This is a genomic window from Planctobacterium sp. AWM4_229, assembly GCF_056160305.1.
On the sequence record NZ_JBSWWX010000007.1, the window covers coordinates 1 to 115,343 of the forward strand.

A 115,343-nucleotide genomic window follows, 5' to 3' on the forward strand; every position below is an offset into this window, starting at 1 on the left:
TTTAGCCCTTAAGCTCCGTTATCAGCAAACCAAAAACAAAATCACGTTAACTGGTGCACACCATTTTTAAGGTGGATGTCCTTTTTAGTTCTTTTAGCAAACCAAAAACAAAATTACGATAACTGGTGCACACCATTTTTAATGGTGGATGTCCTTTTTAGTACACAAAAATGTGGAATGGATCTAAAGAATTGAATCCGATGAGAGGTGGGAGCAATTGCGTCTTAAAGCCAAAGATATTCTTATGACTTTGGGTAAAGGCGACCTTAAAATCGATATATCGACAACTACTTCGGATACAGCGCCTAAAGTCATCAATGTTGAAATTAAACTAGTTGATTAACTTTAAAAATCATTCAGTGACAACAATTGACTCGTTATTCGCCCTGAGTATCCCGCAAAATAAAGACATTCATTTCTGGTACAAAGTGAAGTGATGAAATCATCTTCCTTATGCAGTGTCATCGAATTGCCATCTAGTTGAGTTGCTTTAATTTCTCCATCTTCACTGCTAGTAAGAATTTTGTCTCCGGCTAATTCAATATCTGTAATAGCGCCTTCATGAACATCGATATTCTCTAAAACAAACAAATTTTTCATATCGAATACAGATAGCACACCTGATTCTAACCCTAGATACACTATATTTTTAGCAACTTTGAATGTCCGTATAGGGCCAAGGCCTAACGATACTTTCGACAAAACCTTTTGTTTTAACAAATCGACAATAACAAATTCGCCAAGATTGGTGGAACAACCCACAACTGGCTCCTGAACGTCTAGGTTTTTAGTATCGGTAATCCATTCATCTGATAATTTCATTTGAAATTGTAAATCTAAATTCTGGTTCCAAACCCTTAATATTCCGTCGGGGCCATAGGTAAGTAGCGTTTTATTCTGCAGTTCAACTAACCCTAAAACACTGGGGTGACCAGTATCAATACAGCTCTCTACTTGAAAACCATTAGTGCCAGTTTCCCAGCGCGTTAGATACCCATCTCGGGAAACAGCCACTAATCTTGAGCAATCATCTTCCAGCACGTCAAAAACAGAATTGTGATGCAAACGTAGAGTCTGAAGCGGTTGCATTTCTTTGTTCCATATTTTTATACACTTATCTCTTCCGATCGAAACCAACCGTTCCCCAGAAATAGCAGCTATTTTCCATATATATCCTTCATGATGAGCAAGTTGCATTTGAGAATGTGCTTTGTATCTATACAGTACATCTGTTCTGAGTATGTACTTCTCTCCGCTTAGTACCTCGTCTCCGCAATGCCATAAATCGTGATCAAAAATCAGTAAACCTCCTCTTTGGGGTTTTACTCTTACCAGTTCATTGTGTCCTTTTCGGTCTGCGTAGAATACTGTTTCACCACCACTGAATTCAGCGCCATCATTCAAATACAAGAGAAAAGTGAGGTGAGACTTAGTGCCTTCTCTTTCGTAATAAACACCATCTTTATGAACGGTAAATTTCTGCTGATTTCTATATCGACAATACCTAAGGCGTGGATTAAGTCTGTCTAGCGTCAAAGTCTCCTGCCCTTTTTCGATAGAGTCTGGAATATAAGACTTGCACACCTCGAATAGTTCTTTTGCAAGCCCAACATTGTCTACTTGTAGTCGATCATTATTCCGATATGTTGATGGATATTTATCTAACGCTTTACTAAACCCGTGCGTCTTTGCCTGACGCAGTAACTTTTCGCAATATTCAATGTCAAAAGCTTCTTTAATCAAACGACACTGCCGGCCTTTCAGATTTATCACCTGCTGCATTTTTTGGTTTGCTGAAGCATTTGCACTCATAACCTTCCCCCTAATTGCACCATTTCTCTGTGCATGTTTTGCCGAGCACTTGATTCATACTTTTTGACAAACGCAGGAGTAATGAAAATACGTTTTTGATTGAGCTTGTTTTGCAGAAACTTCTTTCTTCCACGTCTGTACATCCAATCAGGTAGCGAGTATTCCAATCGAGTTTCCCGCGAGTAGTTCTCGTACGATGACCAATTAGCACCCAATATCGCAAGGTCCAAATCGAGGAAAAAGTCCACTTCAGAATGATCCGTTCTTTGGTGTGTTTTCGTCGCCAATATCATCTGTTTGGACTTTGAAATGATCTTATCAGGAGTATTTATCGCTATGAGGTATTGCTCGCATAGAGCTGCAGATTGGGCCTCGCCATCAATTGCAATCCCTTGAACTGCATCGTGAAACCAAATTGCAAAATACAAACTTGGGCAATCATGCATGTCAGGTTTATGAACCCGTGCTAATTCCAACATTGCATGTATATGATTAAGCGAGTGGTAGTATCGATTCTGCGCGCTATAACGCTCGTTTAGCTCTTCATAGTAACGAGCTATGGCTTTATCGTTTCCGCCCCATGCAGCGCTCATGGTTCTCCACTCTTTCTGAGCTTTTTTATTTGAGAGCATGGCATTCTCCTCAACGCTTTTACATTAATCATCATTATCTTACAAAGTATCTTGGTTGGTTAACCAACTTATAATTAAAATAGCCCCGCCATGACCAAAGATCAAGTAATTTGGTTGATTAACCAATAAAAAGAAAATAGGATGAGTTTGCGAATTAAAGGAAAGTGATATGGGAAGACCCTCAAATAAAGAGCAAAGGCGAGAACAAATAGTCGATGCACTGTTAGCTGTTATGTCAAAGTCAGGCTATGAAAAAGCGTCTATTCAAAACATTGCTAAGGAAGCAGGGCTCACTGCAGGGCTTGTCCACTATCATTTTAAAAACAAGCAAGAAGTGCTTATTGAACTCGTCAAATCAATTCATCAGGTGGCGAATCAACGATACACATCATTGTCTGCACTAGCACAGTCACCTTCAGAGCACCTAGATAGTTTTATTGACGCAGCGTTAGCACTGGGACCCGGTTCAAATGAAGACGCTGTAGCAGCATGGGTTGTCATCGGCTCAGAAGCCATTCGTCAGGAAGATGTTAAATCGGCATATCAGGACGTCGTAAAAAGTAATGTCAATGAATTGCAGCGACTACTGACTAACGTAGCACAACACAATCAATTAACCGTCACCAAAGCAGCACTGCATGCACTTGCTTCAAGCTTATATGGTGCAATCGAGGGAGCTTATTTGTTGGCTTCATCAGCAAATGACGTTACGCCTACAGGTTATGCAGCCGAGACCGTTAAGAGAATGGCGGTTGCCACGCTTGAACACTATGCGAAAAACGCAGAATAGAGAAGGTTGTAATCAATAAGCATGAATTTAAAAGGACTTATCGAATACTATAAAGAATGCTACAGAGAAGACTCTGCTGACTTCAACTTAAGAAACCTTCAAAAGCTAACAAAAGAAGATTTACGTATTTTAAATGGTGTTGATGAAGTCGCTAACGGTACCCTTCATCGGCTTCCCATCCTCCCGAAATATGGCGAATCATTTTCAAAGCGCGTGGCAATGTATCAAAGAGAGCGTGTGCTTTTACACTGTAGCTTATTTATCGCGGGTAAATTAACGCGTGATGAAGATACAACCACCATATTTAGCCCGTTAGTATTTAAAGAAGCCACAATCGAAAAAGACGAATACGGTTATTACTTTTCTGTAGATGAGAGCGCACCTTCAATTAATGAAGAGCTACTTTCCTTGCTCCTCCCTGAGCACGACAAACTGCCAGATATCAACCCTGAGCGAATTTATGATCCATCTTACTGGATTGGAGTACTTGAACAGAGTCCGTATAAATTAAACACGCTAGATGCGCTTCGCTTTCCTCAGTTAGAAGAAAAGGAAAGTGTGACTAAAGCGATGAGAAGAAAGATCCCAAGTCTTTTAGCTGTCTCTGCTTTAGCATTCGTGGAGCGTTCCACCAGCAGTAGAGGCATACTTCACGAGTTGAGCAATATTGCAGAAGCTGAAGAATCTTCCGCCCCCCTGTCAGCATTATTGGGTGAATCAAAGTCAGCAGTTCAAGATAATGAAGTCAACTGCAATTTAGTCCCTGCCCTTTTGAGTTCCTCTCAAAGACGAATTTTGAATATGGCGGCGAATCAAACTTTAAGTGCAGTTTCAGGCCCTCCAGGCACAGGTAAGAGCTATACAATCGCTGCGATAGTAGCAGAGTATTGCACAAGAGGAAAATCAGTATTGATAGCCGCTGGCTCTGAAACGGCACTCGATGTTATTGCAGAAAAATTGGGGATTGATTTTGGTCTCGACAATTTGTTCGTACGTGCGGGACAAAAGAGCTTTCTAAAAGAGTTCAAACAGTATTTGAGCGATTTATTGGCCGGCTATTACGATTTTGCAGAAGGCGATGAACTGAACCAGTTCAAGAGCCAGCTTAATGAGACAGTAAGAAATATCGAAAAAGACGAAGCTGCAATCTCTAAGTTGTGTGAGCTTGCTATTAAACATGGTAATCGAACCCATGCTGTCGACACTAGAGCAGCAGGTATATGGCAAAAGCTGGTACACAAGCTTTCTGGCAAGTCGATTAGCAATTTACAAAAATTGTGGCTCATCCAACGACATTTCAATCAGCAGCTCAAAACTAAAGAAAAGCAATCATCTGACTATTTACGTGCGCTCAAAGCGCATACTATTTCAAGTTTATTGCAGCAAGACAGAAAAGCTGTACAGCTTCTCAACAAAGCCTCGCGTGCTAGAACCTCCTCCAAGCAAGAACATTATTACTCGCAAGCAAACATGGCGTCACTGTTAAAGGGGTTTCCAGTTTGGTTAGTGAGCTTAAATACTCTGCACAGAGTGCTTCCATTGCAAAAAGAGATGTTTGATTTGGTCATCGTTGATGAAGCCACGCAGTGCAACATTTCAAGTGTCCTCCCTGCATTTTTCAGGGCGAAAAAAGCGGTTGTCGTAGGCGATCAAAAACAGCTTCGACATTTCTCCTTCTTATCTAAAACGAAAGAACAGCAGATAGCGCAAGCTACCAACGTAGCCGGTAATGGCAAAGCACAGAGCTATCGTGACAACAGTATTTTGGATTTAGTACTTCAATCAATTGGTAAACAGACTCAAGTTGCCTTCCTGGATGAACACTTCCGGAGTCAACCAGAGCTTATTCATTTCAGTAACAAGCACTTTTACAATGACCGCCTGAAGGTGATGCAACACAGACCTTGCTCGACGTCTGGGCATATTCAAACAATAAAGATAAAGGGCTTGCGCAATGATACCGGTGTCAATCACATGGAGGCTGAGGAAGTACTAAAAAGAGTAAAAAGCGTTATCAATGAAGATAAACTCACCGAGATAGACAGAAGTATCGGCATACTCTCCCCTTTCAGTAAACAATCTAATTACCTTGCCGGTCTCATTGAAAAAGAAATTCCACTAGAAGAAATTGAAAAGCATAACATTCGTGTCGCCACCCCATATGGGTTTCAAGGTGAAGAACGAGACATAATGCTGTTATCGTTTGCCATAGATGCAACAAGCAAAAGAGCTGCGGTTTATCTCAATAAGGAAGATGTATTCAATGTTTCTGTTACCAGAGCAAGACAAAAGCAGTATTTGTTTTTGTCGGTAGAAGAGAATGAACTTCCAGAAAAAAATCTACTGAAATCCTACCTGGCATCAATTCAGAAATTTTCGACTTCGCATAACGCAATAACTGAATCAGACAAATTTCAAACTGAAGTCGCTTCGGAACTGGAGAAGCACGGTATTAGCTGTTGGAAAGGCTATGAAATGCTTGGAACTTATATTGACGTACTGGCGAAAAAGGGCTCAACTTACCTCGCAATTGACTTAATTGGCTACCCTGGACCATGGGAAGACTTTTTTGAACTGGATACCTATAAAGTCGTCAAACGTGCAGGTGTTGACGTATTTCCGTTGAGTTATGCTCTATGGAGACAGGACAAACAAACATGCTTAAAAGCGCTTCTGAGCACAATCAACTCCAACAACTAAATTGGGCATCGGTGTAATGAAGGAAGTCAGCAACAACATCTTCACTATAGACACATTCCTGAAGAAACAAGAGTGTGAGAGTTACATTAATCAATCCGAAGAATCAGGTTATGCTTCAGCAGATGTAGATACTGGTGCAGGGCGCTCATTACTCACAGATATCCAAAACAACGAACGTGTCGATTGGCATGCTCCTGAGTTGGCAAAAAGTTGGTGGCAGCGCTTACCTCAAGATGCTCTCCCAACAATAGAAACAAAGCGCCCTATCGGGCTATCACCCCACTTTCGACTTTACAAATACACACCTGGCCAAAAGTTCAATATGCATAAAGATGGACGCCAGACTGTCGATGGAAACACCACTTTTCTGACGCTCCTGGTATATCTAAACGGAGGTTATGTAGGTGGTGAAACTAAGTTTAGACAGGACGATATAGTCATTTCTCCGAATACAGGGAAGGCGCTGATCTTTGAACACCACCTCTGGCATCAGGGAGTAAAGCTTGTATCTGGAACAAAGTATGTGATGCGGACGGATGTTGTTTTTGAATGATCTCATTGTGGCTGGGTGAAGAGGGTGTTTACAGGACCAAAGGTCAGGCCCTCTGAACGACTGGTCAACGGACGGCCAGGCAGGAAGCCCCTACCATGGATGGTTTAAACTACAATGGTAGATATCAGTTGTCATTAATGAAATCATGGAAATTAATAATAAACAGAACGAGATGAATGCTGATCCCCCGTTTATGGGGTAGAGCCCCCGTTTATGGGGTAGAGCCTATACGCTGGAGGGCAGAGAAGTTGGTCGGTGTGAGAGGATTTGAACCTCCGACCCCTGACACCCCATGACAGTAACAGTGTCATATTCAACCACTTTGAATTACCTACAAATACCCACAAAACCCTTATTATATTAATATATATCAGCCACTTAACCGAAGTGAGGCATTAAAAGTAACATTAGGTATTTTTAGTGGTAACATCTAACAATGTGATGCACCGGTGATGTACAGCTTGAGATGACTTATAAAATAAAACTAACTGAAAGTATCGTTGCAAACTTCCCTGAGAATGAAAAAACGTTAAACGATTCTGAGATTGCAGGCTTCTTTGCAAAGAGACTATCTGAGAGTTCAGACGGCAAAAGAAAAATCGCCTTCTATCTCCGATACCGCGTCGGAGGTCGAGATGGAATTCAACGCACCTACAAGATTTGTAATTTTGGTGATATGCCATTCAAACAATTAAGAAAGCTCGCCGAATCGCTACGAGGAAGAATCTCTGCAGGCGAAGACATAACGGATGAACGTAAAAAATCACAGCGAAGAGCAAGTGAAAAGGAAAAAGAAACACGTTTCAAAGAACCTTTGGATTTATTCAAAGTTTACATTAGCTCTGAGCGCAAGAGACCCGAGATCGCAATCGCTTCAATTGAAAATGACATTGAAAAACAAGTGGGTAATGTTCGAATATCGGAACTGTCAAGAAAAGTACTAACCAGCAAAGTTTTAGATCCAATCCGAAAACGAAAAGCGTACGTTCAGGCCAATAAGACTTTGTCGCTACTAAAACAAATTCTGGATTTCTGCATAGATAAAGGATACCTCGAGGTCAACCCGCTCGCAGGAGTCAGACGCAAAAACGTCGGTGGTGAAGAAATACCTCGCACCAGAGTGTTAACGATAAACGAGCTCAAGGGTATTTTCTCCTCCTTACCGTCAAGCGGGCTCAGTAAACAAATTCAGTTTACGCTGAGGCTACTGTTATTAACTGGGTGCAGAGTGAACGAGGTTTGCCTCGCAAAATGGAGCCACATAGACTTCGACAACGATGTCTGGACTATTCCTCCAGAAAATGTGAAGAGCAAAAAAGGAAAAGAAAAATGTCATACTATTCCGATCAACAATTTATTGAAAGAAACCCTTTTGGAGCTGAAGAGCGAATTTGCCCTTATAAATTCGCCATACATTTTGCCTTCTACTCTCACTAAAAGTGAAATAGGCAGTATTCCAATCGACAAACGAAGTGTTGCCCGAGCAGTTAACAGGAAGATTCAATTTTTTGGTTTAGAGCCCTTTACACCGCATGATCTGCGTCGAACCTTCCAGACTCAAATGGCCTCAATTGGCGTTGATACGGTTGTCATCGAAAAATTATTGAATCATGAACTAACGGGAATGCTAAAAGTATATAACCAATATGATTACTTCAAAGAGAGAAAAAATGCACTGAAGAAGTGGGAAAAGACCCTGAACAAAAAAGTTTTCAATTAATTTAACTTTTTTGATGCGCTGTTTTTGCTCGTAAAGCCACCAGTTTATGTATATAAACTGGAGTAACATCACCTCATTCTTTGATAACCTTATAAAAGCGATACAAAAACCGCCAACTTTTGTATATCTCACTGATTTTATTGAATTTCACCACCTAGCGAACTGACTTTACAACGCGATATTTTGAGTTTAAAACTAAGATACCAGACTAAACATCGAAGCCGAAACAATGGGTGAAAATCTCTTAACAGTTAAACAAGTTTCTCAAAAGCTAAACCTCGCCGTATCGACAATAAACAATCGGTTGAGCACAGGAGCCGATTTACCGCCATCGATAAAAATAGGAGGTGCTAGGAGGTTTCCAGAGTCCCTGTTCAACGCATGGTTAAACAAAAAAATTGCAGCGGTCAACGGTGACAAAACATAAAAACAGAAAATTAATTTCTCCAGTTGTTTTCTCGGTGAGGTCCGTCGTTTTAGCTACGGATTTCCGAGCTTTATGGAAATTGGTAGAAATGCTTTTGGCGACTATTCTAGTTTGGATTCTCTGCTAAAAACATTTGCAATTGTGTTTACCTCGCTTTACGTCGTTATTTTTTCCAGACACATTTACAAAAAGATGCGCAATCCAAATTACCAATTTTATTAAAAACGAATATTTCTTCGAAAAATATTATCGAGAGAGAAGTAATAGTTCAGGGAAATATCACAATGCCATATGGTGTTTTGTGGTGTAGATACTAAGAGGATTTGATGTAGAAACTAAGAGGAAATGTAGATACTGAGCGGATTAAAGAGGTTTCCTCTTAGTTTCGACTCCAATTTGCAGTTTAAGGCATCAAAATTTGGTGTATATTATTTGTACAGAACAATTGGTAATTGGCTGACTTCAGTACTTTTTCGAGGAATAAGTTACCCTTCATTGTTGAGAAAATCCAAAGTACCCCATTCCCCCTGCGGCGCTTCAAAGTGTTTCAGAAGGTCATCTAGTACCAGGGAGCTGCTATAAATAATAGCATTAGATCTTGATGTTGATTTCAAGTTTGCTGTGTATTGGAGGTTTTCAACATTAAATACTCATTTTTCACTGTCATAGTTGTGGCTTTCACAACAGCTATTTTTGGTTTTAAAAACGATGAAAACCGTCTGAATAGACGTACAGTAAGGGATATCCACTAATTATAGAAAAGTGAATAATTGGCCCAAAACATTCTACAGTAAGGGAGTGGTCTGAAATTTGTGGCATTATCACGTAAAAAATGGTCATTTTGAAACCTCACCTTTCTCCAGAAAAAGTGATGGTGATAAATGGAACTGGTTATGAGTAGTTTATTTCCACCTCAGAACAATAAATACGCTAATTCTAGATAAAAAGGATGGTTTTTGGGCAATGCTTGGAGGCGAAGGACGAACCATGTCGGGAGCATGATTGAAAGTGAGAAAAGTGTGGCCACAGGAACACCATGAAAACGAACAAAAAACACACAACCAATAAAAATTACATGCGAAACAAAGAGTTAAGGAAGCACTACAAAACCACAACTGTGACAAAGCGGTATAATAAATACACCTATTAAATGCTTTCTTGGGCAGTCAGCCGCGACCGAGTACGAAGTTCGTTTCTTGTGGCATAACTATGTAAATTTTTAGGCCGTTTTAACTAGCAACACGCAAATACGAATAGTGATTCCCCCTGTTAAAGTGGCTACAACTGCGCCACAAAAATAACGGTAAAACAAGGCCTGCAGAGCAGTTTGACAATTTTTGTGGCGTAAGTGTGGCTACTTGAAATACTCAGGAAGAACGTTGGTTTTTGTGGCATAACTATGTAAATTTGGGGGGATTTTTGAACACTCTCACCAAACTGCCCATCTTTGTGTAATCCTTCCTTAAAATTGTGGCATAACTGTGGAAATTTCTGAGTCCCCGATACCATATCTTGGTGAACATACTTCCTTCAGTTTGCCATAACTGTGCCACAAAAATAACGGTAAAATGGGCCCTGCAGAGCAGTTTGACAATTTTTGTGGTGTAAGTGTGGCCACCTGAAATATTAAGAAGAGGCGTTGGTCTGTGTGGCATAATTAGGTAAATTTGGCTGCTGTGGCTAAAGGTTTTTCAAAGATTTTCCTTCGCTAATTCGATTGCATTGTTTCGTCTTATTCTGTGAGTACTAATCGTTCCAGCATTTGCTTGTCAAACTCAGTATCACGAACTTACTTTAAAGTATCAGCAAATCTTGCCTCATCAATTTATTCAATCTTTACTCACTTTTCTCAGTCAGCTCGTCTATCCATCGACTAAACTGCGATAGCGTTGTTTCATGACGTCTCTTCAAACTCAACTCTTCGCACATTACATCAATCGGAGCATCTGGATTTTGCGCAACTGCGTACTTTGCCAAGCCAAGCGCTTCTTCGTATGCCAGCTCACTCCATTTCCTATCAAAGCCAAAAACATCCGCGCCTCGCCACTCAATAAGATCAACCCGATCTGCAGGTGACAACCAAAGAGTTGGAGAGTAGCCATCGTTCTCATTAATTCCTGCAAATTTCTCTACAATCTCTCGTAAATATACGACCTGCTTTTTACTCGTCCTTGTTAAACCATGTAGGTTGGCAATTTCCAAAGCTAGTGAGTGAAGAGTTATTCCAGGACGCTCCGATAATACTTCTTTGGCTATTGAGACAAGTCGCTCTTTGTATTGAGGTTTGAAATAATCCGCAGCATCAAAAGTTTTGTCCTGTAGAGGTTCAGTTTCACCAGAATCAAAAAGGCTCCCCTCATCAGACTCGCCATTCACATGTTGAGCCTGCAAAATTGTAATTTCTGCTTCTGCTTCTACTTCTACTTCTGCTTCTGCTTCTGCTTCTGCTTCTGCTTCTGCTTCTGCTTCTGCTTCTTGCAGCATGTCTAACTCCCTTTCCTTTTCGAGAATTTCTCGCAGATTAGCGTCAACTTTTTCTATCGCCGACTCTGAATCGACAAAGTAATCGGTAGACCAGAGCCTTACGATATTCCAACCGAGGCTTTCCAGTATAATTTGCCTTACTCTGTCTCGGTCTCTAGCTGCTGGAGAACCATGATAGGTTGCTCCGTCACACTCTACGCCAGCGATATATTTTCCGGGCTTATCAGGATGAAGAACCCCTAAATCAACCCTAAACTTGCTGACCCCAACTTGAGTCTGTATCTTCCAGCCTTTAACACGAAGTGCCTGAGCAACTGCCTCTTCAAAATCACTATCAAATTGATCAACGCCATGATCAGCAGAGGCTATTTCCGCGAGGGCGATTGGGCCTTTTTCAGCAAACTCTAAAAAGTGCTTCAAATGCTCAACGGCTACAGAATTGGTACGACTTAGATCTATCATCGAAGAATCAAAACTAGAGAATACGACTACCTCGGTTGTAGCTCTCGTAATAGCGACATTTAATCGCCGTTCACCACCACTCTTATTCAACGGCCCAAAGTTCATGCTCATCGTCTTTGCCTGAGGCTCAGTCGGCCCATACGCGAGACTAAGCATAATGACATCTCTTTCGTCCCCCTGCACTGACTCAAGATTTTTTACAAATACAGGCTCTTTGTTTTGGCCGTCCTGGAAATACTTTTCTATTGAGGGATGCTGTCTCCTGGCATCGTCCAGTAAATCCTCTATGGTACGTTGTTGATCCGTATTCAGAGTGACAACTCCTATGGACTTGGTGCACTCATGCTTATCAAGCAGTCTGCGTACAACTTCTCCAACGACGGCTTTAGCTTCAACAGTGTTATTTCTTCCTCTACCCTTCGCATATATGCCGTTAATACGGTGCAGAGAAACTGCTGATTCCTTAGTTTCTGACGATGGATACGTAACAAGCGAATTTTCATAATATTTGCTATTTGAAAAGGCGATCAATGTTTCATGTTTGCTCCGGTAATGCCCCATTAAACGTTTAAGCGGTAACCTTGCTGCCAAGGCCTGATCAAGAATTGATTCCAAATCTTCTTCGTCAGGATCGTCCGAATTCCCCCCCGCAGAGAAAAAGTTGGTCGGAGGCATTTGTTTGGGGTCACCAACAATAATTACATTCTTGCCCCGGGCAATAGCCCCAACAGAATCCCAGGTAGTCATTTGTGAAGCTTCATCAAAGACAACCAGGTCAAACCCTTTAAAATCAGAAGGCAGGAACTGTGCAACAGAAAGCGGCGACATCATTAAACAAGGACATAGGTCTAATAAAGAGTGACCAAGTTGCTTAATTAATGCTCTGATAGGAATGTGGCGCGTTTTCTTCTGAAGTTCTTTCGCAAGAACACCAAACTCTTTTGGGTTATTTTTTGAGTCTTTGACGGGCTTACTCTCGGATGCTAGGGCGACAACATAATCACTGGTTATTTGAGCAACACGCTCGTCGAGCTCTTTAAATGTCTCAATTGTTTTTTCGTGTGTAGATGCTTTAAATTGACGAAGCTCGTGATCGGCATCAATTAGCAACGGAGCAAGCCAATAGCGGAATGCAATACTGAATTGTTGGCCCAGCTCGTCATGATTAACTGAGGCATTTTCAAGCGCTGAACATAAAACCTCAAGGCTAACCGATATTGCTCGTTCTTTAGCTGCTTGCCATTCACACCAACTTTTCAGCTTATTCGCATTTGCATTTATACTTCCCAGGCCATGTGAGACAGCTCGTAACGATTCATTTTCGCCTACTAATAACCCCATCTCACAGAGGGAGGCATTCACTTCTAAAAATGCATCAATGGCCTTTGAGTAGATATTGGCAGTGGCATAGACCTTTGACGCCTCCAAAAACTCTCTGCCATCCACAAACCATTTTTTCACAGGGAGCAATATGTCGGTTGGATCGTCTGTAAGAGCAACGAGTTCAGAAATACACCGTCTGATTTCACTGCCCGCTTTCGCCTTTTCCAGAAGAGTTTCAGATGTAGTTGTCCATCCTTCCCAGATGGAATAATTTTCAACGTGCGGAAGCATCCTTTCGATATCTGACTTCTGCTTCTGGCATAGTCCAATATTATCGATGATAGAAAAGTCAGTTATCTTGGCGATACCCAGAGAAGCTGCTTCTTTGTTGATCTTCCGCTTATTGAAAAAGGCCTTCAACCAACCAGATTCAGCTTCCAGTGCTAGTTGGCTCCACTGTTGCACAGGTACTTTGGACACATTTTCAATGGTAACACCTTGGGATACCTCACCAAGCGAACTATCGAATTGCGCTTTCAAATTTGCCAGCTCATAAATTAGTTCGACACGCTCTTTAGCTCCCTTATCAACGGCAAATGCGATGTCTCGGTCAATAGCCTGCTCTGCCAGGCAGTTAACATTTTTCAGCGCAATGAGGTTTGCAACAGTTTGCTCAATGCTCTCCAGCGAAAATAAAGGAAGCAACTCGACCAGGCTCATTTCTAAAGCCTGAAACCTCTCCTGCCATTCATCAATTGACATGAGAAGTTTCGATTGCCAAACGTTAGACCATTCTGTTGCAGTGACAAACCTAAATGAATCTACATTAAGGTCGCGCACATCAGAAAAAGCAAGGGCTAACTGTTCAACCAACTCTTGTGTCGACTGTAGTTCGCTTTCCGATTTTATCGGTGCCCCTGCAACATCTTGCGGCCAATCGAGTTTTACCTTTAACTTGTCACTGTTCAGTGCAATCGTCGCAATTGCATCTCGTGCTGATATTCCAAAATCGGATTTGCGGTGAAGTGCCCTGACATAACCATTTAATTGCTCTTTCTTTTGCTTCAACTCAGATACTGTTTCACTCCAGGTTCTTGAGTTAAGCCCTTCCCTTTTCTGCCAGGCACTATTAAGTTGGTCCAACACTCCTCTTTTGTTTGCTTTGTTACTGTGAAGTTCGAGACACAAATGATCTAAACCAACTTTTTTAAGACGACGATAAACCACATTCAGTGCTGCCATTTTCTCAGCAACGAAAAGTACCTTTCGTCCCTTGCCGATGTTATGGGCGATGATATTTGCAATAGTTTCAGACTTGCCCGTACCTGGAGGACCTTCGAGTACGAAATCTTGCGCTTTAGCAGAAGCATCGACTGCCACAAGCTGCGAGCTATCGCAGTTAAGCGGCGTATATATTTCAACTGGATCAAGCTTCTCGTCTATGTCTTCCCTGTTAACGAAGTTGCTTTCCTGCGGATATGGCTCTCGTGGATTATCAACTAAATGTTGTACAAATGGATTCTCTTTTAGAGCATCAAGCCGATCACGCAGGTCTCGCCACATAAGGTATTTAGCGAATGAGAATGACCCTAGTACCAATTCCTCAACCAATTCAAAACCAGCCTGCTCTTTTACAGCATCCCTTACCCTTTGCCAGACAAAAGGTACGTCAACACCACTATCATCTTCAGGCAATTCATCCTTAAATTCACTTAGATTTATATCGTGCTCAGATTGCAGAAACTCAATTAGCGTTAGATTGAAGATAGGATCTTCTTCCTGCAATTGTTCCACGTAAACAGGAGCTCTAGCACTCCTCCGGGTGAGTTTCACAGGAATAAGCAACAACGGTGCTTTGTAGCTTCTCGAATCTTCTGGATTCTCTTTCCACTTTAGAAAACCGAGGGCCAAAAATAGTGTATTTGAGCCACCCTCTTCAAGGTCATTCTTAGCCCTCCTGAATAACTCCACAGAGTTTTTATCAAGCTTTTTAGCTGGCTGATTAGCAATCAGAATTTTACTCTGAATTTGGTTGAGTGCGTAATCACGATGCACATCCGAACCCGTCTGGAGCCTAAACATCTCACTGTCACGACTTGGGTCAAAGTGAGGGCTTTCTTGGGCAGAAAGAAATTTGAACTTGGTACCATCGGCGAGCATATCTTCCATAGCAGCAATATCTGGACAGTAAAGTTTGATAGCTACAGCTCTGTCGCTGAAGTTCAATAGGCTATTTTTCTTTGTCAGGTCTAGCAGTTTTCTTGACCATGTGTCTATCCTGGTCTCAGGCGTATCCGTAACAACTTGCTCATCCTTTCTTACCGGAGGAAGTGGCGGAATTACAGGTAATGCAAGCTCCTCGAAACCACCTACCGATGTTCTCTCTTCTCTGGCTTCCTCCACTGTTGATAAAGGCTTTATGGATTGCGCCCTTGCCTGCGCGATATCAATTACCATGACAAACTCTGATTCATTTTCTTCAGCAAGTAGAGTTCGCGCGTGCTCTTTCGCTTGTTCGAATGTAACGGGTGAGTCATTTGTAATCAGCGTTGTTTCGAACAATATCAAATCCCGATTATCAACGCGTTTTCTGATATCCTGCGGATCATCATTTGTCAAAATTGGGAGCTTTTCATTAATTAGCCAAGCGCCCGCAAACGAATGTTCTTTGGTTATAGCTATAACGGGATTCAACCCCATCGACTCAATGCAGCTAGCAAATAACAATGAGCTATCAAGGCAAGCAACCATGCGCGAAGTACTTATGTCGGAAGCCAATCTAATTCTTTGACCTTTGCTGGCAAAACCTTGCGGTGGACTAACATAGGCTAATTTCTCTTTAAAAGTCACATTCCAAAGAGCTGCGAGCATTAAGTAAGGTTTTTCTCGTGTATTTGATTGATAACCATCTACCGTTCGTCCATAGCCGCCTTTTTCTAATGCTAAAGCACATTGCCTGACAAGGGACTCAACATAGATACCATTTGGCTTTACAAATGCGGCTAACAGCGCAGGTTGTCTTTCCTCTCCCCCCCAGAAGTTTGCCGGCAATATATCTAGTTTAGTGTGCTGCTCTGCTAGTAGATTTTGTTCGTTATCAAAAAGGGAAAATGAAAGATCATGTGTAATCTGTTCAGTTATACCGAAAAGCTTTTCGAAGGGAAAACGAAGTTCTTTTGGCTTGATGCCTATCGATTGACCTGGCTCCAACCGATCAATCTGCCAAGTTTCCTCATTAACCCACCCATCGATTCCAGATAACCTGAGGACTAATGAGTGATAGGTCGGTAGCTCTTGATGGTCATTATCTGGATAGCTAATTCTAATCGACTTTAAGACAGGATAGGCGTTTTGCTGTGCTGCAAGTGAAAAAGTAGACGTTATATCAACCGCTAACTCAATAGCTCCGGCAAAAGTACCATTAGCATTTGCATCTTTCATGTTCCGGCTCCCTCCGAATATTGCCCCATCAGGATGAGTAATTTTTATTCAGTTTTACCTTATCAGCGTATATAAGTCCAATTTGAATAAATCGTTATGCTGAATAAAAATCAAGGCGAAGATTAATTTATTCACATTGGACAATACGGTTGTTAACAAAACCAGAACCACTATTAATTTGTACTCATTAATTAGTTTCATAACCTTGATTGAACGACTCCAAATATCTCAAAAAGACCATCGTGCTTTCTTGGCTAATTGACCGCGGTTTGAGCAATCACTTAACGATTTACTCAAGATGTCAGTGCGGACTAACTTCATTGACTAAATATACACTTACATTAATCCTAAAGGCTTGTATACGATCAAACCCTATCTCATTTTGCCCTCGGAATCAGGATTGCTGATGTCGCTTTACCCTTGAAGATAGAACTCAAAATTTATCTAAACTGATTCGGTTATTTCGCAAAAGAACAAAGTTGTTAAACGACTTACTCCTCTAACATCTAACAACCTGGCGCTATATGTTATTTAAATTTGTAGATACAAAAAACAGAGCGATTAATAAGCATTCCCTTTTTTATAAAACCTCTCAGGGTTTTGAAGTGGGGGACCTACCATAGTAATTATCCAGTATAAATAATGTAAAGTGGTGATTAACACGCTGCTATATCTTACGTATCATGAACTCGTACACGGGTTTACAACTATCCGCTTGCTCTAAAACATAATTACTGGGAACTAACTCATATTGTTGATTCGCACTCCCATAACACAGTACTTTTTCTCCATCTTTAATACTGCCTTTTAACACAGTTGTACAAACCTCTTTTGCACGATTTTCAAAGTTTGTCCTGTGTATTTCATTGTCCAGATATCGTGTGTGTTCATATTTTCTGCCATCACAGAAAACTCCTGTGCCGTACACCAAATCAGCATAAACTAGCTTTGCCCCTTCTCCTTTGAGGTGACCACTCTCGTGTGAAAAATTGGTATTAAGTTCACCAGTCAAATGCGAGCCACTATCGGACTCAGCCTTTAAATGCAAAAACGTAATATTGATTTTCCCGTCTTCTGGGTGCTTAAAGATACCTATAATGCCGTTCGGATCAGAATCATCTTCTACACGTTCAGACGAATATACTTCGCTTGCCGATTTCAGTTGTAACTCATCAGCGACGACTTCGATATCGAGGTCATGACAAATTTTGGTGGGATTCTCACAAGCATAGATTTCACGGATATTCTTACCAATGTAAAATCCAAAATACTTATTCAGCTCAGTAATCAGTTCAGGCTCCATCCCACGGTGTATGATGGCCACTCGATAATGGATATTCTGTCGATTGCGGCGATTAAACCAATCATACGAGGTATTGCTGGTAAGAATACCTTGAACCCGATTACCTATATGGCCCGCTAATTGTGACCACTGGTTTTCTGGTTCAAATACAAGGGGCTTTTCTGAACTGGTATTGGCGCACCCCGAAATAACACTAAAAATAAGAATAACGATTATACAACTTGTACCCGATTTAACCATCTTAAGGCTCCTCTACACCATCAATAATATGCGCCGTAAAGGCGTGTTCTTTTAACGCATTTACGCGTTGAATGTATTGTTTTAGTTTCATGATCCGATGCTCGGACGCAGCTTCCCTCAATATATCATTTAGAGAAAGTGCCGCACTTACATCGTTGTCTAACATGATCTCAGATTTGAATAACCTTTTAATTCCCTGCTCTATGATGCTCTTTTTCGCCTCAACAGGCTCGCTTGTAGTAATCAGTTTTGAGTAAGGCGTTGCATGTAAACGGAGTATTTCACCTTCTCCTGCAATGTCAGTAAATACATTAAGCTCAGCGCATTCAAAGTTCGCACGCATCTCGTACTTGCCCACACTATGAACACGTGTCACACATCTGGCAGAAACCGCTAAGTCAGAAATATTACCATCTAAAACGCGACATACTTCTCTGACAACCATATCATTATCGTCCTGGTTGTTATCATCGAAGAATAACGCATCCCTACACATGACCCCCGCTCGCTTAACCTGCAATGCATCTCTCTCAAACTCAGGTAAAACATCCATGAAGTGTTCTGTTTCTGGAATTTCGGTTAGTGCACTGCTCTTGGCTTTTTCCGGTTTTTTCTCTGTATCAGAGTGAGTGGCAGGTTCAGCCTCTGTCTGTAGCTCTGGCTGGCGTTGCTCACGCGCATTAGCGAGCTCGTTCATTTTTAACGAATAGAATTCCCATTCGTGGGAAATCAAAATCAGCGAAAACACGCCAATAAACACAAACAAGGCTGTATTTTTGGTTAATTGGTTCTTTTGTGGTGGCACTTCCGGCACCTCGGAATCCTCATTCACTACCTCTACATGCAAATTTTCGAGTCGTACACTACCGTTAATTTTATCTTCAAAGATTTCTATTGCTTCACTGATTATCTTATCCAGTGAAGGATTTGTATTTTCCAGACGGACATAAGACTCCTGCAGATACTCGTGCACCCCTTCGATTCTCGTTTGCTCTAACTCAGTTTGGCTCTGCTCCGGAATGCAGTCCCACGCTTTATCAATATGCCGTTGAAGTTCGCCATGAGCTCCAGCGATGACAAAAACGATGGATTTGTCACTATTTCCCTTGGCCAACTCCATTACATAAAACAGTTTTACCAATAACATATCTAAAGGAGCGAAAGACTTATCATCTGAGTCAATAGCCCCAGACCACACCCACAGCATATCCTTGCTGGTGAACTCCAGTGGTTTACCTGTAATGCTTTTGTAAAGCTTCTCTGGACCAACCTGACAGGCCATGGCGGCGAGATCTGCAGACGCATCTTCATGAATTGAATCATAACCGTGCTGAACAGACAGGCCTCGTATTTCTTTACTGCCTAGCCATTTCTTTACCTTACTGCGCGGGATGAAATTGACATCGTTTTCTTGCTTATCCTTTTCATCGGAAAGCCTCAACGTATAGCCTTTACCGTTTTTTGCGGCTACAGGAAAGAAACAAACAGTCATCGCGCATCTCCTGGTTAATGTGAACTTGTAAAACCGCTCTTTATGCCTGCCAGATACCCAGTCAAGGGAGGGCAATGTGCTGCGTCAAAGGTCACCATTCTCTTTTGACGAGCAAAAACATTGTTAAACCTCTGCCAACCAGTTGCATTGCATATGACTTCGGCGTCTGCATTTTTTCTCATGCCCGTCAAAGGCAAATATTCAATTTCATCATTGTCCAATAAACAAGCAACGATAAATAAGTTATTGTTTGAATAGGTATCCAGATATCGGGTAACTCGTTCACCATCAACTCTTTTCGATGCCACCTTAAATGATTCATTTCCATACAGTGGGGGGATCCCATCTAATGCCGACTTATTACGAATGGTGAGTCTACCTGACTTGGTATCATCATTTGGTTGTCCGACGATGGATATCGGGCCAGGCAAACCTTTAACACATAAAACCAAATTCCCCATGCCCTGTTGCGGGGATGCCGCCGCTGCTAAAGCGTCATCTCGATAATATTTCTGCGTGACATGATCATTCAGTAGTTGCAACATGTTTGTTCGAGCTTCTAATGCTGCTGGATTGTTGGCCAGTAAACCTGAATAGTTAAGCTGGTCCAGCTCAGAAAGAGTGAATCGATTCATAAAAAACGCAAACGTCAGAGCGCGAATTTCTTTTTCGCTTGAAATTTCCAGCAATGGGTTGCTCTCCAGGAATTCCTCGAGCTTCTTTATTGCTTCATAGTCCGTCATTTGTTTGCTAGCGGCCTCTATATCACTGGCTGAAATGTTATTTAGTGAAAACATAATTAATTCCTCATGGTTAAAAAAGCGACTCAAACTACAGCTGTCTGGGAAGGTAAAAGGCCTCTTCAGCAGTAATTGTTGTGCCATTTAATACTCGTGTAATGATATTTTTGTGGTGGAGTACAACAAACTGCTCAAATGGCGCATTAGCCACATTGACACGATCTTTCTTTTTTATTTTCATTTGCCTTTGCAACTCCATTTCCTTTTCACAGAATCTGTCGTGGATATCTGCCATCTGGCCTTGCAGCGCTCCAACATCCTGATTAAACGCAATATGCCCTATAGCCACCAGGTTCTCGACAATCGATTTGATTACCTTCTGTTTCTCTGTCTCATTTATTGAAAGTCGTTTACCGATTTTTTCGCTATTCACTATGAAATTAAGGGCTTCCTGACAGCGCCGAATAGCCCTGACGTAGCGGGTATAAGCCTGGTGATACATACCAAAAATATCTGCCGCCACCAGATTCACTGTCACTGCTTCACTTTCGACACTCAAGTCGTTCATGTTCTTTCTCTTGCGAGTAGATTCATGCAGTGCAGTCTCATTAAGGTAGTTGTATGCAAAGTACAGACGATTGTATTTTTCTGCCCATTGAACCTCCTCCGGCGCTCCTCTCGATTGCAGACAAGGTAGACTAATCGACAGTTTTTTTATCGCCTGATGCATGAGCAATGAATTGGATCTGCTTTTATTTGCACATTCAACGATATCTTCGAAGGGGATCGCGGGTTTTGTATCGGTATCCATATTTATCCTTTTTTATCTGCGTACACATTTTTTGCTAAGCATGTAGAAGTGTATACCCACTAAAAAGGACTTATCAGCAGTCTTAAAAAAACTTTTTTATGTTTTTTTGTTTATCCACAATGTGTCATAAACATTATTCTGCAAACCGGGCAAATAATGGAATTGCACCACCGGCCCATTTAAAGGTGATTCTGCTTCGCCATTAACATACTTGAGGGGCTCACTGATATTGCTATTTGTCCAATTTTGAGCAAGTGCATCTAGAAAACGCTGGATATTCTTCAGTCTGTCGACATTGTCCCATTGACTATTAGTAAGTTTCTCATGACAGTCAAATCCACTTTCGGTCACCTCCCAGCGATTGATTTGAACAAAGTCGATGGATTCAACCGTAACGTTATTGCCGGGCTCAGGGGTCAGCCCATATTGACGTGTAAGACGATACATGATCTCAGAAGCGTCGTTCTCTTTTGGCCTGGCAAATCGTTCAATATCCCACGCCGAATTGTTGGTGTAGGTTTCGGTGGGTTCACAAGACATTGCCAGGAAGGTTTCAACTTTCTCACAAACCACACCTTGCGACATTAAACGCCCGCTTGTTCTGGCTTTTCCGTCCATACACACCGGTGCAGGCTCTGCAACATCACCACCGACATAAATCCATTTCAAATCCATTTGTTCTCCATGCGCCAGTGAGGGTGTCTTATACAACTCAGAGGAGGAAATAAAGTGGCTCAGCCCATAATACAGTGGCACCCGGCCAGCGAACCCATCAATCTGTTGCGACGTGCCCTTAAACACCAGCTTTACTAACTCACTGACTAACTCATTCCTTTTTGTATCTTCTTTCTCGTCAACCAGATCTGAGATCTTAATATCTAAAACACCGTTAGGCTCATCTGTACGGAAAAAACGTATTTCGCTATCCGGGTGCACTGTTTTGAGACTCTCGGGTCTGACCAACTGTCCTATAGTCGCGGCTATTGCCATAAGTTGTTGCTTTTTTTTGTAGCAATAAAATGGTGATCCCACTTCCATTATTTTCTCAGCATCTTTCGATTGACTAAAAGGCAGGTCAAAGACCTCTATGGTAGGTTTTATCTTTTTCCACTCAGTATCATCTACACTCTGCTTATTAATGATAGCGACAACATGGTCGCTCAGCCCAGTACCACTTGATATTGTCTGGTATTGACAGAGTTCGCGCTCCGACCCAACGTCCCTTTTATTTGTGACATTCCAAAAAGGTGAAAAAGCCACGACAAATTGTTTCATCGGCAATGGGCCATGAGCTGACCTCATTTTCATGCCATGGACAAACTTGAACTTCTGCTCTGTGAACATACCCGCAAGTACGCCTACAAGCATGCCTGCAAGCATGCATGCGATGCTCAAAGCAACTAAAAATCCTGTATCCCTTTTTGTCATTGTTTAATCACCAAGGATTAATGTACGGTTTAATAGCCATTGGCATTTTGCTGCCATATATTGATTAAAACTCCTAAACAAACCAAAGCAATAATGACTGGAATCGACAGCGCAATCAACTTAGTTCCAACAGTGTATTTGTCTTCATTGGCTTCTTTTATAGGTTTTTTGGTAGAGCCATGACTCCAACGTCTCACCAATTTACTCCACTCGAAGTTTATTGTTCGTCGTTTTAATGATTTGTTGTTTTCCCTTTTATCTTCTTTGACTTGCACATGCTGGTTGGCTTGTTCATCATCGTCGCTCACCACTGAAGGTGTATTTCCCGCAAAATACAGCAAAGGACGTTGAGATATGTAGTTGTCGGGAATCGGGTACCATGGACCACTAAAAAATCGTTTCTCCAAGCGTCTCAAATAAAAATCCAGACGTAACAGTGGATATATAGCTATCTTCCAATACATGAAAAGCAAACATGCCACCAAGGGTAACAACATTGTACTCATCAACGCTTGTTGCATGTTGCCTTCTTTAATACGAATTGCACCGGGTGTCACCAGACAATAAGATTCGATAATTTTGGCGCCTGCCGCAGCGGACTCCCTGTTCGATGAGTTTGCGTTGCTATCGTCTAGCGCACCGGGCTGGGAGCTGGGTTCTACCGAAACGCCCCCCTCTTTGGATGACTCTACACCACTGTCGTCAACGTCACTGGGTTTTAAAGCAAGTAACGCAATATATGGAGTTTCTCCACTATCTTTGTTGTAATTTGAGTTATTGAGTTCTGCAAGGTAGCCTGAAACCTTGTCACAGGTTAACACGTACTTTCCTTGTTCCATGTATTCTGCAAGCTCTTCGTCTGTCGGTTTATTAATTCCCAGAGGTTGGCTATGAATAAAATCACGAAACATGCTGTGAGCCCGATGGTGAGGATCCGGCTCGACCATCCCTCTGCCCAATTTCGCCTTCATCTCTTCCTGGTCTTTTACCGGTACGGCACTATCAACTTTAAGTTCAGCAATCTGATACAGCCCAAACAAGACAGCAATTGAGAGGCCAACTCCCTTAAATAACGTACGATTTAAACTTTGCCCTTGCGCTAACAAGTAAAAACCGTTCACCAACAACCTGACGGCCCGCCCCATTAAATAGGCTACCAGCAAGAATATCACTATCAATATCTCATGAAACAACGTGATTTTTTGCTCTTTAGAATACTCTTCAAATGTTATCGCCGGGCTACTGGTATCACTAGAAAATGCGTTTTGTTGAGGCGGCGGAAAACTGTCCAGATAAAAGAAGTTGAGAGTAGAATTGATCTCGAACCCAATGGCTCTTATATAGATGAATAAAGACAACAACAATAAGGCTATTCCGACTAGCCAATATATCCATGGGTAACACCGGTTAAATAAAAAGAAAAATCGCCATGTCAACGCCTGACCATCTTTGGGAATCGGTTTGAATTCCTTAAGCTTAAACATATTCTCATCTTTGTTATCGGTGACAGTTTTTTTGCCAGACTCATCCTCCTGTTTATCATTACTTCCGCTCTGAGGCTTATTAAAAAGTGATAAAAACCATTCAAACGCGATTTGCATAAAATGAAGAGATCCTGAGTCAGCTTTCTTGCCACTCTCGCCCGGCTGTTTAAAACGAAGTAAACTCCCTTCAAACGCGATTTGCATATAATGATGAAGTAATGCTTGTTGTCTGGCTGCATTTACTTCCATTCTCTCTGTAAGTACCGGTGACTCCGTCATCAATAGGAATTCTGGATTACTACGGAATATCGCTTCTCGCCATAGAGGCTCAAAAAAAGCATCACACGCGGCTAGTAACTCGCTCTTTCGTTTGAATTCACTAAACGCATTATCTGTTGCTGATTGGGTTGTACTTTCCTCCTTTTCACTCTCATTTAGCCCGGCTCGACTAACGTTTAACATACACCTTGAATATTCTTCAGGTGGTGTCATTTCTGCCTTAGCATTATTAAAATCCTCAAGTGCTTTGAACAGGGAATTATCTGCATGGCTGACATGAGGTGCTTCCCGCCTCATCCTTTGTGAGTGTTTGCTATTTCTGTCGTATCTGATCAGCAGGGTTAATCTCTCGTAGGCCCAGATAACAACCTGTTGATGCTCCATTTCCAGTAACAAACTCATCCAACGTGTTTTTGCATTCTGCTCTGCGATGAATGATCCCGATATATCAAGAGCGATCGGCTCAAGGACCCCCTCTGTTTTTCGCAAAATATTTTGATGCTCTAAATATTGTTCATATTGGTTTGTGCTGGCGTCAGGGTGAGAGCCATCAACGTATTCAAAATGTGGTAACTGCTCAACGCTTGAATTGAACCTTTCCAAGGCCATCATTGTCTCAGAAGGTTGTGCTAATTGCTCTTCAATTGCATCGCTGTCATCAAGGGAGCACTGAAAATCATCGGCTGGCGAACTAAGTAGGCTTCGCAGCCGGGAAAGCCGCTCTTTTGTTTTCGCTAGTTGATTTTTTTCTCTTGATAAATGATTCTCTTGCCGTTGAAGTTGCCCCTCAGCGATAGTTAAGTCAGGCAAAGAACTCAGCTGGTTATGATATCTGGAGACATGCTCCAGCCTTTGTATCTGGTCTGGCTTTGATAAACAGGAACTGACATATTCAGAGCGATCGTCGACATCCACCTTATTGGCGTTGTCTGATTGACGCGTCCTCGAATAATCATCTCTGCTCACGTATTTTTCCCCTTATCCGGGTTAAGGTCCGGCAATTCCTCTGATTGATTGTTAAAACGTTCTACCGCCAGCCACGAATAACTTGCACGAGGTTTTGGATCTCTTACGACCTCATGAATGCGTATCAGTGCGCTCAAATGTGCCTGTCTTGATTGAATGTCTTCTTTTAACGCCGAAGACTCAACCTTCAAACTCGCCTTCATACTTTTAATATTTTCAATCTCTTCTAACGTTGCCTCAATTTTTCGTTGATGTACCGCAATATCATTGCAAAATTTTAATGCCGAGGCATGGTTGTTCCGTTGCGTACAATAAGCATCCCATGCAACTGAGGCATTGGTGGCGATTACGCCCGAGAAAGGATACTCAGGCGGTTTCGGCAGGGGACCTGCTTGCGATAAATAGTAAAGCATGTCATTTAGCGACAACATCATCTGTTCGTCTGTTTTTGACAGCACAACATCAAGGCTCAAACCATCATCAGAGGAATAGTCAAAATCATCAGTTACAATAGCCAGCAACGGATTAACAAGCGTTTTCAAATCAGCCTGATATATCTTCAGATTACGTTGCGTCGACTCTAAATCTTTACTCAGCTTTCTAATGCTTTCGTCTGTGCTAAGTAGACTATTCACATTATTTATCCATTTCATCGCGGCCATGTTCAACGCACAATAACGCTCCCATTGAATTGTATCGGCTGTGCCACCTTCTTCAGCCAATGGATAGCTAGTTGATGGAAGCACAGTAGTGTCATTGAATCGAGTCACCTGTTCCCAAATAGTCGATGTTAACCGTTGAGGATTCTGCGTTAACGTTGTAGCTTGATATACGAAGGAAGCCTCTAAAGCACAGCGTATGTTACTTAAGATTTTTGCATCAGCCGCTGCTTCACGTTGTAACTCTTCAAGCTGCAATATTTGCAGTGACAAACTTTCCTCAAGCCCCTCCTCACATAACAAGTCAGATCTGCTAGTCAGCTCCTCTAACATTGCGTTTCTACTGCGCCTGTCATTAACTGTGTCTAACCAATCTGAGTAGACCGATGTACTTGCTACACCGGTTCTCTTTTCTGTGAAATAAATTACCGTGGGTAACATTTGAAAATCATTAAATAGTTGAAGTGCATCAAATGTAAACGATGCAGTTTTGGATTCCGTTTGGTCAATCTCCTCATCTTCGAACATCAAAACGCTTTGTATTCGGGCAACTTTACTCTTAAGTTTTAGCACTTCGGCATTTGTGCGGCGAACGTCTTGCTGACTCTGGGTAATTTCTACTGAAAGATCGTGTAAGGTCTGTTCAGTTTCCATTAATCGCGTAAGGGCGTCACACCAGGTAGCCGTGACATTTTCACTCTTAAATCTTTTATCGTTGTCTTGTTTGGTTTGCGTCTGCTGCTGCGAATGTGCTTGTGATGAAGCGTAATATTGCTGTGATGATTCTGCGAACACGCTGTCCGCTTCGTTGAATCTCGCCAGTGCCTGTAATGTACCATTGGCACCCTCTCCCATAGTCGAGTGTTGAGAGTTAACCTCATCGTGTTCTAATTTGTCTCGCCACTGTAGGCTGGCCTGGAGTTTTTCTAACCTGTCAGTTATTGCACGATATTTATCTTCCAATCGCTGTTGTCGTGAAAGTGCTTTTTGATAAAGAGTCTCACTTTGTTGTAAATCAACAAAAGAGTGCGTTTTTGCACACTGTTCAAGATCTAAAGCCGCAGCATAGTCGATAAATCTGATACACTGTTCTGCTTTTTCTTGACTTGCACCGATGACCTTGATGACAAACTTCACTCCCTTTATTGAAAGCGCTTTCGGTTTACTATCAAATCCAAAGAATTTTAGGGGTGCATCGAAAAAGTCCACGCGCTTACTTCAACTCCTCTCGTAATGATTGTGTACAGCCATCCAGGTCTTTGTTGAGCTCCTTTAGTTTCGTGGCCAACTCCTCACTTTTTATGCGGTATTTTTCTTTTATCTCTCTGATAGCTTTGACCTCATCATCTGTTTTCGGATCATCCACATTCAGTATGTCTCTGGTGGCGTCTTTGACCAGTGTGTCCATTTCCTGCACTGTTTCGGCTTGTTTTTCAGTGATCTCAACGAGGTCCCTGAACAACTTATTTTTTCGTTCAGCATCTTTGGGCTCGTAGTTTTCATCATTAATGATTTTTGCTTGCAATGCTTCGCGAAATTTCACTCCCTCCTTAAACGCAATATTTCTGGTTTCCATTGCAGCATCCCTGATTTCCTTAAGACTGTATACAAAATCATCTACATTTCCTTTGATCTCTGTAAATGTACTACTTCGGCGTTTGGCATCATTTCTGAGAAGGCCATTTCTGACTTCTGCAATCGCATCAACGATAATGCCCATTTGCTCATCATTAAACTTGGCATCTTCATTTTTTTTTATTTCACTGTAAGCGTCTTTTACCGTTTTCAAATGGGATTGCATCGTCTGGTCATCTTCAAACTCCTCCTCATTGAGTGAATCAAAATAATCCAGCTTAGCCAGCAACTGTTTTCTAAAGTTTACCTGGGCCTCATATTTGCCTCGCATTTCTAGCGTTTGCTGCTCAGCGTCATTTACACTTTCTTCAGTGGTTTGCTGCTCTTCAATCTTTTGAAGGAATTCTCTATGCATTGCGAGTGCGTGTTGAATGGCGCCGTTAAATTGGTATTCCCATAAAGAAAATGTATTTTTCAGACCAGCAGCATCTTTTTCCACCAAAGCGGTAACGACCAAGTGCAGAATGTCTTTATCAGTCTTGCTTTTGCCCTTCGGAAATCTTTCGTCAAAACTTTGCTCTAGATCTTCAGGGGTGTTCGTTTTATTGGCATCAGCATTGCTCTTGATAGACGCTAGTACATCAGACAGTTTCTTATCTTCTTTGGTGACAGTCGCTGGCAGTGACGCGTCTTTTGACGGTCGCAAAAAAGCGCTCTGATGTAACTCATGATACTTATTGAAACACCGCATCATTCGCTTTCCTGCGGTCATCAAATTGCCATATTCCTTTGCCATCGGTTCCAGATTTTCGGTGCCGTATCCCTTCGCAAGTTCTTTCTTGCTACGAATGTAGTGGCGATGAGGGGCATTACTCAAAATCGCTATATCTTCGAAATACTTATGGCCGCTGAACGGCTCTACTACCTTTTCCCAGTACTCTTGCCTGATATTCTCTTGCGACGGTGCTTCAACCTGTGTTTTTTTGCTCATTTTCGGTTCCAAACGTTATCAATGTGTTGCCTGTTAATTGACATATTCTATCCACCCATATTCCACCTTCTGAAATGAACTGGAACGGGTGGCAATGTCAACCACGCCCAAGCCCCGATATATGAAGGTAATATTGTAGTCTTTGAAACTGTCTCCAAGAAATTCATCTTCTTTCAATTTTGCTCTCAATTCTTTTGCAAGGAATTCGGCTCGCATATAACTGAGAGGACAATTAAAGCGGTAGGGTTCCCCTTTACTCAAAGTAAACGTCTCCACTTTTTTTGTACTCGGAACCAGCCTTGGCAAAATATTTCTGACTACATTTTTAATTGCCAATCTTTCATCACCTTCAGGGGTATACGCCTTCACGACCGTTGATGCAGCGTCATTTTTCAGCCCCGCACCTTCTTTCTCAAGCGCCAGCCATGGATCGCTCACATCACAGCTTGGAATGTCATCATCTCTGCGCATTCGTGATTTAAAAGACTTGGGCAATGTATATGAATCTGTACTTATACTTTCTTCATCGCCCCATGAAACCGTACTGGCAAATCCGGTCACGATGATTTGTCGTTCAACGCCAGAACGACCACGCTTAAATTCAGTGGTAATTTTCTGTGCAGCGTTCGCCACTGCATTTTCAAAACGTGCTTCGTACGACTCTTCTGGTACCGCTGTACTGATTTTGAACTGAAGCGTTGTGTTGGTTGTATTGGAACATTCTATTTTTGCGTCTGAATCACTGTCGGTAGTGCCCTGCTGTTTTTCTCTATAACTACAGGACTGGATTTTCTTGACAAATTCCGGCTCGGCATTCATTTCAGGCATAACTCCCGACATATCAGGTACTCCTTCACAACCAATCGTTTGAGAGGATTGCCTTGTCCCGTCAATCACACGATCTTTACCCTTCTCACGCGCCTGAGATTCGCAGAGTTTGATTAAATTATCATAGCTTTGCTCTAGCTGTTGCTCTTCTAACTGCTGCTTAAATGCACTGCGATCGATGTCACCGTCTATCAACTGTTGATTCAAATACTGAAACGTCTGCTCTTGTTTGACCACCACCACTGCCAATACATCTTTTCCCTGTACTTCCTGGTTAGTGCCAGATAGCAAACAAACCTTGCCAGCCTTATCAAGACCATCACCATCTTCCGACAAATGTGCAGCCATATCTAAAACCTCAGTAACTTTCCGATCGGGATCACGAGAGACGCGATTGCGCAAATGCCGTTGCTCTGACGCCCACGCTTGACGTATTTTTTTCTTAACCTGGTCACGGGTTAAGCTGTCAAATATCGACCTTTGATTGTTTTTTTCCTCCTTTTTCTCCGCAACAGGAATATCAGAGCTTTTTCCTCGGTACAAATATAAATCCAGGTCCGATCTTTCGTCTTGTATAGCAATTGCATGACAGTCAGAGTGTTCGAACATTCCATAAAGCTGATGTTGCTCACCTGTTATGTAGTGCCTACGCGGTTTATCTTCTCGAAAATGACGAGTCGGGACGCGTCCAAACACTTCCAGATATTTTTCATCATTTAGCAAAGTAAATGGACTCTTTAACTCTCTTTTATTTTCCGCATCTTTAATCAGGGAAATCTTGCCGGCTATGTATCGATGGGTATTTGCGGAAAAATGTATAGAGACCTTTCCCATATCATACAGACGAGGTGACATCATCCCGGTCGAAGCATATTCAACATTGGCGTCTAAGTGCAGCACATAAGGATTTTTTTCGCCGTTCTCTTCCCATTTGGTTACATTAGTTTCAAGACTAAAGTCGGCAATTGGTCCTTTGTTATTGCCATACAATGTATTTTTGATCACCTGCAGTAACATAAGGGCAGGTATTGCGGACGCTGGATCAAGTGCCCACATAGAATCATCAAAAATCGGCAAAAGGTCCTGATACCGTCGGCCTAAAGCACTCCCCCTAAACTCATCAGCAAATCCCAGATGAGCTTTGGGCACTCCAATCTTGAACTGATTAATAAATGCAACGACCTTTAACTCTTTACCATTCAGCCCCTTTTGACGATCACGAGGTTTCCATTCAAAACTGACGAGGTTTTCATCTGAGCTGTGCTTCCAATTACTCCTTATCATGAAGATAACAACATTCATTGGCTGATTTTTAGGGGTGTAACCGATAATATGATCTAACAAATCCTGTAAAGAGAGTCGTCCTTTCTCAGTGTGGATTTCAACGTCATCAGTCGTTTCGTCATAACTAAATTCGCCGACTATCAAAAACTGGATCTCATCGATCTCATTTAGCATCTGAGGAGAAATCGAACTCCAGCTACCGTTCAGATCTGTAATTTTACGATAAGTGTTATCAAACCTAGCATTAGCACAACCATGACCGAGAAATGTCAGAGGAAAGTGATTCTGGATAATCTGGGCATCCTGCCGTACCATGCGGTCAATATCCGGATCACCTTGTGCAGTATCAATATACACTCTCTGGATTTTGTTCACGCAGCGAGTGAGATCTAATGTGATGTCATTCGCCCCCGAAGCAATGATCCATGCAGGGTTGATAAAAAAGAATAAAACAAGTAATGTTTTTACCGTCACCCTATTAGTTGCTTTCATCCTCACCCTGCCAATATTCCTGCTATTGAAACTTTTGGTAACACACCTTAACCATTTGGTCAACATATAACCACTAAGACATTTTTATCTGCGCTAAATCGCTCGCCAGATAAAACACCTTTAACCAATATCGAAACGGATCTATGGTGTAAATCTTACCGTTGTTTCGAACAACTTTATGCAGTGAATAGCCCACTCGTTTTTTGCCTGCGTAATAGGCCATTACTGGATCACGCCATGAGGCTATTTCAAATCTTCTTGCCTGGTCTGAATTGGTTTCACGAAATAAATAGGACAAATAATGCCCTGCTGACTCACATCCTAACTCTGCCGATACCAGTAAATGTGAAAAAGGAGGTATGACTGACTTTCCCGCCAGTTGTTTTTGAATAAAAATGTAGGTTGGTTTTGTTATCTGGAACATTCCACTGGCCGTTGTTGTCACCGCCTTCGCATTCAACCTGATTGAACTCTCCGTTGCAGCAATCGCCACCACCAGATAATACGGAATATTGTGCTCTTGGGACATAGTCTCCAAACACGAATAACTTGCTGCCCGCTTCAGGTATGTCTCTTTATCCTGGTGACTCAAATCAAATTGGTAACGGTATTTTAATGGATTGAGCAAGCGCTCAGATTGCGTTTTTCCGATAATATCAGTAAGCAATTCATCCAGCGCATCATTCGCCCTTACCGAATAATCCTGAAACAAGCTCATTAAAAAAAGAAAAAATAAACTGTGCATTTTTTTCATGAGCCTTTCTCTCCATTGACGGCAACCACAGTAGTGATGGTCAACCCCATGTTCTGTAAAATAAATAACACTTCCAGATAATTGGCAGTAGATACGCCTTGCTGCATGCCAAGGTAGAGATGGTCCTCGTTCATTTCGTTCCTAAGCGCCCTTAGATTATTCTTCTCAAATTCCTTTTGATCATAGGTTATCAACCATGAGCCATCATCAGCTTCGCTGTAAATTGCCACCTGTTTTTCGGGTACTCCTTTTGTTGAAAGTTGATTCACCACGATATCCAACGTCAGTATTTCAGGAAGTGACTTGGCATTCATCATGATCACTAGCAAAATGAAGAAAAAGGCAAAGAGATTAAGGAATAGATCGCCAATCAGATTATCGTGATGCTCACCATTATTCATAGGACACCCCGCCATCTCCTTGCATTGATAAGGCGTACCCACAAACCTTTTGTTTAATGCGATGTTTGATACGGCTGACAGATCCCATTGTGCCAATAATGTATAACGATGCGATCAACAACAGGAACGCGGAAAGCGCGGTACTGGTTAACGCTATTTTCAGGCCAACGGTCAGAGTACCTGTTTCCAGATCTTGGTGACCCGCCAGGCTCATTATTCCAAGGGTAGTGAAAAGTAAACCAATCGTGGTCAGTAGCTGACCCAAACTAATGATTTTTCGACGATACAGGAACACCTTTTCAAGGTGCATGTCCGCCAGCAACTGCAACACTAAACAGGTCATTGCTTCGCCCTCCCGAGTACTTTGCACCAGGTCGTCATATCCTTGACCTGCGGAACGGTTTTCTTGTGCTCTCAAGCTCAAGTCTTTGAAAATAATGTTCATCAAAGCAAAATATAGTGGTAGATACACTACGATGATATGCCATGACACATTACCAAATATTTGCTCAAACATGATGCCCCTCCCCTTTAGTCAAATTTCGAATTTCACTCGGATAGCACTCTGCAGAAATCGGCAATGTACTTTCTCCCTTCTTGAGCAAAACGGGTATCAAATGAAATTTCGGCTCACGCCCCTCTTTGGCTTTGAAGAGCTTCACCACATATGACTCATCCGGTTTAACGCTATCTCGGAAGCAATTCTGATGAACTTTAAAAATTGTCTCTTGCGCCATGTTCAGGCGTTTCTCTCTGAAAGCAAAAAAGCCAACTACCTGATTGCGAACCAACTTAGCGGGTACTTTTGCTTTGCCTCTTTCTAAGAAGTGCTCTGCAAAAAGTCCCGAAGGCAGTATTCTTCCCTGCTCATCATAGATGAGGCTGCTTTTATCTATCCATACAGGATGAGCTCCTAACGCAATCATGGCGTTGTAAAGCAGGTCCTCATCAGTTTCCATTAATCGCCACTTCACCCCCTCGTTGGCCAGATCTTGTGCATTTAATGCGGCTTCTTTTACTTCTGGTACTGCTTGTTGTTCAGGTTCAACTTGATTTTGATCCGGATTTTGGGATTGTTCTGGTTTCCCTGGCAACGGATCTCTATCAGTGATATTTACACCCTTTTCAGACTCATCTTCTTGTAATTGATTAAGTGGCTCCTGACCGGAGTTTCCGCTTTTGTCCTGAGGGACGTCTTGATCATCAATTTTCTGGTCAGCAGCAACAGATACCACAACCGGGGGTTCGGTTAGCCCACCATCACCCTCCCCCTGTTGGGGGAGGGTTCCAAAAGGTGGGATCCAGAACAAACCCAGAGTGATAACACCCAAAAATATCACTGAAGCGAGTCCACGTACGATTGTCATATACACGATAGTTCTCCTACTTAAGGTGTCGTAACAATGGTGAAGATTGCTTTTGTGTATGAAACTGGGCATTACAGGCTTCAAGATCAGCACCACTGCCAGGACTGTATTGCGCAATGACTTCCTTAATACGGTACTGTTGAGATGCATATCGCATATACTCTTCACTGTCTCGTAGTCTGTCTAATGCGACTACACGCGCTGAAGATTGCCCTGCAAAGAGTTCCTTACTGGATTTTCGACAGTAATCTAACGAACGAGTCAGTATCTTCTTTACCATTCGCAGAATGCTTTCATCATTAACTGAGACGTTTTGTTTGATTTTCTCAATGGCCAAATGAAATGACTCCTCGGGAAGTGGCAACAGCGCACTTTCCGTCTGATTGCGGTAAAACAAGACCTGGCTGCGAGTTTGAGTCGTGTTCTCGGCATGCCGAAGACTGGCATCAACCAGTTCGTTGATGGTGGCGTAAAATCGTTTTGCATAAAACTCAATTAAGAACGTTGAGTGTTTGTTCTTAAGGCGCTTCACGTCATCAGCGTTTAGCGCTTCTTCCTGCAATTGGGCTGCCATATCAGTCATTTCTTGATCAGAAAATACAGCACTATTCTCAATCATTCGCTGGGCTTTCTGGAGGTCCAGTGGTTGGGCACTGATATTGATACCGACACTCAATAAAGCCAACAGCAATCCGAACTTAATCAATGGTTTCAGTCTCAAAAACAAAATATTCATCTTATTAATCCTCCAACTTCTTCAACATTGCACTTAACTCAGAGGCTTCCTTCAACACATCTTCAGTAGTAACCTCGGGCACATTTTTCATTGCGTCATTAACACGAGAGACTTTTCCTGAGAGTAATCCGGGTAAGTCTGCCAGGCCATCGACCAATAACATGGACCGGTCCACACTTCTGTCCAACGCATTGATATAAGTCACGTAACTGGACACGGTATTTAACGTCGATTGCTTTCCAAATCCATTGAACGAAACTTCTATATGCGCGGCCATATCGGCCATTGCGTCGGATAAAAGCGACACGATATTTGCCGTACTTACGCTCGCTCTCAAATCATTGGTGGCGGCAGCAACTTGTTCTGCTCCTGTTCGATGCGAGATATGCCGACTAATTTCACGATTGATTAGGGTCAACTGACGCTTGGCATTGCTATATTTACGTTTGCATTCAGTGTCGTGCGATTCCTGCTTTTCGCCGCATTGCGCGACAATGGCTTGCAATGCCTTGATCCGCTCCTCACTTACCTTGGCTAACTCTTTACCCCGAATCGAAGTAGCTATTGACGCGGTCGGATTTGGTAATTGCTGCTCCAATTCCATGTCCAGCTCGAATAGCTTATCTTCAAGATCAGCGGCGTAAGTCAAGATTTCACCACTATACTTGCTATACCCTTTGTTCAATTGTCCCAGATAATAGGCCAGCGAATTTTCGAACACCTTTTGTTCGCTAGGTGTCATTTCCTTGCCCGTACGTTCGTACTCCTTAGCAATCAACGACAAGGAACGAATGTTTATCATCGAGCTTGCGATCTCCTTTTCATAGGCGCTCAAAACATCTTCCAGGGCTTCACTTTGCGCATCGATTTTCGGCAACTCCACTAAACCGAGATCTTCTGAACCACCGGCTCCTGAAGCCACGGCTATTTGAGTCATCAACCAAACAAACAACCCAAATCCTGCTTTTGCAAAATGTATAACTGATAATCTACTATTCGACATAACCTATCTCCTGGCACAACTGGGTTTTAAATCTATGGCACAACACATTGACAGCGCTCTGGTCCAAGTGACCGCTACCAAATGCCAGTAAATCCAACAATAATTCATTGACAACGGGGGGGGCTGATTTAGAAGCTTCTGTGCTGACTAAATAGTTCGCAATGATGAATCGGGCCCCTGAAGGCTGGTTTTCATTGGCAAATTGAGCAGCCGTTTCAAGCTCGCCAATAGGAACCATTTCCCCATTGGTAAGACTTGCTTTTACCTGTTGATAGACAACAGAGGGTTGGTTACTCCAAACCATCACTTCATCTGACTCTGTTGACTTACAGCCAATAAGCCCTGATAAAAAAAAGAGTAAAATAAGTATTTCTTTCATATTGACCTCGGTTGGTTGTTAAACTTTTTACGTAGAGAATTTGCGAATTCATCTCTGACATTTCCGAGGGTTACATGAAACGAGGTTGGCTCGCAGCAGTCTTAAAAATTTTTTTTAAATAATTTCAAAACAATCACTGAGTGAAACAAACACCCAGTAGATTGCCGAGCTTGAACCCAACAGTTGATGCGTGTACTCACATCAATTAAGCTAAAATCGGATAAACTTTTCACCGAAAGACGAGGATCTGAAAAGATAATTTAACCATCATGGCCTTAAACGAAATTCTGGATGACTGTTTTAATAAAATGTGTCAGCTAAATCTGTACTACCGGGACATAAAAGAAACAAGCCAAACAACATTAACTAACCTTAACTCTTATGAAGAACTGCACCGCGAAAAACTGCAATCGGGACAAACTATTGCGTCACATGCGATGTACTTTAAGACCCCAACCGGTGGTGCTTCTTTGCCTTATGGTCGAAAGTCATTAACAATTGACCAACAGCGTACCTCACTGATTTTGCACAAAAACAAACAGTTCCAGTGGCTTTTAGCCGAGGCATATGAGGTGTTCGAAGATACCTTGTTCAGGTTTTATGCTTATGCCGGTTTTATTGACAATGGTTTTTGGCCGCTAAATGACTATGGCAATGTTACGCTCAGTGAGCTGCAAACTTTAGATCTGCAGTGGTTTTTGAAGCAAGCAAAGAAAAAAGCAAAGGCGCCTCGCAGCATCATGAATCACTTCAGAAAAGTGTACCCCCGTGTCCCTGAAATTGAAAAACACAATCATTACCAGGTAAATTTACGTCTGGTCATCACCTTGATCGAGCTGTTACGCCATGTCATTGTGCATAGAGGTGGAACTGTTGCTGACAAAAAAGAATTCATTGATCGTGCATTAAGTGATGCCGGCCTGTTAAACAATGGTAAGCCGTGCCCTGATGATATTGATTTGATTGAACGTTACTTCTTCGACTGATCTGCTTTAATCAAACAGGACACTTTAATAATGGAATATAATCCAATTATTGAGGTGTTAAATGACAAAAAGAATCAACAGAAGCTATACGGCTGAGTTTAAGCAAGAAGCCGTGGCATTGGTAACCGAGCAAGGTTATAGCGTACCTAAAGCCGCTGCGTCTTTGGGGATCACAGATAAGCTACTTTATAACTGGAAAGCCAAGTTTGAAGCCGAGCAATCCGGTGCCAGTTTAAATACTGACGAAAGAGCTGAGCTGTTAAGGCTTCGCAAGGAAAATAAAGAGCTAAGGATGGAAAAAGAGATACTAAAAAAGGCCAGCGCCCTCCTGCTAAAGGAAACCAAATAGCGTTTGAGACCGTTAAGCAGCTCTCTTCGGAGTTTCCTGTGGTAAAGCTTTGCAAACTGATGAAAGTCAGTCGCAGTGCGTATTAAGCATGGCTCGCAAGGCCAGCAAAAATCATCACCACGGAGCAACTCAACCTGTATCGACGAGCCAAAGCTACCTTCAGACTAAGTAGAAGTAGCTTGGGTTATCGAGAGCTGAGAAAACGCTTATGCAAGGAGGGCTTTAATGTCAGTGATTACGGTGTACAAAAGCTCATGGCCAAACTCGGATTGGTTGTTACTCAGCGGGTTGCCTATAAGGTGATAACCAAACGTAAGCACAGTGACGCCGTGGCGGATAATTTGCTGAACCAGAATTTCAATCCTGTTGCACCTAATCAAGTCTGGGCTGGTGACGTGACCTATCTCAGGACTGGCGAGGGCTGGATGTACCTCGCTATTGTAATGGACTTATGTTCTCGTCGTATAGTTGGGTGGCATGTTGATAAACGCATGACAACGGATCTGGTCAGCAAAGCATTGATGAAAGCCTATAACCTTCGGCAGCCGCCTGAGGGATTAGTATTTCACTCTGACAGAGGTTCACAATATACCAGTAAACGCTATCGCAATTTATTGGCGAGCTACGGAATGCGAGCCAGCATGGGTGATGTTGGTGCGTGTTGGGATAATGCCGTTGTTGAACGGTTTTTCGGCAGCTTAAAGCATGACTGGCTGTTGAAAGTCCCTCAGCCAACACGTGAGCATATGAAAAATGACGTGACCGCGTATATGCGCTATTACAACTTAGAGAGGCTTCATACTGCTAATGGTGATCTATCACCAATAGAGTACGAGCAAAATTCCTTAAGAAAAGTGTCCTGATTTAGTTGCGCAGAACACTTCAATGTGATGCACCGGTGATGTACAGATTTGAAAGATTGTAAATAACCGAATTATTGAGAGTGAAAATTTTATTTATTACTTTGTTTTTAAAGGGGAAATTTGGTCGGTGTGAGAGGATTTGAACCTCCGACCCCTGACACCCCATGACAGTGCGCTACCAAGCTGCGCCACACACCGACCGAAGGCCGCACATATTACTCAAAATTTTTTGAATTGCAATCACTAAACACGCTGAATGATACTGACTGCTGAAACATTCATCAGTGATGCGCTGCATTGATCCTTTGTGGTGCTGGCGTCGTAATTTGATGTAAAGCCAAGAGTGACGAGTATGTTCGGTTTATTTAAATCAGATCCAATCAAGAAATTACGCAAGCAATACGATGCCAAGCTGGAGAAAGCCATGCTGGCCCAGCGCCGTGGCGACATTAAAACCTATTCCATGCTAACCGCCGAAGCAGAAGAGCTATGGGCAGAGATAGAGAAACTTAAAGCGTCTCATTAAGGGCGTGTAGTTTACGCGCATACCGACGTGCGAAACCTTCACTATTGGCAACCTCTTTGGCTTTACTGAGATACTCACGCACCAGCTGCTCATCACCTTTTTGGGCAGCGAGTTTGGCCAGCCCAAACCAAGCTAAGTGGTTGTTCTTTTGCAGACGCAAGCTTTTGCGGTATGCCTGTTCGGCCTCCTGCCAGTCTTCATTGAGAAAATGTCGATTGCCCAAGCGTACGTGATGATTGGGATTGTCCAGACGCATACGGGTAAGACGAGTGGTGATAGTTTCTGCGGCTTCAATATCACCGGACTTTCTCAACATTCCTGCCAGGTTCTCCCACGCGGAATAGTTTTTATTGTCTAACCTGGTTGCCGTTTGCAATGCCACAATGGCTTCATCTAATGCGCCTTGACGGCTTAGCAATAAGGCTAAATTGTTCCAGGCGGAGGAGTCTTGTGGGAATAAGCTAAGCGCAATGCGAAAATTTGCCCATGCGCGCTTGTACTGCCCGTCAATCATGGCGCGTGCGCCAATATTAGAATAAAAATAGGACTCTATCTGGCTTTTACTCAGCTCTTTAGTTTTGACCCTGCCCTCACGGGATTCGGGGAAAAAATCAACGGTATAGGTACGCTTTTGGGTCACCATGCCTGGCAAAAAACTAAAGCGAGGCTTTCTGGCCACCAATAAATTGACATGGCCGTTGGCTAAATCAAACTCTCCAGCTTGATTCCATGACTCTTCTTCAAACACTTCCTGAAAGCGCACCTCCAGCTCTGCTTCTTGTGCCATGGCATAGGCAAGTATGGTGAGACTCAAACAATTGGCAGTTCCGTTATCAAATGTTTCCTGAGCGACGGTATTAGCACCATAAACATAATCCAGCGCTAACTGAGATGGCGACATCAAATCGTTGATCAGAGATAACGCTTTGTCTTCGGTTGTTTCAGCCAGCTCGGCGCGCTCTCGCACATAGGCTTTACTTTTATCGTTAAGATAAAAAATAGTGTCTTGAGGAATGGTTTCGACGTTTTCAAAACCGGGAAAGAAAGGGTCGTATTGCTCTGGCTGAAAGTCTACCGATACGGGAGCCACGGTGGCGCAGGCTTGTATCAGTGCCACCGTCATCAAAACAAGGGATATACGGTTAAGAATCGCCCTTTTCATCATCACTGATTCGACTGGCAATAGCACCGTCCTGGCCCTTGTATTTAGCGTCAAGCCGAGCGTTGTAGGGGCGCTCTGCAGAATCAGATAACACCTCGAAGCTCAATGCGCCAATTTTCATTTTAGGGCGCAATGCCAGGGGCAATTTACCGCTATTAAAAAATTCCAGCACGATGTTGCCAGACCAGCCCGGATCGATTCGGTGTGCGGTAACATGTACCATCAAGCCTAAACGCGCCAAAGACGAGCGCCCGTCCAACCAACCTACAATATTGGCCGGTAGCGTTACTGACTCATAGGTGACGGCAAGCGCGAGTTCACCGGGATGCAAGAAAAAGGCTTTGCCATCATCAAGTTCAATCTCGTCACTCATCACCGCTTCAAGCTGCGCGGCAACTTCGGCTTTAGGACCACTCAAGTCGATATAAGGCGCCTGGTGATCTTCGAACACGCGAAACTTATTGCCTAAACGAATATCGACGGTAACCCCGCTGATCATGTTTTCTTCAGGTGTTGGAGAAATGCTGATAGCACCGTCGTTCAGGTATTTGATTATGTCCTTATCGCAAAGCCTCATGCGTGGAGCGTCTCTTGTATTGGCAAATAATTGCGCTAATGATCAAATGCTCAACGCAGCACGTCAACCGATTTTTCCCGCTGTTCCACAATTATCACCAATAAGTGCATTAATTATGCGAAATAAGCACCTCATGCGAGATGAAATCAGGCGTTTTTTTCTGTAAACTCTCGCCCTCTTTATTCAATAACCCATTCAGGTAATCATGACCACAGAAACGCGTAAAATTCTGGTAACCAGTGCTTTACCTTACGCCAATGGCTCTATTCACCTTGGCCATTTGCTTGAGCACATCCAGACTGATATCTGGACACGATTCCAAAAACTGCGTGGACACGAATGTTACAGTGTTTGCGCCGACGATGCCCACGGCACGCCCGTGATGTTAAAAGCGGCCGAGTTAGGTATTACGCCCGAAGAAATGGTGCGCCGTACCCAAGCCGAGCACCAGCAAGATTTGGCGGATTTTTTAGTCTCTTACGACAACTACCACAACACCCACTCTGAAGAAAACAAAGAGCTGTGTGAGATGGTGTATCTACGCGCTAAAGAGCGCGGCTTTATCAAGCAACGTACTATCAGCCAGTTGTTTGACCCAGAAAAACAGATGTTTTTACCGGATCGCTTTGTAAAAGGTACTTGCCCACAATGTGGCGCAGAAGACCAAAACGGCGATAGCTGTGATAACTGCGGTGCCACTTACAGCCCCACGGAACTGAAAAACCCCAAATCAGTGGTATCGGGCGCAGAGCCGGTACTGAAGGATTCTGAGCATTACTTCTTTGATTTGCCACAATTCGAAGACATGTTGCAAGACTGGTTAAAGGGCTCTTCGGTACAAGCAGAAATCGCCAATAAACTACAAGAATGGTTTGAGCAAGGCTTGCAGCAATGGGACATCAGCCGTGATGCCCCTTATTTTGGTTTTGAGATCCCAGGTGCTCCCAACAAGTTCTTTTATGTTTGGGTAGATGCGCCAGTAGGCTACATGGCCAGCTTTAAGAACTTCTGTGCCAGCAACAATCTCGACTTTGATAGCTTCTGGAACAAAGACAGTGACGCTGAGCTTTACCACTTTATCGGTAAAGACATCACCTACTTCCACTGTCTGTTCTGGCCTGCCATGCTGGAAGCTGCTGAATTGCGCAAACCCACCGGAGTTAACGTGCACGGTTTTGTCACCGTGAACGGCGCAAAAATGTCAAAATCCAAAGGTACCTTTATCAAAGCCCGTACCTATCTGGATCATCTTGAGCCAGAATACCTGCGCTATTACTTTGCCTCAAAACTCAATGATGGCGTCACCGATATCGACCTGAACTTCGAAGACTTCGTGCAGAAGAACAACGCCGATCTGGTGGGTAAAGTAGTCAATATCGCCAGTCGCTGTGCGGGTTTTATCAGTAAAAGGTTCGATGGCAAATTAGCCGCCAACCTACCTGAAACTGGACTGTTGGAAGAATTCCAGGCGGCATCCGAAGGCATTGCGCAGTCGTTTGAGTCGCGTCAATACAACAGAGCGATTCGCGACATCATGGCACTGGCTGATAAAGCCAACCAGTACATTGATGCGCAAGCTCCTTGGGTAACGATAAAAGACGAGAACCTGCAAGAACAAACTCATCAGGTATGTTCTTTGGGTATCAACCTGTTCCGTATTTTGATGACCTGGCTGAAACCTGTACTGCCGGTGTTAGCTGAAAAGACCGAGCAGTTCCTCAACAGCGAACTCACCTGGTCAGGAATTCAAAGCCCGTTATTGGGCCACGATATCAATAAATTTAAAGCTTTGATGCAACGCATTGACGCTGACAAAGTGGAGAAGATGGTGGAAGCCTCCAAAGAAGATTTACAAGCGAAAGTGACCGTAGATCCCGATAGCCCCCTTGCTAAAGATCCCATTGGTGAAACTATCGAATTTGCCGATTTTGCTAAAGTGGATTTGCGGGTAGCACGCATCGCTAAAGCAGAGCACGTCGAAGGTGCCGATAAGCTTTTGCGTTTTGAACTGGATCTTGGTGGCGAAACACGTCAGGTATTCGCAGGTATCAAGAGTGCTTATCAACCCGAAGATCTGGTGGGCAAAATGACCGTGATGGTGGCCAACCTGGCACCTCGTAAAATGCGTTTTGGCATGTCCGAAGGCATGGTACTTGCTGCCGGACCTGGCGGTAAAGATTTGTGGATACTAGAACCTCACGAAGGTGCACAGCCGGGCATGAAGGTTAAATAACGCCAGAGGTTAAAAAGCCTCAGAAATAACAAAGGCCAGCAAATGCTGGCCTTTTTTAATGCTGATCTATTTACACTGATATCAATTTAATCTTCAGCGTGAGATTTTCGTCCGGTATTGCTCAGTGGCGAGCCTGTATTCTGCGCCGCATTAGCATGGGCAGCTCGCCCCTGATTGGGATGCATTGAACTGCCCTGCCTCGCCTGAAATCTCGGATTAGACTTATTCAATACGTACACTCGCCCACGACGACGCACTATCTGGCAATTGGCATTGCGCTTTTTTTGCGAACTCAAAGAAGAGGTGATTTTCATAGCAATACTCCCATATTTTTTTCAGTATTGTTTCAGGGCCTCAAATTTGCAACACAAAACCGAGTATGACGCTTCGTTTTCTCACGAATCTCTAAAAACTCTGCTATTTTCAAAGTAAGTATCTCCACATTTACCCCAAAATACCCAATTCGGGTAACACTAAAAAGTCCCATAAAAAAGGATACAACCTGACATGGACCACAATGACGTGATATCAGCAAGCCATTTTCAAAATGCAATCCCATTTCAGGAAATGCTGGATGCCATCGCACTTCAAATATACGTTGCCAATGCTGCCGGGCAACTGGTTTGGGTTAACGAAGCGGCCTGTAAGACGCTGGGCTACACACGTGAAGCTTTGTTAAAAAAGCACGTCTTTGAAGTAGATAACCTTACTGATGAAGACGACTGGAAGAGCATCACAACTGAGCTAAATAGTTGCAAAACCAAACGCATATACTCGCAACATATCAATCACGAAGGTGAACTGATCCATGTAGAAATTCACATTAGCACTATCCAGTTTGAGGGGCAGTTACTTTATTGCGGCTTTTCCCGTGACATTTCAGAAGAAATTGAATTGTCAAACCGGGTGAACCTGCTTAACCAGAGGTATATAGCTTCTCTCAATGCGACCTCCATGGGGTTTTGGGTGGTCACCGCCAGGGGACAAATTTTACAGGTTAACAACGCTTACTTACGCATGAGTGGTTTTGAGGAAAAGGAGGTTTGCGGCAAATATATCTGGAACTTTGATGCTGTTGAACAAAAGACCGACACTCGCAAGCGCATGGCATCCATCGCCGAGAAGGGTGCTGTGGTGTTTCGCTCTAAACAACGTAAAAAAGATGGTTCTTTGTATCCTGTTGAAGTAGAAACCTCATACATCGACATCGATGGCGGCATATTTTTCGCTTTTATCAAGGATATTTCCGAAGAATTAGAGCAAAAGCGCAGAGAGCGACGAGCCCAAGCCGAAGTGTCGCAAACCCTCAAGCAAACTGTTTATGCCCTGGCAGCGACATTAGAAAAGCGCGATCCCTATACCGCAGGCCATGAAGAAAATGTAGCTCGTATCAGTGTTGCAATTGGGAAAGAGCTAGGACTTAAAGCTCACACCATTGAAGGACTAGAACTAGGGGCTATCATTCATGACATCGGCAAGATTCAGGTGCCGACAGATATTCTCACCAAACCCACGGCGTTGAGTGAACACGAATACGCCATCATTAAAGAGCACCCTGAAGCAGGCGCCGACTTACTCAAAAATATTAAATTTAACTGGCCAATTGAAGCGATGGTGCGGCAACACCATGAACGACTAGATGGCTCTGGCTATCCGGATGGTTTAAAAGATGAAGACATTATTATTGAAGCAAAAATCATTGCTGTTGCCGATACCCTCGACTCCATGGCAAGCCATCGCCCCTATCGTCCAGCCGTTGGATTAAAAGCGGCAATGAAAGAACTGCAAGCTCATGCAGGTACATTGTATGACAAAGAGGTGGTTGCAGCTTGCGTAGCTCTTATCCAGCGCAATGAGTTAAAAATATAAGTACCGAGGGCGGATCAAACCCAATTAGTGTTTCATCGCCAATGCCGGCAACTTACCCGAGATCCCCATGGCTTGTTTAATGATGTCGGATTTTAACGGCGTGATCTCATTAACCAGCGACATACCGGCACCGCGAATAAGCTTCTTCAAAGGCTGCTCGCCGGAAAACAAACGTTTAAAGGTTTCCATACTGGCTACCATCTTCGCCGCTTCCGCCTTGCGCCAGCGCTCTACAGGGCGTAAATAGCGTACTTGGGTAATGTCTTTGTCCTGTTCCACCAGCTGGCAAATTTGTTCTGCAACGCTGGCAGCATCCAAAAGCCCTAAGTTAGCGCCCTGCCCGGCAAGCGGATGAATGGTATGGGCGGCATCACCAATGACCATAGCCCCTTCGCCCAACCACTGTCTGGCATAACGCATTTTTAGTGGAAAACACTGACGTTCTGAACACAGTTTTATCTGGCCAGCCTGCATATCAAAGGTAGTTGCCAGGGCTTTGTTAAAGTCTGACTCGTCCAGGCTCAGCAATTCATTAGCTTTGTCAGTGCTTTGAGACCAAACGATAGAGCATTGTTCGGGTTGCCAAAGTGGCAGTAATGCCAACGGACCTTGGGCCGTAAACACCTGCCTGGCAGCATGCCCATGAGGCAATTGTGTTCGCACCGTTGCGACAATGGCTTTTTGATCGTAATCCCACCAGGTTTGGGCAAAATTGGCTACTTTACCCACCATGGAGTTGGCACCATCGGCACCGATAACAAAGCGACAGGTCAACAAATCGCCATCGGCCAACTGCAATACCTGTGTACCTTGCCCCAGCGATAACTTGTCAATTTTAACGCCGCTGATAAGTTCGATATTATCAGTGCACTCCACCACATGAGTCAGTGCCGCAGTAATATTGCGATTTTCAATGATATGGCCTAAATCATCGGTAAAAACGTCCGCCGCGTTAAAACCAATACGGGCAAAACTATCTTGCTCCCACACCTGCATGGCAGTGTAAGGCGTGATACGTTGGGCATTGAGGTGCTGCCACACGCCTAAGTTTTCAAATATTGATTGGCTGGCTTTACTGATAGCGCTCACCCGCAGCTCTGGTTCACCAGCGGGTGCGGCACTTTTTTCAGCGGCATCAATGACGGCAATGTTTAACCCGGAAGGCGCCAACGCTAAAGCACAGGTTAAGCCCACCATACCGGCACCGACAATTACGATATCTTTTTGTTTCATCATAGCTGTGCTCCGCTGCGCTGCCCCATGGCAATTCTGGCGAAACCGTCCTTTAACTTTTGTTTGTTGTTCATCAGCAATAAGCCGATGTTTCTGCCAGCCGTCAACAATGCATTATTGTTGGAGAACAGGTGCACCAGTGAGTCGGTTAAGAACACCGTTTGCTGCTGGTCCTGCTTACGCTCGAGCTTAAACTGGCAAAGGCTTCGATAGGCCCCAATGTCTTGATTATGTTGTACTGTATTGGCAATGCATTTCGCCAACTGCCAGGCATCCCTTAGTGCCAGGTTAAACCCTTGTCCCGCAATAGGGTGCAATGTTTGCGCGGCATTGCCAATGCACACCACTCGGTGACTGAAACTGTCGTCGCTTTTCTGCAAATTAAGGGGATAAGACTGGCGTTTACCCACCTTTATTAATTTGCCTAAGCGCTGTCCAAACTGAGTTTGTAATTGCTGGATAAAGTTCTTGTCATCTAATGCCAGCAGTTGCTCAGCATCGGCAGAGGCCACAGACCAAACAACGCCGCTGCGCTGCTCTGTCATAGGTAAAAAAGCTAAGGGACCAGATGCCGTGAAACGTTCAAACGCGGTGTTATTGGGTGGCAACTCTGTCACCACATTGGCGATAATCGCGTGTTGTTGATATGGCTTTTGCGTTACGTCGATATTAAAAAGCGCTTTAGAGCTGGATTGAGTGCCTTCTGCTAATACCAGCAAGGTTGTCGTTAACTGCTGGCCATTTTCAGTGGTTATCTGAATGCTGTCTCGCTTGGTTTCTGCGGACTGTATTTTGTCTGGTTGCAAACGCACAAGCTCGATATGACTCAAGGCTTGTTTTTGCAAATTTCGTTCAGCGCATTCCAGCAAAACTGCTCCCAAATCCTGAGCTTCCATCACCATACCCAGCTCTGATTCATGATAATCGCTGTGATGCAGTCGGACTTGCCCGGCAGCGCCTTTATCACTGACTTGTATGGTTTTAATGGCTGTGCCGCGCTTGGCAATATCTTCGGCAATACCCATTCTTTGAAAAAACTGCAAAGTTTGTTTTGACAATGCTAAGGCGCGAGCGTCAAAGCCCGGATGGTTTTGCACTTTGTTGGGGTCAAAACTATCAATAAGAGCCACTTTGAAGGGTTTATCAGCAGGTAGCATGGTTTGCAGAGACAACAGCAACGACCAGCCAGTCGCTCCGCCTCCGGAAATCACCAAATCATAAGTTTGCTGCGATGTCACTTCAGACATTATTCCCTCTTAAGAGCGCGCCATAAACTGTTCAATTTCATCGACGGTTCTGGGCAAGCCCTGGGTCAGGTTCTCAATGCCTGCTTCGGTAACCAGAACATTATCTTCTATGCGAATACCAATACCGCGCCAACGGGCGTCGACGTCCGCGTCTGGTGCCACGTAGATACCGGGTTCAACGGTTAAGACCATACCGGGTTCGAAAGCCCGATCTTCTCCGTTGCGTTTATAGTCGCCCACATCGTGCACATCCAGGCCTAACCAATGGCCAAGACCGTGCATATAAAACTGCCGATGTTTTTGCCCTGCTATGTTTTCCGACACCTCACCCGTTAGCAAGCCAAGCTCCACCAATCCAGCAGTGATCACTTCAATTGCGGCATCGGCGGCAGCCTTGAGGCTGTTGCCGGGTTTAATGTGCTTAAACGCGGTTTCTTGTGCTGCCAATACAATGTTATAGAGCAACTCTTGCTCTTCGCTAAAGCGGCCACTACCGGGAAATGTACGAGTAATATCAGCAGCATATCCATGCAGTTCGGCACCGGCATCAATGAGCACCAATTCGCCATCTTCAATCACATCACTGTTTTCGGTGTAATGTAAAATGCAGGCATTATCCCCTGCCCCAACAATCGTGTTATAGGCGGGTTGACGCGCCCCTTGCATGGCAAACTCGTGGTGAATTTCCGCTTCCAGTTGATACTCCATTACTCCAGGAGTGCAAAATGCCATCGCTCTTTTATGGGCACTCACCGAAATGGCAGCCGCTTTGCGCATGATTTCAAGCTCGGCTTCGGACTTAAACAAGCGCATTTCATCCATTAACGGTTTGGGCTCAATAATAGCCACTGGCGCTTTTTTAGATTGTTTCGGCGCTTTACGCAGCGCTTCTACCGTGCCCAATACCATTTGTTCCATTTCGGCGTCATCACCTAGGGAGAAATACAGTTGTTCACTGCCATCTAATAAGGACAACAAAGCTTCGGGTAAATCACTAATGTCATAGCTTTCTGCAATACCCAGCGTCTCTGCGGCTTGCTCTACTCCCAGCCTGCGCCCTTGCCAGATTTCCGCCTGGCGGTCGCTTGCGCGACAAAATATAAAATCTTGAAATTCGCCTTCCAGATTGCTCAACACCAAACAGGCATCAGGCTCAGCAAAGCCAGTGAAATACCAAAAGTAGCTATTTTGACGAAACAAATACTCAGTATCGTTACTGCGGGTGACTTCCTGCGCAGAGGGTATAATGACAACTGAATTAGCAGGCAACTGCGCCAACAAGGCTTGTCGGCGGCTTAACAATTCGCTTTTGCTGTTCATAACAATGTATTAGTGAATAGTTCTGAAAGATGAGAGATCGGTTTCTCCGGTTTTGCCTAATTCGCCAAAACACAGCATTGCGGAAATGCGCACGTATTCTTCTACTTCAAATAGTGCTTGCTCTGACTCTTCCGACTCTGGCATGTCACTTTCCATACGGGCGATTTCAGCAAAATCGCTCAAGGCCTCTTTAACTTCGTCAGACAAACTATGTTGCCCGTCCTGCTGTACGCCAAAGCCCAACAAGAAACCCTGTACCCATGAGATCAGACTTTGGGCTCGTTCACTAATGGGCGCGGCATCTTCAGGTAACAACAGCTGAAACGAAAACTCGCCGTCTAACAGTTGCGTACACGAGGCTTCAAACACCTGAAAGATCAGGGTTTCTATTTCCGATGGAAATTTCTCGCCGGTATTGATGAAATCCGACAGACTATTGATCCAGTCTTGGTTATCCAGACTCATGCCACCAGATACCATGCCACACAATATACCGTGCAACTCTGCAGGGTCACTGCTCACTTTATTAGCCAACAATTCATTGGCTATTTGTTCAAAACTTAACTCTTTGTCTGACAAAACAAATCCACTTCGTTATTTGCTTATATCCTACCATTGAAAATTGCGATTTCATAACGCATATAGTGTTTGCAACATGTTGTAATTTGATTAGGTTGCAAACACTAATGCGATAATCCACAATCAAATTCTCAAGATCTAAAAAACAAACGGTTTTCCGGGCAGAACAATAACAATGACAGTATCCAAAACGCAGTTTATTAACCTCTTTGGGCGCCAGTATAAGGTGCGCTGTCCATCGGGTGAAGAAACCGTTCTGAAGCAAACTGAAGACTTGTTAAACCAGCAACTGCAGGCCACTAAAAAAGGTTCCGGACTCACTAACCGCGAAGACATCATTATGATGACCGCGTTAAATTTGTGCCGTTCCATTGTAGAACAGCAGGAAAAAGACAAAGCAGCGGCTAAACAGTTGGCTGAGAGTCAGGCCGCGGCCATGGTTACCCCCCACCAGAAAGATTTGAATAAACGCACAGGAGGCTCAGCGATTGCCGATGCCGCCAGCAAAGCTTCACAATTACTCAAAGAAAAACGGCCCTAGTTACAATTGCTTGCGCGAAAACTGCGCAAACAAACTCAAACCCCTTTGTAAAACGCGCCATTTCCTTTTAAACTTAATTCTCCTGAGATGTTTGTTAGTTCAGTTATGTCCCGAGCCGATGCTAACATCTAAGGAAGTTGACTTTGTTACTATTGAGCAAGCCTGGCTAGTACCATGAAGCCTACGGTAGCAACGATGCTTCCGCCCTGAACTATACGGTTCTGGGTACCCCTGAACGACGACATTTTGGGAATGAAAAAGAGCGGAATATTCCGCTCTTTTGCTTTTCTGTCTACACGTAAAAATTGTTTTCCTGAAAAGCTGACTCATGTAGGTTGGACTTCAGTCCAACAAAATCAGTATTCAAGCCGTCAATGCCGCTCAAACAATAGCAACAAAGGTTTTCATCGAAACTGGTATCTACACCTCAAACAATAGAAATTCCACATCATCTGAATTAGCTAATACCTGAATATCCGTTTCGTCATGCAGCTTTAAGCCATCTCCGGGAGCCAATGCCTGGCCGTTTGTCGCAACTTCGCCTTTGACCATGTGCACGTAGCTGTTCTGCGAGCGGTTCAAGGTAAAATCTAACGACTCTCCTTGAGACAATCGCACTCTGGTTAACCAGGCTTGTTGTTTGATCACCAAACTGCCATCGGCACCATCAGGAGACAAAATCAACTGAGTGTTACCCGATTGATTAAATGCCTTTTGCTGATAACCCGGCTTAGTACCTGTCACATCAGGCGTGATCCAGATTTGCAAAAACTTCAGCGCCTCTGAATTCGATGGATTAAATTCACTGTGAGTAATACCACTGCCAGCGGACATTAATTGGAAGTCACCTGCGGGTACATGATATTCATTACCCTCAGAATCCTTGTGGGCAATAGTGCCCTCCATCACATAACTCAGAATTTCCATGTTGCGGTGCGGATGAGTACCAAAACCCTGACTTGGCTCGACATAATCGTCATTAATCACCAGCAACTTGCCATGTCCTGTATGGTTAGGATCGTAATAACTGCCAAACGAAAAGGAGTGATAGCTTTGCAGCCAACCAAAGTTTGCCTGACCTCTTTCTTGTGCGGGACGATAAGTCATCATAATAATTCTCCTGATTCAATCTTTGTATTTGATGGACTCATTATCCGTTCTCATTAAAAGAAATAAAATTGCATTAATTCGGCTATATCATTCCAATAAATAGAAAATTAAAACATTTAAACAATTAAATTTGACCAACTGGTCAGGTTTTAGGCAAAATTCGGGAAATTGTCGTAGTTCAAAAGCAGTAAATGTTCTACAGTTAATAATCGTAATAATGAGTGAAGAACAATCTATGGCGATAATCAATTTCGGCTCTATCAATATTGATCACGTGTATCAGGTAGAGCATTTTGTGCAGCCAGGCGAGACACTGGCATCCAAACAATATCAAAAACTGCTTGGTGGCAAAGGCGCCAACCAGTCTATCGCACTGGCTAAAGCAGGTACGGACATAAAACATGTCGGCTTAATCAATGAGTCGGACTTTTCCATGAAGCAGTCTCTAATCAGAGCTGGCGTTGACTGTAAATATGTCAGAGGCACCGAAACGCCGTCTGGCCACGCCATCATTCAAGTGGCAGATTCCGGTGAAAATTCCATTATTCTGTTTGCGGGCGCAAACCATGAGTTATCGGATGATCTTATCCGCCAGGCATTAGACAGTGCGTCACCGGGCGACTGGGTATTGATGCAAAACGAAACTAATGCCATTGCTGAAGTTATCGAACAAGCTAATGAGCAAAAACTCAAGGTGGCTTTTAATCCTGCCCCTATGACAGAGTCGGTAAAGAGCTTGCCGTTGCACAAAATTGATCTGCTCATTGTCAATGAGGTAGAAGCCGAAGCGCTAACGGGAGCCGATGAACTGGAAGCGATGGAGGGCTGGTTTAAACAAGAGCTACCTGACACAGCAGTCATCATTACCTTGGGTGCCAAGGGCGCCAAACTTATCACCAGTACCGGCAATACCTTTGCCGAAGCATTTTCAGTGCAGGCGGTGGATACTACTGCCGCTGGAGACACCTTTATTGGTTACTTTTTAGCAGGCTACATGCAAGAGTCTGAACCTGCACAGTGCATCCGAAAGGCCTGTGCTGCATCTGCGGTTGCTGTTACCCGAGTGGGTGCCGCCCAATCCATTCCTACCCTTGAAGAAGTCGAAGCGTTTTTGGCTGAACAAGGGTAATTATTTTACGTAAACACAAGGAATCAACATGGCAGAAAAAATTATCATTGATACCGATCCGGGTATCGACGACGCAATGGCCATCTTTTTCGCGTTTCAGTCACCTGATCTAGACGTATTGGGTCTCACTTCGGTATTTGGCAATGTGCCAGTCAAAATGGCTGCTCGCAATGCCGTGACTCTGTGTGACATCGCGGAAAAAGATATCCCTGTTTGCGAAGGGTTGGGGTTACCTTGGGTGGGTCCTGAATCGGGCTATGCTCACTTTGTGCATGGTGACGATGGTTTTGGCAACATCCATCCAAAACTGTCTGATAAACCCTTAGATCCGCGCAGTTCAGCGCAATTTATTATCGATACCGCTAAGCAATATCCGGGGGAAGTTACCTTGGTAGCGATTGGTCCACTCACCAATTTAGCCATGGTATTGAAGATGGAGCCTGAGATCACCAAGCTACTTAAAGGTGTGGTGATCATGGGCGGCGCTGCGCAAGTACCCGGTAATGTCACGCCAGTAGCAGAAGCGAATATCTGGAATGATCCGCACGCAGCGGATATCGTTTTTTCAGCGGATTGGCCACTGACCATGATTGGCCTTGATGTTACCTATGCGGTTTCTTACAACCAGGAATATTTGGGCAAACTGGCTGAGGTTAACCCTAAGCTGGGTGGCTTCGTTCATCAAGCTGCACAGTTTTACGCAAAATTCTACTCGGAAGTATTCCAGAATTCCGATGAAGAGGTGTGTTATTTCCACGATGCAATGGCTTTGGCCTACGTGATTGACCCCACCCTGTTTGATATGAAGCAGGGCAAGTTCCGCGTAGCCACTGATCCGCTATGCTACGGACAAACAACCTTTGCTCCACTGGATAAGATGATGTCACCCCAATGGGAAGACGCCCCGGTGATGCAAGCCGCATTGCAAGTCGATGAAGAGCGTATCAAAAAGCTGTTTATGGACACATACGCGCTTTAATCAATAAGCAATAAAGCATAATCAAGGCAGCTAAAATGGCTGCCTTTTTTGTGTGACTAACACACGGGTTGCTTTTGATGTTCACACAAAAATCTGTCTTTTATCTGAAATAAACAACATCTCGACCGAAGTGATGTTTCTTTTAAATTAACCAATGTTATAACCCCGACTCACTTACCCACTATCCAGGTACTATCGGGAATCGACAAATAATGCTCAAACGTCTGCTTGTTCTTTTTTTATTCTGCCTGTCATCAACATCCGTGATTGCTCAAACAGGTGACGAAACGCAACTTAAGATTGCCGAAGTAAAACAGGTTGTCGTTCCCTCTGAGAAACTTAAGCAAGACAGGAGTATCACGGTTTATCTTCCCGAGAGCTACCAGAGCACCAATAAAGACTATGCAACACTCTATTTGTTAGATGGTGAGCGACATTTGCCCCATGCCATTCTTGCCACCCGCTTGCATCAAGAACTGAACAATGTCCCGGAGATGATAATTGTCGCCATTAACAATAAAAAAGAAGATGGGGCGAGAGAGCAAGATCTGTATCACAATCGCGCAGCATTTAGCCATTTCATTACCAGTGAACTGCGTAGTTATATAAGAAAGAACTACAGAGCCAGCGACAGTGCATTACTCTATGGCCACTCACTGGCTGGATTTTTTGCATTAGACTTGATGGCGGCCCAACCACAGCAATTTTCAAGAGTGATTGCTGCCAGCCCCCCTTTACAGGGTGACGCAGAGCGTATTTACAATCAGTTATCAGAACACGAACTCCAAAAACAAACACACCTTTACCTGACCATCGCCGCGCAACATGAAGAAGGTGAATCAGAATTTTCCGCTTTTCAGCGTTTCTCAAAACTATTAGCAGACAGTTCACCAGAAAACTTGAATTGGAGCTCTCATGTCATGGCGGATCAAAGTCATATCAGTAATTATTATTTAACCTTCTTTAATGGCATTGCCAAAGTCTACAAGACTGCGGCAGAAAAATAATAGAGGCCGACAAGACGGCCTGTTATTTCACGCTCATTTCACACGGCTCCCGATACGCTAACAGCATATTCGTTTCGGGAGTCCATAATGTTAAAGAAAACCCTTATTTCAATGATCGTTCTGGTAGCCCTTGGTGCTGCCCTGTTTCATGGTAGTAAAAGCTGGTTAAAAAGCTTATTGCCAGACAAAGCCCACTTTCAGGCGTTAAAGCAAACACAAACCCAAGACTTGCCTTACGTGATGGAAAACGTCCTGGAAAATCGTGGCAAGATACTCGCGGTACTCACCAGCACTGACAAGATGGGCGACAACAAAGACACAGGCTATGAACATACCGAGCTGGCACGTGCCTATTATGTCTTTGTGGCCAATGGCTTTGAGGTGGATTTTGCCAGTCCTCTAGGGGGTCAGCCACCACGAGTGCTGGATGGTGAAGACATGGGCGCTTTCGACTATGCCTTTCTGAACGATAAGTCGATTCAAAAACGCCTTAACCAATCGATTCCATTAGCTAATATCGACCCAGAACATTATGAAGCTGTGTATTATGTTGGCGGTAAAGGCACCATGTTTGATTTTCCAGATAACCCAGACATTCAGCGCATTACCAAACAGATGTACCAGGATGATAAGGTCATCAGTGCGGTGTGCCACGGCCCGGCGGCGTTGGTGAATGTTAAGCTGGACAATGGTGACTGGTTGTTGGCCGATAAAAATGTCAGCGGTTTTACCAATGAGGAAGAGCTGATAATCATCCCTGATGCCGAAGAAATTTTTCCATTTTTGTTAGAGGATAAACTGGTGGCGCAAGGCGCTAACTTTAAACCCGGTAATACATATCTCGAGCAAGTCAGCCAAGATGGCAAGTTGATCACCGGACAAAACCCTTGGTCAGTATGGAAGATGGCGGAAATGGTGGTACAGGAGCTAGGATATACGCCTAAAGCAAGAAGTAAAACACCAGAAGAATACTCTATAGCGCTGTTGCAAACTTACGAAGAACAAGGCTTGCAAGCCGCACAAAAAGCCCTGATGGAAAACCCCGAATCTTATCAACAATTACTGTTGCTGATGCATGGTGTGCTGGCGTTAATGCAATTTGAGTTTGGCAAAAGCCTCGATATTTTCAGTCTTGCTCAAACTTTGAAAGTGGAATTACAAGCTTGATTACACATGGCGTATTCTTTGCGAATACGCCAACATCTCTCGCGGAATGACAGCAAGTTAGCCCCCTAACAGCCCTTTCAGTTTTGCTTTGGCTTTTTCTTCCAGCTTCTGCTTTTCTTCTTCCAGTTTTTGCTTAGCTTCGTCTTCAAAAATCCCTTTTACTTTGCGTTTGCCTTCTTTGATTAGATTATCCAGCATGGCATCCACAATTGCTGCGCCCACTTGGTCGGCTGGAATACCATCCGGCACACCAACGGCATCGGCATAAAAGGTGGGTAATGTCATCTCAAACTCGCGTTTGTCGGCTGGCAATTGCTCCAGCTCGAGCGCTTGCAAGTTAAGTTTCAGCTTAACCGCTTGCACCTTGATTTTCTTAACGCTGACAAGTGGGTTGGCAGCCTCGCCTGTTGGCTCTGAGGTTTCAGATTGCGGCAATGAAGCTTGCAGATTCTCTTTAAGTGTTATCAGGTTAGCCTTGCCCGCACTGCCCAGCTCGTAGAGTACTTCTGGTGCATCAATGAGTATCTCTTCAATGACATAAGGCTCACTGGTGGACGTTCCCAGATCCAATCTCACGGTATTCAATTTAAAAGCATCATCAACTGAATAGCCTTCGGGATTGGCAATACTCAATCCACCTATGGTGATTTTAGCTTCCGTTAACTTAGTTTCAACTTTGCTCACAGTTACCGAGGTTTTTGTCACCTTACTTCCCTGTGTCTCAATCTGCTGTTTGATCAGATCATCCAGACCAGATAGTCCCAGAAAAACAAAACCACCAGCGGCGATCAAGATAACCAGCAAAACGATGAGGACTTTTTTCATTAGCAACTCCCTATTGTCATTAATTTGAATATCTACACTGTAGATCAATTTCAAAACCTTATGTGCCAGTGTATTGGAATTAGGCGAAATCGAAAACCGGGTAATCAAAGATTCATAGTAATTGACAGCGGACACCTTGAATCTTCTATTTTTTAGAAATCTTAAGGCTATTTATTGCACTTTTAAAATCATTTGATCGAACTATTATTATCCCTGTCGAAACAAATTACTAACCTTCAGAGGATATATACCCAAACTACCTCAAGATACTCGACTTCAGCGGGAGAATAAAAGGATTTAGGCAAGGTAAATTGGAGATGGCATGGTTGTTCTCACGTCGATACAATTTGACGCCGCATAAATACTTTTAGGCCCCGCCCTTCGGGAGCTTCACAGCGCTTCCATTACTGTGTTGCACTTGTTTGAAAGGTAGCCGACATTCCTTCTCAAGTGCGCCTTGTACTGAAAGCGCTATGATAGCTCTGAAGCATGCATCTTGAGGTGGTTTGGGTATAAACATGAAAACTGAAATCTTAACTTTTGATCAAAACGGTACGCTAGCTTCTATTATCGATGTAATTGCCCGAATCTTATTAAGTACGCTGTTCTTGCTGGCAGGTAGCAACAAAATCAGCGCTTATGAAGGCACTGCTGGCTGGATGGAAGCAATGGGCGTACCCGGCGGCTTGTTGCCACTGGTTATTTTCGCTGAAATTGGCGGCGCATTGGCGCTTATCCTTGGCTTTCAAACACGCCTGGCGGCCCTGGGTTTAGCCGTATTCTCCATCGCTTCAGCCCTAGTTTTCCACAATAACATCGCTGATCAGGCGGAATTTTTAAATTTCTTTAAAAATCTGTCTATGGCGGGTGGCTTCCTGGTACTGAGTATTAATGGCGCCAAAAAATTCAGCCTTGATGCTCTATTCAATAAGCAGTGAGCATTTAACAAATAGGGACAGCAAGTAGTGACTGTTGACCCCTCCCTGCATTTCAAAGCCGCCTCAGTGCGGCTTTGTTTTTTGAGTCTTCTTTGCTATAAACATTTCTCTAATCAACTACTCGAAACTCACAGTGGTCATTCAGGCAAGCAAAACAGAGCGCAAACAATTAAGACAGCAACTCAGAAAAGCCAGGCAATCATTAAGCACAGAGCAACAACAAGACGCCAGTATTAAATTGCTGGACAATATTGTCGCCAATAATGTCTTAAGCAACGCTGAAACCTGTGTCTTTTATCTGGCCAATGATGGTGAGCTAAACCCCAAGCCATTGATTGAATACTGTTGGACAAAAGCAATTAAAACCTCTCTCCCGGTTATCCATCCATTTGCCAAAGGTCACTTACTGTTTTTGCAATACTCAGCCAACAGTAAGATGCGTAGCAATCAATACGGCATTGATGAGCCCGTCTGTGAAGTACCTGATATTGTGCCATTGACCCAACACCAACTGATATTCACCCCGCTAGTGGGATTTGACTTAAATGGCAATAGATTAGGTATGGGCGGGGGTTATTACGATCGCACCCTATCTTCACTTAAACAGCAAGCAAACATTAGCCTCATAGGCCTAGCTCACGATTGTCAGCAAGTAGACGCATTACCTCAGGAAAATTGGGATATTCCGCTTGATAAGATCATTACCCCGAGCAGAATAATTAATTGCAGCTAATGGGTTTGCAGGTAAAAGATTCCCGGTATAATTTCCCCAAACATACCTCAAAACGAGTAAACAAATGGATCAGGACCAGAAAAAACGCGCTGCCGCTGCCGCAGCCTTGTCGTACGTTCAACCAGACAGCATTATTGGTGTGGGTACAGGCTCCACCGTTAATTATTTTATCGAAGGGCTGGCGGACATCAAAAACGACATACAGGCCGCGGTTTCCAGCTCTGAAGAAAGCACCAAACGACTCAAAGCACTCGGCATTGAAGTTATGGATTTAAATAGCGTGGGCAACTTTGACATTTATGTTGACGGCGCCGATGAGATCACTGAGCACAAACACATGATTAAAGGTGGTGGTGCTGCCCTTACCCGCGAAAAAATTGTTGCCGCGGTGGCCGATCAATTCATTTGCATTATTGACGATACCAAACAAGTGCCTATGCTGGGCAAATTCCCCTTACCAGTTGAGGTTATCCCCATGGCTCGCTCCTATGTTGCCAGAGAACTACTTAAACTAGGTGGGGATCCTGTTTACCGCGAGGGTGTTATCACGGATAACGGCAATGTCATTTTAGATGTGCACAACTTAAAAATTCTGAATCCCGTGGAACTTGAAAAACAAATCAATGCCATTGTGGGTGTCGTAACCAATGGCTTGTTTGCCAAACGCGGGGCAAACGTTGTACTGGTAGGCACAGATTCTGGTGTGGTTACGATTAAATAGTCTGCCATCGTGTAACCTTCCTGTACGTTTGTAAATAATGGGTTGCCAGTAAAATAAAGGCTTGCAGTTCACGTGCAATTTGCTATTGTTGCGCAACCCATTTTAGACGTCCAGACATCTAATTTACATTATCCGCGAATTCGAACCACAAATAGCGTTTCTGTTTTCGCTAAGCTATTGAAGTTTCAAGGTATATTCACCATGAGTAAAGTTTCTCTCCCAAAAGATAAGATTAAAATCCTGTTGTTAGAAGGCGTACACCAAAGTGCCCTGGAAACCCTGAAAAACCAAGGTTACAGCAACATTGAATACCTTAAGACTTCCCTACCTGAAGCTGAGTTAATGGAAAAAGTCGCCGATGTGCACTTTATCGGTATCCGCTCCAGAACCCAACTCACGGAACAAGTGGTTGCTGCGGCATCCAAATTAGTGGCGGTAGGCTGTTTTTGCATTGGCACCAACCAGGTTGATCTGATAGCAACACAAGCCCGAGGCATTCCCGTCTTCAATGCGCCATTTTCTAATACTCGCTCTGTAGCAGAGCTGGTACTTGGCGAAATCATTCTGTTGTTGCGTGGGATTCCTGCTAAAAATGCCCATGCTCACAATGGTGGCTGGGATAAAAGCGCTGTGGGTAGCTTTGAGGCACGCGGTAAAACCTTGGGTATCATTGGTTACGGCCACATTGGTACACAACTTTCAATTTTGGCAGAGCACTTGGGTATGAAAGTGCGCTTCTACGATATTGAAGATAAGTTGGTGCTGGGTAACGCTGAACAAGTGGCGTCTTTAACTGAGCTACTAAAAACATCGGATGTGGTCTCTTTGCATGTACCTGAAACGCCATCTACCAAAGATATGATTGGCGCTGCCGAACTGGAAGTGATGAAGCAAGGGTCGATTTTAATCAATGCCTCCAGAGGAACAGTGGTAGATATCGATGCCTTAGCAGACGCACTACGTGCTAACAAAATTGGCGGTGCCGCTATTGATGTATTCCCGGTAGAGCCGAAATCCAATAGTGAAGAATTTGTCTCTCCACTGCGCGAGTTTGACAACGTGATCCTCACTCCCCACGTCGGTGGCAGCACGCAAGAAGCACAGGAAAATATCGGTAAAGAAGTGGCAGGTAAAATCGCAAAATACAGCGACAATGGCTCAACACTATCGGCGGTTAACTTTCCCGAAGTATCTTTGCCAGAGCACATTGGTCGTTCACGCCTGTTGCACATACACAAAAATGCACCTGGTGTACTAACGCAAATTAACCAGGCGTTTACGGAAATGAATGTCAACATCGCCGCACAGTACCTGCAAACCAATGAGAATATTGGTTATGTGGTTATTGATGTAGAAACCGACCACGCAGAAGATGCCTTCCAGGCGCTGCAAGCCATTAACGGTACGATTAAGACTCGTATCCTGCACTAAGCTTTTTTCTGGTTGAATCCGGTAGTCTGCACTGCCGCGAATCAATCGTTCGATGATGCCGATTTAGAGATGAATGCTCATCTTTAAATTTGGCTCTTTGATGCGACTTATTAGAAGAGGAGTTTTCCCTCTTTGAAGCTTCCCCCTTTTTGCCAAGACGCGGGAGCGCAGATGAAAAACGTGTAAGTAGCGCACTTTTAAACTGTTATCCGCCAATAATCGGTATGACGTCCATACTTTTGTGTAGAATTCTGATTATTTGGATGTGCTGGCTATCAACTCGTTTATAAAAAATCACATGACTTCCTTGCGGAAACTTTCGGTAGCCAGGTCGGATTTCATCGCAGGCTTTTCCTGCATCCTTGTTTTCTGTTAATAACCAAAAAGAAGCATCAAGCTGTTTAAGGTAAATATTCCTCTGCTCTCTCCCCCAGCGGCGTTCAGTGAACATTGCAATTTCTCTTAGATCTGCTTTTGCCTTTGAGGAAATTTGAAAAGGCTTCACTTCTGTTTCTCGTTGTCCAATTCAGCGATAAAGTCATCCATATCAAATTCAGCGATCCCACTTTCTTCACCTTCAACCAAAAGCTGACGTAGCGTTTCTAATTTGGTTTCCTGTGTTTCAAGCAAACGCAATGCAGATCGTATCACCTCACTGGCAGATCCATAGCGTCCACTTTGAATTTGATTTGTTATAAAACCATCAAAATGCTCACCCAAAGTGATACTAGTGTTTTTAGCCATAACTTTACTCCGAGTACCAATATATACCTATGTTTGGTATCTTCATAGTATAGATTGAGTTTGCCGCATAACAAGAAAATTCAAAAATGACCAAATACTCGTTGGTTGGGGCTCTCTCTTCAAGCAGTATTGCCAACCAATATTTGCCCTTTAATTTTGTAATTTGCCTCTTATGGAGTTTTCGATGAAAAAAATTTGTATTGCATTGTTTTGTCTTTTTTCTTTTCAATTGGTAGCTGGAGAACTGATTAAAAATGCTGAAATATACAAAATATCTAGTTCAAATGATGGTTCGACTGATAACTTTTGGATTTATGTGACTGCTGGTGAAGGGATTTGTAACAATAAAGCAATTGTTTTCCCAATGGAATTAAGCCCTTCACCTGAGTTTCACCAAAGAATGTTTTCGCTCGCCATTGCGGCGTTTACTACTGGTAATAAGAAAGTAAAAATTGTTGCGATAGGAACCGATGATTGCAAAAAGGCATCTTTTATCGAACTATCAAAATAATCCTGAACGAAAAGTTTAAACAAAGGCAAATACTGGTTGGCTGCCACCTACTCTTAAAGCTGTATAGCCAATGAATATTTGCTCTTTGATATAGTAGTTAGCAGACTCAAATTCTTGAAGGAGAAATGGTTTTTGAAAATTTTTTTAATTGTAATTTTTTATATTGTATCGTTTTCAGCGATATCCGGTGGATGGACAAGTACGGCACCCGTTGATGAGCTCGAAATCGTTCGTGGGCAAGGCTTTTTCCTGAAAGGGAGTTTTGGTAATCCATCAGAATGTACAAACGAAAATACATTGTTTGTATACAAATCTCATTCTCAATACGATCAGATGCTATCCATAGCTCTGTCAGCATTTATGAGCGGGAAAAAGCTAAGAATTTACACACATCAATGTGCAAATTTTGGATGGCATGGTGGTACTCACAACGAATTGACAAATGATGGAGCCATGTTTATTAAACATTAAGCAGCTAAAAAACGTTTAAACTTCGACGTGTGCTTACTGTCTATAATTCTTTAGGAATTATAGACAGTAATTAATCGCCCTTCGAATTGGCCCATATTGATTAGCAGTTATCTTAAATATGCGGTCATTTCATCCTGTCAAAAACAGCACTCTAGAAGCTTCTTTAATAACCACCCGATTGCGAACTCGAAGTCCATAAGTGTTCTATCACTGTGCGAGTTAAGCCTCCTGTGAAGAAGAAACCTGAAGCAGTGACATCAGGGATGATGTCTCATCCGATATTGTAGATTTGATATATAAGTTCGCATTGAACTACATAGAAGTAGTGAATGTCGTTTTTGTTAGGAACAGTAACCGGCCATGCGGACAAAGGTGGTTGATATGGGTACCTTTGTCGAACTGGAGTCTAAGGTATCCCCACAATCAATTGAATTTTTGCCAATCTACTGCCCCTCAAAGTTGCATTTATATTAATAAATTCATAGGGTTATGAAGTTAAAGTGTTTTACCAACAAGTTAAGATACTTAGAATAAGTGGGCTAACGAAGTCTAATATTGTCGTATCGCATTGAAGTAAATAAACCACCCTATTTCCCCTCATGAAGCGCCATTGAAATACGTGAAGCAAGTTACCGGTGTTTTTCAGGGAAGAAAATCAAGTCACGCCTAAGCATGGACGCGCATCGTGACGACGGAAACTTGTAGTTTTTCAATGGATCAAGCGTAATGTGGGGAGCCTTTTTCTTTCGCATACGGTTTCTTTTTGGCAAAAAGAAATGGTATGTGGACCAAAGGGATTTGGTTCAGAAAAGCCATGGATGGCGTCTGTCAGGCTACATCGAAGTTAAAAAAGATATAGGGATTCTTAAGACTGAATTTCGCCCAACAATCTAATCAAATATTATCGAGCGACGTCCTGATATCACAATGCGATGCTGTAGGTGCAGCTCCACTGCCCGCAGTAAGGTTTCAGTTTCGATGGACTTGCCCATGTTGACCAATTCATCTGCCGTCTGGCGGTGAGTAATGGGTTTGACGTTTTGCATGATGATGGGCCCTTCATCCAGCTCTTCCGTAACGTAATGCGCCGTAGCACCGATAAATTTAACACCGTATTCTCGGGCTTGATGATAAGGCTTTGCCCCTACAAAAGCAGGTAACATGGAATGGTGAATATTGATCATACGTCCAGACCAGCGAGATAAAACATTAGGCGGTATGATCTGCATATATTTTGCCAGCACCACCACATCAATACCGTTTTGCTCAAAAAGTGCCAGCGCTTTTTCTCCCTGTGCTTCACGGGTTTCTGGCGTAATCGGCAAATAGTGGAAGGGTAAATCAAAGCGTTTAGCGTCCACTTCCATATCCATGCGGTTACTTACCACCATGGTTGGCTCAACATTCCATTCGTGAGACAATATTTTGGCTAACATACCGTAAAAACAGGGTAGTTGTTTGGTAACCATGATGGCCATCTTTAAAGGCCTGTCCATAATGCGCAAGTCCAACGTTAACTGGTATTTACCGTTAATATCAGCTTTTAAGGCATCGATTATCTCATCTTCAGGCACCTGAAAACCCGCCAACTCCCACTCCATTCGAGCGAAGAACATGCGCGGCTCAGTTTCAACGTCAACGTACTGATCAAAATCAGTGATATTGCCATTATTCTTGTAGACGAATTGTGTGAGAGCGGCCGCCACACCGGCTTGTAGTGGTCCTGAAACCACGAGGGTTGCGCGTATTGTCATACCAAAGAGAAGATAACTTTTGTTACTGTGAGTTCCCGCTTTACCCGGCCATCTCAGGGGCCATGGAGTTCTCACTACTGGTTAGTGTTTGAGACAAAGCATAATCGCCAACAGCGCTTTCTGAAAGCGGTTTTGAAAAAAAGAAGCCTTGCAGTGCATGAATGCCTAAATTTTGTAGGAATTGCATCTGATGCTCCGTTTCAACGCCCTCTGCTACGATTTGCAATGCCATTTCTTTAGCCATCATATTTGTCGCTCTTAATATCACACCGCCATTAGCCGCCAGATTGGTAACAAAATGCCGATCTACCTTGATACAATTTACCGGTAGTTGCTCTATCTGTGATAAAGAAGAATAGCCCGTTCCAAAATCATCAATGGCAATGGTCACCCCGAGCGCCTTAACCTCTTGTAGCGCTCTTCTGGCCTGCTCTATATCGCCGCAAAAAACCGTTTCAGTGATCTCCAGATTCAATTTTTCGGGCGCTAACCCGCTCACCGTGAGGGCGTGCTGTACAGAGCGAATAAAATTGACGTGCAACAACTGATGGGTAGAAATGTTAACTGATACCCCGGCATTCTGTTGCGCTTGCCACCTTGACGCACTCAAACAGGCTTGCACCAGAACCCATTCGCCAATCGCGACAATCAACCCTTGTTTCTCAGCCAGTTCAATAAATATCGTAGGTGGAATTTCAGTATCATTAAACTTCCAGCGTGCAAGTGCCTCAAAACTCAATACTTTTTGCTGCTTTATATCAACGATAGGCTGAAACTCCAGGCGTAACTGGTGTTTTTCCAGCGCCTGTTCCAGGCCAATTTTTAGTTTTTCCTTCTCATTGAGGCTGTGCAATATAGCACTGTCAAACATTACCGGAGTCGCATCGCGATTGTACTTTTGCTCAAACATGGCAATGTCTGCCATGTGGATTAGCTCATTAGCATTGATACTGTGGGTCGGAAAAAGAGCGATGCCTATAGAGGCACTGAGAAAGCTATCAGTTTCTTCCGGCACGGGAATGCCTCCAATCCTCTGCATGAGCTGTTGCGAAAAATCACGCGCCTGTTGCTCAAGGCTACTTACGCTGTTATTTTTTCTATCAGATACAGCATCGTCACACTCTTGTACAATAACAAACTCATCGCCCCCCCAACGCCCAATGGCTACTTTTTGGTTAATGGCAAGTAACGTTGCAGCGACACTGCGCAACACCTTATCACCGGCATCATGCCCGAGGCTGTCATTGATTTTTTTAAAATTGTTTAGGTCCACAAACAACAGGAAAAAGCCGGTGCTTTGCTCGATACTTTGCGCTATCCGCGCCTCCAATGCCTCTAAAATAGCCGCTCTGTTTAACAGACCAGTCAAAGAGTCCTGCTTATTGAGCTTGATGATCTGGCGGGTACGCTGATGCACTTTCTCTTCAAGCTGTTCATTGACCTTGTTCAACTCATCCATCGCTTCACATAACTTTTGATTACTTTCCCTGACTGCCTCTTTTTCTTTTTCTACCTGCCCAAGCAGAACGGCATTTTGATTTTTTAATGAAATGGCATCACTGGTAAACTTAGATGCTTGTGTGGCGGAAACAAACATGACTGCGGCATAGATAAACCCCATCGTGCCCAAGGTCTGCATAATGGGTTCATTCGACATAACCGACAATATCGATAGGGGTAGCAGCATAAACAGGCTGTATAACCTGGAAATTCTTTTATCTGCAGAAAGTACTGTGACACTACCACCTGCAAGTGCGGCATAAATGATGGCAGTAGCGGTATACTCAAGTGTGTCCAAAGTATTAAATACCAGAAACGGGTAGATAGCCCACGCAATTGCCGTCACCAGTACTTGCGTGAAAAAGCGCTGTTTATAATGTACAGCTTGAGAGTCAGGAATTGTGTTGTTTAGGTAAAACGTAAAATAACAACTATCCAATAAGCGGCAGGTTAACAAGGTGGCCATAAAAGCAAACCAGATTAACTTTTCATAGTGACTTTGCTCATTGTAGAATGCAAAAGCCAGCACCGAGGAGGCGAGAAAGTTCACCACGTGACCGCCATAACTGTTACGGTATAAGATGGTTACCGCATCAGCGCAGTTCTTGTCTTGTATGCTAGAATTGTTGCTCATTCGAAAAGATCGTGCTTTATCGTCATTTATGACATAAATGACTTGGCTACTCCAGAATAACCTATTAAATATAGACTAAAGTCTGATAAAACATAGTTTTACTACTTCCAGAGGCAATCATGATAAATGTGGCGTTAATCGGCTTTGGTAGCATTGCGCAAAACCTGCACCTTCCTCTACTAAAGAATCATCCAGAACTCAATTTATCTGCCGTGTCCAGCTCTAAACCAGAACTTGTGGCGTCGATGCTACCAGAAGCGAAATGCTATGCCTCCCCTGATGAACTTTTGGCAGCAAGCGATGCCGACCTGGTAGTGGTAACGACTCCTAATCAATATCACTACCCCATAGCGATGAAAGCGCTGAAATCAGGACGGCATGTGGTAGTTGAAAAACCCGTCGCTTTGCATCTCAAAGAAATACAGGATCTGCAACGCCATGCAGAGCAGCAAGATGTGCAGCTTTTTCCCTTTCATAACAGGCGTTGGGATGGTGACTTTCAAACAGTCGCGCAATTAATTACCGATAAAAAACTTGGGGAGATAAAGCGCTTTGAATCAAACTTTGATCGCTTCAGACCAGTCCCAAAAAGCAAGTGGAAAGAGCAGCCCGGACCGGGCAGTGGTTTGTGGTTGGATCTGGGCCCCCACCTGTTAGACCAGGCACTTTATCTATTTGGTAGCCCCGAGGCCATTACTGCGAGAGTATTGAACACTCGTAGCGGTAGTGCTGTCGACGACTACTTCAACGTACAACTGCACTATACCGACAAAGAAGTGCTACTTGCGGCTTCAAATCACAATGCTGCGCCGGTGAAGCGCTTTGATCTTCAGGGCACCAAAGGGACTTTCGTGAAATACGGTATGGATGTACAGGAAGCACAACTGCAAGCGGGTATGGCAATTGATGACGAAAGCTACGGTCAAGACTCAGTAAGCAACTTCGGAACCCTATATACGGTCAATGAGCAGGATACAACCGAGCTTGAATCCCTTACAGAGCAAACGGTTCCCACCTTACGTGGTAACTATATGGACTTCTATGAACAAATAGTGCAGGCCATTCGTTACGAATCGCCATCACCAGTTTCAATCAAGGCGGCTGCAGAAGTAGCGCGCTTTTTACAACTTGCTCTATTAAGTCAAAAGCAAGGTAAAACCATCAAAGTCCGGCAGTATCGTGAAGAATAATTTTCTCCTGACGCGAATCGGTACTATCATGCAGATTCTAACGTCGAAAAATCGCTGTTCTGATAAAAAACGAAAAATAACATCATGACTTCTACTTCATTTAACGGGTTTAATTCCCTCAGAACCAGAATACTGCTGAACTTCTTGTTGATGCTGACTCTGGTGGTTATCGTAACGCTCTATACGGTGCAATCAGCAACCTATAAACACAGCACTGGTCAGTTGATGTCTTATGCTCAAACCTCAGCCAGCGTGGTGCAAGACAAAATTGAAAACCGCTCAATCTCGTTGCGTGATGCCCTCAACACCCTAAGCAAAGACTTTAGTTTTAAACAACTTATTGCCACCAGCGAAGATGACACAGCCAGTCTGTTGTCAGCCCTGGAGAATTTCCAGGCGCGGGCCGGCGCCGATATAGCCTGGGTGCAAGACAAAGACGGCCGCAATATTGTGTCCAGTCCCCTATTACCCTCCCAGGACTTAAATATCGACGCTTCTAACTTTTTACCTGATGGCATTCATTGGCACAGTGTCGAAGATACCGTGTATCTGGTGCGCTCCATGCCTGTGAAATTTGTGGAAAGCTCACGCAATATTAATGCTTGGGTATTCATGGGTATCAAGGCCGAAAACCTGTTCAACGACCGCCTTATCAGCCTGACAGAAATGAACATGAGCCTGATTTTTATCGGAGCCGAAAATAGACTCGTTGCCACCACCCACGCAGCTGAAGAGGCTGAATTCCTGGTACAGCAAACGATTTTAGTCAATGGCGAACTCAACCAATTCTCCGATGAGCTCAGCCAGTGGATATACATCGCCAGTGAACTGGGCAGATGGCGTGATATGCCCATGGAATTGGTCTTGAGTACAGTAGAAGACAAGGCTTATCTGTCCTACAACAGTCTTTTGGGGCAGCTTATTTTCATTCTGGTGATTGCCGCTGTGATGGCGCTTGTGGCTGCAGCTTTGTTATCAAATGGCATCACCCGTCCGGTAACCCGTCTGGTGGATGTCGCCAATAAAATTCGCCAAGGCAAATACGTTGAAGAGTTTCCCAAAGCCAGCACCAATGAAGTGGAGTCTCTATCGGGCGCTATCCATTCGATGCAGGAGGGTATTAAAAAGCGTGAAGAAGAAATCCAATACCTGGCTTATTACGACTCACTAACCCACTTGCCCAATCGCAACCAGTTTAAAAACCACCTGGCAGAAAATATTGCAACACATCCTGACCGACAACTGGCTGTGTTGATGATGGACCTGGACCGCTTCAAAGAGATCAACGATACCATTGGCCATGAAGCCGGTGATCAATTGCTTAAAGAAATCGCCAATCGTCTGAAAGCCTTTGCTTATGAGGGCGTGTTCATAGCCCATATTGGCGGCGATGAATTTGCCATTGTGGTTGAAGACATTACCGGACGAGATCCCAAAGCCGTAGCGGAAAATTTCTCAGGTTTGTTTGACCGCCCATTTGTCATCGAGCAACTTTCTCTGGATGTGGATATCAGTATGGGTATTGCCACCTATCCGCAAGATGCGCAATCATCTGAAGGACTATTACAATGTGCGGATATTGCTCTATACAGTTGTAAAGGTAAACACTTCCCCTACGCCATCTACCAGGACAGTTTAAACAAATACTCTGTACAACGACTCAGCTTAATGTCGGAATTACGCGGGGCACTGGCAGAGGGACAACTGCAGCTGTTTTATCAACCCAAACTAGCCATTAGTGAGCGTAAAATTACCACTGTCGAATGTCTTATCCGCTGGATACATCCGGTACACGGCTTTATTCCCCCAGATGATTTTATCCCCTTAGCAGAGCAAACGGGTGCCATCAGAGACGTCACCCACTGGGGCCTGCGCGTTGCCTTTAAACAATACAAACAGTGGCAAGAACTGGGTTATGACATTGGCATGGCGGTGAACATTTCGGCAATCGATCTGGTGGATATGCAATTACCCACTTATGTTGCGGAGTTAATGTCGGAATTTGATGTGGACAATACCATGCTCACTTTGGAAGTTACCGAGAGCGCGGTTATGTCTGATCCTGAAAGCGCCTTAAAGGCCCTAAATACCCTCAGACGTATGGGCATTACCCTGTCTATCGATGATTTTGGAACAGGTTACTCTTCCATGGCACAACTTAAAAAAATGCCAGTGGATGAGCTGAAAATAGACAAGGCTTTTGTGCTGGATTTGGCTAAAAGTGAAGACGATAAAATCATGGTGAGAACACTCATGTCACTGGCACAAAATCTCGGATTGAAAACCGTGGCTGAAGGCGTTGAAGATGGTGAAACACTGAAGTTTTTACAGGAAGTGGGATGCACCAAAGCACAAGGGTTTTATATGAGTCGCCCATTACCCGCGGATAAATTTAACGACTGGCTAAAAGACTTCAATGCTGATGACTTTTATCTGGATTCAAGCGAGTAAATATTTATCACTTTGATCAAGCACTAATGATACTTATCTTGTGAGCCAATCGCATCAGCACCGCTTTCAGAGCTTAACCGCATCGCTTGAGAAATTTGCGCCGATTTGGCGCACCTCTGCATTCAAAAATCAAAGGCCACAATGGACTTTGCAATACCCGCAGTTGGCCGATTCATTACTTGAGTTAAGTGATGAACAACTGCTTACACTAGAGCACTCACCTGAGCAACTGCACGAATTTTTGCATAGCCACCTGGCTGAATACGAGTCGCTTATGGCCGCCATTCAGCTACCCAAAAACTCCGGCACAATTACTCCACCCAAGTTCTCCGAAGTGGGTATTCCCGGTAGAAAATGGCAACAGATTCTCGCTTTTCTGGCTACACCCCAGACGCTTCCATGTAACTCAAATAACATCGAACTGGTGGATTGGTGCGCGGGGAAAGCTCATCTTGGAAGAGTTGCAGCTTTAATCAGACATACCCCACTAACAGCCATAGAGTATAACTCAACACTCTGCGAAGAAGGTTTGAAACTGGCTGAAAAGTCCCAGACAAAAGCCGAATTTATTTGTACTGATGTCTTAAGCGATAATATTGAATTCAGCAGTAACCAGGAAGTTATGGCACTGCATGCCTGTGGCGATCTGCATAGAAAACTGTTATCGGACTGGAAGCAAAGTGATTCGGCAAAGTTAGTGCTCGCGCCTTGTTGCTACGAAAAGTGGTTAAAGAATAATTATTCCCCCCTTTCCCCACAGGGGATTGAGCACAACTTAAACTTAACTCCGGCACTTGTTAAATTGGCCATGCAAGAGACAGTAACAGCTCCAGAGCGTGAGCAAATACTGCGACATAAACTGCAAACGGCCAGATTGGCTTTTGATATGTTACAGCGACAAGTGAGAGGCATTGATGAGTATTGGCAAACGCCATCTCTGGCGTTAAGCAAAGCCAATTTGCCCATTAAAGAGCTAGTGCAACTAATGGCACATTACAAAGGACTGACTCTACCAGCAGACGTAAACTATACAGAATTGCAGCGTCAAGCTAGCGCTCGTTATCAACAGTCCCGCCGCTTAGGGTTGGCCGCCCAAGGCTTCAGACGGGCTTTAGAATTGTGGCTTGTTTGTGACCTGGCCTTATACCTGGAGCAAGATAATATTCAGGTTGAACTGCAGGAGTTTTGTGAGCGCAGCCTGACCCCCAGAAACATCCGGTTAACCGCTTTCAGACGTTAAAAAAAGTTATATACCAGAGTCACTGCGGTTTCGGTATCCAGGTTCTCCGCTCCCTCTTCCACCTCAGTATTGTGGTTGAGAATAACGGATACCTTCATGGACATTGAGCCATTTATCTTAGCTGACACCGAAGATTCGGAGCGTGACTTAGTATTCAGGGAGCCTATTTCCGTGCTGAGGATCTGTTTGATATTGGCATTTTTAGAGATCTTCCAACCATAATCCAGTTGCCCACGTAAGATCATGCCACTGGCATCTTCACCTTCCTGTAACTCCTGGAAGGCATACCCAGGACCAATACTGTAGGTAAAGTGACTGTTCGGCTTTTTAAACCACTGACTGCTCCAGCCTGCTGCGATCGTGGCCTGATATTCGAAACTGCTAAAGCGCGCATCTTCATAAGATGCAAAAGCGAATAGTCTATTATCAGGATCGGTCAGTTTGTAATTGGCCTGACTGGAAATGAAAAAGCGCTGCGCCGTGGTTTGTGTTTCTTCATACTCATCGCCCGTGGCATCGTCCACTAACATCACGTCGTCCTGGCGATAAAGTGCTTCGATCACATAGTCATTGCTCCAGTCCTGCATTTCATGGTGAGAACGTAAAGAGCCTTTAAAAGAGGTGGTCTGGGTGTTTCCGCCGCTAAAAATAGAGCCAAATTCGCCTTCTAAGGTAAAGTCTTTTTGCTCTTCTTCAGATACGGCCCCTGAAGCGCAAACTGAGCCAGATAAAACACTGAGAAAAATTGTAAAAGCAAAATTTGTTATTTTCATAGCCTACCCTTTTTTGCGGGCAGCATTTTAAGTGAAGCAAAATGGGAAGTCTAGACGTCTGAAAACGTATTCAATAGTTATTTGAAGAAAGTATGAAAGCGACAACATGAAGCGGGCAACAAAGCTACCCGCCGACATAAAAACAAGATGTTTAGGTGCGAGAAGCGGCGAAAATCGCTTCGATGGAATCACCCAACATTTGATTAAATTCTGCATCAGATTGTTGCGCTGATAACCCTTGTGCCAAAGCACGAGAGAAACTGGCAATCATGCCCTGATTGCGGGCGATAATGGCATTGGCATCATCGCGGGAATAACCTCCCGACAGCGCCACTACACGAACCACGTTTTTGTGCTCCATCAGCACCTTGTAGAAATTATCTTCAGAGGGCAATGTAAGCTTTAACATGATCAATTCATCATCCGCCAAACCATCCAATTGCTTCTGAATTTCATCGCGCATGATGGCTTCAGCTTGCGCTTTTTCTGGAGAGTGAATATCCACTTCTGGCTCAACAATTGGCACTAAGCCTTTAGCACAGATTTGTTTGGCTACTTCAAACTGTTGTGCCACTACATCAGCGATACCTTGTGGGTTGGCCAGCTTGATAACAGAACGCATTTTGGTACCAAAAACGCCTTGAGCAACGGCTTTATCCAATAGTGCATCCAGTTCTGGCATAGGTTTCATCACCTGCACGCCATTGGCTTCATCCGCTAAGCCTTTGTCCACTTTTAGAAAAGGAACAACTTGCTTATTTTCCCACAAATAGGCTGCACTCATTTTGCCTTCAATCTGACGATCAAGGGTATTCTCAAACAAAATCGCGCCTAACACTTTATCACCGGTAAATGCAGGACTGGTAATGATACGGGTACGCATAGCATGCACCGTGTCAAACATTTCCTCGTCATTGCTGTAAGCACTTTCTGCAACGCCGTATTGCAACAGCGCTTTAGGGGTGCTTCCGCCACTTTGATCAAGGGCTGCGATAAATCCGTCAGTGTCACTGACTTTTTTCAACATTTCAGCGTTGGCTGGTAAAGCCATCGTAATTTCTCCTGAGTGCGAGCCTGTGCTAACGCCGCCAGACTCATAGGGTTACAGTGGAAAATATCCTGTTCTTATTATTTTTTCCGTTTATTTTTTTAGTGCGCTTAGCTAGCGCGTTTTTCTAACATCGCAACGGCGGGTAGAACCTTGCCTTCAAGGAATTCCAGGAACGCCCCTCCACCCGTTGAGATATAAGATATTTTATCGGCGATATTGTACTTGTCTACAGCCGCTAGCGTATCACCGCCACCAGCGATAGAAAATGCATCACTGTTGGCGATTGCCAACGACAGCGCCTTAGTGCCTTCACCAAACTGGTCAAACTCAAAAACGCCCACCGGACCGTTCCAAACGATAGTACCTGCGGACTTGATCAACTCAGCCAGACGCGCAGCGGTTTCAGGGCCTATATCAAAGATCATATCGCCATCTTCCACCTGCTCAACATCTTTAAGGTGCGCCGCCGCGTCTTCTGCGAATTTATCACCTACGATAACATCTACCGGTACCGGAATATCACCACCATTGGCTTGAGCGTTTTCTAACAAGCGATTGGCTTCCGGAATAAGATCAGCTTCATATAAGGATTTGCCGACATTGTGACCTTGAGCTGCAATAAAGGTATTGGCGATACCACCGCCAACGATAAGCTGATCCACTTTACTGGATAACGAATCTAGCACCGTCAGTTTAGTAGAAACTTTTGAGCCACCGACAATTGCCAACAATGGTTTTGCAGGATTGTGCAATGCTTTACCTAGTGCTTCCAGTTCAGCCGCCAACAGAGGACCTGCGCATGCTACAGGTGCGTATAAACCCGCACCATGAGTAGACGCCTGGGCTCTGTGGGCGGTTCCGAAGGCATCCATCACATAAATATCACACAGCGCTGCATATTGTTTAGAGAGCGCTTCGTCATCTTTTTTCTCGCCCACATTGAAGCGCACATTTTCCAGTACCACCAATTCGCCTTGTGCTACTTCCACACCGTTTAAGTAGTCTTTTTCCAGACGAACATCATTGCTCAAGGCATTTGACAGATACTCCACCACTGGCTGTAAGCTGAATACCTCTTCGTATTGTCCTTCAGTAGGGCGTCCCAGGTGAGACATGACCATCACCTTTGCGCCAGCATTTAAAGCGTGCTTAATAGTAGGTAAGGCTGCTCTTAAACGCGCATCAGATGTTACCTTGCCGTCTTTAACGGGTACGTTCAAATCTTCGCGAATTAAAACGCGTTTTCCGGTTAAATCAAGATCCGTCATCTTAATTATGGACATGCTGGTTTCTCCAAATATTGTGTTTTCTTTTCAAATTTATTCGTTATTCGTCTATTGCATCATTGCCAGGCTGGTATCCAGCATACGATTAGCAAAGCCCCATTCGTTGTCACACCATACCAAGGTTTTCACTAACTTTTTATGACTGACTCGGGTTTGAGAGCCATCTACAATGCAGGAATGGGGATCGTGATTAAAATCACAGGACACCAGAGGTTCTTCGGTGTAAGACAATATCCCTTCTAAGCGACCAATGCGAGCAGATTCCAAAGCGTCATTAACGGTTTTGATGCTTACTTCCTGACTCAGGGTTACACTTAAATCCATGGCGGTGACGTTAATGGTAGGCACACGCACAGCAATCGCCTCGAAGCGTCCGGCAAATTTAGGCAAGATACGCTCAACCCCCAAAGCCAACTTGGTATCAACGGGAATAATAGACTGTGAGGCAGCCCGAGTACGGCGTAAATCCGGATGATAAGCATCTATTACCTGTTGATCATGCATGGAAGAATGAATGGTGGTTATGGTGCCACTTTCCACCCCAAAATGATCATCTAACACCTGTATTACCGGGACAATACAATTGGTAGTACAAGAACCATTGGATACGATGCGATGTTCTTTTTCTAACAGGTGATCATTGATACCGAAAATAACGGTGGCATCCATATCGGCTTTACACGGCTGGGAAAACAAGACTTTTTTAGCACCCGCGGCAAGGTGTTTTTCGCCATCCTCTCGCTCGCCAAACTCACCGGTACATTCCAGTACCAGATCGACATTGAGCTCACGCCAGGGCAGGTTTTCTATATTAGCTGAATTCAGCAACTGGATATCTTTACCAGCTACGTTGAGGGTGCGATTGTGCAACGTAACGGGAAATTTGAATCTACCGTGGGAGGTATCATACTTTAAAAGATGGGCAATACCTTCTGGTTCAGCCAGTTCATTAATGGCAACAACTTCGATGATGGCATCCCGCCCTGACTCATAAAGTGCCCTTAGTACGTTTCTGCCTACTCGACCAAAACCATTTATGGCCACTCGTATCATTTCGATTCCTGAACTACCCCTTTAAAAAACGGGGCAAGTCTACCTTATTTGCAATAAAAAAGCAGGCCCGAGGACCTGCTTTCTATGATTATCTGGCTATATTAAATGCCTTACAGAATTTCTTGTGCGGCGGTGACAACAGCTTCGCTGGTAATATTGAAATGTTTAAACAGCTCACCGGCAGGTGCCGATTCACCAAAAGTATCCATACCAACAACTCTGCCGTTCAAGCCAACAAAGCGATACCAGTAATCTTTAATTCCCGCTTCTACGGCGACGCGCTTAGCAACCGCAGCAGGTAATACTGATTCTTGATAAGCAGCGTCTTGCGCAAGGAATACATCCGTAGATGGCATCGAAACAACGCGTACTTTAGTACCGCTTTCAGCAAGTGCATTGGCAGCATTAACCGTCAATTCAACTTCAGAGCCCGTTGCCAGTAAGATTACGTCTGGCGTACCAGCACAGTCTTGCAACACATAACCGCCTTTAGCGATAGCTGCCACTTGTTCTGGTGTACGCTCCATCTGAGTCAAGCCTTGACGGCTGAAGATAAGCGAGCTTGGGCCATCCTGACGCTCAATCGCAGCCTTCCAGGCAACCGCAGACTCAACCTGGTCACAGGGACGCCAGTTCATCAAGTTAGGAGTCAAACGCATTGAAGCCAGTTGCTCAACAGGTTGGTGAGTAGGACCATCTTCACCCAAGCCAATAGAATCATGGGTGTAAACGAAAATCGCAGGTACCTTCATTAATGCCGCCATACGCACAGCATTACGGGCATATTCCATAAACATCAAGAATGTTGCACCATAAGGTTTAAAGCCACCGTGCAAAGCAATACCATTCATAATGGCCGACATACCGAATTCACGCACACCGTAGTACAAATAGTTACCACTGGCATCGTCTGCACTAACACCCTTGCTGCCTGACCAGATTGTCAGGTTAGAGCCTGCCAGGTCAGCGGAGCCACCTAACAACTCAGGTAAAATTGGACCATAAGCATTTAAGGCATTTTGCGAAGCTTTACGACTTGCGATGGTAGCAGGGTTTGCCTGCAAATCGGCAATGTAAGCATCAGCCTGCTCTTGCCAATCCGCCGGTAACTCGTTATTTAAACGACGCTGCAGTTCTTTGGCTAATTCTGGATATGCGGCTTCATAAGCGGCGAACTTGTCATTCCAGGCGGCTTCTTTTTCTTTGCCTTGCTCAGTGGCATTCCACTGCTCGGCGATATCCGCAGGAATTTCAAAGGCTGGCGCATCCCAATCTAAGCGCTTGCGCGTTAATGCGATTTCATCATCACCAAGTGGCGCACCGTGACAAGACTCTTGTCCTTCTTTGTTGGGCGAACCAAAACCGATAATGGTTTTACAACAAATTAAGGTAGGCTTGTTTGATTCCGCTTTTGCCGCATCAATTGCCGCACTAATTTGCTCTGGATCGTGGCCATCAACACCGCGCACAACGTGCCAACCGTAGGCCTCAAAGCGAGCCGGTGTATCATCGGTAAACCAGCCTTCGACTTCACCATCGATAGAGATGCCGTTGTCATCCCAAAAAGCAACCAATTTGCCCAAGCCCAATGTGCCGGCCAATGAACAAGCTTCGTGCGAGATGCCTTCCATGAGGCACCCGTCACCTAAAAACACATAAGTATTGTGATCAATAATATCGTGGTCTTGGCGATTAAATTGTGCAGCCAGCACTTTTTCGGCAATCGCCATACCCACGGCGTTGGTTATACCCTGTCCTAGTGGACCAGTGGTAGTTTCAATTCCGGGCGCGTAACCATACTCAGGATGTCCCGGTGTTTTGGAATGCAGCTGACGGAAATTTTTAAGCTCTTCAATAGGAAGATCGTAGCCAGTCAGGTGTAACAACGAATAGATAAGCATTGAACCATGGCCGTTTGACAGCACAAATCGGTCTCTGTTGGCCCAGTCTGGATTCGCAGGATTGTGCTGCAAATAATCTCCCCATAGTACCTGGGCGATATCCGCCATACCCATTGGGGCACCTGGATGACCTGATTTCGCCTGTTGTACGGCGTCCATACTCAATGCACGAATGGCATTGGCTAATTCTCTACGCGTTGGCATTGTTGCTCCTGTTTGCAAGGTATATTACCGCTTACGCAGCGGTTTCGGATGCATATTCTGGCTTAGGCGCTTGTGTGATGCAATCATAATCCCCTATCAATTCCGTTTTCCATATTACTTTTATTTCTAGTTCGGGAAATAAATGCGACAGTGAAGCTAATTTGAAAGTAAAAATGAGCCAATTGATACCGTTTAACGTAACCAAATTGATGCCATTTTTTTGTCTTAAAAAGAAATACAAAACTTTTTTAATAAATAAAGGCATAAAAATCAAAACCTTAAATATAGACATTTAGACGTCTAGAAGTAAATAATGGCTTTTTTCTTATTTTCCATTACACTATGCAACGTTCATAGATAGAAACATTAACGACAGAATCAGGAATCCCTATGACCAGACACCTTTTCACCTCAGAGTCCGTCTCTGAAGGTCATCCGGATAAGATCGCGGATCAAATTTCAGACGCGGTATTGGATGCGATATTAAAACAAGATCCTAAAGCCCGAGTGGCGTGTGAAACCTACGTAAAAACCGGTATGGTCATGGTAGGCGGCGAAGTAACCACATCAGCATGGGTTGATATCGAAGAACTCACTCGTAAAACAGTGCGCGAAATTGGCTATATTCACTCAGATATGGGCTTTGACGCCGATAGCTGCGCCGTGATGAATACCATCGGCAAACAATCTCCCGATATCAACCAAGGTGTTGACCGTACGCGACCAGAAGACCAAGGCGCCGGTGACCAGGGTTTGATGTTTGGCTATGCCAGCAATGAAACCGATGTATTGATGCCTGCCCCCATCACTTACGCACACCGACTGGTGAAAAAGCAATCAGAAGTGCGTAAAAACAAAGTCCTTCCCTGGCTGCGCCCGGATGCTAAGAGTCAGGTGACTTTTGCTTACGAAAATGGCAAGCCAGTAGGTATCGACGCTGTGGTATTGTCTACTCAGCACAGCGAAGCTGTAAACCTGAAAGACTTGCAAGAAGCGGTGATGGAAGAAATCATCAAGCCGGTTTTACCCGCTGAGTGGCTGAACGCTGACACCAAATATTTTATCAACCCCACCGGTCGTTTTGTAATCGGCGGTCCGATGGGCGACTGTGGCCTTACGGGCCGTAAAATTATTGTCGATACCTACGGTGGTATGGCACGCCATGGCGGTGGTGCCTTCTCTGGTAAAGATCCATCTAAGGTAGACCGCTCTGCAGCTTATGCGGGTCGATATGTCGCCAAAAACATCGTTGCAGCAGGTCTTGCTGATAAATGTGAGATTCAGGTTTCTTACGCTATCGGTGTTGCTGAACCTACGTCCATCAGTATTGATACTTTTGGTACCGGCAAAATCGCTGATGACAAGCTTACCGAACTGATAAAAGCCCATTTTGATTTGCGCCCTTATGGCTTGATTAAAATGCTGGATCTGGAGCAACCGATTTATCAAGCGACAGCCGCTTATGGTCACTTTGGCAGAGACAGCTTCCCTTGGGAGGCCACAGACAAAGCCGAAGAGTTGCGCAGTGCCGCAGGACTGTAAAACGAAATAGCATTTGAGAGGCTCCGAAATGGAGCCTTTTTTATTTGAGGTGAATGTTAAACTCTGGGTTTATACCAATTCCAATAAACATTTTCCCTCTCAGTGGGAGATGAAAAGCATTTGGACAAGGCGGATGTTTGAAGGTTTAGTGGGCCTAAATCAAAAACATCCAACACCGTATAAATGCTTTTCAGCCCCATAGAAGACGCGCCTCAGAAACATTATTTCTTTGTTGTGCGAAGTTCACAAGACCACCAGTATTCTTTCATTCGCACGCCTCGAACTAATGTCCCTGAGGCTGCGCTGAGTGTGCAAATGCTTGTTGGTATTGGTATTATTACTAAACCCTATGTGCATGGAGCCAAATTATGTCTTTCAAAAAACTCGCAACAGCAATCCTCATCAGCAGTGTTCTGTTTTCTTGCGCCAAGTCCCCTACCGGTCGCAACACGATTAAATTGTATTCATCAGCGCAAATAAACCAAATGGGAAGCCAGGCGTTTGCCACTCTCAAGGCCGATGCCAAGATCGCTAAAGAGTCCGTGCGAAATAGTTATGTGAATTGTGTCGCCGACAAAATCATAGCGCAGGTTCCTAAAGAAACCTTTCCTGGCGAATGGGAAGTGGTGGTTTTTGATGATGAGCAAATCAATGCATTTGCCCTGCCTGGCGGAAAAATTGGCATTTATACAGGTATTCTCAAAGTCGCTGAAAATCAACATCAACTGGCCGCAATCATCGGACACGAAGTGGGCCATGTTATCGCTGAACACGGCAACGAGAGAATGTCGCAAAGCACCTTAGTGGGAGTGGGTATGGAAGTGACCAATCAGTTACTGTCCAACAATCAAGTGGCTCATAACCAGGAAATAATGGCAGCGATAGGGTTAGGCGTACAGGTAGGCCTGCAATTGCCATTTAGCCGCACCCACGAATCCGAAGCTGACTATATCGGTTTGGATTTAATGGCAAAAGCCGGTTTTAAACCCACCGAATCGGTGAAACTTTGGGAAAATATGGATAAAGCCTCAGGCGGCGAGCGTCCGATGGAGTTTTTATCCACTCACCCTGCCCCGACTACCCGTATCAAACAACTAGAACAAAATATGGCTAATGCTGAAGTGCTATACAAATTGGCGCCCGAAAAAGCCAACTGTCCGATCAGCTAATGTCTTGGGACGGGCTAACGCCCGTCCCCTTCCCATCTAAATAGTAAAGCACTCAAACACAAAAACACCGCCGTCATCAGCAACAAACTCACAAGCGAGGTGTTTAACTCCCATAAACTGGTACCGTCCGTCATGATGCTGCGCGCACCATCCACTATATGTGTAAGAGGTAGTAACTGTGCGATGGATTGCAGCCACTGGGGCGCACCTTCTAACGAAAACCAAACACCAGATAGAATCATCATGGGCCAGGTGACCAGATTTAATAATCCACCGGTGAGTTCTTCACTGCGACTGCGACTCGCCACCAGCAAGCCTAACGAAATCATGCAAAGGGCACCGAGTATGGCAATCACCAGCAAATCGAACAATGAACCCAACATGTAAAAATCAAACATCCAGTCCGTGGCCAGGAACACACCAGCGGACATGCAAACCACAATGAATAGCCTGGAGATTACCTGAGCCAGAATAAATTCAATGGGTTTCAATGGCGTTGCTTTCAGACGCTTTAACACCGACGCTTTGCGGTAACGCACAATAACGTATCCCACACCAAACAAACAGCTGAACATCATATTCATACCCAATATACCGGGCACCACCCAATCCAGATAGCGAATGGCTCGACCTTCAATCGTCAGTCGTTCATAACCAACACTATTTCCCAGTAGTAATTGTTCTACCGTGTAGCCCTTTGGAGATGTCTCATTTACCCAATAACGTTTCTGCTGAGGCGCCACAAATAAGTCAATTTTGTGTTTGCGCACACTTTCAATGGCTTGCGCAGTTTCAGTATAGGGTACAAATTCAATGTGTTTGAGTTGCAGAAACGCCTCGCTCTGTGCTTGCGACACCTGGGAGGCATCTTGCTGTAATACTCCCACCTTGAACTGGTAGTTATCCTGATCATTGAAAATGAATGAAAAGCCCACCAGGATGAGCACCGGAAACGCGATATTCCAGCTAAGAGAGGATTTGTCTCGAAAAAACTCCAGATTACGCGCCTTGAACAAAGCGTAAAAACGCGTCCACATGGCTGTTATTCTATTGCTCATGCGCCTTCTCCTAATTGTTGTCCGGTGAGCTTTAAAAACAAATCGTCCAGATTGGCAGATTTGACATGTAAGCCCTCCAGTGAAACGTGTGATTGCACCAGTAAAGCCAATGCCTGTTCCACATTTTGGGTGCTGATATCCCAGAACTCATGATTTTCTTTAGGCTGTAACTGTGTCTGCACTTCACCCGTTAGCGGCTGCATCGGGATGCGAATTAATGCCCCGGAAAAATGCCGCTGCAACAACACACCGGGATGCCCTCTCTCGATGATTTTGCCTTTATCCATCAGTTCGATATGGTCACACAAGAATTCGGCTTCATCCATGTAATGGGTGGTTAAAACTACCGTTTTTCCTTTGCCTTTAATGGTTCTGATCAAGTCCCAAAAATTTCTTCTGGCATGTGGGTCGAGTCCCGTGGTTGGCTCATCCAGGAATAGAATATCTGGATCGTTTACCAACGCCAGTCCCAACAACAATCTCTGACGTTGACCGCCAGATAATTTTCGGTGATCTTGATGCAAAAAATCCTGTAACTGGCACAAAGCAATGATCTCTTGCTCATCCAGTCCCTGATCATAAAAGCTGCGAAACAGGCGTACCGTCTCCAGGGTAGTTAAATAATCCTGCAGTGCGGTGTTTTGAAATTGAATACCGATACGCTTTAATGACTCCCGGTTTAAAGGCTTGCCTTCAAATAATATCTCACCAGAATCGGGGCTGCTGATGCCTTCCATCATTTCAATCGTGGTGGATTTTCCAGCTCCATTTGGACCCAATAATCCAAAGCATTGACCTCTGTTAACAGCAAAAGAAATCTCATCCACGGCTTTTACACCTTTGAAGGATTTCGTCAAATTAGTAACTTCGATTATTGTCGACACTCAACAGCTCCTTTTTGAAGATAAGCATTTATCTGCAGGGGTAAATTCAATAAACTAGCCAAAACAGACATTCCAGATTTACATGCGTATACCCAGAATATATTACCCCGACACTTTACAAACCGACACTCAAATTGCGTTACCAAAAGATTCAGCAATTCACATTAGCACCGTTTTACGTCTGAAGCCCGGACACCCGGTAGTCATGTTCAATGGCGATGGCAACGAATACAGTGGCGAAATTGTGGAAACCAGCAAAAGAGCCACAACAGTAGCTGTATCAGCAAAGCTGGGGATCAGTGTAGAGTCGCCGCTGAGCACGCATCTGGCACAAGGTGTATCCAAAGGCGAGCGCATGGATTTAGTGATGCAAAAATCGGTAGAACTGGGTGTTACCGACATCACCCCCATCATTACCGAACGCTGCCCGGTGAAACTCAACGAAGAACGCTGGCAAAAGAAGATACAGCACTGGCAAAAAATTATCATTTCTGCCTGCGAGCAATGTGGTCGCAACACCTTGCCCACTTTACACCAGCCCGTCAGCTTCCAAACCTGGGTGCAGCAGTCCACAAATCAGTTGCGCTTGATGCTACATCCGCAAGCCAGTCAACGCCTCAATCAACTGCGCCTGCCCGCTGAAGGTGTTAGGCTGTTAATCGGCCCCGAGGGCGGATTGTCGGATGCTGAAATCTATCAAGCGCGAGAATTCGGGTACGAAGAAGTACTTATGGGTCCAAGAATTCTGCGTACTGAAACGGCAGCGTTGGCGGCCCTTGCCATCTTACAAGCAGGCTTTGGGGACATTTGATGGTGTGAGGACCCAATCCTCAGGCCGCCAGGTAGCGCCAGTATCGAGTGAGTCCTGATTCTTTGATCAGGCGGCGCATTTGCTGCTCGGTTTCTGGTGTCTCATCGTATTGGCTCAATAGATCTTTAAATCTGACCAGTGCTCGATAATGGCGACCACTTTGCCAGTGATTCAAGCCCAAATACTCAAGTCGAAACTTAAGTCGTTCTGGTGTCATGGAAGTGGTCAGAACCACATCATTTAATATCAAAAAGGAGAGCAGCTCGGGAGACACTTCAACTTTGGCCATTACTTGCTCCAGCCGTTCATGGATTTCTCTGGAGGCGTTGTGTTTCTCTAATTTATTGGCTGCGAATAACAAAACATTGAGCTGGGAAATATCCAGCTTTTTCAGTTGCACATAGAGCAGTTCAAACAGCTCTTCTGCTACCGCTTTCCCCTCATGTAACGCCATACCTAACTCAAGAAATGGCGCGTAAACGGAGTACTTATACTCGCCCTTTTGCCATATCCGATGGTCAGCCAACTCTTGAATCATCATATAAATATCGGGTTTTGACAGGCTGTCCAGATTGCCCGTTGCCAACGCAACGAAATACAACTTGGTTTTGGTAGCGACGAGATTGCTGTATAGCATGGAAGTTCTGGATGCGCGGCTCAAACGCCCATTGATAAAAGAAAGGGCTTTTTGTAATCCTTCGGCTTGCTGTAGTAACAATGCATAAGTTTGGGCATCATTGCCGCGCAATTTCTCGGTGGGCAGTTTCTGAAAGTGCCGCAGTGCGTTGCGATAATTGCGTTCAGATACACTCAGATAGGTCATCAGATAAACGCGGCCAAACAAAAACTGCTGCTTGCGTTCCGCCTCTGCGCACAACTCCCTGATGGCATCTTCCTGCCCGGTCACCGTGTTGATATAGGCCAGTTCTCTAAAGCGGCAAGCCGGGTCGCGGATCTTATCAGCTAATTTAAGGGCTAACTCCGGTTGTTTTGCTTGCATTAGCAATTGCAACTTCATCACCAGCAATTCATCGTCTACGATAGGGTCTTTGTATTTTGGTTTAATTTCAGCCACCTGCTTCACCAGTTCAGCGGGCGCCAACTTGTGCAATCTCGACAATATCGGTTTAAACAATTTCAGGGAAGTAATTGCGCGATAGATAAGATAGCGCATAGTCTGAAAATTCACCGGTAAATGAATGATTTCGGTTTGTAAATAACGAAATATTGGGGCCGAAAGTCCGTAACTGTCATCTTCGCTGACAATGACGAATTTACACCAGTTGGGCACTAAATGGTCACGCGTAAGAAAGCGAATAATATCGGGCGCAGATAGCCCATATCCGACATCAGCATTGATAAATACCAAGTCACAGGGCAGTGATTTATCACGGTTGAAAAGTTGCCTGGCATCAGATTGCAATAAGACATCTGGCTGACCTATTTGGGTCAGGATATCTTTGAACATATTGCGATTTTGTAATGAGGGGTCGATGATTCGAATTTTCAGATCAAAAAATGCCAAGTCTTGTACCGCTAGTCAAAGATTTCCGCAGCCGACTATGCTAGGGCAAGTTTTCAATCAGAGCAAGGCAAGTCGAATTATACATTAGTCTTATGCCAATGATGCTAAATTATGCCGCGTTCAATGGCTTTAAGCACTGCACGAGTGCGGTCTCGCACCCCCATTTTCGCTAAGATGGCAGACACCTGATTTTTCACCGTGCCTTGGGATTTGTGCATCGCTTCTGAAATCTCTCGATTACTGTATCCGGCAGCCATCAAACGTAATATTTCCTGCTCTTTTTCTGTCAACGGCTCCGGCTCATCAAAACTCTCGAATTCTGTTTCCATACCTTGCAGGCCCTGTAATACTTTTTCAGTAATGCCGGGCTGAATCAGGGTTTTTCCCTCGGCGACATCTTTAATGCCCGATACCAGATGCTCCAGCGAAACATCCTTGAGTAAATACCCCTTAGCTCCTGCCTGGATGGCATCCAGCACAAGCTGATGGTCATCGAAAGTCGTCAGCATCAATACCGGTGTGGCGATGTCTTCTGCCACTAACGCTTTCACCGCTTCAATGCCGTTCATTTTGGGCATACGGATATCCATTAAAATAACATCCGGTGTATGCTGTTTTACCTTATCAACGACCTGAGAGCCATCTTCAGCCTGCGCCACAACCTGAACCTCATCAGATAAAGCTAACAAACTGTGAATGCCCTGGCGCACCAACGTTTGATCATCTACCAGTAAAACGCCTAAGCTCACAACGCCCCCTGAAATCTAACCACAGTACTAAACCCCTGCTCGGTGGCACTAAATTGAATTTTACCGCCCAAGGCCATTATGCGCTCTTTCATACCTGCCAGCCCATTGCCTGGTTTTATCTCAACATCTGGCTGACCATTGTCTTGCATCGCTAGTTGCAAACTGTCCTTTTCTCTGAATAAGTGGATTTCAAACTGATCAGCACGGCTGTGCTTAAGCGTATTGGTTAGACTTTCCTGAACACAACGCAAAATAGTATCCGCAAGCTCAACATCATTAATATCCAGGTTATCATCTAAGGTCAGATTAACTTTCAGCCTGGGTACCTCTTTAACCAGAGCCTCTAACGCTTCTCGCAGTTCAATTTTAGATTTTTCCCGAATCTCCGTAACCGCCTCTCGAACATCAGACAACAATAATTTAGCAATCGCATAACTCTTTTCGACTTGTTGTTTGGCGGCCCCTTCGCTTTGGTGCATGGCGACTTGCAAATTAATGGTTAAGGCCGTCAGATGATGCCCCACCAAATCGTGGATATCTCGCGCCATTCTCACCCGCTCAGATTGGCGAGTAGCCTCTTTTAACAAACTTTGGGCAGCCATTAGTTCGCGGTTTAATTGCTCACTAGCCTCTTTGGCAATACTTTCCTGAATCCAGGAGTTTACTGTGGTGACGGTAAACAAGCAGAGCATCCAGTACAAAGCTGATGAAATCGCCATATACTCATATTGCCAATGCCATGTAAAAATCCCATAAAACACAAACATCAATATCGGCGTTGTCGCCAGTGCTTTGCCAAGGCTCAAAAAATGCAGCAAGTTGCCGCACCAGATTCCTAACAAAATGGCGATAAAGGTATAAGGCAAAGTAAAAAACAGGGCGAAAAGCAGCAACAACTGTAGCGCAATAGCCCACAGAAATGTTATGTCGCTTAAGTCTGCCTCGCGTTCCGTGGTTAACCACTCTATTCCCAGAAATCCGGCAAACAACAAAGCAGCCACAACAACTTGAGGCCAATCGGCAGGCACTCTACTAATTGCAAGATAAATCGCCACCAAAGCCACGGTTAAAATGGTGATATGGCCAATCAATCTGACTGCGCCAAACTTTTCAAAAAAATCTTTCATGCGCTCATTCTGCCTCGAAATTGCGTACAACGATATAGGCCAAAAGTCATTTTTTAAAATCGTGACCTTTGGCACTGATGCGATGCACTGATAAATCTTATGATGATCTCCGTTATTTCATCGGAGACTGATATGTTGACCCTTCATACTTTGACATTTTATCTGCACATACTGGTTGGTAGCATGGCCTTAATGCTGGTCTGGATACCCCTTACAGTTGAAAAAGGACGCCTCAATCACAGAAAATTTGGGCGCTACTACAACAACGCCATGTACCTTGTGTCTTTGTCTGGGGCAATCATGGCATTGTTAGTACTGATAGATCCAATGATGATACACGGTCACAGATTGTCCAACCCGGCAAACGAACAACTATTTGTTGATCGAATGAGGGTGTTTTACAGCTTACTTCTCTATCTTAGCCTGTTGGTTTATTGCGGACTAAGACACGGTGAAACCACCCTTAAAAGCAAAAACAATAAAATCCTGTTGCGTGCCAGGTCTCACATTGCCAGCAACGCCCTTTTGGCGGCCACAGGTCCGGTGCTTTTTTACCTTGGTTGGCAGGAGTCAATGACTCTTCCCATGGTGTTTGCAGTTCTGGGCATGGTTACGGGGCTATCTAATATTAAATACTGTTTATCGGATGAAACCATTGGCAATACCTGGCTGCGGGAGCACATTAGCGCACAACTTGGTACTGCTATTGGCGCATACACGGCATTTCTGGCGTTTGGCGGCAGGACCATTTTTGAAAATGCCGGTGAATGGCGCTTGTTATTTTGGATCACACCTGGTGTCGTTGGTGCCATCGCCATCAGAAAACTTTGTCAAAAATATGCCCCTGTTCAGGGAACCAAGATCGCAAGCCGAGTCTAATACCAAGTCCAACAAATATTTGCACTCTCAGCGCAGCATCTTGGAATTGGTATCACCAACCGGAATACATTTATCTAAGGAATCCACCAAATGAAGAATTTATTGATTACAGCCTTACTTTTGACTTCCATGCAAACCATAGGTTCCACGCTTGACGAAGCCATCAACCATTATAACTACATGCAAGATGATAAGGCATTGTCGATTCTTAAAGGCATTAATACGGCGGAATCTGCTGCCTATCAAACCAAAATTTTAATGGAGCGGGACCTGGATGATGCCGAGGAATTTATCGAAGAAGCGATAGAATCCTATCCCGATTCGGCTGAACTGCAGTATTTGCGAGGCCGGGTAATGGGACAACAAGCCGGCAATGCCATTTTTTCCGCACTTAGCTATGCAGAAAAATCGCAACAAAGTTTTGCCAAAGCCGTTGAAATGGCCCCGGACAACGTTGAGTACAATATGGGCTTAATGATGTTTCACCTCAACGCCCCTTCAATCGCCGGTGGCGATATTGAAATCGCGAAATCTCAGGCAGAAATAATTTACAAATTAGATAAAGAAAGAGGCTTGCTGGCGCAACTTAGATTGCTAAGAGTAAGCGATAGCGATAACAAAGAGGAGCAGTTGCGCACCTTAGTGAATGCCAATCCAGAAATCGCCAGATTACAGTTTGAACTGGCACAATGGTTTCAGCGAGAAGAAAAGTATCAGGAAACATTTCCCCGCTATGAATTGGCACTGCAAACTTTAGCTGAAGATGATGCAGAGCAGCGCTGCGCCATCTGGTATCAGTACGGAAAAACGGCTGGCTTGGCGGATAAAAAGCATGCGCAAGGTATTAACCACCTGGATAGCTATCTCAGTCAATGTGCCATCACTCGTGGTATGCCAAGCAAAGAATGGGCGACCTTCAGAAGAGCGAATATCATCGAACATCAAAACAAACCAGAAGCCCTTGGTATTTACCGAAGCTTGAAAAGCACCGCTGATAAAGATCTCAAAAAGGCGCTGAAAAAGAAAAGAGTATAGGTAAGAACAAAAAGCTCATGATACCCGAGGGAGGCAGATCTTGATTAACCAAGGTTTGTCACTATAACTAAGGAAACCTTATTCAACCTCGGGTACCTCATGTCCAGAAAGCTCGCCATTGTGATGGATCCCATCACCGCCATTAATATCAAAAAAGATACCAGTTTTGCCATGCTACTTGCCGCACAGCAACGTGGTTACCAGCTCACCTATCTGGAAATGGGTGATTTATATCTGGATACAGGTAAGCCCATGTGCAATGCGCGAGCTCTTACCGTACAGCGAGACGCAAATAGTTGGTTCAAACTTGGCATTGCTGAGCAAAAATCACTGGCAGATTTTGATGTGATCTTGATGCGCAAAGATCCGCCTTTTGACAGCGAATATCTGTACGCCACTCAAATGCTAGAACTGGCCGAAAAAGCAGGTACTTTGGTGGTAAACAAACCACAAGCTTTGCGAGACTTTAACGAAAAGCTATTTACCGCCTGTTTCCCTGACTTAATTCCACAAACCCTGGTAACCCGCAACAGCCAGCGCATTAGGGAGTTTCATGCCAAACATAAAGATATTATCTGTAAACCCCTTGATGGTATGGGGGGCACCTCGATTTTCAGGGTGAAAGAAGACGGTAATAACCTTGGGGTGATCATTGAAACACTCACTAATCTGGGCACTGAATACGGTATGTTTCAAGAGTTTTTACCGGCGATTAAAGACGGTGACAAACGCATTTTGATTGTTGACGGTGAGGTAATCCCCTATTGTCTGGCACGTCTACCCACCAAAGGTGAAAACAGAGGTAATTTGGCCGCTGGCGGCACCGGTCGCCCCCAACCAATTTCAGAATCTGATCGCAAGCTGGCAGAGGCAATTTCTCCGACATTAATGGAGAACGGACTGATTTTTGTCGGTATGGATGTGATTGGCGATAAAATCACGGAAATCAATGTTACCAGCCCCACTTGTGTGCAAGAAATCGAAGCCGCATTTGATGTTGATATCACAGGCAAGTTGTTCGATGCCATCGAACGTCGATTGAACCAAAGAAGCTAACAGGTTTCTAACGATAAAACACGCTCCAGACATTAAGTGACCAACGGGCAATATTCGACTAAAGTTGACTGGTAAGATGCCCGTTGATTGTTACCATCGCTACAGAAAGATGAAAGGACGGATATTTTGGAATCTAGCTTACAAAATCATTTTTTAATTGCCACTCCTTCGCTGGACGGTTCCTATTTTGGAAAAACCGTCACTTACATCTGTGAGCATAATGATCATGGCGCGATGGGTATTGTCATTAACCATAAGACTGAGCTAACTCTCGCTCAATTGCTCAATTTAACCGAGCAGGAAACTCAGGTGGACACAGAGCACGAGGATTGTCTGGTGATGGAAGGTGGCCCTGTCAGTAGAGACCGAGGATTCATCCTCCATACCTGCCAGCCAGGCTGGAGTTCAAGTTTGGAATTAAGCTCAGAAATCATGGTGACCACTTCCAAAGATATTTTGTCAGTGATAGGTAACGACAAAGGTCCCGACAAAGCCATTGTTGCTTTGGGTTATGCAGGCTGGTCCGCCGGCCAATTAGAAGAAGAGCTAGAGAGCAACTCCTGGCTAACACTGCAAGCCGATACGGATCTTCTGTTCAATGTTCCTGTAGAGCAAAAATGGGAGAAGGCTATCGAAAAGTTAGGTATCAATATCTGGCAATTATCCCCTCAAGTGGGCCACGCGTAATCCAGCGCCAAAATACTATGGCGGTACATACTAACCGCCATCTGCAGCGTCTCCTCTCTCATCATTTATACAGTTAAATTCATAATCCATCACTTGTATGACATTCGCTGTCGGTTAAACTGTGGATAAAATTCACTCTTATTTCATCAGCATGCAGGAGACACCTGCATAGAGGACTAGTTTGCTTAAAATTGCGGCCAACAAAGATTACTGACATGTACGTGTATAGAAACACATCACCCTTTCAAATTTTGATTAAGGCACTGCTGCTGTGTGCCTTGCTCTTTTTCAATCCTTTCGCATCAGCGCAATTACCTGAATCAGAAACATTACAGCAAGCCCGAAAACTACAACAAAACTCTCAATACGAGGATTTAATTTCTTACCTGGTAGATGCGATAGAAAATGGCGAATTGCGTGAACGTGAGCGCCTGATTGGCATCGACATGCTTGTACGCGCCTATCTTTATCGAGGCGACATACAGCAAGCAAAGGAAAGAAATAACCAATTAAAATTGGAAGCCTTTCACACTGAAGATGAACTCTACACCGGGCGAGCCTTGTTGAACGATGGCGAAATTGTGCAAACCCAAGGCAAACACCTGGACGCCATCAGCTTTTTTAAGCAGGCCTTAACTCATTATAAGAAAGCAGGAAACAATAAATTTGTGGCCAATGCGCTGCTGGAGATCAGCTCATCATTTGGCCATATAAATCAAAACATTGAAGCATTGAGTTTTGCCGAGCAATCGCTTGCTTTGGGCGAAGAAATAGAAGATTTAACCACCATCGCTAATGCCTACAACAGTATTGGTATGTTACATGACAACATGGGGAATCTGTCACAGGCACTTGAAGCTCACATGAAAACCATTGAACTGGACAGACAGCGAGGCGATGTCGATGAGCTGGCGACTTCGTATTTTAACGTCGCGAGTATTTACAAAAAAATGGAAGACTATAAGCAAGCCAGGTTTTTTACCCTGGAAGCGCTAAGTCTGGATCTCCCCGGCAATAATCCAGATTTTTTAGGCCATGACTACAATATGCTCGCCGAACTAGATCTCGCCGACAACAATCCAGTATCTGCTCTGAAGAATGCCAAGCAAGCGGAGCATTATTTCAATATCACCAACGCCGAAGGTCATCTTGGTCTTGTCTACAACAACCTGGCAAGAATCCATTTAAACCTCAAGGATATTGAACAGGCCAGTATCAACATCGAAAAAGCGCAAAACCTCAATGAAAAGGTAGGGCAAAGTAAACACCTTATTCAGACTCTGTTGATTAAAGCAGAAATTCTGATGGCTCAAGCCCAATATAAAAATGCACTGGCGGTACTAGACTCAGTAAAAGAAGAAACGTTAGCAAAGCAAAATTTTGAGCAGATTCGAACCCTGTATAATTTGCAAAGTCTGGCATTAGAACAAGCCGGTCTAACCAAAGACGCCTTGCAGTCTTACAAAGACTTTTATCGCTTGAAAGATGAATACGAACGCCAGAATCACACCAGCATCATGGCGCAATTGCAAAACCAGATGGATTATTTACAAAAAGAACATCAAATAGAATTGCTGGAATCAAAATCGGCAGTGAAAGAACTGCAACTAGACCGAGCCAAACTAGAGAAAAAACAGTGGATAGCAGGTTTGGTACTACTTGTTCTGCTATTGGCTGTGGTGGGTTACAGAGAGCGCACCAAGCGCAAACTTGCCGCTCTGGAAAAGCGACTGCTGGCAAAATCAGTGGAACAAAAGAATGCCATGTTAGCAGAAGTAGCCCATGAGTTGCGCAGCCCTCTTACGGCGCTGAAATTACAAATAGAGTCATTGCAATACAATCTTGAGGATGACCCCAAAACAGCCTATCTGAGGCTAAATAATAAAATTGATGAATTAAATAAACTGATCGAGGATCTTTATGACCTGGCTCGTGCGGATAATGGCTTGCTTAAGTTAAACTTTGAGACGCTGGATTTTCAGGATTTATTTGAGGAGATCACAGATGGTTATCGCGAAGTGGTAGAGCACAAAGGACTCAAACTACAAACTCGTATCGATGTTAGCGCCGGAGAGCTGGTTAGTGTCGATGCATTAAGAATAAAACAAGTTATCGCCAATTTATTACGCAACAGTATTCACTACACAAGTGCCCCCGGCACCATTTTATGTACCGCCAGACGCATTGAGAGCAGCATTGAAATCCAGCTTGAGGATTCGGCGCCGGGCGTATCAGCAGCAGATATGCAAAGGTTGTTCGAGCGAATGTATCGAGCCGACGGCACCAAAGAGCACGACAACCAAGGTTCAGGACTTGGCTTGTCTATTTGTAAAAGCCTGATAGAGGCTCACAATGGCAGTATTGTTGCCAGCGAGAGCAGATTAGGCGGATTAAAAATCACTATCCACTTACCCGCCTTACAGCAAGAGTTTCAAAAAGCCGCTTAACCTTACGTTTTTCTCTGCCCCTGCCACCATGTTCAAGTCTTTAAAGTAAAAATTACTAAAACCTAAATTGTCCTGCTAACATATTAATATTGCATCTCATTTTGCACAATCTAAGCACGGGCTCAAAGACACTAAGAGTGTCACTTGAAGCTTTTCAAAACATGGAAAGGGAATCTCGGAGTAAAAGCCTAAAACAATGGAAATCACATCCAAATCTCGCAATTCCTTGTTTTTGGCGATTGTTGTAATCACCTTTTCACTGCTATCTCCACCTTCAATAGCGGCAACTGACAGTAAAGATGTGATGTTCATTGGTGTTCACGAACGCATTAACTACAGAGAAAAATCAGCCAATGGACTGTGGAGTGGTATAGATATCATGTTATTGGACGCCATTTTCGCACACACCCCTTATCGCTATGAGTTAGTTGAGTTACCTTGGCAAAGGACGCTGAGTTCACTGCAACAAGGCAAGGTGGATATGGCACTAAGTGCAGCTCTGTTGCCTGAAAGAGAACAGTATGCCTGGTTTTCAAGTGAAATTTTCAGAGAAGGACACAATGTCTTATTCTCCAGTAAGGCAAAGTTATCATTATTTGAACGTATGGATTCGTTATCTGACATCATTGACTCAGACATCCGACTGGGGGTAGTCAGAGGGGTATCCTACTCAGATGAATATGATGCACTGAAAAGCGACCCCAGATTTACCCGCCATTTAATTTACCTTTCAGAGTCCACTCCCTTAGCAGACATGCTAATGCATGATCGGATTGATGCTTTTCTGGATTCGGAATACGGAGGCCTGAAAATGATTTCAGAGAATCCAGATTATCAAGCTCAAATTATCGCAGTGCGGCGGGTAACCAGCCCACAAGAAGCACAAACCTATTTGATGTTCTCTAAAAAAACCGTGTCACCAAAAGTGACGGCCATATTTGACAAGGCGATGAAATCTCTCAAGGCTGATGGCTCATATCAAGCTATCTTAAATCACTAAATACGGTAATAAAAAACCTCAGGGAGCACTGAGTACTTCGTGTATCTTACTGAGCAGTTGCTCTTTCTGAAAGGGTTTACCCAAGTGCCCGGAAAAGCCGATTTCGCGATAAAACTTTACTTCATGGGACAACACATTAGCGGTCAGGGCAACCACAGGCAGGTTGTGAAAGCAGGCATTCTGGCGCAATTTGATTAAGGCTTCGGTACCGTCCATGTTGGGCATTTGAATATCCATTAATACCACATCAAACTGACTTTTTTGCAAAGCTTGTAACGCCTGGATACCATCTCCGGCGACCGTCACCTCTGCCCCTGCCTGACCGAGCATTTCACAGGCAATTAATTGATTAATCTCATTGTCTTCGGCAAGTAATATTCTGGTGCCTACAAGATCCGTGTGTTTAGTCTCTTTTTTGGAATGAGTAACATGTTGCGCCAGGTCGTAGTTTATCTGGCAAATAAAGCGAGTCCCCAGCCCTTTTTCGCTTTTGACTTCAATACTTCCCCCTTGCATCTCCAGCAGTTGTTTGACAATAGACAAGCCCAAGCCGGTACCGCCAAATCGTCTGCTGGTAGAACTTTCTGCTTGGGTAAAAGACTGAAACAGGCTTTCCTGATCTTCTTTTGCAACACCGATTCCCGTGTCAGCGACGACAAACTGCAACTTGAGTTTATCTTGATGCTTAAGCGCCCCGGCCGTGACAGTAACGCCACCTTGTTCAGTGAATTTAATGGCATTGGATGTTAAATTGACCAGTACTTGTAACAGCTTAGTCGGGTCGCCCGCCACTTTTTCTCCAACCAGGCCTTTTTCCTCAATCCTAAACTCAAGGTTCTTGGCCAAAGCCAGATGACGTAACTGGGTATCCAATTGTTGCAATACATCAGATATACAAAACGGAATGCACTCCAGATCCATTTTACCGGCTTCGATTTTGGAGATATCCAAAATTTGATTGATGATTTGCAATAAGGTTTTAGCGGACAAATTCGCTTTAGTAATGTACTCCCTTTGCCGCTCATCCAAAGCGGTATCCAGAGTGAGTTCCAATAATCCCATCACTCCATTAATGGGCGTTCTGATCTCGTGAGACATAGTAGCCAAAAACTCAGATTTAGCCTGGCTGGCCTGTTGCGTTGCAATAACCGCTTCCTGCAACGCCTTTTCCATCTTTTTAGCCTCGGTCACATCCTCATACGCCCCAAGTACACCAATGATGCGATTTTGTTTATCAATCAGTGGTACCTTGTTGGTAAGGGTGTATAAGTCTTCTCCTTCGGGAGATTGCGACTGAGTGATGATGCCTAAAACTGATTCACCAGAGTTCAACACCTCTGCATCCTGCTCGGCATAACTCTGCGCCGTAGCCTCGCTTTTGAAGTCCAGGTCTTTTTTGTTGAGCAACTCGTTAAGATGCTTAACCCCCATATCCTGAATAAAGCGTTTATTCGCTCCCCAATAGGAAAGATCGGGCTTTTTCCAAAACACGCCATAGGGTAAGGAGTTCAGCACCGTTTGCAGCAGCAATTCTGAGTGTTCCAACTCCTGATGCTTCTCTTCCACAGCATGTTGTAATACTGTCGACATGGTTTTTAAATAAGTGAAAAATTTATCAATCACATACAAACAAATTCCGCTCAGGACAATATATGCCGTTAAATTGTTCAGCCAGGCGGGTATTGAAAGCGCGTAATCAGCAATGGCAATTTCAAAAGTGAGCTTGTTCTGGGCAATAGCCAGCATATAAATGACTTGCACAACAGCCCCGGCAATCAGTACCGCCAGTGCGATTTTGCTGGTAAGTACTAAAGCACTCATTACACCTGCCACCAACAGAATAATAGTGCCCGCCCCCACCAGACCAAAGTTGAATAAACCGGCAACGCCTGCCAGGAACAAAGTGGAAATCATCACGATAGCTTTGAGTTTACCGCTGATACGTCTGCGCAATAAGTAGACACAAAGAAAGATGAAACTAATGAAGATGTGGACTGCCATGACGGGCTGAAACCCAATCACTGACATACGATAAAAAGATCCCAACAGCGCAATAGTTAACATGGCCAACATGGCTACCACCAGCCTGTCTATTAAGCTATCTCTGATGGCTACAAAATCTTCGCTTTCCCGGATCTGCATACAGTGGTCATAAGTTGGTCATGTTTCAAAAGATAGCACGACTTTAACAATTGTGTTCTCTTACGCACGCGGGAAAGTTACAATTTAGAACCAAAGTATTAAACCGCTAGCGGATCTCACTCACACTATGACAACTCTTCTCAGTTTTGATTTCGGCACAAAAAGCATTGGTGTCGCAGTAGCCCAAGCCGTAACTGGCACGGCAGCTCCGCTAGAGGCTCTAAAGGCCAACGACGGCATCCCTGACTGGCAGAAAATTGAATCTTTGTTCGAAGAGTGGCATCCCGATAGAGTGGTTGTGGGTTTGCCTCTTAACATGGACGGCACCTGGCAACAAGTGACTTATGGCGCACAAAAATTCGCCAACCGCTTATCCAACCGTTTCAGAATGAAAGTCGACACCTACGACGAGCGCCTAACTACAGCAGCGGCGAAGGAAAAACTATTTGAGCTGGGCGGTTATAAAAAACTACAAAAAGGCAAAATTGATAGTGTCTCAGCGTGTCTCATTGCTGAGAGCTGGATGGAAAATGTGTTTTATCAGGAATGAGCTCTGGATTGCCGCCGTCACGAGCAACATGCCTCCACAGTTCCATCTCACTGAACGTTGGCAATACGCAAGGCAAAGTTTCTTGAAGCGTTTGTGACTTTCCCCGCCAACTCTTTATTTTCCAGAGTTCGAGCCAGTACCATTCCACCAACACACAATGCGGATAAGGCCAGGGCCGTTTCTTCTGATTCTTGTGACTCACAATCAAGGTTATTTTTGAATAATCCGGCCATGGCTTCCAATAACGTTTCGTAGGATTTTTTCGCATCCGCAGAAGCTCTGGCTACGTCTGACGGTAAGGCAATCATGGGGCATTGTCGATCAATATCAGTTAAGTGTTCACTTGATAAGTAAGCAGAAACCATGGCCTTCACTGCTGCCCGTCCACCGCTACTGATGTGCACTCCCGCATTATCCCGCCATTCTTTCCCCACCCCAAACAAGAAGCTGGAAATGGCCTCGGAGTAAAGTTCCTCCTTACTACTAAAATGATTGTAAAAGCCACCACGCGTTAGCCCCGCCTCGGCCATGATGTCATCAATAGAAACTTTAACAAAGCCATGACGGTTAAACATGACTCTGGCACATTCCACGATTTTGGCACGGGTTTTTAATTTATGTTCAGGGCTATAGGGCATAGCTTACCCTCCTATAGTTTGATTTATTAGCTTATCGCAGAATTAAAATATGTTCTTGAACATATATAGATATGGCTTAACTTGCAATCTCCACAGCAAATTCAATGAGTAAAGCAAGGAGATTAGATATGAAACTACACAACGGTACATCCCCCAATGGCATGCGTGTCACCATGTTTATGCATGAAAAAGGCATAGAATTACCCCTGAATGACATTAGCATCATGCATGGAGACACGAAAAAACCGGAATTTCTGGCACGTAACTCTCTAGGCCAGGTACCGGTACTTGAACTTGATGATGGTCGCTATTTAACGGAAAGCATCGCTATATGCCGTTATTTGGAATCCAAATATCCAGGTCCGGCTTTGTTTGGAGAGTCCGCCGAAGAGCAAGCCTTCATAGAAATGTGGAACCGTCGTATGGAGCTCTGGCTCATGACGACCTTTGGCAGTATTGGCGAACACGAAATTCCTTATTTTCAATATCGTGTAGAACAAAATCCTACCTATGCTACTGCGCAACGAAAAGAAGCGATAAAGCGACTTACATGGTTAGATAACGAGTTATCTGACGGTAGAGACTTCATTGTGGATAATCAGTTTTCGGTTGCCGATATTACCGGCGCAGCATCATTAATGATCGCTCAATTTGTAAAACTGGCTATCCCTGATGATCTTGAAAACGTACAACGCTGGGCTAAGACAGTAATAAGTCGCAATAGCTTCCAGGCTAGCCTGCCAAAGAGGCAATAAATAACAGGCAACATACATTCATATATTTACAAAGCGCCGACCGGCGCTTTGTAGGGTAAGAATAATTAAGGATTAAACTCTGTACCGCATTGCCAGCAGATTTCAAAGCTGGCTTCGTTATGCTCCTGACATTGCCGACACACCCAAGGGCTACCTTCTTTTTCCGCGGCTTCAAATTCGACAATGAGCTGAGTGGCGCGATTAAACCATTCATTGTCTGTGAGCCAGACTTCCGGCCAGGCGTCAAAAGGTGAAATTTCGCCGATACCGCCGATGGCGTATTCGTTTTTAATAAAACAAGGGATGCCATAGCCATCCAACAGGTCTTTTACCTGTTGGATGCGCAAACGGTTTTCACTGCAAAACACTTTTATCATTGTCTTGAATACATCTCCTAGTCCATATCAATAGTGACGTCACTCAAAGAGCCCAAGGTATTACCCGCATCGCTATCCAGTTTGATCATCAGGCGCAGATCATTGGGCGAATCCGCATGGTGCAGCGCCTGATCCATGGTGATCTTCTCCGCTTTGAGTAAATCATACAGCGCCATATCAAAGCTTTGCATACCCATTTCTTTGCCTTTTTGCATGGCTTCTTTCAAGCCTGAGATTTCGCTACGCTGGATCATATCCGTTACCAGAGGCGAATTGAGCAGAATTTCAATGGCAGCTACGCGCCCTTTACCATCCACCGTCGGCACCAACTGTTGCGCCACAATCGCTCGCATATTCAAACTCAAATCGTAACGCAATTTGGCATGCTGCTCAGGCGGAGCCAGGTGCATAATACGCTCAATGGCCTGGTTGGCGTTGTTAGCGTGTAAGGTAGCGACGCACAAATGCCCGGTATCGGCAAAAGACATCGCATATTCCATGATTTCCATAGACCGGATCTCACCGATTAAAATCACATCTGGAGCTTGACGCAGGGAGCTTTTCAAAGCCTCGTCAAAAGACAGGGTGTCAATCCCCACTTCCCGCTGGGTGACAACACAGTTTCGATGTTCATGCACAAACTCGATAGGATCTTCAATGGTAAGGATATGTCCATAGGAGTTTTGATTGCGATGACCAATCAGCGCCGCCAGCGAGGTAGATTTACCCGTACCGGTGCCACCCACAAACAGAATCAAGCCACGCTTAGCCATAATGATGTCTTTGAGCACTGACGGCAGTCCCAAGTCTTCGGCTTTGGGAATTTCAGTTACGATACGACGCACCACCATACCGGCCTGGTCTCGCTGCCAAAAAGCACTACAACGAAAACGTCCTATGCCTTCTCGCACAATAGCAAAGTTACATTCACGGGATTCCGCAAACTCTTTGCGCTGCTTTTCGTTCATGGCCTGATGCACCAGACTTAAGGCACCATCATCATCTTGTGCGCCTTTTTGCAGTGGGGTCATCTTGCCATTGATTTTGGAGCTTACCGGAAAGCCAGCAGTAACAAATAAATCGGAACCGCCCTTTTCCACCATAAATTTTAAAAACGCGTCTAACTCTATCGCCATAATTTATTCTCTATCTTGTTGGCGCGGCTTAACCGCCAAACCCACCTTGTTTATTGGTACTCTTAGCCTGAGCATCTTGAGGTGTGATCACCCCTTGTGCCACCAGTTTTTGCAAGCACTGATCCATTGTTTGCATGCCGTGCTGCATGCCGGTCTGAATCACCGAGTACATCTGCGCCACCTTGTCTTCACGGATCAGGTTCTTAATGGCCGGAATTCCCACCATAATTTCATGAGCCGCAACACGCCCTCCGCCAATTTTTTTCAATAAGGTCTGGGAGATTACCGCGCGAATCGACTCCGATAACATGGAGCGGATCATGGCCTTTTCTTCGGCCGGGAACACGTCGATGATACGGTCGATAGTTTTCGGCGCAGAATTGGTGTGCAACGTACCAAATACCAAATGGCCTGTTTCTGCGGCACTGATGGCGAGGCGTATCGTTTCCAAATCCCGCAACTCACCCACCAGGATAATATCCGGGTCTTCACGCAATGCTGAGCGCAAGGCATTATTGAAGCTGTGAGTATCACGGTGTACTTCCCGTTGGCTGATTAAGCACAACTTATTCTGGTGCACAAATTCGATGGGATCTTCAATAGTAAGAATATGCTCTCGTTTGGAGCTATTGATGTAATCGATCATGGCCGCCAGCGTGGTACTTTTACCGGAACCTGTAGCCCCGGTTACCAATACAATTCCCGTTGGGTGTTGAATAATTTCGCGAAAGATATCTGGTGCTCCAAGTTGATCCAGCGTCAACACTTCGCTAGGAATAGTACGAAGCACCGCAGCTGCCCCGCGATTTTGTACAAAAGCATTAACACGAAAACGCGCTAAGTCTTTTACTTCAAAGGAAAAATCCGTTTCCAGGTTTTCTTCGTATTCTTTGCGTTGCTTGTCGTTCATGATCTCATAAACGAGGGCTTTCACTTGTTTGTCATTGAGGGGATCTATGTTGAGTTTACGCATTTCACCGTCGACGCGAATAATCGGCGGCAATCCGGCAGACAGGTGTAAATCAGATGCTTTATTCTTAACACTGAAGGCTAAAAGTTCGGTAATATCCACGATTGGGACTCCGTAGTTTATTTTTTGAAGATCTATGAATACAAAAATAGCAGATAGACTGCAAAGCGCACTGGAAACTATCAATAAGGTCGCTCAATCGGTTAATAGACAGCCAAATGAGATACGATTGCTTGCGGTCAGTAAAACCAAACCCGCCTCTATGGTGCATGAAGCCTGGCAAGCAGGGCAACGGGCTTTTGGCGAAAACTATGTGCAAGAAGGCCTGCAAAAAATACAGGATTGCCAATCTCTTACTGATATTGAATGGCATCTGATTGGTCCGTTGCAATCCAATAAATGTAAACCGGTAGCGGAGCATTTTGATTGGGTGCAAAGTGTTGATCGGCGTAAAATCGCCCAACGCCTGAACGATAATCGCCCTCAGTCCCTCACGGCCCTTAACGTTTGTTTGCAAGTCAACATCAGTGGCGAAAGCAGTAAATCTGGTCTCAACACAGAAGAGGTTAAGAGCCTTGCTGAAGAGATCCACAAATCCATGCCCCAGCTGTGCTTAAGGGGTTTAATGGCCATCCCTTCCAATACCGATGACGACGTGAAACTGGCGGAAGAATTCAAACAGATGCAGGGACTCTTTAGCCAACTGCAACAAAGCTATGATACAGTAGACACCCTTTCGATGGGTATGAGCGGCGATATGGCGCTGGCCATTGCAAACGGCAGTACCATGGTACGTATCGGTACCGCGATATTTGGTGCCCGCTCCCCAAAACAATAACCCGTTAACGGAGTTCTGATTTGCAACAAGCTAATATTGCCTTCATAGGCGCAGGAAACATGAGTCGCGCGATAATTTCTGGTTTGGTTTCTGGTAATTATCCCACTGATGCAATTATGGCGAGCAATCCTTCCACGCCCAAACTGGACGGATTAAAAGCAGAATTCGAGATTCTCACCACCCAAAATAACGTTGAAGCCATTAACTTTGCCGATGTGGTGGTTTTATCCGTAAAGCCGCAGTTAATGGCGGAAGTCTGTGCCGCTTTCAGTGAGCAGTGCGATTTAACTGGTAAGCTGTTTATCTCAGTTGCCGCAGGTATCAACGCGGGACGTCTTCAGGAAATGCTCGGCGGTCAGTATCCACTGATTCGCACCATGCCAAATACCCCTTGCGCGCTGGGTAAAGGCGTTGTTGGGCTCTATGCCTCCCCGGAAGTGAGTGAAGAACAAACAGCTTTCGCTCAAGCACTGATGGCCAACACCGGAGAAGTGATCACCGTAGCAGAAGAATCCATGATCGATGGCGTAATTGCCGCCGCTGGCAGCAGCCCTGCTTATTTCTTCTTATTTCTGGAAGGAATGCAGAAAAAAGCCATTGAATTGGGTTTCAGCAACGAGCAGTCTCGCATTATGGTGCAACAAGCCATGCTGGGAGCTGCAGAAATGGTTTGTCACAACCCGCAACTTGAATTATCTGAGCTGAGAGCCCAAGTAACCTCTAAGGGGGGCACCACAGCCAAAGCGGTAGAGCATTTGCAACAAGGCAATCTCGAAGGACTGGTAGGTGATGCAATGCAAGCTGCAATTAACCGCGCCAGGGAAATGTCTGAATTGTTTTAGGAACCAATATGAACGCAACCTATTTTTTAATTAGTACCCTGTTTGATCTGTACCTGATGGTGGTCTTGCTACGCTTATGGCTGCAGCTGGTTAGAGCAGACTTTTACAATCCATTTAGTCAGTTTGTGGTTAAGGCTACTCACCCCATAGTAGCGCCACTGCGTCGGGTTTTGCCATCCATTGGCTCGCTGGATACGGCCACCTTGGTGCTGGCTCTGGCAATTGGTATGCTCAAAGTAACGGTGCTGGCAATGATGTTTGGCAACGGTCAGATAAATCCAATCGCTGTAGCGGTATCTGGAACTATGGTGGTGTTCAAGGAAATCTTTTCGCTGCTGTTTTGGGTACTCATTATTCGCGCATTACTTAGCTGGTTTAGCCAAGGCTACAATCCCATTGAAATGGTATTGCACCAGCTAACAGAGCCGCTGCTGGCGCCTATTAGAAAAATCCTACCTCCAATGGGTGGTTTGGACTTATCAGTGCTCGTGGCGTTGTTAGGGCTGCAGTTTTTACAGCTGTTACTGCAAGACTTGATGCCCTACTTCTAGCCGGGAAATGATGATGAGACAAAGAATATTCACCACTTTTATAGCGCTGTTAACGCTGTTACTGGCACCTGCTAAAGCGGAACAGTATGAAACCCTGGGGGATTGGGATGTGCACTACATCGTCATCAATACCAGTTTCTTAACGCCTGAAATAGCCCGCGCCTATGGCTTGCAGCGCAGTCAATTTCAGGGGCTGGTGAATATTTCCGTGCTGGATAAAGACAGCCACAAAGCGCAATCTGTCTCGATGATGGGCGATGCCACTAACTTACTGGGAACCAAGAAAAAACTGACGTTCAGGGAAGTCAAAGACGGTGACGCCATCTATTATCTTGCTGTCCTGCCCTTCCGCGACCAGGAGCAGTATCGCTTTAACATCAGTATTAGCCATGGCAACCAACAACAAACCTTGAAGTTTAAGCACAAATTTTATAGTGAGTGATCTTTCTTAGGTTACACCCAACCAAGGGCTATTATAGAAAACAGACTTTAGCTATCCCCTTCTGAAATAAAACCGCTTGACCTCAAGTTAAGTAGAGGTTTTATCCTCCTCCCTGATAATTCATTGTTAGGGAAAAATCATGTCATCAAAAACTATCGCCATTGTCTTTCATTCGGTCACCGGAACCACTGAAGCCATCGCAAAGCAAATTGTCACGGGTATTAACTCTGTAGACGATGTCACTGGGTTACCATTTAAAATCAACGATGCCGAAATCGTTAATGGACGCTACCCATCACACAAGCTGGACGTCCTGGATGACGTCGACGGCATTGTCTTTGGTTCCCCCACATTTATGGGCTGCGTCTCCGCTCAATTTAAAGCACTGGCAGATGCCAGTAGCGAAAAATGGAGTGAAGGACGCTGGCGCAATAAACTCGCTGCCGGATTTACCATAGGCGTTAGCGCCAGTGGCGAGCAAACGATTACCATGCAATACCTGCAAACACTCGCTGCGCAGCATGGTATGCTCTGGGTTGGTATCGACAGCCATCCGTTAATATCTTCCGAACAACAAACCAAGATAAACCCTCTAGGCGCAAGTACGGGAGTTATTGCTACTGCAAAACAAGGCGAGGTTCACAGCGATTATCTTGCAACAGCGTTTTATCTGGGTAATAGATTGGCGAAGCTGGTCAGCTAGTCTCTTAACTCGGCCTATTTCGGGGCTCTTTACACCCCCTCTGATAACTTATGGGCTGGTATTTAGACCTTTAGGTCAGTATTGAATTTTTGCAAGATCTCAGCAGGAGATTTCTCTACAAAGCCACTTTATTCTGTGTTAAATCAATTTTGACCAATTACTTCAACACAACTTAGCAAGCCAAGAAGGCCTGTCACAATTTTTTTTAATACAAAAGCCGCCCGCGGTATGAATTAGGGTAGATGTCGTAAGTGTGCGAGGATTAGTTTATTCACTCTCTAAAATTGGCCTGAGCATCACAATTCAAGCTCATATTCTTCTCTTAAATCACTCACTAAAGTGGAATTGAATTTCATAAACTCATTGATCTGCTCAAGTGCTCCTGGATGATGTAATGTGCTAAAAAAGAAATAGTCATGATCAATCGGATAGTCAGTCCTCTCATGGATCTTCAAATTGACGGATCGAGCAATGTTTTTGGCTACAAAACTGTTAAGATATATACCATCAATTCTGCCGAGACTCAGCATTTCCAGCATAGCTTCCGTATCAGTGCTATAAACCATCTTTAAACGCTTTTTGATCTCTGGCATAACAGTAAAACCTAATGGTGCAGCCACAACCTCCAGTTTTTTTTGGGACTCAATAGAAAAAATAGAATCTGAGTAACTTACAATAGGCATCGAAAAGCTCTTCTTTTGATTAGAGCCTTCCCATTTGGGATTATCGGGAAATTGAAGATCAATGGTTCCATTCAAAAACTCTCTTTTCAGGCGTGCCACAGGAAAGGGAATAATCTGAAATCTAGCGCCAGTCTCTTTGCTTATCAACTGCAATAAATCCGGAAGGAAACCGTGAACTTGCTTCTTTTCAATACTAACAATTGGGGAGTAGTTTAGTTCCTCGACCCCCACTGTGATTACCTTTTCTTCTGCCGGCAAGGACGCAGAAATGCTCCACAAAAGCGGTATAAATATCCAGTGCTTTTTTTTAGTGCTCATCCTGTTTTCCTGTAGATTGTTCCTTACCATAAATGCCGCCAAGGTCAGAACAAACAATTGCGGATAAACCGACTGATTGCCTGAATCCTGGGCTCGTAGTTAGCCAGAAGTTGTACATTTGCACTCCGGGTGAATTTGAATGGGAATCACATCGCAGAAAAACCCGGTATTACTCGCTACCCTTGTACCTTGAAAAATCTTAGCTAAAGCTTTAGCCATTAGATTTGCAAACGTCAAATTCAGTTAAATCCTCCCGTTCCGGTGCGCTCTGAAATTCCCTTGAGTTCAGATTTTGACCGACAAACGAGTACCCAGCATGTCAACATTGAATTTAAAGATCCACGTTACTTCATTGTGATCCATAACAGACTTTTATTTTAGATTGGTTACAAGATATTGCTTTCCAATGATGAACTGTGCTGTATTAATTTGAAAAATCAATTGTTGGTAGATCAAGGATCTGTGGACTTCCATAGGAGTTAGCGCCAATGGTGAGAAAACGATTACCATGCAGTACCTGCAAACGCTCGCTGCGCAACATGGCATGCTCTGGGTTGGTATCGACAGCCATCCGTTAATTTCCTCTGAGCAACAAACCAAGATAAACCCTTTAGGCGCCAGCACCGGGCTTATTGCCACTGCAAAACAAGGGAAAGTTCACCAAGATAATCTGGATACCGGGTTTTATCTGGGCAAAAGGATAGCGTCACTCATTAATCTCTCATTAAGGGGGCTTCAAAGTCCATTCAGGCTGTAAGTTACAGGAGATAACTGCCATAATTCCAAGGGTTATAATTACTGCGAATAAACAGGGCAAATATGAAATCTATTATAAAAACGGTTGCAGCCGTTGCCGCGAGTATCAGTCTTGCAAGTTGCATGGTGGTGGTAGACACCAATAGCAAAACCAAAGACGACTACAGCAACAAGTCCAGCCTCAAAGAGCAAACAAACACATCGAGTGAAAAAAAAGTCTTTACTCAAGACTATGTATTGGAGGAACTCGACAACGGTCTAAGAGTGATGGTGGTAAAAACCGACTATCCAGACTTGGTATCACTGCAAATTCCAGTATCAGCAGGTTCTCGTGATGAAGTAGAAAAAGGCAAAACCGGATTTGCCCACTTTTTCGAACACATGATGTTTAAGGGCTCTAAGAAGTTTCCAGATAGCCAATACACCGAAGTATTCAAAAACGCCGGGGTTGATTACGGCGGCTATACCACAAACGATTACACCAACTACCACGCCGATTTTTCTAAACAGCATTTAGAAATGGTTTTAGAGATACTCGCCGACCACTTCCAGAATCTTCACTACACTGAGGCTCAATTCAGAACAGAGGCCCTCACGGTAAAAGGTGAGTATTTAAAAAACAACGCCAGCCCTATTCGTAAATTGTTATCTGCGGTGAGAAAAGAAGCCTTTGATGTGCATACTTATGAACACACTACAATGGGATTTTTTGAAGATATCGAAGCAATGCCAGATCAGATGGCATACGGCCAGGAGTTTTTTAACCGCTTCTACAAGCCAGAATACGTGTCATTGGTGATTGCCGGTGATGTTGACCCAACAGCCACCGTTGAATTAATTAAACAATATTGGGGCAACTGGGAGAGAGGTGATTTCAAATCAGTTGTACCACAAGAGCCAGAGCAAACTGCACCGCGTTACTTCCATGAAAAATATGATGGCCTGCCTGGTCATTGGCTATTGGTGTCTTACAAAGGCGCGCCCTGGATACCCAACAAGAAAGACCGAGCTGGCTTAGACCTAATGTCTGAGCTGTACTTTTCCGAGAACTCTGATTTGTATCAAGAGCTTGTAGTTGATAAACAAATTGCCAGTCAAATGCTTACTTACAACCCCAATACCAAAGATGTCGGTTTGCGCCACGTGTTTGTAAAAGTTCAGGAAGAAGCGGATTTGGTAACAGTACGTGATGCTATCAATCGCACCTATGCCAAAGCACGCACCGAATTGGTAGACGATGAAACACTAGCCAACCTCAAATCAAACTTGAAATACAGTTTTGTAAACAGTCTGGACTCATCAGAAGCTATTGCTTCAACGCTGACAAGCTACATGCACTTTAAACGTGAGCCCGAAGTGATCAATGAGCTTTATCAAAGTTTTGATAAAATTACCGCTCAGGATATTAAAGATCTAGCTAACCAGTACTATATCGACAATAACCGTACTACTGTAACATTATCCGCGTTGGATGCCATTGCTGGTTTTGAGCAAGAAGAGTCCTTAGAGCAACTGGTAGCGGAAGCCTCCATGGCTCCATCTGCACCTGAATTTACCATCTTAGATCGCACTAATTCTTCACCACTCATTGATATCAACATCTTGTTTTATACCGGTGCAGCAGCAGAGCCTGAAGGTAAAAAGGGTGTGGCGGCATTAACTGCCAACATGCTGACTCAAGGCGGCTCCAAATCGAAAACCTTCAAAGAAATTCAACAAAAGCTCTATCCACTGGCGGGCTCTTTTGACGCGCAATTGGATAAAGAAATGATGTCATTTACCGGACGTGTACACCAAGACAACGTTGCCCAATGGTATGCCTTGATCAGTGATCAAATCTTGAATCCGGGATGGCGAGAAGATGACTTTAAACGTCTGAAAAAAGAACAGCTTGATGCCATTAAATCCAGTTTGAAATCATCTAATGATGAAGAATTAGGTAAAGAAGTGCTTTATCACCAACTGTATCAAGGCCATGTTTACGAAAGCTACAACCTGGGCGACATTTCAGATATCGAAGCATTAACCATCGACGATCTGAAAGCGTTTTACGCCAGCCAGTTAACCCAAGCCAAACTGCAAATAGGTTTGACTGGAGCCATCCCGGCAGCCATTAAGGCCAAAATACAACAAGACTTCGCTCGTTTGCCAAAAGGTGATGAAGACAAGCTCAGCATTGTCCAAGCACCTGTACTCAAAGGAAAACACGCCACAATCGTTGAGAAAAATGCCCAATCAACGGCGGTATCCTTTGGTTTCCCCATTGATGTTAATCGCAGTAGTAAAGACTGGGCAGCATTGTGGTTGGCACGTTCATACCTTGGCGAGCACCGCAGTTCTAACAGCTACCTGTTTAAACGTATCCGCGCAGTGCGCGGTATGAACTATGGGGACTATGCCTACATTGAATACTACCCGCGTGGCATGTTCAGAACTAAGCCCAATGCCAACCTGGGTCGCTCATCACAGATCTTTCAGGTTTGGATAAGACCGCTTCGTTCCAATAACGATGCCCACTTTGCCACTCGCGTAGCTTTGTTTGAATTGGATAAGTTGATTGAAAACGGCATGACCCTGGAAGATTTTGAGGCCACTCGCAACTTCCTGCTCAACTTCGCACCGCAACTGGTATCTTCACAAGATATGCAGCTAGGCTATGCCCTGGATAGCGAGTTTTATGGTATCGATGATTTTGTCTCTCACGTAAAAAGTGCGCTGGAGAAATTAACTGTTGACGATGTGAATCGGGTTATCAAAAAACACCTGCAAACCGAAAATATTCACTATGTGTTTATTTCGGGTGATGCAGAGGACATGAAAAAACGCCTTGCAACCGAGATGACTTCGCCACTTGAATACAACAGCGAAAAACCAGAAGAACTATTGGCTGAAGATCGCATTATTCAGGATTACAAGCTATCTATCCCGGCGAGCAACATCAGCGTTGTGCCTGTGGATGAGGTATTCAAATAATCGCTTTAAATCCAGATTTCTGCCACCAGGTGTACTGCACCTGTGTGGCATACTATCTACCTTTTGATGATTATCCTCAGCATTTGCTCAAAATATCAGCCAGGTTTTCAGAGATAATAAAACTATTTATTAGGACCTGAGTTCGTTAATAAATTGCGCATCCATCCAATAAATGTCCCCCTTGTCACCACCGTAACCTCTGTGAAAGAAAAAGTATTTTCCATCCGGTGACACACTACCATAAGCTTCGTTATGCTCGGTATTAATCTTATCTCCTAAGTTTATAGCCTCTCCCCATGAATTATCTTTCTGGCGAAAACTGATATAAAGATCTGGACCGCCATACCCGCTTTCTCTTTGATCATCCCAAATTAAGTAGGACTCATCAGGCGCGATATAGGGGTGCGCATTCCAAGGGCCAAATTCAATATCCAAATCCCTCGGTTTTTCGCGTTTTCCATTTATTAACCTTGAATAGCGAATGGGCGTTTCTGATGCTTCGTCAAAAAAATAAGTTCCTTTGGACGAAACTGTTATGCGCATAATTGGCAAGCCTGACAAAGGTTCAGCGTGACTTTGTATTTCAGACCAACCAGAACTTGTGCGCTCTCTGAATTTTCTACCCAGATATAGCCTTTTATTGTCGATGGAAACAAAAGGCTCACCCGCCCAAGGAGGTAAAACGGATTCAGTCCAATGTCCATTAGTTTTGCGCACCACAACTAATGTGTTCCTCTCGTATTCACCGCCCCTTCTGCGAAAATAAAACTCTTTTAAATCAGGCGAAAACGCCGCTTCGGCTTCACGGTGCTCTGTTTTAATCAAGTCTGGTGCAAATAGCTCTGGCACCAGGCCCGGCGGCTTTTGTCCCAAATATAGGTCTTTGACAATACCCGACTCATTTCCGGCGTAACTTGTAAAACTAATAAACAAACAACCCAACAGCGTTGCTACTGAAGATAACTGCAATTTCACGATTTTGACTCCCTTATGAATTCATGACTTGTTTTAATGCACGAACAGTTATTCGACGGGATGAAGCTTAAAGACAGAGTGTTTAAATCACCTGATTTGCTGCTGATTTTTTGCTGATTTTTGCTGATTTTTGCTGTGTAGGTCGCAGCTTGAACGCCATGGATGGCGTGAATGTCTTTTTTGCAGGGAGCAAAAAAAGACCAGCTCGACAAAGATGTGAATTTAAGCACTGCTGTCCGAATTAATTCGAACCTACAAAAGAGTTATCGGTTCTGCATGAACGAAGTGAATATCGGTTTTTGTAGATCGCAGCTTTAGCTCGACAAAAATGTTGATTTCACCGCCGTTGTCCGACTGGCCGTTTAAATGTTCCCGACAAACTCGGCATTCACTGCATCCCTGCAGCTCGCCGATTAGTGTTCCCGACAAACTCGGCATTCACTGCATCCGTGCAGCTCAAGTTCGGACCTAAATAGAATCTGTAGGTTCGGTTTCAACCGGACAAGTTAGTCAGAAACGAGACAGAAAATCACCCTACCCCTGCTCTTCCCTCAAAAACACTAACTCATTACCTTTACTCTGTTCTTCGCTAAAGCGATAACCCGCTGAATCAAAGGCTTTGAGCTGGGCCACTTCAGACACCTGATTTTCCAGGATATAGCGAGCCATCAGGCCGCGGGCTTTTTTGGCAAAAAAGCTGATCACTTTATATTGGCCATTTTTGGCATCTTTAAATACTGGCGTATAAATCTGGGCTTGTAGTTTTTTCGGTTTGACCGATTTGAAATACTCATTTGAAGCCAGGTTAACCAGCACATTATCGCCCTGCTCTGCAAGGGCTTCATTGAGCTTATCTGTAATTTGTTCTCCCCAGAACTCATACAGGTTTTTACCTATATCGGTATCCAGTTTAGTGCCCATTTCAAGACGGTAAGGTTGCATTAAATCCAGCGGGCGCAACAGTCCATACAAACCAGACAATATGCGCAAATGCTGTTGACTGTATTGCAATGTTTCTTCACTCAAGCTCGGCGCATCTAACCCGGTATACACATCACCGTTAAAGGCCAACACCGCTTGCTTAGCGTTGTCTTGGGTGAATGGTGTGTGCCATGTAGCGTATCGTTCAGCATTCAGTAAAGCTAATTTATCGCTGATATGCATTAATGAGCTGATATCTTGCGGCGCCAATTTTTTACAGCGATTGATAAGTGCTTGGGCAGCTTCAAGTAAATCTGGCTGGGTATAGGCCGAAGTCGTGGCCGGGGTGTCGTAATCCAGATTTTTAGCAGGGGAAATAACAACTAACATAAAACAAGGGCGCTCCAGTCAAAAGCATTAATGTTGTGGCTTTTTACTGGATTTCAATGCAACTGGATCGATTGCATGGCGCGAATATAGGCTTCATAGATTTCGTCATTGAAAGCACAAAAGATCACCTTGCGAATGTCGGGATAATAGCTGGTTTGCTCCACCACACTGTTCATGGCAATTTCGCAGGCCTGACTAATGGGATAACCATATACACCGCAACTGATGGCTGGAAAGGCAATGCTGCGCAGTTCATATTCTGCTGCCAGTGACAATACACGTTGATAACACTGGGCCAACAGCTTTGCCTCTTGACGCTCACCGCCATGCCAGATGGGGCCAACCGTATGGATGATTTTTTTGCAGGGCAGCTTATAACCATCGGTAATTTTAGCCTCCCCGGTTAAACAGCCGCCGAGGTTTTTGCACTCTTTCAATAACTCTGGTCCTGCCGCTTGATGAATAGCACCATCGACTCCACCGCCCCCTAATAAACTGTTATTGGCGGCATTAACAATGACATCCACAGGCAAACGCGTGATGTCTTCCTGAATTACGGTTATTTTAGCTGTCATTTCAATCTAAACATCCCATTGATTACTGTGTTCAGTTATACGATACTTCTTGCCATTCTGCAGTGCCTTTTTTTGTCATCATTACACCACATTTCGCAAACACGAAATTTCATTCGGTAGTAACAATAAAAGGTTATACCCTGAACATGAATGTTTTGTCATGTTAGTCCACACACGGAATATTTTTTGAGGAAATTATGAGTAACCAACTAGAAGCTTTACGCGCTGTAACGACTGTCGTTGCAGACACGGGTGATATCGAAGCCATTCGTCAGTACGAACCTGTCGATGCCACCACCAACCCATCTTTGTTACTAAAAGCTGCACAGATGGAGCAATATCAGCCTCTGATCACCGAAGCAGTTGAGTGGGCTAAACAACAGTCAGACGATGCACAACAACAACTTGAAGACGCCAGTGACAAACTCGCAGTAAAATTTGGTTGCGAGATTCTGAACATTGTTCCCGGCCGCGTTTCTACTGAAGTTGACGCTCGTTTGTCGTTTGATAAACGCGCCACTATCGAAAAGGCCCACCGCCTTGTGGAGCTATATGAAGAAGCGGGCGTTAGCAAAGATCGCATCCTGATCAAGATTGCTTCCACATGGGAAGGCATTCAGGCGGCCGAAGAGCTGGAAAAAGAAGGCATCAACTGTAACCTGACCTTGTTATTTGGATTCGCTCAAGCGCGTGCCTGTGCTGAAGCTGGTGTATTTTTGATTTCGCCGTTTGTGGGGCGCATCCTGGATTGGTACAAAGCCAATACCGAGCAAAAAGAATATCAACCGGCTGAAGATCCGGGCGTACAATCCGTTACCCGCATCTACAATTATTACAAGCAGCATGGTTACAAAACCATTGTAATGGGGGCCAGCTTCCGCAACATCGGTGAAATCACCGAACTTGCAGGCTGTGACCGTTTAACCATTAGTCCTGCCCTGCTGCAAGAGCTAAAAGACAGCGATGCTGAATTGCCGGTGAAATTACAAGACACGGGCGCCACATCGGATGCACCGGGTGCCTTATCTGAGCGTGAATTCCGCTGGCAAATGAACGAAGATGCCATGGCCACCGAAAAGCTGGCCGAAGGTATCCGCAATTTCGCTAAAGACCAGGTAAAACTGGAAGACATGTTAAAAGCGAAGCTGTAACATCTAAAACAAAATTCTAAAGCCATCTGTGAGATGGCTTTTTTGTTGGCCCAAAAAACAAATTTAGCAATAAAAATAATAAGCAAAGGCCCTGCAACTATCCGACAAGTGTTTATCAATTATTGAGGAAGATTATGGCCCATCTGAATGAGCAACCCGCCTGGCAAAAATTATCTGATATTGCCGACGCCATTAAATTTGAACACATGCGCGACTGGTTTAATAACGATCCTAAACGCGCTGAAAAATACACTGTAGAAGCCGCTGGGATCACCCTGGATTACTCCAAGAACCGAATTAATCAGGAAGTAATGGAGTCGTTGTTTGAGCTTGCTGAGCAATGTAATGTGGCAGAAAAACGCAGTGCCATGTTCAGTGGTGAGCAAATTAACTTTACTGAGCACAGAGCGGTATTGCACACCGCATTACGCAACTTCTCAGGCAAGCCAGTGATGGTAGACGGTAAAGATGTGATGCCAGAAGTGTTCGCAACCCAGGCCAAAATGAAGGCGTTTGTGGCCAGCATTTTACAAGGTGAGCACAAAGGTTATACCGGCAAGCCCATAAAAGACGTGGTCAGCATCGGTATTGGCGGCTCCTTCCTCGGCCCTAAGATTATGTCGGAAGCGCTAAAGCCCTACTGGCAAGAAGACGTTAAAGTGCATTTTGTCGCCAATGTCGACGGTTGCCATATCCAGGACGTATTAGCGCAACGTGATCCTGAACAAACCCTGATTTTGATGTCTTCCAAGTCTTTCAGCACCCAGGAAACACTGCAAAATACCATCACGGCCAAACAGTGGTTTTTAGCCAATGGTGGTAGCGAAACGGATATTGCCAAACACTTTATGGCGGTGTCTTCCAATATCAAAGCCGCTACTGAATTTGGTATGGCGGAAGAAAACATTTTCCCCATGTGGGATTGGGTTGGTGGCCGTTATTCGCTCTGGTCAGCCATCGGCTTGCCACTCGCTCTTGCTATTGGCTGGGATAACTTTGAGGCCTTGCTTAAAGGTGCCTTCGCCATGGATGAGCATTTCCAAACCGCGCCTGCGGAGCAAAATCTGCCAGTGCTCATGGCACTGATTGGTTTGTGGTATCGCAACTTCTTTAACGCCCAAAGCTATGTGCTGCTGCCCTATTATCACTATCTAAGAGGCTTTCCGGCGTACGTTCAACAATTGGATATGGAAAGCAATGGTAAGCAGGTAGCAGGCGATGAGGCCATAGAGTATGAAACAGGCCCCATTGTCTGGGGTAGTGAAGGCACCAATGGCCAACATTCCTTTCATCAGTTGATTCACCAAAGCCATACGCTGATCCCGGCGGATTTTATGCTACCACTGAAAGTGCCTAATCAGGACAACACCCATCATGCCATGTTGGCCTCAAACTGCTTCGCACAATCCCAAGCCTTGATGCAAGGACAGTCTCACAAAGAGATTGCTGAAGCGTTGAAAGGTAAAGGCCTTAAGCAGGATGAAATCGAGGTGTTAGCCACTCATAAAACCATGCCAGGTAACAAACCGTCAAACACCTTATTGTTTGAGCAGTTGGCTCCCCATACATTGGGGGCACTTGTTGCCATGTATGAACACAAAGTATTTGTTCAAGGCGCCATTTGGGGCGTTAATTCCTACGATCAATGGGGAGTTGAGCTAGGTAAAGTATTGGGGAATCAGATCCTGGACAAAATTCAGGACGCAGAGGAAGCGCCAAACTTTGATGCTTCCACCAATCAGTTAATAACCCGGTTTGTTGATAGTTTAAAATAAGCTTCAAAATGTGCCTCTCAGATTAGCAGGGCGACCTGAGAGGCCCTTATCCCACATCACATTTACTATCCTTTATTTGCATCTTCGTACAATTTTCAGACATTTGTTGAAATTAAAACACTTCTCACGCATTAATTGTACATTTTTCAGCCACTTATTATGCCTTTCTTGATAGTTTCACGTAATGTTAATAAAAAGTTAACATTAACCTTTTACTTTTGCATCGGCTGTGATAAAACAGCAATCGAAGCCGGATGTTAACATGTTGTAAACCCGGCAATTTTAGCGGTGTGATGTAAGGAGTTTACCGTGGATAAAAACGATTTAATGTCCAAATTAGACCAAGAAACTCGCTCAACAAAATCTCGTAAAAAGAAGCGCATGTGGCGCGAAATCGAAGCTATCAAGGATAAATACAAGCTTCGTAAAGAACTTGAAGATATGGACATGTTCAACGAGTACGAATTAAGCCAAATCGACATCTAACCGCAAAAGCCCCTGTTTATGGGGCTTTTTGGTTTTTGGCGATAAGCTTTTTGTGAACTTCGTTTAGTCGGCAGGTTGCTAATCTGCCGACAGATTTCAATATTGCATTAAAAAAGCGATTAACTGGCGAATTTGCATTCGTTCAATTGCAAGGCTTTGCTGATGACAGTGACAGCCTTACCGGAAGACTGCCGCAGTGAAGTGTCGCAGTAGCCTGAATAAAAAGCTTATACCTGCCAATCGATTGCTGGCTTGCCCTGCTGTTGCAAAATTTGATTGCACTGGAAGAAGTGATTGCAGCCCAAAAAGCCTCGATGAGCTGATAACGGTGATGGATGAGTTGTCTTCAATACCGTATGTTTGCTGGTATCGATGCATGCGCCTTTTTTATGAGCATGGCTGCCCCACAGCATAAAAACAAGCCCTTGAGCGTGCTCATTTAACGCCTCAATCACTTTATCAGTGAATTTTTCCCAACCTATTTTGCTATGAGAATGCGCTTTGCCCTGCTCTACCGTCAGCACGGTATTCAACAGTAATACTCCCTGCTCCGCCCATTTCTGCAAATACCCATGATCAGGTATTTCAAATCCCGGAACCGATTGTTTTAGCTCTTTGTACATGTTTCTGAGTGATGGAGGTGTTTTAATTCCGGGCAGAACAGAAAAACACAAACCGTGAGCTTGACCGGGGCCATGATAGGGATCTTGCCCCAATATCACCACTTTTACTTGTTCAAACTCAGTGGCTTTAAAGGCGTTGAATACATCTTCTTGTGGCGGATAAATGGTTTTTCCCGCCTGGCGTTCACCCTCAACAAATTCAAGAATTTGCTGAAAATAAGGCGCCTGTTTTTCGGCGCCTAGTACGTCTTTCCAGCTGCTCATTTATTTGAGCAATTCAAAGAGGTGGGCTTTTAAGCTTTCATAAGAGGCGTCTTTTTCAGCAGATAACGTCTCTTTTCCAGCACATTCAGCTAAAGGCTGCGGTAAACTGATAGGCTGTCCCAATACGTTTTCCACCGTTTCTTTAAACTTAGCCGGGTGTGCTGTACCTAAAAATACGCCAGTCTCGGTTTCTGTCAAATTGCGTTTTAAACTCTTATAGGCAATGGCAGCATGGGGTTCACTGACATAACCATCTTTCATCAGCTGTCGCATCGCCACCTGAGTGTACTCTTCGTCTACCGCTTCTGCCGACAGTATGGCTTTATCCAGATAGCCATATTCAAATAAAGCCTCAATACGCGGCCAGTTGTTTGGCTGACTCACATCCATCGCGTTGGACATAGTGGCTACTGTAGGTTTAGGTGACCATTCACCTGACGCCCAATAGCGAGGCACCGTATCGTTGGCATTAGTGGACGCAATAAAACGTTTGATGGGCAAACCCAATGCTTTAGCTATCATGCCTGCGGTTAAGTTACCAAAGTTACCACTCGGTACTGAGAACACCACTTCGCTGCGCTCGTCTTGTGGTATTTGCGAGAACGCCTCAAAGTAATAACACACCTGGGCCAGTAAACGGCTGATATTAATGGAGTTGGCCGAGTTAAGATGCAAGCCGTCCCGCACTTCAGGGTCATCAAAGGCGGCTTTCACCAATTGCTGACAGGCATCAAAGTCGCTTTCCACTGCAACAGTATGGATGTTACCGCCCAGAGTGGAGAATAGTTTTTCCTGCAAAGTGGAGATTTTGCCTTTGGGATACAGGATCACCACATTGATATTCTCGATACCGTGGAAGGCATGGGCCACTGCAGCTCCGGTATCGCCAGAAGTTGCCGTTAAAATGGTAATTGGATTTTTATTGTCTTTGGTTAAATGCGACAACACCTGTGCCATAAAACGACCACCAAAGTCTTTAAACGCTAAGGTTGGTCCGTGAAATAACTCCAGGCAATAAACATTGTCTTTCACCTGCGCCAGGGGGGCCGGAAAATTAAAAGCATTCTCCACCAATCCCGTAAGCGTTTCTACCGGAATATCATCACCAATTAAATGGGACAAAATCGCACTGCTACGCTGGGTAAATGGCTGAGCCAGTAACTCATCAACATTACTCAATGGTGCGATATCTTTGGGGAAATAAAGCCCTTGGTTTTTACCCAAGCCCTTTTGCACCGCCTCACAAAAATTAACGGTATCGCTATCGTCTTTTAGATTAAATAATTGCACTTATGTTTCCTTCACTACACTTGAACCTTGCAGGTCCAGTTTACAGACATGGCTAAACCCATCTTCGTTCTGGATATAATTAGCAGTTAGCCAGTCACTTATTTTATTAGCCTCCTTGAGGCTTTCACACACGGCAAAGACAGTGGGACCCGACCCGGAAATACTGAAGGCCAATGCGCCATTGTCTAATGCAAATTCTCTGGATTCATCAAATTTAGGTAACAAACTTTTTCGATACGGCTCGGCAATCACATCTTGCATCATACTCGCTGCCAACTTGCCATTTTTCTGATGCAATGCATCCACGAATACTGCCAGTTGCTTACCAAACTGCAATGCCGTTTGTACACTAACCTCTTTGGGTAAAATCTCTCTGGCTGCGGAAGTGGAAACTGAAATACCGGAA

Annotated in this window: 98 protein-coding genes, 1 tRNA gene, 1 other RNA gene and 2 pseudogenes (1 of these 102 running past the window's edge); 46 read left to right on the plus strand and 56 right to left on the minus strand. The window is 44.3% G+C overall.

From position 1 onward, the window contains the following. Positions 1-345: 345 nt before the first annotated feature. Both ACXAGP_RS15810 and ACXAGP_RS15815 read right to left on the minus strand, forming a co-directional pair. Entirely contained in the window at positions 346-1,812 is a 1,467-nt protein-coding gene (locus ACXAGP_RS15810) for a 2OG-Fe(II) oxygenase (RefSeq protein ID WP_475262535.1), read from the minus strand. Next, a complete protein-coding gene (locus tag ACXAGP_RS15815; RefSeq protein ID WP_475262536.1) occupies positions 1,809-2,444 on the minus strand; it encodes an HD domain-containing protein in 636 nt (211 codons plus the stop codon). Before ACXAGP_RS15815 ends, ACXAGP_RS15810 begins: the two co-directional genes overlap by 4 nt. A gap of 169 nt (positions 2,445-2,613) precedes the next feature. Between ACXAGP_RS15815 and ACXAGP_RS15820 the strand changes: the two genes are divergently transcribed. From ACXAGP_RS15820 to ACXAGP_RS15840, 5 genes are all read left to right on the plus strand, one after another. Further along, positions 2,614-3,234, plus strand: a complete 621-nt coding sequence (locus ACXAGP_RS15820) for a TetR/AcrR family transcriptional regulator (protein WP_475262537.1) — start codon at positions 2,614-2,616, stop codon at positions 3,232-3,234. A 21-nt stretch (positions 3,235-3,255) separates the two neighbouring features. Next, positions 3,256-5,934, plus strand: coding sequence for a DEAD/DEAH box helicase (locus tag ACXAGP_RS15825; RefSeq protein WP_475262538.1), 2,679 nt, complete (start codon positions 3,256-3,258; stop codon positions 5,932-5,934). A 16-nt stretch (positions 5,935-5,950) separates the two neighbouring features. Further along, positions 5,951-6,487 carry a 2OG-Fe(II) oxygenase gene (locus ACXAGP_RS15830; protein ID WP_475262539.1) on the plus strand — a complete coding sequence of 179 codons (537 nt, stop codon included), beginning with the start codon at positions 5,951-5,953 and terminating at the stop codon, positions 6,485-6,487. A 466-nt stretch (positions 6,488-6,953) separates the two neighbouring features. Continuing rightward, positions 6,954-8,207: a tyrosine-type recombinase/integrase gene (locus tag ACXAGP_RS15835; protein WP_475262540.1), complete on the plus strand. Its 1,254-nt coding sequence runs from the start codon at positions 6,954-6,956 to the stop codon at positions 8,205-8,207. A gap of 229 nt (positions 8,208-8,436) precedes the next feature. Continuing rightward, positions 8,437-8,634 carry a helix-turn-helix transcriptional regulator gene (locus ACXAGP_RS15840; RefSeq protein WP_475262541.1) on the plus strand — a complete coding sequence of 66 codons (198 nt, stop codon included), beginning with the start codon at positions 8,437-8,439 and terminating at the stop codon, positions 8,632-8,634. 1,836 nt (positions 8,635-10,470) lie between these two features. Here ACXAGP_RS15840 and ACXAGP_RS15845 read toward each other — a convergent pair. The 17 genes from ACXAGP_RS15845 to ACXAGP_RS15925 all read right to left on the minus strand — a co-directional run bounded on the left by ACXAGP_RS15845 (position 10,471) and on the right by ACXAGP_RS15925 (position 35,556). After that, positions 10,471-16,344, minus strand: coding sequence for a DUF4011 domain-containing protein (locus ACXAGP_RS15845; protein WP_475262542.1), 5,874 nt, complete (start codon positions 16,342-16,344; stop codon positions 10,471-10,473). 667 nt (positions 16,345-17,011) lie between these two features. After that, positions 17,012-17,887 (minus strand): hypothetical protein, encoded by an 876-nt coding sequence (locus ACXAGP_RS15850; protein WP_475262543.1) that lies wholly within the window; start codon positions 17,885-17,887, stop codon positions 17,012-17,014. 1 nt (position 17,888) lies between these two features. Continuing rightward, a complete protein-coding gene (locus ACXAGP_RS15855) occupies positions 17,889-19,379 on the minus strand; it encodes a hypothetical protein (protein WP_475262544.1) in 1,491 nt (496 codons plus the stop codon). Positions 19,380-19,393: 14 nt separating this feature from the next. After that, positions 19,394-20,263 (minus strand): hypothetical protein, encoded by an 870-nt coding sequence (locus ACXAGP_RS15860; protein WP_475262545.1) that lies wholly within the window; start codon positions 20,261-20,263, stop codon positions 19,394-19,396. After that, entirely contained in the window at positions 20,211-20,930 is a 720-nt protein-coding gene (locus tag ACXAGP_RS15865; protein ID WP_475262546.1) for a hypothetical protein, read from the minus strand. The genes ACXAGP_RS15860 and ACXAGP_RS15865 overlap by 53 nt, the downstream gene beginning before the upstream one ends. A gap of 96 nt (positions 20,931-21,026) precedes the next feature. Then, on the minus strand, positions 21,027-22,358 hold the full coding sequence (locus tag ACXAGP_RS15870) for a hypothetical protein (protein ID WP_475262547.1): 1,332 nt from the start codon (positions 22,356-22,358) through the stop codon (positions 21,027-21,029). A 29-nt stretch (positions 22,359-22,387) separates the two neighbouring features. Next, the gene (locus ACXAGP_RS15875; RefSeq protein ID WP_475262548.1) at positions 22,388-25,087 is read right to left on the minus strand and encodes a hypothetical protein; all 2,700 of its coding nucleotides are present in this window, start codon (positions 25,085-25,087) and stop codon (positions 22,388-22,390) included. Further along, positions 25,084-26,955 (minus strand): hypothetical protein, encoded by a 1,872-nt coding sequence (locus ACXAGP_RS15880; RefSeq protein ID WP_475262549.1) that lies wholly within the window; start codon positions 26,953-26,955, stop codon positions 25,084-25,086. Before ACXAGP_RS15880 ends, ACXAGP_RS15875 begins: the two co-directional genes overlap by 4 nt. A gap of 4 nt (positions 26,956-26,959) precedes the next feature. Next, positions 26,960-28,312, minus strand: coding sequence for a hypothetical protein (locus tag ACXAGP_RS15885; protein WP_475262550.1), 1,353 nt, complete (start codon positions 28,310-28,312; stop codon positions 26,960-26,962). A 33-nt stretch (positions 28,313-28,345) separates the two neighbouring features. Further along, positions 28,346-30,916: a hypothetical protein gene (locus tag ACXAGP_RS15890; RefSeq protein WP_475262551.1), complete on the minus strand. Its 2,571-nt coding sequence runs from the start codon at positions 30,914-30,916 to the stop codon at positions 28,346-28,348. 73 nt (positions 30,917-30,989) lie between these two features. Continuing rightward, positions 30,990-31,670 carry a transglycosylase SLT domain-containing protein gene (locus ACXAGP_RS15895; protein WP_475262552.1) on the minus strand — a complete coding sequence of 227 codons (681 nt, stop codon included), beginning with the start codon at positions 31,668-31,670 and terminating at the stop codon, positions 30,990-30,992. Beyond that, on the minus strand, positions 31,667-32,071 hold the full coding sequence (locus tag ACXAGP_RS15900) for a hypothetical protein (RefSeq protein WP_475262553.1): 405 nt from the start codon (positions 32,069-32,071) through the stop codon (positions 31,667-31,669). Before ACXAGP_RS15900 ends, ACXAGP_RS15895 begins: the two co-directional genes overlap by 4 nt. Beyond that, the gene (locus ACXAGP_RS15905; RefSeq protein WP_475262554.1) at positions 32,064-32,588 is read right to left on the minus strand and encodes a hypothetical protein; all 525 of its coding nucleotides are present in this window, start codon (positions 32,586-32,588) and stop codon (positions 32,064-32,066) included. Before ACXAGP_RS15905 ends, ACXAGP_RS15900 begins: the two co-directional genes overlap by 8 nt. After that, complete coding sequence (locus tag ACXAGP_RS15910) at positions 32,581-33,438, minus strand: hypothetical protein (protein WP_475262555.1); 858 nt, start codon at positions 33,436-33,438, stop codon at positions 32,581-32,583. Before ACXAGP_RS15910 ends, ACXAGP_RS15905 begins: the two co-directional genes overlap by 8 nt. Before the next feature lie 16 nt (positions 33,439-33,454). After that, positions 33,455-34,174, minus strand: a complete 720-nt coding sequence (locus ACXAGP_RS15915; RefSeq protein ID WP_475262556.1) for a hypothetical protein — start codon at positions 34,172-34,174, stop codon at positions 33,455-33,457. Positions 34,175-34,178: 4 nt separating this feature from the next. Then, positions 34,179-35,177, minus strand: coding sequence for a hypothetical protein (locus tag ACXAGP_RS15920; RefSeq protein ID WP_475262557.1), 999 nt, complete (start codon positions 35,175-35,177; stop codon positions 34,179-34,181). Continuing rightward, positions 35,167-35,556, minus strand: coding sequence for a hypothetical protein (locus tag ACXAGP_RS15925; protein ID WP_475262558.1), 390 nt, complete (start codon positions 35,554-35,556; stop codon positions 35,167-35,169). Before ACXAGP_RS15925 ends, ACXAGP_RS15920 begins: the two co-directional genes overlap by 11 nt. Before the next feature lie 269 nt (positions 35,557-35,825). On the opposite strand from ACXAGP_RS15925, the gene ACXAGP_RS15930 reads away from it, so the two are divergent. After that, complete coding sequence (locus ACXAGP_RS15930; protein ID WP_475262559.1) at positions 35,826-36,542, plus strand: hypothetical protein; 717 nt, start codon at positions 35,826-35,828, stop codon at positions 36,540-36,542. Positions 36,543-36,603: 61 nt separating this feature from the next. Next, a pseudogene (locus ACXAGP_RS15935) lies at positions 36,604-37,754 on the plus strand (IS3 family transposase). A gap of 121 nt (positions 37,755-37,875) precedes the next feature. On the opposite strand, the gene ACXAGP_RS15940 reads toward ACXAGP_RS15935, so the two are convergent. After that, positions 37,876-37,952 (minus strand) — tRNA-Pro (locus ACXAGP_RS15940). Positions 37,953-38,106: 154 nt separating this feature from the next. Between ACXAGP_RS15940 and ACXAGP_RS15945 the strand changes: the two genes are divergently transcribed. Continuing rightward, positions 38,107-38,280 carry a DUF6435 family protein gene (locus ACXAGP_RS15945; RefSeq protein WP_475262560.1) on the plus strand — a complete coding sequence of 58 codons (174 nt, stop codon included), beginning with the start codon at positions 38,107-38,109 and terminating at the stop codon, positions 38,278-38,280. Here ACXAGP_RS15945 and ACXAGP_RS15950 read toward each other — a convergent pair. Continuing rightward, on the minus strand, positions 38,264-39,463 hold the full coding sequence (locus tag ACXAGP_RS15950; RefSeq protein WP_475262561.1) for a tetratricopeptide repeat protein: 1,200 nt from the start codon (positions 39,461-39,463) through the stop codon (positions 38,264-38,266). The genes ACXAGP_RS15945 and ACXAGP_RS15950 overlap by 17 nt on opposite strands. Next, a complete protein-coding gene (gene dcd / locus ACXAGP_RS15955) occupies positions 39,423-40,019 on the minus strand; it encodes a dCTP deaminase (RefSeq protein ID WP_475262562.1) in 597 nt (198 codons plus the stop codon). The genes ACXAGP_RS15950 and dcd overlap by 41 nt, the downstream gene beginning before the upstream one ends. A gap of 205 nt (positions 40,020-40,224) precedes the next feature. Here dcd and metG point away from each other — a divergent pair, with 205 nt between their 5' ends. Beyond that, on the plus strand, positions 40,225-42,252 hold the full coding sequence (gene metG, locus ACXAGP_RS15960; RefSeq protein ID WP_475262563.1) for a methionine--tRNA ligase: 2,028 nt from the start codon (positions 40,225-40,227) through the stop codon (positions 42,250-42,252). A gap of 191 nt (positions 42,253-42,443) precedes the next feature. On the opposite strand, the pseudogene ykgO reads toward metG, so the two are convergent. Beyond that, positions 42,444-42,566: pseudogene (gene ykgO / locus ACXAGP_RS15965) on the minus strand (type B 50S ribosomal protein L36); the annotation flags it as partial. A 193-nt stretch (positions 42,567-42,759) separates the two neighbouring features. Here ykgO and ACXAGP_RS15970 point away from each other — a divergent pair. Further along, the gene (locus ACXAGP_RS15970; RefSeq protein ID WP_475262564.1) at positions 42,760-44,121 is read left to right on the plus strand and encodes an HD domain-containing phosphohydrolase; all 1,362 of its coding nucleotides are present in this window, start codon (positions 42,760-42,762) and stop codon (positions 44,119-44,121) included. 24 nt (positions 44,122-44,145) lie between these two features. On the opposite strand, the gene ACXAGP_RS15975 is transcribed toward ACXAGP_RS15970, so the two are convergent. From ACXAGP_RS15975 to ACXAGP_RS15990, 4 genes are read right to left on the minus strand one after another with little or no spacing between them, the layout of a single operon-like run. Next, positions 44,146-45,357, minus strand: coding sequence for an FAD-dependent oxidoreductase (locus ACXAGP_RS15975; RefSeq protein WP_475262565.1), 1,212 nt, complete (start codon positions 45,355-45,357; stop codon positions 44,146-44,148). After that, positions 45,354-46,601, minus strand: coding sequence for a 2-octaprenyl-6-methoxyphenyl hydroxylase (gene ubiH, locus ACXAGP_RS15980; RefSeq protein ID WP_475262566.1), 1,248 nt, complete (start codon positions 46,599-46,601; stop codon positions 45,354-45,356). The genes ACXAGP_RS15975 and ubiH overlap by 4 nt, the downstream gene beginning before the upstream one ends. A gap of 9 nt (positions 46,602-46,610) precedes the next feature. Further along, positions 46,611-47,927: a Xaa-Pro aminopeptidase gene (pepP, locus tag ACXAGP_RS15985; protein WP_475262870.1), complete on the minus strand. Its 1,317-nt coding sequence runs from the start codon at positions 47,925-47,927 to the stop codon at positions 46,611-46,613. Between the two features lie 3 nt (positions 47,928-47,930). After that, complete coding sequence (locus ACXAGP_RS15990) at positions 47,931-48,500, minus strand: UPF0149 family protein (protein WP_475262567.1); 570 nt, start codon at positions 48,498-48,500, stop codon at positions 47,931-47,933. 175 nt (positions 48,501-48,675) lie between these two features. Between ACXAGP_RS15990 and ACXAGP_RS15995 the strand changes: the two genes are divergently transcribed. Together ACXAGP_RS15995 and ssrS are read left to right on the plus strand one after the other, a co-directional pair. Then, the gene (locus tag ACXAGP_RS15995; protein ID WP_475262568.1) at positions 48,676-49,041 is read left to right on the plus strand and encodes a cell division protein ZapA; all 366 of its coding nucleotides are present in this window, start codon (positions 48,676-48,678) and stop codon (positions 49,039-49,041) included. A gap of 76 nt (positions 49,042-49,117) precedes the next feature. Next, a non-coding RNA gene (ssrS, locus tag ACXAGP_RS16000) (6S RNA) lies at positions 49,118-49,298 on the plus strand. Between the two features lie 163 nt (positions 49,299-49,461). Here ssrS and ACXAGP_RS16005 read toward each other — a convergent pair. Then, positions 49,462-50,151 carry a pirin family protein gene (locus ACXAGP_RS16005; RefSeq protein ID WP_475262569.1) on the minus strand — a complete coding sequence of 230 codons (690 nt, stop codon included), beginning with the start codon at positions 50,149-50,151 and terminating at the stop codon, positions 49,462-49,464. Between the two features lie 235 nt (positions 50,152-50,386). On the opposite strand from ACXAGP_RS16005, the gene ACXAGP_RS16010 reads away from it, so the two are divergent. The 4 genes from ACXAGP_RS16010 (at position 50,387) to ACXAGP_RS16025 (ending at position 54,433) form a co-directional block, all read left to right on the plus strand. After that, complete coding sequence (locus ACXAGP_RS16010; protein ID WP_475262570.1) at positions 50,387-51,280, plus strand: ribokinase; 894 nt, start codon at positions 50,387-50,389, stop codon at positions 51,278-51,280. Positions 51,281-51,308: 28 nt separating this feature from the next. Beyond that, positions 51,309-52,259, plus strand: coding sequence for a nucleoside hydrolase (locus tag ACXAGP_RS16015; RefSeq protein WP_475262571.1), 951 nt, complete (start codon positions 51,309-51,311; stop codon positions 52,257-52,259). Between the two features lie 212 nt (positions 52,260-52,471). Next, positions 52,472-53,266 (plus strand): alpha/beta hydrolase, encoded by a 795-nt coding sequence (locus ACXAGP_RS16020; RefSeq protein WP_475262572.1) that lies wholly within the window; start codon positions 52,472-52,474, stop codon positions 53,264-53,266. Between the two features lie 87 nt (positions 53,267-53,353). Then, positions 53,354-54,433 (plus strand): type 1 glutamine amidotransferase domain-containing protein, encoded by a 1,080-nt coding sequence (locus tag ACXAGP_RS16025; protein WP_475262573.1) that lies wholly within the window; start codon positions 53,354-53,356, stop codon positions 54,431-54,433. 57 nt (positions 54,434-54,490) lie between these two features. On the opposite strand, the gene ACXAGP_RS16030 is transcribed toward ACXAGP_RS16025, so the two are convergent. Beyond that, on the minus strand, positions 54,491-55,258 hold the full coding sequence (locus ACXAGP_RS16030; RefSeq protein ID WP_475262574.1) for a DUF748 domain-containing protein: 768 nt from the start codon (positions 55,256-55,258) through the stop codon (positions 54,491-54,493). A 518-nt stretch (positions 55,259-55,776) separates the two neighbouring features. On the opposite strand from ACXAGP_RS16030, the gene ACXAGP_RS16035 reads away from it, so the two are divergent. The 4 genes from ACXAGP_RS16035 to serA all read left to right on the plus strand — a co-directional run bounded on the left by ACXAGP_RS16035 (position 55,777) and on the right by serA (position 59,081). Continuing rightward, positions 55,777-56,196, plus strand: coding sequence for a DoxX family protein (locus ACXAGP_RS16035; protein WP_475262575.1), 420 nt, complete (start codon positions 55,777-55,779; stop codon positions 56,194-56,196). 133 nt (positions 56,197-56,329) lie between these two features. Further along, positions 56,330-56,929 carry a 5-formyltetrahydrofolate cyclo-ligase gene (locus ACXAGP_RS16040; RefSeq protein ID WP_475262576.1) on the plus strand — a complete coding sequence of 200 codons (600 nt, stop codon included), beginning with the start codon at positions 56,330-56,332 and terminating at the stop codon, positions 56,927-56,929. 64 nt (positions 56,930-56,993) lie between these two features. Further along, a complete protein-coding gene (gene rpiA, locus ACXAGP_RS16045) occupies positions 56,994-57,650 on the plus strand; it encodes a ribose-5-phosphate isomerase RpiA (RefSeq protein WP_475262577.1) in 657 nt (218 codons plus the stop codon). A gap of 201 nt (positions 57,651-57,851) precedes the next feature. Continuing rightward, entirely contained in the window at positions 57,852-59,081 is a 1,230-nt protein-coding gene (serA, locus tag ACXAGP_RS16050) for a phosphoglycerate dehydrogenase (protein ID WP_475262578.1), read from the plus strand. Between the two features lie 205 nt (positions 59,082-59,286). On the opposite strand, the gene ACXAGP_RS16055 is transcribed toward serA, so the two are convergent. Together ACXAGP_RS16055 and ACXAGP_RS16060 are read right to left on the minus strand one after the other, a co-directional pair. After that, positions 59,287-59,586 (minus strand): type II toxin-antitoxin system RelE/ParE family toxin, encoded by a 300-nt coding sequence (locus ACXAGP_RS16055; RefSeq protein ID WP_475262579.1) that lies wholly within the window; start codon positions 59,584-59,586, stop codon positions 59,287-59,289. Further along, positions 59,583-59,825, minus strand: coding sequence for a type II toxin-antitoxin system ParD family antitoxin (locus ACXAGP_RS16060; protein ID WP_475262580.1), 243 nt, complete (start codon positions 59,823-59,825; stop codon positions 59,583-59,585). The genes ACXAGP_RS16055 and ACXAGP_RS16060 overlap by 4 nt, the downstream gene beginning before the upstream one ends. A gap of 184 nt (positions 59,826-60,009) precedes the next feature. On the opposite strand from ACXAGP_RS16060, the gene ACXAGP_RS16065 reads away from it, so the two are divergent. Then, positions 60,010-60,336: a DUF5992 family protein gene (locus ACXAGP_RS16065; protein ID WP_475262581.1), complete on the plus strand. Its 327-nt coding sequence runs from the start codon at positions 60,010-60,012 to the stop codon at positions 60,334-60,336. A gap of 132 nt (positions 60,337-60,468) precedes the next feature. Then, a complete protein-coding gene (locus ACXAGP_RS16070) occupies positions 60,469-60,807 on the plus strand; it encodes a hypothetical protein (protein ID WP_475262582.1) in 339 nt (112 codons plus the stop codon). Positions 60,808-61,697: 890 nt separating this feature from the next. Here ACXAGP_RS16070 and purU read toward each other — a convergent pair. Both purU and ACXAGP_RS16080 read right to left on the minus strand, forming a co-directional pair. After that, on the minus strand, positions 61,698-62,561 hold the full coding sequence (gene purU, locus ACXAGP_RS16075) for a formyltetrahydrofolate deformylase (RefSeq protein ID WP_475262583.1): 864 nt from the start codon (positions 62,559-62,561) through the stop codon (positions 61,698-61,700). Between the two features lie 40 nt (positions 62,562-62,601). Then, positions 62,602-64,695: a putative bifunctional diguanylate cyclase/phosphodiesterase gene (locus ACXAGP_RS16080; RefSeq protein WP_475262584.1), complete on the minus strand. Its 2,094-nt coding sequence runs from the start codon at positions 64,693-64,695 to the stop codon at positions 62,602-62,604. A gap of 119 nt (positions 64,696-64,814) precedes the next feature. Between ACXAGP_RS16080 and ACXAGP_RS16085 the strand changes: the two genes are divergently transcribed. The 3 genes from ACXAGP_RS16085 to ACXAGP_RS16095 all read left to right on the plus strand — a co-directional run bounded on the left by ACXAGP_RS16085 (position 64,815) and on the right by ACXAGP_RS16095 (position 69,576). After that, the gene (locus tag ACXAGP_RS16085; RefSeq protein WP_475262585.1) at positions 64,815-65,885 is read left to right on the plus strand and encodes a Gfo/Idh/MocA family oxidoreductase; all 1,071 of its coding nucleotides are present in this window, start codon (positions 64,815-64,817) and stop codon (positions 65,883-65,885) included. An 84-nt stretch (positions 65,886-65,969) separates the two neighbouring features. Then, a complete protein-coding gene (locus ACXAGP_RS16090; RefSeq protein ID WP_475262586.1) occupies positions 65,970-68,336 on the plus strand; it encodes a putative bifunctional diguanylate cyclase/phosphodiesterase in 2,367 nt (788 codons plus the stop codon). 40 nt (positions 68,337-68,376) lie between these two features. Continuing rightward, the gene (locus ACXAGP_RS16095) at positions 68,377-69,576 is read left to right on the plus strand and encodes a methyltransferase (protein WP_475262587.1); all 1,200 of its coding nucleotides are present in this window, start codon (positions 68,377-68,379) and stop codon (positions 69,574-69,576) included. Here the strand turns inward: ACXAGP_RS16095 and ACXAGP_RS16100 are convergent. The 6 genes from ACXAGP_RS16100 to ACXAGP_RS16125 all read right to left on the minus strand — a co-directional run bounded on the left by ACXAGP_RS16100 (position 69,573) and on the right by ACXAGP_RS16125 (position 76,136). Then, positions 69,573-70,349 carry a DUF481 domain-containing protein gene (locus ACXAGP_RS16100; RefSeq protein WP_475262588.1) on the minus strand — a complete coding sequence of 259 codons (777 nt, stop codon included), beginning with the start codon at positions 70,347-70,349 and terminating at the stop codon, positions 69,573-69,575. The genes ACXAGP_RS16095 and ACXAGP_RS16100 overlap by 4 nt on opposite strands. Before the next feature lie 151 nt (positions 70,350-70,500). Next, positions 70,501-71,400: a fructose bisphosphate aldolase gene (locus ACXAGP_RS16105; RefSeq protein WP_475262589.1), complete on the minus strand. Its 900-nt coding sequence runs from the start codon at positions 71,398-71,400 to the stop codon at positions 70,501-70,503. Between the two features lie 107 nt (positions 71,401-71,507). Then, the gene (locus tag ACXAGP_RS16110; RefSeq protein WP_475262590.1) at positions 71,508-72,683 is read right to left on the minus strand and encodes a phosphoglycerate kinase; all 1,176 of its coding nucleotides are present in this window, start codon (positions 72,681-72,683) and stop codon (positions 71,508-71,510) included. Between the two features lie 51 nt (positions 72,684-72,734). Next, on the minus strand, positions 72,735-73,739 hold the full coding sequence (epd, locus tag ACXAGP_RS16115) for an erythrose-4-phosphate dehydrogenase (protein ID WP_475262591.1): 1,005 nt from the start codon (positions 73,737-73,739) through the stop codon (positions 72,735-72,737). Positions 73,740-73,849: 110 nt separating this feature from the next. Then, entirely contained in the window at positions 73,850-75,844 is a 1,995-nt protein-coding gene (gene tkt / locus ACXAGP_RS16120; protein WP_475262592.1) for a transketolase, read from the minus strand. 31 nt (positions 75,845-75,875) lie between these two features. After that, positions 75,876-76,136 carry a hypothetical protein gene (locus ACXAGP_RS16125; RefSeq protein WP_475262593.1) on the minus strand — a complete coding sequence of 87 codons (261 nt, stop codon included), beginning with the start codon at positions 76,134-76,136 and terminating at the stop codon, positions 75,876-75,878. Positions 76,137-76,234: 98 nt separating this feature from the next. Here ACXAGP_RS16125 and metK point away from each other — a divergent pair, with 98 nt between their 5' ends. Together metK and ACXAGP_RS16135 are read left to right on the plus strand one after the other, a co-directional pair. Next, the gene (gene metK, locus ACXAGP_RS16130; RefSeq protein WP_475262594.1) at positions 76,235-77,386 is read left to right on the plus strand and encodes a methionine adenosyltransferase; all 1,152 of its coding nucleotides are present in this window, start codon (positions 76,235-76,237) and stop codon (positions 77,384-77,386) included. A gap of 368 nt (positions 77,387-77,754) precedes the next feature. After that, positions 77,755-78,555 carry a M48 family metallopeptidase gene (locus ACXAGP_RS16135; protein ID WP_475262595.1) on the plus strand — a complete coding sequence of 267 codons (801 nt, stop codon included), beginning with the start codon at positions 77,755-77,757 and terminating at the stop codon, positions 78,553-78,555. A gap of 14 nt (positions 78,556-78,569) precedes the next feature. Here ACXAGP_RS16135 and ACXAGP_RS16140 read toward each other — a convergent pair whose 3' ends face one another. Then, positions 78,570-79,613, minus strand: coding sequence for an ABC transporter permease (locus tag ACXAGP_RS16140; RefSeq protein ID WP_475262596.1), 1,044 nt, complete (start codon positions 79,611-79,613; stop codon positions 78,570-78,572). After that, the gene (locus tag ACXAGP_RS16145; RefSeq protein WP_475262597.1) at positions 79,610-80,497 is read right to left on the minus strand and encodes an ABC transporter ATP-binding protein; all 888 of its coding nucleotides are present in this window, start codon (positions 80,495-80,497) and stop codon (positions 79,610-79,612) included. Before ACXAGP_RS16145 ends, ACXAGP_RS16140 begins: the two co-directional genes overlap by 4 nt. Before the next feature lie 82 nt (positions 80,498-80,579). On the opposite strand from ACXAGP_RS16145, the gene ACXAGP_RS16150 reads away from it, so the two are divergent. Continuing rightward, the gene (locus ACXAGP_RS16150) at positions 80,580-81,308 is read left to right on the plus strand and encodes a 16S rRNA (uracil(1498)-N(3))-methyltransferase (RefSeq protein WP_475262598.1); all 729 of its coding nucleotides are present in this window, start codon (positions 80,580-80,582) and stop codon (positions 81,306-81,308) included. A gap of 19 nt (positions 81,309-81,327) precedes the next feature. On the opposite strand, the gene ACXAGP_RS16155 is transcribed toward ACXAGP_RS16150, so the two are convergent. From ACXAGP_RS16155 to ACXAGP_RS16165, 3 genes are all read right to left on the minus strand, one after another. After that, positions 81,328-82,833: a hypothetical protein gene (locus tag ACXAGP_RS16155; protein ID WP_475262599.1), complete on the minus strand. Its 1,506-nt coding sequence runs from the start codon at positions 82,831-82,833 to the stop codon at positions 81,328-81,330. Between the two features lie 104 nt (positions 82,834-82,937). Further along, the gene (locus tag ACXAGP_RS16160) at positions 82,938-83,582 is read right to left on the minus strand and encodes a response regulator transcription factor (protein ID WP_475262600.1); all 645 of its coding nucleotides are present in this window, start codon (positions 83,580-83,582) and stop codon (positions 82,938-82,940) included. Next, positions 83,579-84,709 (minus strand): sensor histidine kinase, encoded by a 1,131-nt coding sequence (locus ACXAGP_RS16165; RefSeq protein WP_475262601.1) that lies wholly within the window; start codon positions 84,707-84,709, stop codon positions 83,579-83,581. Before ACXAGP_RS16165 ends, ACXAGP_RS16160 begins: the two co-directional genes overlap by 4 nt. A 132-nt stretch (positions 84,710-84,841) precedes the next feature. Here ACXAGP_RS16165 and ACXAGP_RS16170 point away from each other — a divergent pair, with 132 nt between their 5' ends. The 6 genes from ACXAGP_RS16170 to ACXAGP_RS16195 all read left to right on the plus strand — a co-directional run bounded on the left by ACXAGP_RS16170 (position 84,842) and on the right by ACXAGP_RS16195 (position 91,813). Continuing rightward, on the plus strand, positions 84,842-85,588 hold the full coding sequence (locus ACXAGP_RS16170) for a hypothetical protein (protein WP_475262602.1): 747 nt from the start codon (positions 84,842-84,844) through the stop codon (positions 85,586-85,588). 90 nt (positions 85,589-85,678) lie between these two features. After that, the gene (locus ACXAGP_RS16175) at positions 85,679-86,623 is read left to right on the plus strand and encodes a tetratricopeptide repeat protein (protein WP_475262603.1); all 945 of its coding nucleotides are present in this window, start codon (positions 85,679-85,681) and stop codon (positions 86,621-86,623) included. Positions 86,624-86,722: 99 nt separating this feature from the next. Further along, complete coding sequence (gshB, locus tag ACXAGP_RS16180; protein WP_475262604.1) at positions 86,723-87,679, plus strand: glutathione synthase; 957 nt, start codon at positions 86,723-86,725, stop codon at positions 87,677-87,679. Between the two features lie 126 nt (positions 87,680-87,805). After that, positions 87,806-88,366 carry a YqgE/AlgH family protein gene (locus ACXAGP_RS16185; RefSeq protein WP_475262605.1) on the plus strand — a complete coding sequence of 187 codons (561 nt, stop codon included), beginning with the start codon at positions 87,806-87,808 and terminating at the stop codon, positions 88,364-88,366. A 215-nt stretch (positions 88,367-88,581) separates the two neighbouring features. Beyond that, positions 88,582-90,813, plus strand: coding sequence for an ATP-binding protein (locus ACXAGP_RS16190; RefSeq protein ID WP_475262606.1), 2,232 nt, complete (start codon positions 88,582-88,584; stop codon positions 90,811-90,813). A gap of 196 nt (positions 90,814-91,009) precedes the next feature. Further along, on the plus strand, positions 91,010-91,813 hold the full coding sequence (locus ACXAGP_RS16195) for a substrate-binding periplasmic protein (RefSeq protein WP_475262607.1): 804 nt from the start codon (positions 91,010-91,012) through the stop codon (positions 91,811-91,813). A gap of 18 nt (positions 91,814-91,831) precedes the next feature. Here the strand turns inward: ACXAGP_RS16195 and ACXAGP_RS16200 are convergent, their stop codons facing one another. Beyond that, positions 91,832-93,955: an ATP-binding protein gene (locus ACXAGP_RS16200; RefSeq protein ID WP_475262608.1), complete on the minus strand. Its 2,124-nt coding sequence runs from the start codon at positions 93,953-93,955 to the stop codon at positions 91,832-91,834. Between the two features lie 127 nt (positions 93,956-94,082). Between ACXAGP_RS16200 and ruvX the strand changes: the two genes are divergently transcribed. Continuing rightward, the gene (gene ruvX, locus ACXAGP_RS16205; protein WP_475262609.1) at positions 94,083-94,505 is read left to right on the plus strand and encodes a Holliday junction resolvase RuvX; all 423 of its coding nucleotides are present in this window, start codon (positions 94,083-94,085) and stop codon (positions 94,503-94,505) included. A gap of 47 nt (positions 94,506-94,552) precedes the next feature. On the opposite strand, the gene ACXAGP_RS16210 is transcribed toward ruvX, so the two are convergent. After that, positions 94,553-95,143, minus strand: coding sequence for a TetR/AcrR family transcriptional regulator (locus ACXAGP_RS16210; RefSeq protein WP_475262610.1), 591 nt, complete (start codon positions 95,141-95,143; stop codon positions 94,553-94,555). Positions 95,144-95,271: 128 nt separating this feature from the next. Here ACXAGP_RS16210 and ACXAGP_RS16215 point away from each other — a divergent pair, with 128 nt between their 5' ends. Beyond that, on the plus strand, positions 95,272-95,898 hold the full coding sequence (locus ACXAGP_RS16215; protein ID WP_475262611.1) for a glutathione S-transferase family protein: 627 nt from the start codon (positions 95,272-95,274) through the stop codon (positions 95,896-95,898). A gap of 65 nt (positions 95,899-95,963) precedes the next feature. Here the strand turns inward: ACXAGP_RS16215 and ACXAGP_RS16220 are convergent, their stop codons facing one another. The 3 genes from ACXAGP_RS16220 to ACXAGP_RS16230 are packed head-to-tail and all read right to left on the minus strand — an operon-like array spanning position 95,964 to position 98,483. Continuing rightward, positions 95,964-96,275: a putative signal transducing protein gene (locus tag ACXAGP_RS16220; RefSeq protein WP_475262612.1), complete on the minus strand. Its 312-nt coding sequence runs from the start codon at positions 96,273-96,275 to the stop codon at positions 95,964-95,966. A 17-nt stretch (positions 96,276-96,292) separates the two neighbouring features. Then, positions 96,293-97,411 carry a PilT/PilU family type 4a pilus ATPase gene (locus ACXAGP_RS16225; RefSeq protein ID WP_475262613.1) on the minus strand — a complete coding sequence of 373 codons (1,119 nt, stop codon included), beginning with the start codon at positions 97,409-97,411 and terminating at the stop codon, positions 96,293-96,295. 28 nt (positions 97,412-97,439) lie between these two features. Further along, the gene (locus ACXAGP_RS16230) at positions 97,440-98,483 is read right to left on the minus strand and encodes a type IV pilus twitching motility protein PilT (RefSeq protein ID WP_338291790.1); all 1,044 of its coding nucleotides are present in this window, start codon (positions 98,481-98,483) and stop codon (positions 97,440-97,442) included. Between the two features lie 34 nt (positions 98,484-98,517). On the opposite strand from ACXAGP_RS16230, the gene ACXAGP_RS16235 reads away from it, so the two are divergent. The 5 genes from ACXAGP_RS16235 to ACXAGP_RS16255 all read left to right on the plus strand — a co-directional run bounded on the left by ACXAGP_RS16235 (position 98,518) and on the right by ACXAGP_RS16255 (position 101,757). After that, positions 98,518-99,219 (plus strand): YggS family pyridoxal phosphate-dependent enzyme, encoded by a 702-nt coding sequence (locus ACXAGP_RS16235; RefSeq protein WP_475262614.1) that lies wholly within the window; start codon positions 98,518-98,520, stop codon positions 99,217-99,219. 20 nt (positions 99,220-99,239) lie between these two features. Further along, entirely contained in the window at positions 99,240-100,061 is an 822-nt protein-coding gene (gene proC, locus ACXAGP_RS16240; protein WP_475262615.1) for a pyrroline-5-carboxylate reductase, read from the plus strand. An 8-nt stretch (positions 100,062-100,069) separates the two neighbouring features. Beyond that, entirely contained in the window at positions 100,070-100,612 is a 543-nt protein-coding gene (locus tag ACXAGP_RS16245; protein WP_475262616.1) for a YggT family protein, read from the plus strand. Between the two features lie 13 nt (positions 100,613-100,625). Further along, positions 100,626-101,054, plus strand: a complete 429-nt coding sequence (locus ACXAGP_RS16250; RefSeq protein ID WP_475262617.1) for a DUF4426 domain-containing protein — start codon at positions 100,626-100,628, stop codon at positions 101,052-101,054. A gap of 139 nt (positions 101,055-101,193) precedes the next feature. Further along, on the plus strand, positions 101,194-101,757 hold the full coding sequence (locus ACXAGP_RS16255; RefSeq protein WP_475262618.1) for a flavodoxin family protein: 564 nt from the start codon (positions 101,194-101,196) through the stop codon (positions 101,755-101,757). A 296-nt stretch (positions 101,758-102,053) separates the two neighbouring features. Here ACXAGP_RS16255 and ACXAGP_RS16260 read toward each other — a convergent pair whose 3' ends face one another. Beyond that, positions 102,054-102,758 carry a transporter substrate-binding domain-containing protein gene (locus tag ACXAGP_RS16260; RefSeq protein WP_475262619.1) on the minus strand — a complete coding sequence of 235 codons (705 nt, stop codon included), beginning with the start codon at positions 102,756-102,758 and terminating at the stop codon, positions 102,054-102,056. Positions 102,759-103,266: 508 nt separating this feature from the next. On the opposite strand from ACXAGP_RS16260, the gene ACXAGP_RS16265 reads away from it, so the two are divergent. Continuing rightward, positions 103,267-103,515, plus strand: a complete 249-nt coding sequence (locus tag ACXAGP_RS16265) for a hypothetical protein (protein ID WP_475262620.1) — start codon at positions 103,267-103,269, stop codon at positions 103,513-103,515. Positions 103,516-103,577: 62 nt separating this feature from the next. Continuing rightward, the gene (locus ACXAGP_RS16270) at positions 103,578-106,487 is read left to right on the plus strand and encodes a M16 family metallopeptidase (RefSeq protein WP_475262621.1); all 2,910 of its coding nucleotides are present in this window, start codon (positions 103,578-103,580) and stop codon (positions 106,485-106,487) included. Positions 106,488-106,616: 129 nt separating this feature from the next. On the opposite strand, the gene ACXAGP_RS16275 is transcribed toward ACXAGP_RS16270, so the two are convergent. From ACXAGP_RS16275 to ACXAGP_RS16285, 3 genes are all read right to left on the minus strand, one after another. Further along, positions 106,617-107,462 (minus strand): TolB-like translocation protein, encoded by an 846-nt coding sequence (locus tag ACXAGP_RS16275; RefSeq protein WP_475262622.1) that lies wholly within the window; start codon positions 107,460-107,462, stop codon positions 106,617-106,619. A 534-nt stretch (positions 107,463-107,996) separates the two neighbouring features. Continuing rightward, positions 107,997-108,773, minus strand: a complete 777-nt coding sequence (yaaA, locus tag ACXAGP_RS16280; protein WP_475262623.1) for a peroxide stress protein YaaA — start codon at positions 108,771-108,773, stop codon at positions 107,997-107,999. 53 nt (positions 108,774-108,826) lie between these two features. Further along, the gene (locus ACXAGP_RS16285; RefSeq protein WP_475262624.1) at positions 108,827-109,348 is read right to left on the minus strand and encodes an O-acetyl-ADP-ribose deacetylase; all 522 of its coding nucleotides are present in this window, start codon (positions 109,346-109,348) and stop codon (positions 108,827-108,829) included. 197 nt (positions 109,349-109,545) lie between these two features. Between ACXAGP_RS16285 and tal the strand changes: the two genes are divergently transcribed. The 3 genes from tal (at position 109,546) to ACXAGP_RS16300 (ending at position 112,760) form a co-directional block, all read left to right on the plus strand. Continuing rightward, positions 109,546-110,499, plus strand: a complete 954-nt coding sequence (gene tal / locus ACXAGP_RS16290; RefSeq protein ID WP_338291777.1) for a transaldolase — start codon at positions 109,546-109,548, stop codon at positions 110,497-110,499. 134 nt (positions 110,500-110,633) lie between these two features. Next, a complete protein-coding gene (pgi, locus tag ACXAGP_RS16295) occupies positions 110,634-112,274 on the plus strand; it encodes a glucose-6-phosphate isomerase (RefSeq protein ID WP_475262625.1) in 1,641 nt (546 codons plus the stop codon). A gap of 309 nt (positions 112,275-112,583) precedes the next feature. Next, a complete protein-coding gene (locus ACXAGP_RS16300; RefSeq protein WP_475262626.1) occupies positions 112,584-112,760 on the plus strand; it encodes a DUF3545 family protein in 177 nt (58 codons plus the stop codon). Positions 112,761-112,987: 227 nt separating this feature from the next. Here the strand turns inward: ACXAGP_RS16300 and ung are convergent, their stop codons facing one another. The 3 genes in view from ung to thrB are tightly spaced (each overlapping or abutting the next) and all read right to left on the minus strand, a layout consistent with a single transcriptional unit that may run on beyond the window. Further along, positions 112,988-113,647, minus strand: a complete 660-nt coding sequence (gene ung, locus ACXAGP_RS16305; protein WP_475262627.1) for a uracil-DNA glycosylase — start codon at positions 113,645-113,647, stop codon at positions 112,988-112,990. Further along, a complete protein-coding gene (gene thrC / locus ACXAGP_RS16310; protein ID WP_475262628.1) occupies positions 113,648-114,937 on the minus strand; it encodes a threonine synthase in 1,290 nt (429 codons plus the stop codon). Next, positions 114,938-115,343: the end of a homoserine kinase gene (gene thrB / locus ACXAGP_RS16315; RefSeq protein WP_475262629.1), read on the minus strand. The gene runs 545 nt beyond the window's last position; the window shows 406 of its 951 coding nt (coding positions 546-951); its start codon lies beyond the right edge, outside the window; the stop codon is at positions 114,938-114,940.

Coding starts and splice junctions, on each gene's coding strand:
- ung (WP_475262627.1), bottom strand. CDS start 113,647: ATGAGCAGCTGGAAAGACGTACTAGGCGCCGAAAAACAGGCGCCTTAT.
- ACXAGP_RS16105 (WP_475262589.1), bottom strand. CDS start 71,400: ATGGCTTTACCAGCCAACGCTGAAATGTTGAAAAAAGTCAGTGACACT.
- ACXAGP_RS16190 (WP_475262606.1), top strand. CDS start 88,582: ATGTACGTGTATAGAAACACATCACCCTTTCAAATTTTGATTAAGGCA.
- ACXAGP_RS15815 (WP_475262536.1), bottom strand. CDS start 2,444: ATGCTCTCAAATAAAAAAGCTCAGAAAGAGTGGAGAACCATGAGCGCT.
- ACXAGP_RS16060 (WP_475262580.1), bottom strand. CDS start 59,825: ATGGCTAAAAACACTAGTATCACTTTGGGTGAGCATTTTGATGGTTTT.
- ACXAGP_RS15905 (WP_475262554.1), bottom strand. CDS start 32,588: ATGTTTGAGCAAATATTTGGTAATGTGTCATGGCATATCATCGTAGTG.
- ACXAGP_RS15925 (WP_475262558.1), bottom strand. CDS start 35,556: ATGAAAGAAATACTTATTTTACTCTTTTTTTTATCAGGGCTTATTGGC.
- pgi (WP_475262625.1), top strand. CDS start 110,634: ATGGCCCATCTGAATGAGCAACCCGCCTGGCAAAAATTATCTGATATT.
- ACXAGP_RS16020 (WP_475262572.1), top strand. CDS start 52,472: ATGCTCAAACGTCTGCTTGTTCTTTTTTTATTCTGCCTGTCATCAACA.
- ACXAGP_RS15825 (WP_475262538.1), top strand. CDS start 3,256: ATGAATTTAAAAGGACTTATCGAATACTATAAAGAATGCTACAGAGAA.
- ACXAGP_RS15840 (WP_475262541.1), top strand. CDS start 8,437: ATGGGTGAAAATCTCTTAACAGTTAAACAAGTTTCTCAAAAGCTAAAC.
- ACXAGP_RS15820 (WP_475262537.1), top strand. CDS start 2,614: ATGGGAAGACCCTCAAATAAAGAGCAAAGGCGAGAACAAATAGTCGAT.
- ACXAGP_RS16035 (WP_475262575.1), top strand. CDS start 55,777: ATGAAAACTGAAATCTTAACTTTTGATCAAAACGGTACGCTAGCTTCT.
- ACXAGP_RS15975 (WP_475262565.1), bottom strand. CDS start 45,357: ATGATGAAACAAAAAGATATCGTAATTGTCGGTGCCGGTATGGTGGGC.
- ACXAGP_RS16200 (WP_475262608.1), bottom strand. CDS start 93,955: ATGCAGATCCGGGAAAGCGAAGATTTTGTAGCCATCAGAGATAGCTTA.
- ACXAGP_RS15810 (WP_475262535.1), bottom strand. CDS start 1,812: ATGAGTGCAAATGCTTCAGCAAACCAAAAAATGCAGCAGGTGATAAAT.
- ACXAGP_RS15855 (WP_475262544.1), bottom strand. CDS start 19,379: ATGACTGTTTGTTTCTTTCCTGTAGCCGCAAAAAACGGTAAAGGCTAT.
- ACXAGP_RS16215 (WP_475262611.1), top strand. CDS start 95,272: ATGAAACTACACAACGGTACATCCCCCAATGGCATGCGTGTCACCATG.
- tal (WP_338291777.1), top strand. CDS start 109,546: ATGAGTAACCAACTAGAAGCTTTACGCGCTGTAACGACTGTCGTTGCA.
- ACXAGP_RS16135 (WP_475262595.1), top strand. CDS start 77,755: ATGTCTTTCAAAAAACTCGCAACAGCAATCCTCATCAGCAGTGTTCTG.
- ACXAGP_RS16150 (WP_475262598.1), top strand. CDS start 80,580: ATGCGTATACCCAGAATATATTACCCCGACACTTTACAAACCGACACT.
- ACXAGP_RS16250 (WP_475262617.1), top strand. CDS start 100,626: ATGAGACAAAGAATATTCACCACTTTTATAGCGCTGTTAACGCTGTTA.
- ACXAGP_RS15870 (WP_475262547.1), bottom strand. CDS start 22,358: ATGACAAAAAGGGATACAGGATTTTTAGTTGCTTTGAGCATCGCATGC.
- ACXAGP_RS15830 (WP_475262539.1), top strand. CDS start 5,951: ATGAAGGAAGTCAGCAACAACATCTTCACTATAGACACATTCCTGAAG.
- ACXAGP_RS15835 (WP_475262540.1), top strand. CDS start 6,954: ATGACTTATAAAATAAAACTAACTGAAAGTATCGTTGCAAACTTCCCT.
- ACXAGP_RS16195 (WP_475262607.1), top strand. CDS start 91,010: ATGGAAATCACATCCAAATCTCGCAATTCCTTGTTTTTGGCGATTGTT.
- ACXAGP_RS16270 (WP_475262621.1), top strand. CDS start 103,578: ATGAAATCTATTATAAAAACGGTTGCAGCCGTTGCCGCGAGTATCAGT.
- ACXAGP_RS15845 (WP_475262542.1), bottom strand. CDS start 16,344: ATGAAAGATGCAAATGCTAATGGTACTTTTGCCGGAGCTATTGAGTTA.
- dcd (WP_475262562.1), bottom strand. CDS start 40,019: ATGAGGCTTTGCGATAAGGACATAATCAAATACCTGAACGACGGTGCT.
- ubiH (WP_475262566.1), bottom strand. CDS start 46,601: ATGTCTGAAGTGACATCGCAGCAAACTTATGATTTGGTGATTTCCGGA.
- ACXAGP_RS16255 (WP_475262618.1), top strand. CDS start 101,194: ATGTCATCAAAAACTATCGCCATTGTCTTTCATTCGGTCACCGGAACC.
- metK (WP_475262594.1), top strand. CDS start 76,235: ATGACCAGACACCTTTTCACCTCAGAGTCCGTCTCTGAAGGTCATCCG.
- ACXAGP_RS15995 (WP_475262568.1), top strand. CDS start 48,676: ATGACAGTATCCAAAACGCAGTTTATTAACCTCTTTGGGCGCCAGTAT.
- ACXAGP_RS16260 (WP_475262619.1), bottom strand. CDS start 102,758: ATGAGCACTAAAAAAAAGCACTGGATATTTATACCGCTTTTGTGGAGC.
- ACXAGP_RS16170 (WP_475262602.1), top strand. CDS start 84,842: ATGTTGACCCTTCATACTTTGACATTTTATCTGCACATACTGGTTGGT.
- ACXAGP_RS16080 (WP_475262584.1), bottom strand. CDS start 64,695: ATGAGCAACAATTCTAGCATACAAGACAAGAACTGCGCTGATGCGGTA.
- ACXAGP_RS15910 (WP_475262555.1), bottom strand. CDS start 33,438: ATGACAATCGTACGTGGACTCGCTTCAGTGATATTTTTGGGTGTTATC.
- ACXAGP_RS15865 (WP_475262546.1), bottom strand. CDS start 20,930: ATGGATACCGATACAAAACCCGCGATCCCCTTCGAAGATATCGTTGAA.
- purU (WP_475262583.1), bottom strand. CDS start 62,561: ATGACAATACGCGCAACCCTCGTGGTTTCAGGACCACTACAAGCCGGT.
- ACXAGP_RS15900 (WP_475262553.1), bottom strand. CDS start 32,071: ATGAATAATGGTGAGCATCACGATAATCTGATTGGCGATCTATTCCTT.
- gshB (WP_475262604.1), top strand. CDS start 86,723: ATGTCCAGAAAGCTCGCCATTGTGATGGATCCCATCACCGCCATTAAT.
- ACXAGP_RS16110 (WP_475262590.1), bottom strand. CDS start 72,683: ATGTCCATAATTAAGATGACGGATCTTGATTTAACCGGAAAACGCGTT.
- ACXAGP_RS16140 (WP_475262596.1), bottom strand. CDS start 79,613: ATGAGCAATAGAATAACAGCCATGTGGACGCGTTTTTACGCTTTGTTC.
- rpiA (WP_475262577.1), top strand. CDS start 56,994: ATGGATCAGGACCAGAAAAAACGCGCTGCCGCTGCCGCAGCCTTGTCG.
- ACXAGP_RS16175 (WP_475262603.1), top strand. CDS start 85,679: ATGAAGAATTTATTGATTACAGCCTTACTTTTGACTTCCATGCAAACC.
- ACXAGP_RS16285 (WP_475262624.1), bottom strand. CDS start 109,348: ATGACAGCTAAAATAACCGTAATTCAGGAAGACATCACGCGTTTGCCT.
- ACXAGP_RS16010 (WP_475262570.1), top strand. CDS start 50,387: ATGGCGATAATCAATTTCGGCTCTATCAATATTGATCACGTGTATCAG.
- ACXAGP_RS16220 (WP_475262612.1), bottom strand. CDS start 96,275: ATGATAAAAGTGTTTTGCAGTGAAAACCGTTTGCGCATCCAACAGGTA.
- ACXAGP_RS16030 (WP_475262574.1), bottom strand. CDS start 55,258: ATGAAAAAAGTCCTCATCGTTTTGCTGGTTATCTTGATCGCCGCTGGT.
- ACXAGP_RS16245 (WP_475262616.1), top strand. CDS start 100,070: ATGAACGCAACCTATTTTTTAATTAGTACCCTGTTTGATCTGTACCTG.
- ACXAGP_RS16235 (WP_475262614.1), top strand. CDS start 98,518: ATGAATACAAAAATAGCAGATAGACTGCAAAGCGCACTGGAAACTATC.
- ACXAGP_RS16125 (WP_475262593.1), bottom strand. CDS start 76,136: ATGTCTATATTTAAGGTTTTGATTTTTATGCCTTTATTTATTAAAAAA.
- ACXAGP_RS15945 (WP_475262560.1), top strand. CDS start 38,107: ATGTTCGGTTTATTTAAATCAGATCCAATCAAGAAATTACGCAAGCAA.
- tkt (WP_475262592.1), bottom strand. CDS start 75,844: ATGCCAACGCGTAGAGAATTAGCCAATGCCATTCGTGCATTGAGTATG.
- ACXAGP_RS16005 (WP_475262569.1), bottom strand. CDS start 50,151: ATGATGACTTATCGTCCCGCACAAGAAAGAGGTCAGGCAAACTTTGGT.
- ACXAGP_RS15895 (WP_475262552.1), bottom strand. CDS start 31,670: ATGAAAAAAATGCACAGTTTATTTTTTCTTTTTTTAATGAGCTTGTTT.
- ACXAGP_RS16085 (WP_475262585.1), top strand. CDS start 64,815: ATGATAAATGTGGCGTTAATCGGCTTTGGTAGCATTGCGCAAAACCTG.
- ACXAGP_RS15915 (WP_475262556.1), bottom strand. CDS start 34,174: ATGAATATTTTGTTTTTGAGACTGAAACCATTGATTAAGTTCGGATTG.
- ACXAGP_RS15920 (WP_475262557.1), bottom strand. CDS start 35,177: ATGTCGAATAGTAGATTATCAGTTATACATTTTGCAAAAGCAGGATTT.
- ACXAGP_RS16100 (WP_475262588.1), bottom strand. CDS start 70,349: ATGAAAATAACAAATTTTGCTTTTACAATTTTTCTCAGTGTTTTATCT.
- epd (WP_475262591.1), bottom strand. CDS start 73,739: ATGATACGAGTGGCCATAAATGGTTTTGGTCGAGTAGGCAGAAACGTA.
- ACXAGP_RS16090 (WP_475262586.1), top strand. CDS start 65,970: ATGACTTCTACTTCATTTAACGGGTTTAATTCCCTCAGAACCAGAATA.
- ACXAGP_RS15885 (WP_475262550.1), bottom strand. CDS start 28,312: ATGAGCAAAAAAACACAGGTTGAAGCACCGTCGCAAGAGAATATCAGG.
- ACXAGP_RS16025 (WP_475262573.1), top strand. CDS start 53,354: ATGTTAAAGAAAACCCTTATTTCAATGATCGTTCTGGTAGCCCTTGGT.
- serA (WP_475262578.1), top strand. CDS start 57,852: ATGAGTAAAGTTTCTCTCCCAAAAGATAAGATTAAAATCCTGTTGTTA.
- ACXAGP_RS15850 (WP_475262543.1), bottom strand. CDS start 17,887: ATGGTTAAATCGGGTACAAGTTGTATAATCGTTATTCTTATTTTTAGT.
- metG (WP_475262563.1), top strand. CDS start 40,225: ATGACCACAGAAACGCGTAAAATTCTGGTAACCAGTGCTTTACCTTAC.
- ACXAGP_RS15860 (WP_475262545.1), bottom strand. CDS start 20,263: ATGGCACAACAATTACTGCTGAAGAGGCCTTTTACCTTCCCAGACAGC.
- ACXAGP_RS15930 (WP_475262559.1), top strand. CDS start 35,826: ATGGCCTTAAACGAAATTCTGGATGACTGTTTTAATAAAATGTGTCAG.
- ACXAGP_RS16165 (WP_475262601.1), bottom strand. CDS start 84,709: ATGAAAGATTTTTTTGAAAAGTTTGGCGCAGTCAGATTGATTGGCCAT.
- ACXAGP_RS15970 (WP_475262564.1), top strand. CDS start 42,760: ATGGACCACAATGACGTGATATCAGCAAGCCATTTTCAAAATGCAATC.
- ACXAGP_RS16225 (WP_475262613.1), bottom strand. CDS start 97,411: ATGGCGATAGAGTTAGACGCGTTTTTAAAATTTATGGTGGAAAAGGGC.
- ruvX (WP_475262609.1), top strand. CDS start 94,083: ATGACAACTCTTCTCAGTTTTGATTTCGGCACAAAAAGCATTGGTGTC.
- yaaA (WP_475262623.1), bottom strand. CDS start 108,773: ATGTTAGTTGTTATTTCCCCTGCTAAAAATCTGGATTACGACACCCCG.
- ACXAGP_RS15890 (WP_475262551.1), bottom strand. CDS start 30,916: ATGAAAGCAACTAATAGGGTGACGGTAAAAACATTACTTGTTTTATTC.
- ACXAGP_RS16015 (WP_475262571.1), top strand. CDS start 51,309: ATGGCAGAAAAAATTATCATTGATACCGATCCGGGTATCGACGACGCA.
- ACXAGP_RS16265 (WP_475262620.1), top strand. CDS start 103,267: ATGCAGTACCTGCAAACGCTCGCTGCGCAACATGGCATGCTCTGGGTT.
- ACXAGP_RS16065 (WP_475262581.1), top strand. CDS start 60,010: ATGAAAAAAATTTGTATTGCATTGTTTTGTCTTTTTTCTTTTCAATTG.
- ACXAGP_RS16210 (WP_475262610.1), bottom strand. CDS start 95,143: ATGCCCTATAGCCCTGAACATAAATTAAAAACCCGTGCCAAAATCGTG.